The sequence below is a fragment of the Streptomyces sp. NPDC085460 genome (genome assembly GCF_044541975.1).
GTDB lineage: Bacteria > Actinomycetota > Actinomycetes > Streptomycetales > Streptomycetaceae > Streptomyces.
The window spans coordinates 648329-762869 of the sequence record NZ_JBITTO010000002.1; the positions used below are offsets into that span (position 1 = coordinate 648329).

Annotated in this window: 102 protein-coding genes and 1 tRNA gene (2 of these 103 cut by a window edge); 69 read left to right on the forward strand and 34 right to left on the reverse strand. The window is 72.8% G+C overall.

What is annotated here, in order from left to right:
* Positions 1 to 320: the beginning of a chitinase gene (locus tag ACIGHB_RS07180; protein ID WP_388865749.1), read on the reverse strand. The gene continues 1405 nt to the left of window position 1, outside the view; the window shows 320 of its 1725 coding nt (coding positions 1-320); its start codon is at positions 318 to 320; its stop codon lies off the left edge, out of view.
* Between the two features lie 341 nt (positions 321 to 661).
* Between ACIGHB_RS07180 and ACIGHB_RS07185 the strand changes: the two genes are divergently transcribed.
* The 12 genes from ACIGHB_RS07185 (at position 662) to ACIGHB_RS07240 (ending at position 9994) form a co-directional block, all read left to right on the forward strand.
* Positions 662 to 1528: a hypothetical protein gene (locus ACIGHB_RS07185; protein ID WP_360317948.1), complete on the forward strand. Its 867-nt coding sequence runs from the start codon at positions 662 to 664 to the stop codon at positions 1526 to 1528.
* Between the two features lie 121 nt (positions 1529 to 1649).
* Positions 1650 to 2366, forward strand: coding sequence for a Flp pilus assembly protein CpaB (gene cpaB / locus ACIGHB_RS07190; protein WP_388865743.1), 717 nt, complete (start codon positions 1650 to 1652; stop codon positions 2364 to 2366).
* Between the two features lie 9 nt (positions 2367 to 2375).
* Positions 2376 to 3635 carry a P-loop NTPase gene (locus tag ACIGHB_RS07195; protein ID WP_360317954.1) on the forward strand — a complete coding sequence of 420 codons (1260 nt, stop codon included), beginning with the start codon at positions 2376 to 2378 and terminating at the stop codon, positions 3633 to 3635.
* A gap of 3 nt (positions 3636 to 3638) precedes the next feature.
* Positions 3639 to 4016: a TadE/TadG family type IV pilus assembly protein gene (locus tag ACIGHB_RS07200; RefSeq protein WP_399910235.1), complete on the forward strand. Its 378-nt coding sequence runs from the start codon at positions 3639 to 3641 to the stop codon at positions 4014 to 4016.
* The gene (locus tag ACIGHB_RS07205) at positions 4013 to 4486 is read left to right on the forward strand and encodes a TadE/TadG family type IV pilus assembly protein (protein WP_399910238.1); all 474 of its coding nucleotides are present in this window, start codon (positions 4013 to 4015) and stop codon (positions 4484 to 4486) included. Before ACIGHB_RS07200 ends, ACIGHB_RS07205 begins: the two co-directional genes overlap by 4 nt.
* The gene (locus tag ACIGHB_RS07210) at positions 4483 to 5838 is read left to right on the forward strand and encodes a CpaF family protein (RefSeq protein ID WP_360317963.1); all 1356 of its coding nucleotides are present in this window, start codon (positions 4483 to 4485) and stop codon (positions 5836 to 5838) included. The genes ACIGHB_RS07205 and ACIGHB_RS07210 overlap by 4 nt, the downstream gene beginning before the upstream one ends.
* A 9-nt stretch (positions 5839 to 5847) precedes the next feature.
* Positions 5848 to 6789, forward strand: coding sequence for a type II secretion system F family protein (locus tag ACIGHB_RS07215; protein WP_360317966.1), 942 nt, complete (start codon positions 5848 to 5850; stop codon positions 6787 to 6789).
* Positions 6790 to 6804: 15 nt separating this feature from the next.
* Complete coding sequence (locus tag ACIGHB_RS07220; RefSeq protein WP_360318037.1) at positions 6805 to 7692, forward strand: DUF5936 domain-containing protein; 888 nt, start codon at positions 6805 to 6807, stop codon at positions 7690 to 7692.
* A gap of 183 nt (positions 7693 to 7875) precedes the next feature.
* Positions 7876 to 8085: a Flp family type IVb pilin gene (locus ACIGHB_RS07225; protein WP_360317969.1), complete on the forward strand. Its 210-nt coding sequence runs from the start codon at positions 7876 to 7878 to the stop codon at positions 8083 to 8085.
* 65 nt (positions 8086 to 8150) lie between these two features.
* Positions 8151 to 8759, forward strand: coding sequence for a hypothetical protein (locus tag ACIGHB_RS07230; RefSeq protein WP_399910473.1), 609 nt, complete (start codon positions 8151 to 8153; stop codon positions 8757 to 8759).
* A gap of 14 nt (positions 8760 to 8773) precedes the next feature.
* The gene (locus ACIGHB_RS07235) at positions 8774 to 9346 is read left to right on the forward strand and encodes a hypothetical protein (RefSeq protein ID WP_360317972.1); all 573 of its coding nucleotides are present in this window, start codon (positions 8774 to 8776) and stop codon (positions 9344 to 9346) included.
* A 9-nt stretch (positions 9347 to 9355) separates the two neighbouring features.
* Positions 9356 to 9994: an OmpA family protein gene (locus tag ACIGHB_RS07240; protein ID WP_399910244.1), complete on the forward strand. Its 639-nt coding sequence runs from the start codon at positions 9356 to 9358 to the stop codon at positions 9992 to 9994.
* Positions 9995 to 10044: 50 nt separating this feature from the next.
* Here ACIGHB_RS07240 and ACIGHB_RS07245 read toward each other — a convergent pair whose 3' ends face one another.
* The 3 genes from ACIGHB_RS07245 to ACIGHB_RS07255 form a co-directional block, all read right to left on the reverse strand.
* A complete protein-coding gene (locus tag ACIGHB_RS07245) occupies positions 10045 to 10392 on the reverse strand; it encodes a hypothetical protein (protein ID WP_360317978.1) in 348 nt (115 codons plus the stop codon).
* A gap of 2 nt (positions 10393 to 10394) precedes the next feature.
* On the reverse strand, positions 10395 to 10931 hold the full coding sequence (locus ACIGHB_RS07250) for a DUF6232 family protein (RefSeq protein WP_399910248.1): 537 nt from the start codon (positions 10929 to 10931) through the stop codon (positions 10395 to 10397).
* Between the two features lie 105 nt (positions 10932 to 11036).
* Positions 11037 to 11942 carry a hypothetical protein gene (locus ACIGHB_RS07255; RefSeq protein ID WP_399910251.1) on the reverse strand — a complete coding sequence of 302 codons (906 nt, stop codon included), beginning with the start codon at positions 11940 to 11942 and terminating at the stop codon, positions 11037 to 11039.
* Positions 11943 to 12097: 155 nt separating this feature from the next.
* Here ACIGHB_RS07255 and ACIGHB_RS07260 point away from each other — a divergent pair, with 155 nt between their 5' ends.
* Positions 12098 to 12493, forward strand: coding sequence for a hypothetical protein (locus tag ACIGHB_RS07260; protein ID WP_360317986.1), 396 nt, complete (start codon positions 12098 to 12100; stop codon positions 12491 to 12493).
* 147 nt (positions 12494 to 12640) lie between these two features.
* Positions 12641 to 13795 (forward strand): hypothetical protein, encoded by a 1155-nt coding sequence (locus ACIGHB_RS07265; RefSeq protein WP_399910255.1) that lies wholly within the window; start codon positions 12641 to 12643, stop codon positions 13793 to 13795.
* Here ACIGHB_RS07265 and ACIGHB_RS07270 read toward each other — a convergent pair.
* Positions 13767 to 14168 carry a DUF192 domain-containing protein gene (locus tag ACIGHB_RS07270; protein ID WP_399910258.1) on the reverse strand — a complete coding sequence of 134 codons (402 nt, stop codon included), beginning with the start codon at positions 14166 to 14168 and terminating at the stop codon, positions 13767 to 13769. The genes ACIGHB_RS07265 and ACIGHB_RS07270 overlap by 29 nt on opposite strands.
* Positions 14169 to 14210: 42 nt before the next feature.
* On the opposite strand from ACIGHB_RS07270, the gene ACIGHB_RS07275 reads away from it, so the two are divergent.
* On the forward strand, positions 14211 to 14948 hold the full coding sequence (locus ACIGHB_RS07275; RefSeq protein ID WP_399910261.1) for a prepilin peptidase: 738 nt from the start codon (positions 14211 to 14213) through the stop codon (positions 14946 to 14948).
* Positions 14949 to 15320: 372 nt separating this feature from the next.
* On the opposite strand, the gene mgrA is transcribed toward ACIGHB_RS07275, so the two are convergent.
* Positions 15321 to 16358, reverse strand: a complete 1038-nt coding sequence (gene mgrA / locus ACIGHB_RS07280) for an L-glyceraldehyde 3-phosphate reductase (protein ID WP_399910264.1) — start codon at positions 16356 to 16358, stop codon at positions 15321 to 15323.
* Between the two features lie 129 nt (positions 16359 to 16487).
* Between mgrA and ACIGHB_RS07285 the strand changes: the two genes are divergently transcribed.
* From ACIGHB_RS07285 to ACIGHB_RS07305, 5 genes are all read left to right on the forward strand, one after another.
* On the forward strand, positions 16488 to 17249 hold the full coding sequence (locus tag ACIGHB_RS07285) for an isoprenyl transferase (RefSeq protein WP_399910267.1): 762 nt from the start codon (positions 16488 to 16490) through the stop codon (positions 17247 to 17249).
* Between the two features lie 308 nt (positions 17250 to 17557).
* Positions 17558 to 18883, forward strand: coding sequence for a PhoH family protein (locus ACIGHB_RS07290; protein ID WP_360318003.1), 1326 nt, complete (start codon positions 17558 to 17560; stop codon positions 18881 to 18883).
* A 382-nt stretch (positions 18884 to 19265) separates the two neighbouring features.
* The gene (locus ACIGHB_RS07295) at positions 19266 to 20021 is read left to right on the forward strand and encodes a transglycosylase SLT domain-containing protein (protein ID WP_360318006.1); all 756 of its coding nucleotides are present in this window, start codon (positions 19266 to 19268) and stop codon (positions 20019 to 20021) included.
* 100 nt (positions 20022 to 20121) lie between these two features.
* The gene (locus ACIGHB_RS07300) at positions 20122 to 21522 is read left to right on the forward strand and encodes an AI-2E family transporter (RefSeq protein ID WP_399910272.1); all 1401 of its coding nucleotides are present in this window, start codon (positions 20122 to 20124) and stop codon (positions 21520 to 21522) included.
* A complete protein-coding gene (locus ACIGHB_RS07305; RefSeq protein WP_399910275.1) occupies positions 21519 to 22193 on the forward strand; it encodes a hypothetical protein in 675 nt (224 codons plus the stop codon). The genes ACIGHB_RS07300 and ACIGHB_RS07305 overlap by 4 nt, the downstream gene beginning before the upstream one ends.
* 70 nt (positions 22194 to 22263) lie before the next feature.
* Here ACIGHB_RS07305 and ACIGHB_RS07310 read toward each other — a convergent pair whose 3' ends face one another.
* Positions 22264 to 22797 carry an alkyl hydroperoxide reductase gene (locus ACIGHB_RS07310; RefSeq protein ID WP_399910278.1) on the reverse strand — a complete coding sequence of 178 codons (534 nt, stop codon included), beginning with the start codon at positions 22795 to 22797 and terminating at the stop codon, positions 22264 to 22266.
* 2 nt (positions 22798 to 22799) lie between these two features.
* A complete protein-coding gene (locus ACIGHB_RS07315; RefSeq protein ID WP_360318015.1) occupies positions 22800 to 23354 on the reverse strand; it encodes a peroxiredoxin in 555 nt (184 codons plus the stop codon).
* 133 nt (positions 23355 to 23487) lie between these two features.
* Here ACIGHB_RS07315 and ACIGHB_RS07320 point away from each other — a divergent pair, with 133 nt between their 5' ends.
* Positions 23488 to 24459, forward strand: coding sequence for a LysR substrate-binding domain-containing protein (locus tag ACIGHB_RS07320; protein ID WP_399910282.1), 972 nt, complete (start codon positions 23488 to 23490; stop codon positions 24457 to 24459).
* Between the two features lie 47 nt (positions 24460 to 24506).
* On the opposite strand, the gene ACIGHB_RS07325 is transcribed toward ACIGHB_RS07320, so the two are convergent.
* Genes ACIGHB_RS07325 through ACIGHB_RS07335 form a run of 3 tightly spaced genes read right to left on the reverse strand, consistent with a single transcriptional unit; the run spans position 24507 to position 28059 of the window.
* Complete coding sequence (locus tag ACIGHB_RS07325; RefSeq protein ID WP_399910285.1) at positions 24507 to 26867, reverse strand: ABC transporter permease; 2361 nt, start codon at positions 26865 to 26867, stop codon at positions 24507 to 24509.
* Positions 26855 to 27538 (reverse strand): ABC transporter ATP-binding protein, encoded by a 684-nt coding sequence (locus ACIGHB_RS07330; RefSeq protein WP_399910288.1) that lies wholly within the window; start codon positions 27536 to 27538, stop codon positions 26855 to 26857. Before ACIGHB_RS07330 ends, ACIGHB_RS07325 begins: the two co-directional genes overlap by 13 nt.
* A complete protein-coding gene (locus ACIGHB_RS07335) occupies positions 27535 to 28059 on the reverse strand; it encodes a PadR family transcriptional regulator (RefSeq protein ID WP_360318025.1) in 525 nt (174 codons plus the stop codon). Before ACIGHB_RS07335 ends, ACIGHB_RS07330 begins: the two co-directional genes overlap by 4 nt.
* A 386-nt stretch (positions 28060 to 28445) precedes the next feature.
* Here ACIGHB_RS07335 and ACIGHB_RS07340 point away from each other — a divergent pair, with 386 nt between their 5' ends.
* Positions 28446 to 30779 carry a transglycosylase domain-containing protein gene (locus ACIGHB_RS07340; RefSeq protein ID WP_399910292.1) on the forward strand — a complete coding sequence of 778 codons (2334 nt, stop codon included), beginning with the start codon at positions 28446 to 28448 and terminating at the stop codon, positions 30777 to 30779.
* A 255-nt stretch (positions 30780 to 31034) separates the two neighbouring features.
* Here ACIGHB_RS07340 and ACIGHB_RS07345 read toward each other — a convergent pair whose 3' ends face one another.
* From ACIGHB_RS07345 to ACIGHB_RS07355, 3 genes are all read right to left on the reverse strand, one after another.
* The gene (locus ACIGHB_RS07345) at positions 31035 to 32996 is read right to left on the reverse strand and encodes a SpoIIE family protein phosphatase (RefSeq protein WP_399910295.1); all 1962 of its coding nucleotides are present in this window, start codon (positions 32994 to 32996) and stop codon (positions 31035 to 31037) included.
* 309 nt (positions 32997 to 33305) lie between these two features.
* Positions 33306 to 33980, reverse strand: a complete 675-nt coding sequence (locus ACIGHB_RS07350; RefSeq protein ID WP_360318031.1) for a DUF402 domain-containing protein — start codon at positions 33978 to 33980, stop codon at positions 33306 to 33308.
* 100 nt (positions 33981 to 34080) lie between these two features.
* On the reverse strand, positions 34081 to 35493 hold the full coding sequence (locus ACIGHB_RS07355) for a class II fumarate hydratase (RefSeq protein WP_399910298.1): 1413 nt from the start codon (positions 35491 to 35493) through the stop codon (positions 34081 to 34083).
* A 104-nt stretch (positions 35494 to 35597) separates the two neighbouring features.
* On the opposite strand from ACIGHB_RS07355, the gene ACIGHB_RS07360 reads away from it, so the two are divergent.
* On the forward strand, positions 35598 to 37124 hold the full coding sequence (locus ACIGHB_RS07360; RefSeq protein WP_360318035.1) for a ricin-type beta-trefoil lectin domain protein: 1527 nt from the start codon (positions 35598 to 35600) through the stop codon (positions 37122 to 37124).
* Positions 37125 to 37230: 106 nt separating this feature from the next.
* Here ACIGHB_RS07360 and ACIGHB_RS07365 read toward each other — a convergent pair whose 3' ends face one another.
* Positions 37231 to 37878: a lipoprotein gene (locus ACIGHB_RS07365; protein WP_399910302.1), complete on the reverse strand. Its 648-nt coding sequence runs from the start codon at positions 37876 to 37878 to the stop codon at positions 37231 to 37233.
* A 103-nt stretch (positions 37879 to 37981) separates the two neighbouring features.
* On the opposite strand from ACIGHB_RS07365, the gene ACIGHB_RS07370 reads away from it, so the two are divergent.
* Positions 37982 to 38482 carry a hypothetical protein gene (locus ACIGHB_RS07370; RefSeq protein WP_399910305.1) on the forward strand — a complete coding sequence of 167 codons (501 nt, stop codon included), beginning with the start codon at positions 37982 to 37984 and terminating at the stop codon, positions 38480 to 38482.
* A 48-nt stretch (positions 38483 to 38530) separates the two neighbouring features.
* On the opposite strand, the gene ACIGHB_RS07375 is transcribed toward ACIGHB_RS07370, so the two are convergent.
* Complete coding sequence (locus ACIGHB_RS07375) at positions 38531 to 39157, reverse strand: HAD family acid phosphatase (RefSeq protein ID WP_399910308.1); 627 nt, start codon at positions 39155 to 39157, stop codon at positions 38531 to 38533.
* Between the two features lie 166 nt (positions 39158 to 39323).
* Complete coding sequence (locus ACIGHB_RS07380) at positions 39324 to 40994, reverse strand: fumarate hydratase (protein ID WP_360314320.1); 1671 nt, start codon at positions 40992 to 40994, stop codon at positions 39324 to 39326.
* 511 nt (positions 40995 to 41505) lie between these two features.
* On the opposite strand from ACIGHB_RS07380, the gene ACIGHB_RS07385 reads away from it, so the two are divergent.
* On the forward strand, positions 41506 to 42168 hold the full coding sequence (locus tag ACIGHB_RS07385; protein WP_360314417.1) for a DUF1707 domain-containing protein: 663 nt from the start codon (positions 41506 to 41508) through the stop codon (positions 42166 to 42168).
* 178 nt (positions 42169 to 42346) lie between these two features.
* Positions 42347 to 42718 (forward strand): WhiB family transcriptional regulator, encoded by a 372-nt coding sequence (locus ACIGHB_RS07390; protein WP_360314322.1) that lies wholly within the window; start codon positions 42347 to 42349, stop codon positions 42716 to 42718.
* Between the two features lie 83 nt (positions 42719 to 42801).
* On the opposite strand, the gene glpX is transcribed toward ACIGHB_RS07390, so the two are convergent.
* Positions 42802 to 43833, reverse strand: coding sequence for a class II fructose-bisphosphatase (gene glpX, locus ACIGHB_RS07395; RefSeq protein ID WP_360314324.1), 1032 nt, complete (start codon positions 43831 to 43833; stop codon positions 42802 to 42804).
* Between the two features lie 127 nt (positions 43834 to 43960).
* Here glpX and ACIGHB_RS07400 point away from each other — a divergent pair, with 127 nt between their 5' ends.
* The gene (locus tag ACIGHB_RS07400) at positions 43961 to 44485 is read left to right on the forward strand and encodes a DUF4245 domain-containing protein (protein WP_360314326.1); all 525 of its coding nucleotides are present in this window, start codon (positions 43961 to 43963) and stop codon (positions 44483 to 44485) included.
* A 67-nt stretch (positions 44486 to 44552) separates the two neighbouring features.
* Here the strand turns inward: ACIGHB_RS07400 and ACIGHB_RS07405 are convergent, their stop codons facing one another.
* The 4 genes from ACIGHB_RS07405 to ACIGHB_RS07420 form a co-directional block, all read right to left on the reverse strand.
* The gene (locus tag ACIGHB_RS07405) at positions 44553 to 45143 is read right to left on the reverse strand and encodes a malonic semialdehyde reductase (protein ID WP_399910314.1); all 591 of its coding nucleotides are present in this window, start codon (positions 45141 to 45143) and stop codon (positions 44553 to 44555) included.
* Positions 45144 to 45526: 383 nt separating this feature from the next.
* Complete coding sequence (locus ACIGHB_RS07410) at positions 45527 to 45763, reverse strand: exodeoxyribonuclease VII small subunit (RefSeq protein WP_399910317.1); 237 nt, start codon at positions 45761 to 45763, stop codon at positions 45527 to 45529.
* 26 nt (positions 45764 to 45789) lie between these two features.
* Complete coding sequence (gene xseA, locus ACIGHB_RS07415; protein ID WP_399910320.1) at positions 45790 to 47022, reverse strand: exodeoxyribonuclease VII large subunit; 1233 nt, start codon at positions 47020 to 47022, stop codon at positions 45790 to 45792.
* 174 nt (positions 47023 to 47196) lie between these two features.
* Positions 47197 to 48570 carry an APC family permease gene (locus tag ACIGHB_RS07420; protein ID WP_360314334.1) on the reverse strand — a complete coding sequence of 458 codons (1374 nt, stop codon included), beginning with the start codon at positions 48568 to 48570 and terminating at the stop codon, positions 47197 to 47199.
* A gap of 54 nt (positions 48571 to 48624) precedes the next feature.
* Here ACIGHB_RS07420 and ACIGHB_RS07425 point away from each other — a divergent pair, with 54 nt between their 5' ends.
* Both ACIGHB_RS07425 and ppgK read left to right on the forward strand, forming a co-directional pair.
* The gene (locus ACIGHB_RS07425) at positions 48625 to 49662 is read left to right on the forward strand and encodes a 4-hydroxy-3-methylbut-2-enyl diphosphate reductase (RefSeq protein WP_399910323.1); all 1038 of its coding nucleotides are present in this window, start codon (positions 48625 to 48627) and stop codon (positions 49660 to 49662) included.
* Positions 49663 to 49691: 29 nt separating this feature from the next.
* On the forward strand, positions 49692 to 50435 hold the full coding sequence (ppgK, locus tag ACIGHB_RS07430) for a polyphosphate--glucose phosphotransferase (protein ID WP_360314338.1): 744 nt from the start codon (positions 49692 to 49694) through the stop codon (positions 50433 to 50435).
* Positions 50436 to 50722: 287 nt separating this feature from the next.
* Here ppgK and ACIGHB_RS07435 read toward each other — a convergent pair whose 3' ends face one another.
* Entirely contained in the window at positions 50723 to 51379 is a 657-nt protein-coding gene (locus tag ACIGHB_RS07435; protein WP_388872094.1) for a DUF6542 domain-containing protein, read from the reverse strand.
* Between the two features lie 179 nt (positions 51380 to 51558).
* Between ACIGHB_RS07435 and ychF the strand changes: the two genes are divergently transcribed.
* From ychF to ACIGHB_RS07465, 6 genes are all read left to right on the forward strand, one after another.
* Entirely contained in the window at positions 51559 to 52647 is a 1089-nt protein-coding gene (gene ychF / locus ACIGHB_RS07440) for a redox-regulated ATPase YchF (RefSeq protein ID WP_360314340.1), read from the forward strand.
* A gap of 201 nt (positions 52648 to 52848) precedes the next feature.
* A complete protein-coding gene (locus ACIGHB_RS07445; protein ID WP_360314356.1) occupies positions 52849 to 53253 on the forward strand; it encodes a hypothetical protein in 405 nt (134 codons plus the stop codon).
* Positions 53250 to 53888 (forward strand): hypothetical protein, encoded by a 639-nt coding sequence (locus ACIGHB_RS07450; protein ID WP_360314423.1) that lies wholly within the window; start codon positions 53250 to 53252, stop codon positions 53886 to 53888. Before ACIGHB_RS07445 ends, ACIGHB_RS07450 begins: the two co-directional genes overlap by 4 nt.
* A gap of 3 nt (positions 53889 to 53891) precedes the next feature.
* The gene (locus ACIGHB_RS07455) at positions 53892 to 58571 is read left to right on the forward strand and encodes a putative T7SS-secreted protein (RefSeq protein WP_399910329.1); all 4680 of its coding nucleotides are present in this window, start codon (positions 53892 to 53894) and stop codon (positions 58569 to 58571) included.
* A gap of 4 nt (positions 58572 to 58575) precedes the next feature.
* Complete coding sequence (locus ACIGHB_RS07460) at positions 58576 to 58974, forward strand: Imm7 family immunity protein (RefSeq protein ID WP_399910331.1); 399 nt, start codon at positions 58576 to 58578, stop codon at positions 58972 to 58974.
* Between the two features lie 129 nt (positions 58975 to 59103).
* Complete coding sequence (locus tag ACIGHB_RS07465; protein ID WP_399910334.1) at positions 59104 to 61797, forward strand: AfsR/SARP family transcriptional regulator; 2694 nt, start codon at positions 59104 to 59106, stop codon at positions 61795 to 61797.
* Between the two features lie 148 nt (positions 61798 to 61945).
* On the opposite strand, the gene ACIGHB_RS07470 is transcribed toward ACIGHB_RS07465, so the two are convergent.
* A complete protein-coding gene (locus ACIGHB_RS07470; RefSeq protein WP_399910486.1) occupies positions 61946 to 62281 on the reverse strand; it encodes a hypothetical protein in 336 nt (111 codons plus the stop codon).
* Here ACIGHB_RS07470 and ACIGHB_RS07475 point away from each other — a divergent pair.
* The 3 genes from ACIGHB_RS07475 to ACIGHB_RS07485 all read left to right on the forward strand — a co-directional run bounded on the left by ACIGHB_RS07475 (position 62280) and on the right by ACIGHB_RS07485 (position 66016).
* The gene (locus tag ACIGHB_RS07475) at positions 62280 to 62726 is read left to right on the forward strand and encodes a DUF4232 domain-containing protein (RefSeq protein ID WP_360314425.1); all 447 of its coding nucleotides are present in this window, start codon (positions 62280 to 62282) and stop codon (positions 62724 to 62726) included. The two genes, ACIGHB_RS07470 and ACIGHB_RS07475, sit on opposite strands and share 2 nt — an antisense overlap.
* A 376-nt stretch (positions 62727 to 63102) precedes the next feature.
* Complete coding sequence (locus ACIGHB_RS07480) at positions 63103 to 64677, forward strand: S8 family peptidase (RefSeq protein ID WP_399910337.1); 1575 nt, start codon at positions 63103 to 63105, stop codon at positions 64675 to 64677.
* Positions 64678 to 64831: 154 nt separating this feature from the next.
* Complete coding sequence (locus ACIGHB_RS07485; RefSeq protein ID WP_399910340.1) at positions 64832 to 66016, forward strand: DUF4190 domain-containing protein; 1185 nt, start codon at positions 64832 to 64834, stop codon at positions 66014 to 66016.
* Positions 66017 to 66329: 313 nt separating this feature from the next.
* On the opposite strand, the gene ACIGHB_RS07490 is transcribed toward ACIGHB_RS07485, so the two are convergent.
* Positions 66330 to 67679: a glycoside hydrolase family 18 protein gene (locus ACIGHB_RS07490; RefSeq protein ID WP_360314368.1), complete on the reverse strand. Its 1350-nt coding sequence runs from the start codon at positions 67677 to 67679 to the stop codon at positions 66330 to 66332.
* Between the two features lie 196 nt (positions 67680 to 67875).
* Between ACIGHB_RS07490 and ACIGHB_RS07495 the strand changes: the two genes are divergently transcribed.
* The 5 genes from ACIGHB_RS07495 to ACIGHB_RS07515 all read left to right on the forward strand — a co-directional run bounded on the left by ACIGHB_RS07495 (position 67876) and on the right by ACIGHB_RS07515 (position 72867).
* Positions 67876 to 68628, forward strand: a complete 753-nt coding sequence (locus ACIGHB_RS07495) for a GntR family transcriptional regulator (RefSeq protein WP_399910343.1) — start codon at positions 67876 to 67878, stop codon at positions 68626 to 68628.
* A 271-nt stretch (positions 68629 to 68899) separates the two neighbouring features.
* Positions 68900 to 69076, forward strand: coding sequence for an SPOR domain-containing protein (locus tag ACIGHB_RS07500; RefSeq protein WP_360314372.1), 177 nt, complete (start codon positions 68900 to 68902; stop codon positions 69074 to 69076).
* Positions 69077 to 69098: 22 nt separating this feature from the next.
* Positions 69099 to 69545, forward strand: coding sequence for a (deoxy)nucleoside triphosphate pyrophosphohydrolase (locus ACIGHB_RS07505; protein WP_399910346.1), 447 nt, complete (start codon positions 69099 to 69101; stop codon positions 69543 to 69545).
* A 160-nt stretch (positions 69546 to 69705) separates the two neighbouring features.
* On the forward strand, positions 69706 to 70128 hold the full coding sequence (locus ACIGHB_RS07510; RefSeq protein WP_360314376.1) for an ATP-binding protein: 423 nt from the start codon (positions 69706 to 69708) through the stop codon (positions 70126 to 70128).
* Between the two features lie 144 nt (positions 70129 to 70272).
* Positions 70273 to 72867, forward strand: a complete 2595-nt coding sequence (locus ACIGHB_RS07515) for a SpoIIE family protein phosphatase (RefSeq protein ID WP_399910349.1) — start codon at positions 70273 to 70275, stop codon at positions 72865 to 72867.
* Between the two features lie 6 nt (positions 72868 to 72873).
* Here ACIGHB_RS07515 and ACIGHB_RS07520 read toward each other — a convergent pair whose 3' ends face one another.
* Positions 72874 to 73584: a PspA/IM30 family protein gene (locus tag ACIGHB_RS07520; protein WP_360314380.1), complete on the reverse strand. Its 711-nt coding sequence runs from the start codon at positions 73582 to 73584 to the stop codon at positions 72874 to 72876.
* A 50-nt stretch (positions 73585 to 73634) separates the two neighbouring features.
* Positions 73635 to 75692 carry a TPM domain-containing protein gene (locus ACIGHB_RS07525; protein WP_399910477.1) on the reverse strand — a complete coding sequence of 686 codons (2058 nt, stop codon included), beginning with the start codon at positions 75690 to 75692 and terminating at the stop codon, positions 73635 to 73637.
* A gap of 181 nt (positions 75693 to 75873) precedes the next feature.
* On the opposite strand from ACIGHB_RS07525, the gene ACIGHB_RS07530 reads away from it, so the two are divergent.
* The 14 genes from ACIGHB_RS07530 (at position 75874) to ACIGHB_RS07595 (ending at position 95218) form a co-directional block, all read left to right on the forward strand.
* On the forward strand, positions 75874 to 76902 hold the full coding sequence (locus ACIGHB_RS07530; RefSeq protein ID WP_399910352.1) for a hypothetical protein: 1029 nt from the start codon (positions 75874 to 75876) through the stop codon (positions 76900 to 76902).
* Positions 76903 to 77071: 169 nt separating this feature from the next.
* Positions 77072 to 79555 (forward strand): ABC transporter substrate-binding protein, encoded by a 2484-nt coding sequence (locus ACIGHB_RS07535; protein WP_399910354.1) that lies wholly within the window; start codon positions 77072 to 77074, stop codon positions 79553 to 79555.
* 275 nt (positions 79556 to 79830) lie between these two features.
* Positions 79831 to 81732: a translational GTPase TypA gene (typA, locus tag ACIGHB_RS07540; RefSeq protein WP_360314387.1), complete on the forward strand. Its 1902-nt coding sequence runs from the start codon at positions 79831 to 79833 to the stop codon at positions 81730 to 81732.
* A 460-nt stretch (positions 81733 to 82192) separates the two neighbouring features.
* Positions 82193 to 83833, forward strand: coding sequence for an ABC transporter substrate-binding protein (locus tag ACIGHB_RS07545; protein ID WP_399910357.1), 1641 nt, complete (start codon positions 82193 to 82195; stop codon positions 83831 to 83833).
* A 172-nt stretch (positions 83834 to 84005) separates the two neighbouring features.
* On the forward strand, positions 84006 to 84938 hold the full coding sequence (locus tag ACIGHB_RS07550) for an ABC transporter permease (RefSeq protein ID WP_360314429.1): 933 nt from the start codon (positions 84006 to 84008) through the stop codon (positions 84936 to 84938).
* A complete protein-coding gene (locus tag ACIGHB_RS07555) occupies positions 84931 to 85884 on the forward strand; it encodes an ABC transporter permease (protein WP_360314391.1) in 954 nt (317 codons plus the stop codon). The genes ACIGHB_RS07550 and ACIGHB_RS07555 overlap by 8 nt, the downstream gene beginning before the upstream one ends.
* A gap of 14 nt (positions 85885 to 85898) precedes the next feature.
* Positions 85899 to 86957, forward strand: a complete 1059-nt coding sequence (locus tag ACIGHB_RS07560) for an ABC transporter ATP-binding protein (RefSeq protein ID WP_360314393.1) — start codon at positions 85899 to 85901, stop codon at positions 86955 to 86957.
* Positions 86950 to 88038, forward strand: coding sequence for a dipeptide ABC transporter ATP-binding protein (locus tag ACIGHB_RS07565; protein ID WP_360314395.1), 1089 nt, complete (start codon positions 86950 to 86952; stop codon positions 88036 to 88038). The genes ACIGHB_RS07560 and ACIGHB_RS07565 overlap by 8 nt, the downstream gene beginning before the upstream one ends.
* Positions 88039 to 88285: 247 nt before the next feature.
* Positions 88286 to 89911, forward strand: coding sequence for an ABC transporter substrate-binding protein (locus ACIGHB_RS07570; protein WP_399910361.1), 1626 nt, complete (start codon positions 88286 to 88288; stop codon positions 89909 to 89911).
* Positions 89912 to 90024: 113 nt separating this feature from the next.
* Complete coding sequence (locus ACIGHB_RS07575) at positions 90025 to 90948, forward strand: ABC transporter permease (RefSeq protein ID WP_360314399.1); 924 nt, start codon at positions 90025 to 90027, stop codon at positions 90946 to 90948.
* Complete coding sequence (locus ACIGHB_RS07580) at positions 90941 to 91927, forward strand: ABC transporter permease (RefSeq protein ID WP_360314401.1); 987 nt, start codon at positions 90941 to 90943, stop codon at positions 91925 to 91927. Before ACIGHB_RS07575 ends, ACIGHB_RS07580 begins: the two co-directional genes overlap by 8 nt.
* An 8-nt stretch (positions 91928 to 91935) precedes the next feature.
* Positions 91936 to 92919 carry an ABC transporter ATP-binding protein gene (locus tag ACIGHB_RS07585; RefSeq protein ID WP_360314403.1) on the forward strand — a complete coding sequence of 328 codons (984 nt, stop codon included), beginning with the start codon at positions 91936 to 91938 and terminating at the stop codon, positions 92917 to 92919.
* Positions 92912 to 94090 (forward strand): ABC transporter ATP-binding protein, encoded by a 1179-nt coding sequence (locus ACIGHB_RS07590; RefSeq protein ID WP_399910365.1) that lies wholly within the window; start codon positions 92912 to 92914, stop codon positions 94088 to 94090. Before ACIGHB_RS07585 ends, ACIGHB_RS07590 begins: the two co-directional genes overlap by 8 nt.
* Before the next feature lie 189 nt (positions 94091 to 94279).
* Entirely contained in the window at positions 94280 to 95218 is a 939-nt protein-coding gene (locus ACIGHB_RS07595; protein WP_399910368.1) for a hypothetical protein, read from the forward strand.
* Here the strand turns inward: ACIGHB_RS07595 and ACIGHB_RS07600 are convergent.
* A complete protein-coding gene (locus ACIGHB_RS07600) occupies positions 95194 to 97380 on the reverse strand; it encodes a prolyl oligopeptidase family serine peptidase (RefSeq protein WP_399910371.1) in 2187 nt (728 codons plus the stop codon). The two genes, ACIGHB_RS07595 and ACIGHB_RS07600, sit on opposite strands and share 25 nt — an antisense overlap.
* A 224-nt stretch (positions 97381 to 97604) precedes the next feature.
* Here ACIGHB_RS07600 and ACIGHB_RS07605 point away from each other — a divergent pair, with 224 nt between their 5' ends.
* The 7 genes from ACIGHB_RS07605 to ACIGHB_RS07635 all read left to right on the forward strand — a co-directional run bounded on the left by ACIGHB_RS07605 (position 97605) and on the right by ACIGHB_RS07635 (position 103070).
* Positions 97605 to 97799, forward strand: coding sequence for a hypothetical protein (locus ACIGHB_RS07605; protein WP_360314411.1), 195 nt, complete (start codon positions 97605 to 97607; stop codon positions 97797 to 97799).
* 41 nt (positions 97800 to 97840) lie between these two features.
* Positions 97841 to 98776 carry an N-acetyl-1-D-myo-inositol-2-amino-2-deoxy-alpha-D-glucopyranoside deacetylase gene (gene mshB / locus ACIGHB_RS07610; RefSeq protein ID WP_360314413.1) on the forward strand — a complete coding sequence of 312 codons (936 nt, stop codon included), beginning with the start codon at positions 97841 to 97843 and terminating at the stop codon, positions 98774 to 98776.
* Positions 98773 to 99126 (forward strand): DUF6113 family protein, encoded by a 354-nt coding sequence (locus ACIGHB_RS07615; RefSeq protein WP_399910374.1) that lies wholly within the window; start codon positions 98773 to 98775, stop codon positions 99124 to 99126. The genes mshB and ACIGHB_RS07615 overlap by 4 nt, the downstream gene beginning before the upstream one ends.
* A 165-nt stretch (positions 99127 to 99291) precedes the next feature.
* Positions 99292 to 101538 carry a hypothetical protein gene (locus tag ACIGHB_RS07620; protein WP_399910377.1) on the forward strand — a complete coding sequence of 749 codons (2247 nt, stop codon included), beginning with the start codon at positions 99292 to 99294 and terminating at the stop codon, positions 101536 to 101538.
* A 171-nt stretch (positions 101539 to 101709) separates the two neighbouring features.
* Positions 101710 to 102072: a DUF1304 domain-containing protein gene (locus ACIGHB_RS07625; RefSeq protein ID WP_360313401.1), complete on the forward strand. Its 363-nt coding sequence runs from the start codon at positions 101710 to 101712 to the stop codon at positions 102070 to 102072.
* Positions 102073 to 102159: 87 nt separating this feature from the next.
* Positions 102160 to 102234, forward strand: a tRNA-Ala gene (locus ACIGHB_RS07630).
* 38 nt (positions 102235 to 102272) lie between these two features.
* The gene (locus ACIGHB_RS07635) at positions 102273 to 103070 is read left to right on the forward strand and encodes an inositol monophosphatase family protein (protein WP_399910380.1); all 798 of its coding nucleotides are present in this window, start codon (positions 102273 to 102275) and stop codon (positions 103068 to 103070) included.
* A 57-nt stretch (positions 103071 to 103127) separates the two neighbouring features.
* Here the strand turns inward: ACIGHB_RS07635 and ACIGHB_RS07640 are convergent, their stop codons facing one another.
* Both ACIGHB_RS07640 and ACIGHB_RS07645 read right to left on the reverse strand, forming a co-directional pair.
* On the reverse strand, positions 103128 to 103967 hold the full coding sequence (locus ACIGHB_RS07640) for a tetratricopeptide repeat protein (RefSeq protein WP_399910480.1): 840 nt from the start codon (positions 103965 to 103967) through the stop codon (positions 103128 to 103130).
* Positions 103968 to 103992: 25 nt separating this feature from the next.
* Positions 103993 to 105009 (reverse strand): GNAT family N-acetyltransferase, encoded by a 1017-nt coding sequence (locus ACIGHB_RS07645; protein ID WP_399910383.1) that lies wholly within the window; start codon positions 105007 to 105009, stop codon positions 103993 to 103995.
* A 112-nt stretch (positions 105010 to 105121) separates the two neighbouring features.
* On the opposite strand from ACIGHB_RS07645, the gene fdxA reads away from it, so the two are divergent.
* Positions 105122 to 105442, forward strand: coding sequence for a ferredoxin (gene fdxA, locus ACIGHB_RS07650; RefSeq protein ID WP_030207635.1), 321 nt, complete (start codon positions 105122 to 105124; stop codon positions 105440 to 105442).
* Between the two features lie 92 nt (positions 105443 to 105534).
* Complete coding sequence (gene dapC / locus ACIGHB_RS07655) at positions 105535 to 106629, forward strand: succinyldiaminopimelate transaminase (protein WP_399910387.1); 1095 nt, start codon at positions 105535 to 105537, stop codon at positions 106627 to 106629.
* 74 nt (positions 106630 to 106703) lie between these two features.
* On the opposite strand, the gene ACIGHB_RS07660 is transcribed toward dapC, so the two are convergent.
* Together ACIGHB_RS07660 and ACIGHB_RS07665 are read right to left on the reverse strand one after the other, a co-directional pair.
* Positions 106704 to 107144, reverse strand: coding sequence for an ATP-binding protein (locus tag ACIGHB_RS07660; RefSeq protein WP_360313411.1), 441 nt, complete (start codon positions 107142 to 107144; stop codon positions 106704 to 106706).
* A gap of 738 nt (positions 107145 to 107882) precedes the next feature.
* Positions 107883 to 108788: a hypothetical protein gene (locus ACIGHB_RS07665; RefSeq protein ID WP_360313413.1), complete on the reverse strand. Its 906-nt coding sequence runs from the start codon at positions 108786 to 108788 to the stop codon at positions 107883 to 107885.
* A gap of 29 nt (positions 108789 to 108817) precedes the next feature.
* On the opposite strand from ACIGHB_RS07665, the gene dapE reads away from it, so the two are divergent.
* Both dapE and ACIGHB_RS07675 read left to right on the forward strand, forming a co-directional pair.
* Positions 108818 to 109933: a succinyl-diaminopimelate desuccinylase gene (gene dapE / locus ACIGHB_RS07670; RefSeq protein ID WP_360313415.1), complete on the forward strand. Its 1116-nt coding sequence runs from the start codon at positions 108818 to 108820 to the stop codon at positions 109931 to 109933.
* Positions 109934 to 110008: 75 nt separating this feature from the next.
* Positions 110009 to 110758 (forward strand): TIGR00730 family Rossman fold protein, encoded by a 750-nt coding sequence (locus tag ACIGHB_RS07675; protein ID WP_360313417.1) that lies wholly within the window; start codon positions 110009 to 110011, stop codon positions 110756 to 110758.
* Positions 110759 to 110806: 48 nt separating this feature from the next.
* Here ACIGHB_RS07675 and ACIGHB_RS07680 read toward each other — a convergent pair whose 3' ends face one another.
* On the reverse strand, positions 110807 to 113104 hold the full coding sequence (locus ACIGHB_RS07680; protein ID WP_399910392.1) for a M9 family metallopeptidase: 2298 nt from the start codon (positions 113102 to 113104) through the stop codon (positions 110807 to 110809).
* 246 nt (positions 113105 to 113350) lie between these two features.
* Positions 113351 to 114211, reverse strand: coding sequence for a dihydropteroate synthase (folP, locus tag ACIGHB_RS07685; RefSeq protein WP_360313421.1), 861 nt, complete (start codon positions 114209 to 114211; stop codon positions 113351 to 113353).
* A 120-nt stretch (positions 114212 to 114331) separates the two neighbouring features.
* Between folP and ACIGHB_RS07690 the strand changes: the two genes are divergently transcribed.
* A protein-coding gene (locus ACIGHB_RS07690) for a DivIVA domain-containing protein (RefSeq protein ID WP_388871980.1) crosses the window boundary here: on the forward strand, positions 114332 to 114541 show its 5' portion. 117 nt of this gene lie beyond the right edge of the window; 210 of the gene's 327 nt are visible here — the first part of the coding sequence; it begins with the start codon at positions 114332 to 114334; the stop codon falls past the right edge of the window.

The window sequence follows — 114541 nt, forward strand, 5'->3', positions numbered from 1 at the left end:
CAGGCGCTCAGCGTGTAGGTGGAGTTCGGCTTCACGGTCACGGTCTGCACGCACTTGGCGTTGTCGAGACCGGCGGGGAGCGCCTTGAGGGCGCCGGCGCCGGTGCGGGCCGGGGTGGCGACGGCGGTGCCGCTGCCGGCCGAGCAGGCCCAGTTGGCCAGGCCGTTCTCGAAGCCGGCGTTGCGAGCGTTGTTCACGTCGGCGGCGAGCGCGGTGCCGGTGCCGCCGACCAGGGCGAGCCCGGATCCGACGGCGAGAGCGAGCGCTCCGCCGAGCCAGCGACGCGCGGCCGGGCGGGTGGTGGTGCGGTCCACGTGCATCCTCCGGTGGGGGAGTCGGGAGCTGGAGGTGCCGTACGTCGTCGTACGGGGGAACTGCGGTCAGGGAATGGGGATCGGGAGGTGGCCACCACCGTCGTCGCACCAAGTTGGTCCAGACCAATTGTGTTGTCAAGACCTCTGACACAGACCGCCGCCCGGCGGAGCCCCGCACTCCGGTGACAGGAAAGGGGGGGGGGAGTTGACGGATTGTGTGTTCAGAACCCCGGTCCGCGTGGATAAGGTGCAGAACAGTCGTGATGTACGGCCCCCGGGGCCCGCGGGCCGCGAGGCCGGCCGGGCCGGGAAAGCCGGAGGGGGACGGGAAGGCGGGGGACCACCACGTGCCGACAGCGATCGCGGTCACCGGGGCCGATCTCGTACTCCCGCCCGCCGACCCGCAGACACCCAACGCCGCCGTCCTCGCCGACCCCGCGGCCCGCGGCCTCGACGACTCCGTCACCGAACTCCGGCGGCTCGTCGACCGCTTCGGCCACGTCCTCGTCGTCTGCCCCGCCGCCGCCCCGCCCGCCGTCGCCCACCGCCTCCACACCGTCCGCGGGCTCCTGGAGAGCGACCGCATCGCCCTGGTCAGGACCGACCTGCCGCCGCTCGGCACCGCCGTCCTCGTCCGCCAGCTCCGCCAGCTCTCCGCCTGCGACTTCAGCCCCGGCGTCCTCGCCTCCGCCGCCCGGCTCCTTGCCCACTACATCTACGCGGGCGCCGTCCTCGGCTCCGTCTCCCGCCTCGACCGCGTCCCCGTCACCCTCGGCTCCCACCTCAAGAGCTGGCTCCCCGGCGCCCACTTCGCCGTCCTCGCCGGACCCACCCCCCGGATCGTCCGCGTCGGCGCCGACGAGACCGCCTTCACGGGACCCGAGTTCACCACCCGCCTCCTGATCGCCCGCGGCCAGCTCGCCACCGAGTGGCCCGCCACCGCCCTCGCCCCCCGCTGGTCCGTCGCGGGCCCCGTCGAGGAGACCGCCCTGCCCGCCGGATCCCCCGCCTGGTGGGGCACCCCCAAGCTCGTCGAGTTCGCCGCGTACCTCCCCGACCTGCCCGTCCTCCACCAGCTCGTCGCCTCGGTGCGCCGCGAGACCTGCCACTGGTGCGGCATGGAACTCATCGGCGACCGCTGCGGCTTCTGCGCGGCCCCGCTCGCCGCCCCGCTCCCGGCCCCGCTCCCCGCCCAGGCCGGACCCGCCCGATGACGGCCGCCTCCGACCGCCGACGACCTCCGACGACCTCGGGCGCCCCGACGAACCCGCACCCGCCCACGCACGCGCCCGCCCACCCGCACCCGCCCACGCCCCCGACCCAGGAAGACCGGCCATGAACTCCCGCCAGCGCCGCGGCGTCATCCTGCTGCTGCTCTCCGTCCTCTGCGCCCTCGGCGCCTTCGCCGGCGTCCTCGCGGTCATCAGCGACGTGAACGCCAAGGTCGGGCCGGAGACCACCGCGTACCGGGTCAAGAAGGACGTCAGGCCCTACGAGCGGCTCGCGGCGAGCTCCTTCGAGAAGATCACCATGCCCGAGCGCTGGCTCTCCGGCACCGCCGTCACCGACCTCGCCCAGATCGACGGGAAGATCGCCGTCACCACTCTCAAGAAGGGCTCGCTCCTCCAGCAGGACATGATCGTCCCCCGGCCCGAACTCCGCCCCGGCGAGCAGGAGATCGCGATCATGATCGACGCCGCCACCGGCGTCGCCGGCAAGATCACCCCCGGTGCCACCGTCAACATCTACGCCACCTTCGACGGCGACAAGAAGGACGAACCCAGCCAGTCCCGGCTCCTCGTCGCCGCCGCCCGCGTCATCGACGTCGGCAAGCTGACCTCCATCAACGCCACCGGCACCGCACGCGCCACCCGCGCCACCGAGGCCGTCCCCATCACCTTCGCCCTCTCCGCCCAGGACACCCAGCGCGTCGCCTACGCCGAGTCCTTCGCGGAGCACGTACGCCTCGCCCTCGTCGCCCCCAGCGCCGACGGCGCCCCCGCCCAGCCCGCCCCCGGCGACCGCACCTACACGCTCGACAAGGACAAGTGAGGCCCGGCCATGCCCACCAGGATCCTGCCGGCCGTCGGCGACCCCGACGCCGCCCGGGCCGTCGCCACCCTCCTCGGCCAGCTCCCCGACGCCGAGCCCGCCCCGCCCGTCCCCGACTCCACCCAGCTCGTCGACGTCCTCGCCCGGCTCGCCGCCGAATCCCTCGACGCGCTCCCCGAGGTCGTCCTCGTCCACGAACGGATCGGCCCCGTCCCCGCCCTCGACCTCGTCCGCGAGGTCGCCCTCCGCTTCCCCGCCGTCGGCGTCGTCCTCATCACCTCCGACTCCGGCCCCGGCCTGCTCTCCGCCGCCATGGACGCCGGCGCCCGCGGCCTCGTCCCCCTCCCGCTCGGCTACGAGGAACTGGCCGTCCGCGTCCAGGCCGCCGCCCAGTGGTCCGCCGGCTTCCGCCGCCACCTCGGCGGCGGCGCCGCCGAACTCACCGCGGGCCCGGGCGGCACCCTCGTCACCGTCAGCGGCGCCAAGGGCGGCGTCGGCACCACTCTCACCGCCGTCCAGCTCGCCCTCGCCGCCCGTGCCGCCGGCCGCACCGTCGCCCTCGTCGACCTCGACCTCCAGAGCGGCGACATCGCCTCCTACCTCGACGTGCAGTTCCGCCGCTCCGCCGCCGACCTCGCCACCATCGCCGACATCTCGCCCCGCGTCCTCCAGGACGCCGTCTACGTCCACGAGACCGGCCTCTCCCTCCTCCTCGCCCCGGCCGAGGGCGAACGCGGCGAGGAGGTCACCGACCGCGCCGCCCGCCAGATCGTCAGCGCCCTGCGCGCCCGGCACGAGGTCGTCGTCGTCGACTGCGGCGCCCGCCTCGACAGCGCCAACGCCGCCGCCGTCGAGATGGCCGACACCGCCCTCCTCGTCACCACCCCCGACGTCATCGCCGTCCGCGCCGCCAAACGGACCGTCCGCATGTGGGAACGGCTCCAGGTCCGCAAGGCCGAGGCGAGCGTCGCGGTGGTGAACCGGCACGCCCGCTCCTCCGAGATCCAGCCCGCCCTCGTCCAGAAGATCACCGGCACCCGCATCGCCGGCGTCACCGTCCCCGCCGCCTTCAAGGAACTCCAGGCCGTCGTCGACGCCGGCCGCCTCCACGAACTCGACGCCCGCTCCACCGTCAAGCAGGCCCTCTGGGCCCTCGCCGGCGAACTCGGCCTCACCGGCCCCCCGGCCGCCCCCGCCCCCGGCCGCCAGCTCGCCCGCGCCGGCGACCGCGGCTCGCTGGGGCTGCGGCGGCGCGGCGGAGGACGCTGAGCCATGGACGGGCAGCGGGGACGCGGCGACCGGGGCCAGGTGGCGGTGGAGTTCACCGGCATGGTTCCGGTGATCCTGCTGACCCTCGCGCTGCTGTGGCAGGTCGTGCTCGTCGGGTACACCTTCACCCTGGCGGGGAACGCGGCGGACGAGGCGGCGCGCGCCGCCGCCGTGGACGGCGACTGCGACGGCGCCGCCCGCAGGCACCTCGACGGGGCGTGGGCGGGGGCCGCCGTGCACTGCCCGGGGGCGGCGTCCGGCGGCATGGTCACCGTGACGGTCGAGGTCCCCGTCCCCGTCCTCTTCCCCGGCCTGGGCTCCTTCGGCGCGATCCCGGCCACGGCCGGCGCCGTCCACGAGGGGTCGGTGGAGACGCCGTGAACCGGAAGAGGGTGGGGCGGGCCGCCGCGCGGCCGGGCGGTACGGGCCTGCCGGGCGACGCCCCTCGGAGCCGTACCGCGTCTTGTCCTTCCCGCCGGGACCGGGGCCAGGCGGCCATCGAGTACCTCGGCTTCCTGCCCCTCCTGCTGATCGTCGGGCTCGCCGGACTCCAGCTCGGACTGGCCGCCTACGCGGCGCAGCAGGCGGGGACGGCGGCGCGGGCCGCCGCCAGGGCGGCGACCAGGGACGTGGCGCCGGGGAAGGACCCGCTCGATCCGGAGGCGGCGGCGGAAGCGGCCGTGTCCGGATGGATCGACCTCAGCGTCACCGGTGGCGAAGGCGGCGGCGAGTACACCGCGACCGCCGAGGTCCGCGTCCCCCAGGTCGTCCCCTTCTGGACCTTCGGCCCGGTCAAGAAGACCGCCACCATGCCCCTGCCCCAGACCCCGGAGGAGGACGAGGTCCCATGAGCCTGCGCGCCCGCATCCACCACGCCGGTGACGACCCGCGCGCCCTCGGCCCCGGCGGGGGCCGGGAGGACGGCCACCTCGTCGCGTCCTTCCGGGCCAAGCTCCTGGAGGAGATCGACCTCACCGAGATGTCCGCGCTCGCGGCGGCCGAGCGCCGGGCCCGGCTCGAACGCGTCCTCGGGCACATCATCAGCCGCGAGGGCCCGGTCCTCTCCACCGCCGAACGCGGCCGGCTGATCCGCCGGGTCGTCGACGAGGCCCTCGGCCTCGGCGTCCTCGAACCGCTCCTCGAAGACGCCTCCATCACCGAGATCATGGTCAACGGCCCCGACCAGATCTACATCGAGCGCGGCGGCCGGGTCGAACTCCTCCCGCTCCGCTTCGCCTCCCACGAGCAGCTGATGCAGACCATCGAGCGGATCGTCTCCACCGTCAACCGCCGCGTGGACGAGTCGAACCCGATGGTCGACGCCCGCCTCCCGTCCGGCGAACGCGTCAACGTGATCATCCCGCCGCTCTCCCTCACCGGCGCCACGCTCACCATCCGCCGCTTCCCCCGCGCCTACACCCTCCACGAGATGATCGGCCTCGGCTCGCTCGACGAGCAGATGCTGATGCTCCTGTCCGGCCTGGTCCAGGCGAAGTTCAACATCATCGTGTCCGGCGCCACCGGCACCGGCAAGACGACCCTCCTCAACGCCCTCTCCGGCCTCGTCCCCGAGGGCGAGCGGATCATCACCATCGAGGACTCCGCCGAGCTCCAGCTCCAGCAGTCCCACGTCATCCGCCTCGAAGCGCGCCCCCCGAACATCGAGGGCCGCGGCCAGGTCACCATCCGCGACCTCGTCCGCAACTCGCTTCGGATGCGCCCCGACCGGATCATCGTCGGCGAGGTCCGCGGCGGCGAGACCCTCGACATGCTCCAGGCCATGTCCACCGGCCACGACGGCTCCCTCGCCACCGTCCACGCCAACGCGGCCGAGGACGCCCTCATGCGCCTCCAGACCCTCGCCTCGATGTCCGAGGTCAAGGTCCCCTTCGAGGCGCTGCGCGACCAGATCAACAGCGCCGTCGACGTCCTCGTGCAGCTCACCCGGCACCCCGACGGCACCCGCCGCGTCACCGAGATCGCCATCCTCGCCTCGCACGGCCGGGAACGCTTCCTCCTCGCCACCGTCTGCCACTTCCAGGCCGAACCCCTCTCCGCCGACGGGCGCGTCCACGGCCGGTACGTCCACCACCCGCTCCCGCGCCGCGTCGCCGAACGCCTCTACATGGCCGGTCAGCCCATACCGCCCGCCTTCGGCGTGGCCGCCGACGAGGGTGCGCTCGCCACCCGGGAAGCGAACTAGGAGCGCCCGATGACCGACCCCTTCTGGCTGACGGCCGGCGCGGCACTGCTCGCCTGCGTCCTCGGCGTCGCCGGCGTCCAGGTGTACGCGAACGGGGCGCGGCGCCACGCGGCGCTCGTCGCCCGCCTCGACGACACCGCCGCGCCCGAGGCGACCGGCAGGCGGCGGCGCCGCTTCCCCGCCCTGGACCGGCGGGTCCGGGCCACCGCCCTCGGCCGCAACCTGGAGCGCCGGATCGCCGCGACGGGACTCGACGTGACGCCGGGCGAGTTCACGGTCGCGCTCGGGGCGTCGGTGGCCGTCCTCTGGACCATCGGCCAGGCCGCGCTCTCCCCCTTCTTCGGCCCGATCTGCGGCCTGCTGGGGATATGGATGGCGCTCGGCTACCTCGGCTGGCAGCGGCAGAAGCGCATCGAGCGGTTCATCAACCAGCTGCCGGAACTCTCCCGCATCCTGGCCAACGCCACCCAGGCCGGGCTCGCCCTCCGCATGGCGATCAGCCTGGCGGCGGACGAGATGGAGTCCCCGGCCGGCGACGAACTGGAGAAGGTGGCCCAGCAACTGGCCGTCGGCACCTCCCTGGACGACGCCCTCGCCGAACTGGCCGAACGGCTCCCGTCCCGCGAGCTCGTCGTCCTGGTGACGACCCTGGTCCTCGCCAACCGGGCCGGCGGCACCGTCGTCTCCTCGCTCCGCAACCTCACCGACACGCTGGAGCAGCGCAAGGAGACCCGGCGCGAGGTCCGCACCCAGCTCTCCCAGGTGAGCATGACGGCGTACGCGGTCCCGGTCATCGGCTTCGGCTCGCTGCTGCTCATCGACAACATGCAGCCGGGCGCGCTGGACCGGATGACCGGTTCGCCGCTCGGGCAGGGCGCGGTCGTGATCGCCTGCGCGCTGTACGTCCTCGGCTTCGCCGTCATCCGCCGCTTCTCGAAGATCGACGTGTAGGGACTGGTACGGATGCTGGAACTGGCCCTCGCCCTCCTGGCCGGCCTCTCGGTCGCCGGCTTCGCGTACGGGCTCCGCCTCTACCGCGCCGACGCCCGGCTCCCCGACGACCTCCGCCTCGCCCTGGAGGTCGGCGCGACCCGCACCGGGGCGGTCGACTCCGCCGTGGACCGCCTCGGGATGCGCTGGTCCCCGGCGGTCCTGCGCTGGATGGGCCCGAAGCGGGTCGGCGCGGTCCGCCGCCGCATCGACCTGGCGGGCAACCCCGGGGGCCTCACGATCGACCGCTACGGCGCGCGGCGCGCGGTCTACGGCTTCCTGGGCGCCCTCGGCGGCCTCCTGATGCTCACCCGGGGCTCGTACGTCACGGCGGCGCTGCTCTTCGCGTTCGGGGCGTTCTGGACGGAGGTCGGCATCTGGTCGGCGGTCCGCATCCGCAAGGACCAGATCGAGCGCACCCTCCCCGACTTCCTCGACGTCCTCGCGGTCGTCGTCTCGGCGGGCCTCGGCTTCCGCCAGGCGCTGGAGCGGGTCGCGGACAAGTACGCGGGCCCGTGGTCAGACGAACTCCGCATCACCCTGCGCCAGATGGACATGGGCGTCACGCGCCGCCAGGCGTTCGACGAACTCCGCCGCCGCAACGACTCGGAGCAGGTGGCGCAGTTCGTGACCGCGCTCCAGCAGGGCGAGGAGCTGGGCGCGCCGATCGTCGACACGCTCATCCAGATCGCCGAGGACATGCGCCGCACGGACGCGCAGAACGCCCGCCGCAAGGCGGCGAAGGCGGTGCCCAAGGCGACGATGGTCATCACGACGCTGATGGTCCCGGCGACGATGATCCTCCTCGGCGCGGGCCTCTTCCTGGGCACGGGGACGGACCTCGGCTCGATCGCCGGCGAGTGAGGCGGCCCCCGATGTCACTTCCCCCAACTCTCCCCGAGACCCGCACTCCAGGCCATACCCTGCCGGAGTACAAGGTCCCGCCCATGCCACGATCTGACGAACGACCCCAGGGACCCTGTGCACCACGGGAACCACGGGCGTACCGTGCGACTGCGCAAGCGTCAGACCGCGGAGGGGACCACGATGAACGACGCGCTGCTGAAAGCCCTGACAAAGGCCCGACTCCACTGGTCGACCCGGGGGGACCGGGGCCAGACGGCGGTGGAGTATTTGGGGATCATTGTGGTGGTGGTGGCGATTGTGGTGGCGATCACCGGGACGGATATCGGGCAGTCGATCCTGACAGCGATCAAGCAGAAGATCGGCGACTTGACCGGTGGTGGCGGAGAGTAGCTGTATCCCTTTCGCCTATCGATCGTGGTCAGGCATTTCCCGCCTACATCGCCGTGATCGCGGGGGTGTTGTTCTTGGCGCTTGTCTATTTCGCAGTGGGTCAGGCTGCAGTCCTGCGCAACGCGGCGCAGACGGCAGCGGATGCGGCGGCATTGGGGGCAGCTTATGACGCTCGGGATCAGCTACGCGATGGCTGGGTCGGCGTGATCAGCGATCCAGATCAGTGGCAACTGTTCGTTGAAGGCAAAGCGTTGGTTGACGGCGACGTAGCTTGCCAGAGGGCGGTCGATCTCGCTGCTGACAACGATGCTGACGTCGATGAATGCTCGCTGGCGGGCCTCGGATTCCAGGTAGCGGTACACACCAGAGAAACCGTGGGCGAGTCGGTTGTTCCGGACACGGCGACGCACCAGGCCATCGCCACTGCACAGGCTGTGATCGAGCCGCGTTGCTCGTTCAGTCCCCCTGAGCCTCCAGCGGACCCTGAGCCTACGACGGAGCCGAGCCCGACATCGTCTGCCGAGCCCGAGCCCGAGCCCGAGCCCGAGCCCGAGACTGAGCCGATTCTGGGCCTTGTGTGTGATGGAGAGGCCCTGGCCATCGATCCGGAAGAGCCCGTCCTGCCTGAGGCGGATCTCCTGTTCCACGTTCGACTGACCGGCGACAACCAGTGAAGGAAGCGGACTCGATGATCATTGCACGTGGGAGAGGAGGGTTCATCGCCCTGGCGGTGATGGCAACCTTGGCCGTTGCCGGCTGTGGCGCCGATACGGAACCCCATGCATCGCAGAAGCCGACTGCGTCGGCGCAACCGTCCCAGCAACCGACGTCCACTCAGGACGAGCTGCCCAGGGAGGAGCCGTCAGAGCCACTGCTGGTCGCCAAGGGGCAGAAGGGGCTCGAAATCGAAGTCACAGAAGCAGAGCGTGACGCGGGAGGCTTTCTCACGATCAAGGGGCGCTTGAAGAACACCTCCGACGGGGTGAGCGCAATCCCGGCTCAGACCAGCGGCAACGAAACCGAGGTCGTAAAGCACGGGCAGTCGCTTGGCGGTGCCACACTTGTGGACTCACTCGGCAAGAAGCGCTACTACGTCCTGCGCGACACGGACGGTCGCCCGTTGACCACGGCAGGTTTCTCAACGCTCGGCCCCGGCAAGTCCACCGCCGTCTTCATGCAATTCCCCGCACCCCCCGCCTCCACCACCGAAGTCTCCTTCCAGCTGCCCACCTTCGAGCCCGCCACGCTGAAACTGTCCTGAGGTGACGTCATGACTAGGACGACGACTACAGGGCGACGACGCAGAATGGCCGTGGTGGCGACCGTGGTGGTCGTCACGGTGTGGGGCGCTGGGGGAGGGGTCGCGAGCGCCGACGATCCGCCCGGCAGCACCACTTCCTCCGCGCCGCCCGCCATCGACTCCAACTCGCCGGGGCTCATGCTGCCCGACGGCGCGACGCTCGCGGCGGCCAAGGTGCTCGACATCAAGCAGATCGTCGAGGAGGAGGGCGGCGAGCAGCGGCGCGAGGACACGAACGTGGACGTGACGTTCGCGCTTCAGGCCGAGGTGCTGTTCGCGAAGAACAGCGCCAAGCTCAGCCCCGACGCCACCGCCCGCATCCGGGCCATCGCGGGCGAGGTGCGGACGCAGGGGTCCGGGCGGGTGCGGGTGTTCGGGTTCACCGACAACCTGGGGACGTACGAGCACGGGCTGAGGCTCTCCAAGGAGCGGGCCGTCGCCGTGCAGCAGGTGCTCGCGCGGGAGCTGGACCCGGGGACCTCGTACGACATCCGCGGTTACAGCGAGGACTACCCGATCGCCGACAACCGCACCGAGGAGGGGCGGAAGAAGAACCGTCGCGTGGAGATCTCGTTCCCGCGGACCGTTCCGCCTCCCGCCGCTCCCTGAGCGAGGGAAGGGCCGCCCGCCGGCGCAACCGGCAGGCGGCCCTTCGCGCGTCAGGCGCCGAGCGCCGCCAGCAGTGCCTGGACCGCCGCCACGACCGGGCCGCCCACCGTGCCCACGAGCGCCGCGATGCCGGCGATGCGGGTGAGCGGACCCTCCAGCTCGGCACGGGTGGCGCCGGGGTCGAGGTCCGCCGCGGCCGCGTCGAGTTCCGCGCGGCGCGTGTCGTCGAGGTGGGTGCGGAGTCCTTCGATGGCCGCGAGGAGGTCGTCGAGGGCCGTCGCCGGGGCGGCCGACGCGGCGTTGACCGTCTTGCCGCCGGCCACGATGTCGCCGGAGCCGGAGTGGTTCGCGCTGCCGATGCTGCCCGCGCCGTACTGGTGGATCTGATCGCTGCTCATCGTCACCCTGCCTGGATGTTGCCGTGGCCGTAGTGGTTGGCCTGTCCGATGCTGTTGGCGCCGTACTGCTGGATGATGTCCCCGTGGTGCACGGCGTGCTGGACGTAGAAGACCTTCTGGGCGTCGTCGGGCTTGCCGATCGCCTTGGTGATCTCCAGGACCAGGTGGTCGATCTCGCTCTTCTCGGTGCTCCAGACGGTGTCCCGCTGGGTGCCGGCCGTGTTCACGATCAGGCCGTACAGGACCGGGAGGTCCGGCTGCCGCACCTTGACGACGAGCCGCCAGATCATCAGGCCGACGACGACGGCGACCAGCAGGTACAGCGCGTCGTTCTTGAGGCCGCTCGCGACGGCCGTGCCGATGACGGCGACGAGCCAGATCCGGGCGATGCCGACGATCAGGTCCTTGGTGATCTTCTTCTTCACGGGCACGAGGCGGCGCTGTCCCACATGGGAGATGTTCCGCAGGGGGTAGGCGTCACCGCCGACCCATAAAGACCCGGTGTGGATCTGTACCTCTACCGGGCTGTGACGTGCCATGCGCGTCCCCTTCCCCTTCCCCAGTCAAAACCGGTGGTTCACTCTAGCGGAGCAAGGACCGGTTTCTGTTGGCTCAAATGCGGCGGAGGGAGCGGGCGTTGGGCCTCATCGGTCGAGGTCCGCCAGCGCCGCCCGTACCGCCGCCGTCATCCGGTCCGGGCGCGTGAAGACCTCCCGGGCGGTGAAGCGCAGCACCCTGCGGACCTCCGGGCAGGACTGGAGCGCGTTGAAGCGGGCGACGTCCCGCTCGTGCGCCCGGCGCGTGCCGTGGTACGCGTAGCCCTCCACCTCCACCGCGAGGCCCACCGTCCGGAAGAGGAAGTCCGGGTGGAGGACCCGGCCCTCGGGCGTCCGCAGCGGCGGCTGGCACTCGGGGACGAGACCGGTGTCGGCCATCCGCAGGCGCGCGACCGTCTCCGCGGGGGAGCCCGCGGCGGGGTCGGTCAGCGGCAGCCACGCGCGGGCGCGCGGAGCGCCCGGCCGACGGACGGACAGCTGCGCGACCAGCTCCTCGTACCGGACCAGCGGGTCTCTGCGTACGCCGTCGACGACCCGGCGGGACAGCGCCGAGTCCGCCGCCACCACCGCCTCCTCCCTGCTCCCGCACGTCCGTATCAGGTCGGCGACCGTCCGCGCGGCCGTCGTCGTCCGCAGGCCCCGGCGCAGGCAGACGTCCTCCGGCGGGAGCGACGCCCGGGAGCGGGCCGGCGCGGCCGACCCGGCGGGCGCGGCCGACCCGGCGGGCGTGGCCGGGGCGGTCAGGAGCTCGATCCGGTGGAGGCGGGCCGCCGTGCCGTGGCCGGCGACCCGCCGCGGGCGCAGCAGCTGGAGCGCCGTCTCCCGGACCCGCCAGTCCGTCTCCTTGCCGGGTACCGCCCACGCTCCCCGGCAGATCCGCTGCCAGCCGTCCCGCCGCAGACGCGCGGCGAGCCGGCCCGGCGGCCAGCCCGCCGCGAGCGCCCAGACCGTCAGGAGCACCCCGCCCCGGGCGAGGATCGCCAACTCGTACATACGCGCAACGATGCACGGAAGACCGATACTTCGCCCACGCCTGTGGAAAACCCATCGAAAGTTGTCCCCAGGAAAACGTAAAAGTGTCAGGACGGCAGGCCGGGGGAGGAGCATTCTGGACCGAAACACCACAACGTTCCCGGGGCAGGGCCGCGATGCAGCACACCAGTCCTCAGACCACGACCGACAGACCCGTCACCACGCCGGGCGTGCAGCTCGTCCACGATCTCGTCGTCCACGTCCCCGGCTTCCGGGGCGCGTACGACAGCCACGTCTTCCGGCAGGGCGGGGTCCTGCCGCACGTCTTCTTCTGGGACGTCGTCCAGGGCACGGTCCACTCCTATCTGGCGGAAGGGGCGGAGCCCGACTGGCGGCGCACCCTCGACTTCCTGGAGGAGCGGTGCGGGCGCGGTGACACCGGCGTCGACGAGGTGATCGTCACCTCCTTCCTCGGCGACCTGCCGTCCCCGCAGGAGCCCGGTCACGGCATCGTCGGGCATCTCGGCCCCGTCCTCGCGGCGAGGTTCGGGCGCATGAGGCCCCAGGGCTGACGGCCGGCAGGAACCCCGCGCCTCCGAACCCGCTCCGAGCCCGCCGCCGCGCACGCGCCGAGCAGGCCGAGCACGCGCCGAGCCCCCGCGCGCACGGGCCCGGCACCTCTCCCCAGGGCCCGCCGACCCCCTCGGGATAATCGACGCATGCCCAGGCCCGCCCCCGTACCCACCCCCACCCCTGCCCCCGCACCGGCACCCGCCCCCGCACCCACCTCCCCCTCCCCGCTCCTCCTCGCCCTCGGCGGCTACGCCGTCACCCGGCTGCTCGGGCTCGCCGCGCTCGCCGTGGCCGCCGCCGTGACCGGCAAGGACGGCTTCCACCGGCTGAGCGGGCGGTGGGACGCGGTCTGGTACGCGCGGATCGCCGAGCACGGGTACGGGTACCAGGTCACGCTGCCGAACGGGGACGTCCACTCCGACCTGGCGTTCTTCCCGCTCCTCCCCGCCCTCGAACGGATCCTCTCCGCGGTCCTTCCGCTCGACGCCCCCGGCGCCGGGCTTCTGGTGTCCTGGACCGCCTCGATCGCCGCGGCGTGGGGGATCTTCCGCTGCGGCGAGCACGTCGTCTCGGCGCGGGCCGGGGTCCTGCTGGCGGTGCTGTGGGGCGTGTACCCGACCGCGTTCGTGCAGTCGATGGCGTACACGGAGACGCTGTTCACCGCGCTCGCCGCCTGGTCGCTGTACGCGGTGCTGCGCGGCCGGTGGATCCTCGCCGGGCTGCTCTGCGCGCTCGCGGGGCTGACCCGGCCGACGGCCGCCGCGCTGATCGCGGCCCTCGCCGTCACCGCCGCCGTGGCCCTGGTCCGGGACCGGCGGCTGCCGTGGCGGACGGTCGCCGGGGTGCTGCTCGCGCCGCTGGGCTGGCTCGGGTACGTCGTGTACGTCGGCGTCCGCGAGTCCAGCGCCACCGCGTACTTCGACGTCCAGGCGGCCTGGGGCAACTCCATCGACGGCGGGGTCGCCCTCGCCCGCTTCATCGCCTCCCTGCCGTGGCCCGCCGCGCTCGGCCTGTGCGCCGCGCTCGCGCTCCTGGCGTGGCTGGTGGTGCTCTGCGCGCGGCAGCGGCAGCCGCTGCCGCTGCTCGTGTACACGGTCGGGGTGGTCGTGGTGTCGCTGGTGGGGGCCGCGTACTTCGGCTCCCGGCCGCGCCTGATGATGCCCGCCTTCGGGCTGCTGCTGCCGCCCGCCGCCGCGCTCGCCCGGCTCAGGGCCGGTACGGCGGGCACGGTCCTCGCCGTCCTCGCGGTGGCCTCCGCGGTCTACGGCGCCCTCACCCTGCTGGGCTCCGGTCCGCCCTGACCGCCCCGCCCCCGCCGGCCCCCGGCGTGACCGTCACCCGTACGCCCGGCCGCAGCCCCCACCCCGCCATCGCGCCCGCCTCGGCCTCCAGGACGTGGCGGGCACGGAGCCGGAGCGCCCCGAGCCGGCCGGGGGGCATGGTGACCACCGCGAGGACCCGCAGCTCCCGGTCCAGGTGGGCGACGTCGATCGGGAAGCGCATGCCGAAGGTGTGGACGCTGCTCGCCGGGGTGAGGAGCATCGCCCCCGCGATCCCGTCCCGCCCGAGCAGCCCGCGCCGCCGCGCCCGGAGGGAAGCCGCGATCTCCACCGGCACGACCGGGCCGCCCGGTACCGCCATCGTCCCCGCGCCGTCGCGCCAACTCCGCCCCATGCGCCCGACCTTAACGCCCGGGAAGGGCCTAAGGTCGGCCCCGTGTACGCCTCGCTGATCGCTCTCGCCGCCCTCTGGGGCGCCGCCGTCGGGCTGCTCGTGCCGCGGGCCGCGTACCGGCTGTCCGTGGAGCCCGAGGAGTCCTGGCGCGAGCTGTGCCCGGCGGGGCACCGGCTCGCCGGGCCCGCCCGCGGGTGGCTCGGCGGGCCGGGGCGGGACGCCTGCGCGACGACGCCGGCGCCGTACGCGGTGCCGGTGCTGACCGCGCTGGTCTGCGCGCTGCTCGCCGCCGCCACCGGCGGGCCCCGGCCGGAGCTCGCCGTCTGGCTGCTGGCCGCGCCGTTCGGGGTGCTGCTCGCCTGCGTCGACGTGCGGGTGCAGCGGCTGCCGGACGGGCTGACGCTGCCGCTCGCGCTCGCCGTGCCGCTGCTCCTGGGAGCCGCCGAGCTCGCCCCGTACGACGCCGGGTCCTGGTCCCTCGCCCTGCTCGGGGCGCTCGGGCTCGGCGGCGGCTATCTCGCGCTGCACCTGATCAGCCCGCACGGCCTCGGCTTCGGCGACGTGAAACTGGCGCTGCCGCTGGGCGCGGCCCTGGGCTGGTACGGCTGGGGCGTGCTCTTCACCGGCGCCTTCCTGGGCTTCCTGCTCGGCGCGGGGTACGGCTTCGGGCGCGTCCTGCTCGGCCGCGCGGCGCGCTCCTCGGCGATCCCCTTCGGCCCCTTCATGCTCTCCGGCGCCCTCCTGGGCCTCGCCCTCGGCGCCTTCACCGCCGCTCCCTGAGCCGCGGGGGCCGCGTCGCGCGGGTGGTTCCGCAGTGCCACCGGGCGGTCGCGGAGCGCCACTCCACCCGCGTCCACCAGCCCGGCGTCAACGCGGGGCGGGCGCGGCGCGTTCCCCCGTCGGAGGGACGGAACTCCGCCGCCACGCCAGGGCGCAAACCCGCCACAGAGGGCCGGAGCCCTTGTGCCGCCTGGGATCCGGGGAAATCCGTCGGCTTCGTTCGCCGCACGTGGCGCGCGGCCCGACTAATGAAGGGTTATGGTGGAACCCCCCCCTCGGGCCGGTCCGTATCCCCCCCACGGACCGGCCCGTTTTCTTTCCGGCACCCGGCACCCGGCACCCGGCACCCGGCCCCCGGTGGCCCGGTGGGGTTCAGCCCCGCCCGGCCCAGATGTTGGTGCCCGCGGTGTCGACGGCGAAGGAGTCGATCTCCTTCAGCTCCGCGTCCGTCAGCGGCGCGGAGGCCAGCGCGGCCACGTTCTCCTCCAGCTGCCCGACGCTCGACGCGCCGATCAGGGCCGAGGTCATGCGCGGGTCGCGCAGCACCCACGTCAGCGCCAGCTGGGCCAGCGACTGCCCGCGCCGCTCGGCGATCTCGGCGAGGCCGCGCAGCCGGCGCAGGACCTCGTCGGAGAGCAGGTTCGGGTCGAGGGACTTGCCCTGGGTGGCGCGCGAGCCGGCCGGGACGCCCTTCAGGTACTTGCCGGTGAGCAGGCCCTGGGCGAGCGGCACGAAGGAGATGCAGCCCATGCCGGCCGTCTCCAGGGTGTCGAGCAGCCGGTCCTCCTCGGTCCAGCGGTTGATCATCGAGTACGAGGGCTGGTGGATCAGGGCCGGGACGCCCATCTCCTTCAGCAGGCGGGCGGCCTCGGCGGTCTGCTCCGCGTTGTACGAGGAGACGCCGACGTACAGCGCCTTGCCCTGCCGGACCGCGGAGGCGAGCGCCCCCATGGTCTCCTCCAGCGGGGTCTCCGGGTCGAAGCGGTGCGAGTAGAAGATGTCGACGTAGTCGAGGCCCATCCGGCTCAGGGAGGCGTCGAGCGAGGACAGCAGGTACTTGCGGGAGCCCCACTCGCCGTACGGCCCCGGGTGCATCAGGTAGCCGGCCTTCGTCGAGACGATCAGCTCGTCGCGGTAGGGCGCGAAGTCCTGGGCGAAGATCTTGCCGAAGTTCAGCTCGGCGGAGCCGGGCGGCGGACCGTAGTTGTTCGCCAGGTCGAAATGGGTGACGCCGAGGTCGAAGGCGCGGCGCAGGATCGCCCGCTGCGAGTCGAGGGTGCGGTCGTCGCCGAAGTTGTGCCAGAGGCCCAGGGAGATGGCGGGGAGCTTCAGCCCGCTGAGGCCCGAGCGGCGGTACTCCATGGAGTCGTAGCGCTCCGCGGCGGCGCGGTAGAGGGGGGAATCAGTCACGTATCTCTGCTTATCACGGACTTGTGACACTCCCGTAGGGACTTGTGACACGCCCGGACTGGGACGCTTCATCCGACCGCAGTAGTGTGGCGGCTTGCGAACCGCCCGCCCATGGAGGGGTAAAGAACAGTGAACCTGCGCGACCTGGTGTACGGGCTCTACGCACGCCGGGTGGAAGGCCGTCTCGACCACGATCAGGTGCCCAAGCACATCGGGGTCATCCTCGACGGCAACCGGCGCTGGGCGAAGGCGTCCGGCGGCACGCCCGAGCAGGGGCACAAGGCCGGCGCGGACAAGATCCGGGAGCTGCTCGGCTGGTGCGCCGAGACGGACGTCGAGGTCGTCACGCTCTGGATGCTCTCCACGGACAACCTGAGCCGCCCCGAGGAGCAGCTGGTTCCGCTGCTCGGGATCATCGAGGGCGCGGTGAAGGCGCTCGCCTCGGACGGGCGCTGGCGGGTGCACCACGTGGGCACCATGGACCTGCTGCCCGCCCGGACCCAGACGGTCCTCAAGGAGGCCGAGGAGTCCACCCGGGGCAACGCCGGGATACTCGTCAACGTCGCCGTCGGCTACGGTGGCCGGCAGGAGATCGCGGACGCCGTCCGTTCGCTGCTCCTGGACCACGCCGAGCGGGGCACCAGCTTCGAGGAGCTGGCCGAGACCGTCTCCATCGACCTCATCTCGGAGCACCTGTACACGCGCGGGCAGCCCGATCCGGACCTGGTCATCCGTACCAGCGGCGAGCAGCGTCTGTCCGGTTTCATGCTGTGGCAGAGCGCGCACTCCGAGTACTACTTCTGCGAGGTCCACTGGCCGGCCTTCCGCAAGGTCGACTTCCTGCGGGCGCTGCGCGACTACGCCGCCCGGCACCGCCGCTACGGAGCCTGAGCCACCCTCCCCCTTTCCCCGCGTACGGGCCCCGGGGGCGTCACCGCGCGTTCACGCACACGCCGTCATATGCCCTGGCATGGCCGGGAGTGTTCGAGGGCATAACCCTGGTGAAGTGAGCGGCACGGAGACCGCCACCCGGGAGGCCCCTTGCACCAGGACGACCGTGCGGGACACGCACGGGAGAAGCGGAGGGCCGGAGTTCGGCCCGCGCTGGGCGGTCCGATCCCGGTCCCATCCCGCAGCGACAACGGTGATTCCGTCGCACCCCGGCCTTTTTCGGGTCTTCAGAGGGGGTCTGTCCTTCCGTGGTGACCAGCACGAAGCGCCGCCTTTCCGACCGGCGCACCTATGTTCTCGACACCAGCGTCCTGCTCGCCGACCCCAAGGCGATGTCCCGCTTCGAGGAGCACGAGGTCGTGCTCCCCATCGTGGTGGTGACCGAGCTGGAGGCGAAGAGGCATCACCCCGAACTCGGCTACTTCGCCCGCCAGGCGCTGCGCCTGCTGGACGACTTCCGGGTCAGGTACGGACGCCTGGACGCCCCGCTCCCCGTAGGGGACCTCGGCGGCACGCTGCGGGTCGAGCTCAACCACTCCGACCCCGGCATCCTCCCGGCCGGCTACCGGCTGGGCGACAACGATTCCCGGATCCTCGCGGTCGCGCGGAACCTCCAGGCGGAGGGGTACGACGTCACCGTCGTCTCCAAGGACCTGCCGCTGCGCATCAAGGCGTCCTCGGTGGGCCTGCTCGCCGAGGAGTACCGCGCGGAGCTCGCCATCACGGACACCAACGGGTGGACCGGCATGTCCGAGCTGAGCCTGTCGGCCGAGCAGATCGACCTCCTGTACGACCAGGAGCGGCTGTACGTGCCGGAAGCGTCCGAGCTGCCCGTGCACACGGGCCTGGTGCTCCAGTCGGAGCGCGGCAAGGCGCTCGGCCGGGTCGGCGCCGACGGGAACGTGCGGCTCGTCCGCGGCGACCGGGAGGCGTTCGGGATCCGGGGCCGCAGCGCCGAGCAGCGGATCGCGCTCGACCTGCTCCTCGACCCGGAGGTCGGGATCATCTCGATGGGCGGCCGGGCCGGCACCGGCAAGTCCGCGCTCGCGCTCTGCGCGGGCCTGGAGGCCGTCCTGGAGCGCCGGCAGCACCAGAAGGTGATGGTCTTCCGGCCGCTGTACGCGGTCGGCGGCCAGGACCTCGGCTATCTGCCGGGCAGCGAGTCGGAGAAGATGAGCCCCTGGGCCCAGGCGGTCTTCGACACGCTCTCGTCCGTCGCCGGCCGCGAGGTGATCGAGGAGGTGCTGTCCCGGGGGATGCTGGAGGTCCTGCCGCTCACCCACATCCGGGGCCGTTCGCTCCACGACGCCTTCGTCATCGTGGACGAGGCGCAGTCCCTGGAGCGGAACGTCCTGCTGACCGTTCTGTCCCGTATCGGGGCGAACTCGCGGGTGGTCCTCACCCACGACGTGGCGCAGCGGGACAACCTGCGGGTGGGGCGGTACGACGGAGTCGTCGCCGTGGTCGAGAAGCTGAAGGGGCATCCGCTCTTCGCGCACGTCACGCTGACCCGCTCGGAGCGGTCCCAGATCGCGGCCCTGGTCACCGAGATGCTGGAGGACGGACACCTGTAAGGAGCAGGCGTCCGATTCGTACCCTTTAGCTCCCGTACGGGAGTTGGTGCCGCCCGGCGAAGCGCAGGAGCTTAGCCGGGCGGCGCCCCCGTGTCCGCAACATCCGTCAAAACACCTGCGCCCGCCGGGGTGTGAGCTTTCACACGCAACACAGAATTGCCTTGCGGCGTCCGCGTCCGGCAGAGTCTTGCTTCCGTCAGGCCCCGCATACGGCACCCGTGCACCCTCGACCGTTCGAAGGCGCGCACCACAGCACCGCACAACTCCACAATCGACGCCGTATGCCGCCCACAGCACCACGGGCCCGTGTCTTCTGTGACCCGGTACGACGAAGACCAGCGCGAGGGGCACGATTTCGCCCGCGTGGTCACCGCTGCGGGGGATGCTGGAAGGAAACCGTGTGAGCCGGATCTCGGTCCGGGGATTCGCGGTGGCGTCTGCCACTGCGGTCACCACCGTCGGCGCCGTCGTCGGAGTTGCCACGGGCAACGCCGCCCAGGCCACCTCTGACGACAACTTCGAGGCCGCCGCGGCCGACAGCACGCTGCTCGCGGACATCCCCGCCGGCGCGCAGGCCCAGGTACAGGTCGCCTCCCTCGCGGAGCAGGCCGACGTCCAGGCCGCCGCCGCGGACGCCACCGCCCGCAAGGACGCCGAGGAGGCCGCCCGCTTCAAGGCCGCCAAGGACGCCGAGGCCAAGAAGAAGGCCGCGGACGAGAAGGCCGAGCAGGAGAAGAAGGAAGCCGAGGAGCGCGCGGAGCGCGAGGCCCGGGAGAAGGAGGCGGCCGAGCGCGCCAGCCGCGACAGCGTCCGCGACGCGTCGAGCTTCTCCGCCCAGGGCTCGTACTCCATCTCCGAGGTCAAGGCGATCGCCCGCCAGATGATCCCGGCCTCGCAGTTCCAGTGCTTCAGCAACATCGTGGACCACGAGTCCGGCTGGAACTACCGGGCGCAGAACCCGTCCTCCGGCGCCTACGGACTCGTCCAGGCGCTGCCGGGCACCAAGATGTCCTCGGCCGGCGCCGACTGGCAGACCAACCCCGCCACCCAGATCAAGTGGGGCCTCAGCTACATGGACGGCCGCTACGGCAGCCCCTGCGGCGCCTGGTCGTTCTGGCAGGCCAACCGCTGGTACTAGACCGGCGCGTGCTCAACCTCGGGAAGCCCCGCACCGTCCTACGGTGCGGGGCTTCCTGCGTGTAGGTTGCCAGGGACCGGACGGGGGGAAGAGGAACGAGATGTCGAGACTGCCAGGATGGCTGAGCCGGCTCGGCGAGGGCATCAGCCGCATCGGTACCGAGCTGGACGCCCGGCGCCACGAGGCCGACGGCGCCGAGGGGGCCGGACCGCGGGAGGAACGCCCGCCGGCGGCACCCGCCCCCGAGCGGGCCGCCGAGCCGGCCGGGGAGACCACCGTCACGGAGACCCACGCGGAAGAGCGTGCCGTCGTCCCCGCGCCCCCGGCCTACGCCCCCGCCGTCCCCGCCCGGCCCGACCCGGTCTCCGCCATCCCGTGGGGCCTGCGCGTCGCCGGCGAGGCCGGCTGGCGGCTGCTCGTCCTCGCCGGCACGGTCTGGGTCCTGATGCGGGTCATCAGCTCCGTCCAGCTCGTCGTCCTCGCCTTCGTCGCCGCGCTCCTCGTCACCGCGCTGCTCCAGCCGACCGTCGCCCGGCTGCGGACCATGGGCGTGCCGCGCGGGCTCGCCACCGCCATCACCGCCATCTCCGGCTTCGTCGTGATGGGCCTGGTCGGCTGGTTCGTGGTCTGGCAGGTGATGGACAACGTCGACACCCTCACCGACCGGGTCAGGGACGGCATCGAGGAGCTCAAGCGCTGGCTCCTGGACAGCCCCTTCCACGTGACCGAGCGCCAGATCAACGACATCGCCAAGAACCTCAGCGACACCATCGGTGCCAACGCCGAACAGATCACCTCCTTCGGCCTCCAGGGCGTGACCGTCGTCGTCGAGACCATGACCGGCATCCTGCTCGCCATGTTCTCCACCCTCTTCCTGCTCTACGACGGGAAGAAGGTCTGGGAGTGGACGCTCAAGCTCGTCCCGGCACAGGCCCGGCCCGGCGTCGCCGGCGCCGGACCGCGCGCCTGGCGCACCCTCACCGCCTATGTGCGCGGCACCGTCCTGGTCGCCCTCATCGACGCCGTCTTCATCGGCCTCGGGCTCTACTTCCTCGACGTGCCGATGGCGGTCCCGCTCGCCGTCTTCATCTTCCTCTTCGCCTTCATCCCGCTCGTCGGCGCCGTCATCTCCGGCGCCCTCGCGGTCCTGGTCGCCCTCGTCACCAACGGCGTGTTCACCGCGCTGATGGTGCTCGTGGTGGTCCTCGCCGTGCAGCAGATCGAGGGCCACGTCCTCCAGCCGTTCATCCTCGGCCGGGCCGTCCGCGTCCACCCGCTCGCGGTGGTCCTCGCGGTCGCCGCGGGCGGTCTGACCGCCGGCATCGGCGGCGCCGTCGTCGCCGTCCCGCTCGTCGCGGTCACCAACACCGTGGTCGGCTACCTGAAGGCGTGGAGCCAGGAACCGGCGCTGCTCACCTCCCCCGAGCCGCGCGGCGCGACCGCCTACGAGGTGGCGCCCACCCCGGCGCCCGGATCGCGGGAACGGAAGGGCAAGGCGTGATATCCGAACCCGAGCTGGTGGGCGGCGCCCCCTTCGAGACGGCCGAGGTGCTGACGGAGGACCGGGAGCCGCGCCCGCCGCGGGGTCGCGGGCCCTCCTGGGCGTGGGCGCTCGGCGGCGCGCTGGTCGCCTCCGCCCTGTGGGGCGCGGGGCTGTACGCGTACGGCCTCGGGCAGCGGGACGAGGGGGTGGACCTGGGCGGGTACAAGCCGGTCGAGGAGCTGTGCGAGAAGGCCGAGCTGAAGGGCCTCGCCATGGTCCTCGGCGAGCGGGCGATGTCGGGCCCCGGCCCGTTCCTCGACGAGCCCGCCCTGAGCGAGAGCTCCTGCCACGTCAACTTCGGCGAGGGCGAGCGCGAGCAGAGCGCCAGCGTCACGTACACCCTGCACAAGGAGACCGACCCCGGCGTCGAGTTCGCCGCGCACGCGAAGTACCGCGAGCTCATCCTGCCGGTCGCCGGCGTCGGCGAGCAGGCGTTCTTCGGCGACCGCGGCGAGGACGGCGGCTCGCTGTGGGTGCTCGACGGGCAGGCGGTCGTGCAGATCGAGGTCCACCGCAACTACTACGCGGACGAGAACGGCGAGCCCCTCGACGGCGCCCCCGACCTCTCCGGCATCGACGTCCCCCTGACCCAGGACGTCCTCGCGCTGCTCGCGGAGCTCAAGAAGTAGCGGGAGCACGGAGAAGGGCCCCGGAGCGGTGATCCGCTCCGGGGCCCTTCCCTTCGTACGCCTCCGCCGGCTACTCGGCGAGGACGGCCTCCGCGTCCAGGGTGACGGCGACCGCCTGGATCACCGCGGCGATCTTGAACGCCTCCTGGATCGTCTCGCGGTCGACGCCGGCCTTGCGCAGGACCTGCTCGTGCGAGTCCAGGCACTGGCCGCAGCCGTTGATCGCGGAGACGGCGAGCGACCAGAGCTCGAAGTCGACCTTCTCGACGCCCGGGTTGCCGATGACGTTCATCCGCAGACCGGCCCGCATCGTCCCGTACTCGGGGTCCGACAGCAGGTGCCGGGTCCGGTAGAAGACGTTGTTCATCGCCATGATCGCGGCGGCGGACTTGGCGGCCTGGTACGCCTCGGGCTTCAGGTTCGCCTGCGCCTCGGGCTCCAGCTCCCTCAGCACCTTCGGCGAGCGCGAGGCGATCGCGCAGGCCAGCACGGTGCCCCACAGCTGCTGCTGCGGGAGCTCGCTGTTGCCGATGACCGAGCCGAGGTTCAGTTTCAGGTCCTTGGCGAAGTCCGGTACGGCGGACTTGAGCTCATCGAGGGCCATGCTCACTCACCGGCCAGGAGCTTGCCGGCGTCCAGGGTGTCCTCGCCCTTGTTCCAGTTGCACGGGCAGAGCTCGTCGGTCTGCAGGGCGTCGAGGACCCGCAGGACCTCCTTGGGGTTACGGCCCACGGAACCGGCGGTCACCATGGTGAACTGGATCTCGTTGTTCGGGTCCACGATGAAGACGGCACGCTGGGCGAAGCCGTCCTCGCCGCGCACGCCGCAGTCGCTCATGAGCTCGTGCTTCGAGTCGGCGAGCATCGGGAAGGGCAGGTCACGCAGGTCGGCGTGGTCCTTGCGCCAGGCGTGGTGGACGAACTCGGAGTCACCGGAGACGCCGAGGATCTGGGCGTCGCGGTCGGCGAACTCGTCGTTCAGCTTGCCGAAGGCGGCGATCTCGGTCGGGCAGACGAAGGTGAAGTCCTTCGGCCAGAAGAACACCACGCGCCACTTGCCCTCGTAGGACTTGTGGTCGATCTGCGCGAACTCCTTGCCGCTCTCCAGCGACACGCAGGCGGTCAGGTCGTAGGTGGGGAACTGGTCACCGACAGTGAGCACGCGCTCTCCTTGCAGTCTGGAAGGGACCCTTTTGGGGGCTTCCATGAGGGGTTGGACGGATCACAGCATGGCACGCAGTGCATTGATCAGTGAAATAGCTAGAGTGGGTCGTGTTGATCGAAGGTGGTTATCAGTGGCATCCCCGTACGTCCCCCAGCACTCCTCCCAGCGGGCCAAACAGCCCAGCCTCTCCCAGCTCAGGGCCTTCGCGGCGGTCGCCGAGCACCTGCACTTCCGGGACGCGGCGGCCGCCATCGGCATGAGCCAGCCCGCGCTCTCGGGCGCGGTTTCGGCACTCGAAGAGGCACTCGGTGTCCAGCTCCTGGAGCGGACCACCCGCAAGGTGCTCCTCTCGCCCGCCGGCGAACGGCTCGCGGCCCGCGCCCGCGCGGTCCTCGACGCCGTCGCCGCGCTGATGGAGGAGGCCGAGGGCGCCCGCGCCCCCTTCACGGGGGTCCTCCGGCTCGGCGTCATCCCGACCGTCGCCCCCTATCTGCTGCCGGCCGTGCTGCGCCTGACCCACCGCCGCTACCCGGAGCTCGACCTCCAGGTGCACGAGGAGCAGACGTCCTCCCTCCTGGAGGGCCTCGCCGCGGGCCGCCTCGACCTGCTGCTCCTGGCCGTGCCGCTGGGGGCGCCCGGCGTCACCGAGCTCCCGCTCTTCGACGAGGACTTCGTGCTGGTCACCTCGGAGGGGCACCCGCTCGCCGGGCGGGAGGACATCCCCCGCGAGACCCTCAAGGAGCTCCGGCTGCTCCTGCTCGACGAGGGGCACTGCCTGCGCGACCAGGCCCTCGACGTCTGCCGGGAGGCCGGCCGCGAGGACGGCGCCGAGGTCACCACCACCGCCGCGGGTCTCTCGACCCTGGTCCAGCTGGTCGCCGGCGGCCTCGGGGTGACCCTGCTGCCCCGCACCGCCGTCACCGTCGAGACCGCCCGCAACCCCGCCCTGTGCACGGGCCTCTTCGCCGCCCCCGCGCCCACCCGCCGGGTGGCCCTCGCGATGCGGTCCGGGGCCGCCCGGCAGGACGAGTTCGAGGAGCTCGCCGGGGCGCTGCGCGAAGAGCTGGAGTCGCTTCCGGTGCGGGTGCTCGCCGGGACCTGACCCCCGGGGCCGCCCGCGCCCTCCGTCTCGTACATCCGCCCGGCGGGTTATTCGGTGCGCAGCCCGTCCGCGCGCATCAGCCGCCAGAGCAGCGGCAGGCTGAGCAGGGTCACCGCGGCGATCAGGGCCGCGCCGACGCCGACGACCGGCAGGAAGACCCACCAGTCCCGCACCGGCTGGTCCGTCATCGCCAGCAGGACCGAGCCGAGACCCAGGCCGCCCGCCACCGCGAGGGCCAGGCCGACGGCGATCGGCACCGCCGTCTGCCACAGCACCGACCAGCTCAGGGTGGTGCGGCGGGTGCCGAAGGCGACCAGGGCGGACAGCAGCCGCTTGCGGTCGCGCAGCTGCTCCAGGGTCGCCACCAGCAGCGAGGCCGCCACCAGCAGCATGGTGAGCGTCGAGCCGACGAGGATGCCGGTGCGGACGCTGACGAAGCGGGAGCTCTGCTCGGTGTCGCTCAGCCCGCGGACGGTGGCGGTCGGGTCGATCGCCAGGGCCGCGTTCCGTACCAGCTCCGGGGCGTCGGGGACGGCCGGGTCGAACCGGACCATCACCTCGGCCTGCGGGTCGTCGAGGCGGGCCGCGTCGATCGCCCCCGGGGTGGTGAGCAGACCGTAGAAGTGCATGCCGGCCGGGTCGCGGCGGGCGGCCACGGTCGGGGCGTCGGCGGGGACCCGCCACAGCGGCACGGTGCCCTTGTGCTCGCCGGGGTCGCGGAGCGCCACCTGCGCGCCGGCGCGGGCGGTCTTCCGGATCCAGTCGGCGTCGGGGGCGTCGGTGGCGCCCTTCGGCGGCATCACCACGAACGCGTCGCCGTCCTCGCAGGAGGGCAGCGTGGCGAACTCGCGCAGCGAGGCGCAGTCGCCGACGGCGAGCGGGGTGATCGGCGCGAAGTCCTCGCCGGGCTTCAGCGGGCCGGGCCGGAAGACGTGCGAGGTGGTCGTGCCGATCGTGCCGGTGACGCCGTCGACGGCGGCGAGCCGGTCGATGGTCCGCCGCGCCTCGTCGCCGGTCCGGGCGTCCAGCGTGGTCTCCAGCTGGGCGCGGGTGGTGTCGTGGCCGGTGGAGGAGGTGAAATCGTGCTCCATCGCCTGGAAGAGCATCTGGAGGGCGATCGCCCCGGCCGCCGCCACGACGATTCCGCTGACCGCGCGGGCGGCGGTGCCGCTGGAGAGCTGGAGCCGCCGGACGGCGAGCTGCCAGGACACCGGCCCGCCGCTCATCCGCTTCACCGCCGCCTCGACGAGCCACGGCAGCACACCGGTGAGGCCGATGAGCACGAGGACGGTACCGCCGCCGATGGTGACGGTGTCGATGGCCGTGTCGTCCATCCGGATGCCGCCGATCGTCGGGGCGAGCAGCGCGGCCCCGGCGGCGAGGATCAGCAGCCGCCACCAGAGCCGGCGGCGGCGCGGGGTGGCCGTGCGCACCACGCCCAGCGGTTCGATCGCCACCCCGCGCAGGGCGGCGAGGGTGACCACGACGGAGGCCACCGGCACCACGGCGAGGACCAGCAGGGCGAGCGCCGTGTGCGGGACCACGTCGGACGGGAAGGCGTTGACGTCCCAGATCTCGAAGGCGCCGGCGAACTGCCGGGCGACCAGGAAGAGTCCGGCGCCGACGACCAGTCCGAGCAGCGCCCCGGCCAGCGATTCGCCGGCCGCGATCCGCCGCGTGGTGGCGTTGTCCGCGCCGACGAGCCGGAGCGCGGCGAGCCGGCGGTCGCGCTGCTCGCCGCCGAAGCGGGCCGCGGTCGCGATGAAGACCAGGACCGGCAGCAGCAGCACCACGTACGCGATGACGACGAGGAGCAGCAGGAAGGCGTTCATCGGCTCCTCGGGCACCGACCAGCCGTAGCGCTCGGCGCGCCCGTCGTAGTTCTCGGTGGTGAGGAAGCCGGCGTGGGCGACGTACCGCAGTTCGTTCGGGCCGATGAGCCCGGCCTCGCCGATCGTGCCCACGGCCTTGTAGGGGAGCCGTTCCCTGAGGAGGGCGCCGTCGGGGGAGCCGAGCAGCTCGGCGAGGGCGGGGGAGACCAGCATCTCGCCCTCGGCGGGCACGCCCGCGGTGCCGGGCGGCACCGGGGCCTTCGGGCCCTCCGGATTCAGCAGCAGCCCGGTGAGGCCGGCGCTCCGGAAGGAGCTGTGCTGGGTGTAGTGGAGGAACGTGTCCGGGCGGGGGCTGGTGACCTCGTGGGACGCGTCGGGGGCGCGGGCCGCCTCCCGCACCTCGCGCTGGAAGAGCATGCTCGGCAGCGAGGAGGCGAGCAGGAGCAGGGCGACGCCGAGGCCGACGCCGGCCGCGGTGAGCAGCGTACGGAGCAGTCCGGAGCGGCCGCCGGTGACGGCGAAGCGGGCGCCGAGGGTCAGGTCGCGGGCCCAGCCGGCCGGGCTCACGCGGCCCACTCCGTGTCCCGGACCGAGCCGTCGCGGACGACGACCTCGCGGTCGGACCAGGCGGCGACGCGGGCCTCGTGGGTGACGAGGACGACGGCGGCGCCAGTGTCCCGGGACGCTTCGGTGAGCAGCCGCATGACCCGCTCGCCGTTGAGGGAGTCCAGGGCGCCGGTCGGTTCGTCGGCGAAGATCACGCGCGGGGCGGTGACGAGGGCGCGGGCGACGGCGACCCGCTGGCCCTGGCCTCCGGATATCTCGCCGGGGCGCTTGCCCGCGGTGTCGTCGACCTCCAGGCGGGCGAGCCATTCGACGGCCCCCGCCTCGGCGGCCTTCCGCTTCTCGCCGTTCAGCCGGAGCGGCAGCGCCACGTTCTCCGCGCAGGTCAGCTCGGGGACGAGCTGGCCGAACTGGAAGACGAAGCCGAAGTCGGTACGGCGCAGGGCGCTGCGCGCGCTGTCGGAGAGGGCGGTGAGGTCGCGCCCGTCGTAGGTGAGGGTGCCCGCGTCGGGGCGGACGATGCCGGCGAGGCAGTGCAGCAGGGTGGACTTGCCGGAGCCGGAGGGGCCCATGACGGCGACGACCTCCCCGGCACGCAGGGCGAAGTCCGCCCCGGAGAGCGCCGGGGTGGGGCCGTACGCCTTGGAGAGCCCGGTGGCGCGCAGGAGCGGGGAGCCGGTCATCGGCGGACCTCCTCGGCGAGCCGGTCGAGGCGGGCGGCGGTCAGCTCCAGCCAGCGCAGGTCCGCCTCCAGGTGGAAGAGGGCGTGGTCGCAGATGAGCTGGTCGGCGAGGTCGCCGTCCCTCTTGCGGCGGGTGAGCTCGCGCATCAGGCGCAGGTGCTCGGCCCGCTGGGTGTCGAGCAGTTCGGCGGCCCCGCGGCCGGTCAGCAGGGCGAGGACGACCTTGGTGTAGAGCGTGGACTGGAGGTACGGCTCCGGCTTCTCGGGGGTCGCGAGCCACTCGGCGACGTCGGTGATGCCGGCGTCGGTGATCGCGTACCGCTTGCGCTCGGGGCCGCCGCCGGGTTCGACGCCGTCGACGACGACGAGGCCGTTCTTCAGGAGGCGGGACATCGTCGAGTAGACCTGGCCGTAGTGGAGCGGCCGGTCGTGGCCGAACCGCTCGTCGAAGGCGCGCTTGAGGTCGTAGCCGTGGCGCGGGCCCGTTTCGAGGAGTCCGAGAAGGGTGTGACCGATGGACATGGCGTCACTGTACACGGCGTGTATACGCACGTTGTATAGCCGGGTGGGGTGGGGGTGGAGGCCGGGCGGGGTGGAGGCGGAGGCCGCGTGGGGTGAGGGCGGCGGGGGGCGTGCGGCGAGGACGGCGAGGGGCGCGCGGCGGAGGCGGCGGGGGGCGCGGGGCGAAGGCGGCGGGGGGCGCGTACGAAAACGGAACCGATCCTTCACGCAACCATCACCTCCTCCCGGGCGTCGGTTCCCCTGGGGGTGGGTGCTGATTCTCACGTCCTGAAAAGGCGTGATCGGTTGCCCTATGTCCGCACTGTCGGTGTTAGCTTGCTGAGCTGATCCGGCGGCGCGCCGGGCCAGGGGCGACGGGACACACGACGAGCGGAGCGACGCGACACATGGGCCGACCGGACAAGAAGGCGAAGAAACGGGGCATACGCCGCCTCTTCACCTGGAAGAAGATGCTGGGCACCTTCCTCCTGCTCTGCCTGATCGGTGTCGGCGGCCTCTACACGGTCTACCTGCTGGTCCCCGTGCCCACGGCCAACGCCGAGGCGACCATGCAGAGCAACATCTACAAGTACTCCAACGGCACGATCCTCGCCCGCACCGGCGAGATCAACCGCGAGATCGTCGGCCTGGACAAGATCCCGCTCCCCGTCCAGCAGGCTTTCGTCGCCGCCGAGAACAAGACCTTCTACAAGGACAACGGCGTCGACATCAAGGGCACCACCCGCGCCGCCTGGAGCACCCTCACCGGCCAGGGCAAGCAGGGCGGATCCACGATCACCCAGCAGTACGTCAAGAACTTCTACCTGAGCCAGGACCAGACGGCGACCCGCAAGCTCAAGGAGATGGTCATCGCCGTCAAGGTCGACCAGGAGATGGAGAAGAGCGAGATCCTCGCCGGCTACATCAACACCAGCTACTACGGTCGCTCCTCGTACGGCATCCAGGCCGCCGCCCGCGCCTACTACGGCACCGACGCCTCCAAGCTCACCACCGCCCAGGGCGCCTACCTCGCCTCGCTGCTCCAGGCCCCGAACCAGTACGACTGGACCTCGGCCAGCGCCACCGGCCGCAAGCTCGTCGAGGAGCGCTGGAACTACGTCCTCGACAACATGGTCGAGATGGGCTGGCTCCCCGCCGCCGAGCGCGCCGGCCTGAAGTTCCCCGTCCCGCGCGAGCCCAAGCCGCTCCCCGGCATGGAAGGCCAGACCGGCTACATCGTCGAGGCGGCGAACCAGGAGCTGATGCGCCAGGGCGTCAGCGAGGAGGACATCAAGGCCGGCGGCTGGACCATCACCCTCAACATCGACGAGCAGAAGCAGAAGGACCTCGTCGCCGCCGTCGACAAGCAGCTCGAAGCCAAGATCGACCGCAAGGGCGACAAGAAGGCCGCCACCGTGCAGGCCGGCGCCACCTCCGTCGACCCGAAGACCGGCGGGGTCGTCGCGATGTACGGCGGCGTCGGCGCCACCGAGCACTGGATGTCCAACGCCACCCGGCGCGACTTCCAGCCCGCCTCCACCTTCAAGCCGATCGTCCTCGCCACCGCCCTCGACAACGGCGCCGAGACCCAGGACGGGCGCGAGATCGGCCTGAACACGGTCTACGACGGCACCAGCCAGAGGAAGGTCGTCGGCAGCCCGATCCCCTTCGCCCCCGAGAACCAGGGCGACGTCTCGCACGGCCCCGTCAGCGTCCAGCGCGCCACCGACAAGTCGATCAACTCGGTCTACGCCCAGATGATCGTCGACGTCGGCATCGAGGAGACCAAGAAGACCGCCCTCGCCCTCGGCATGAAGGACGGCCAGGACTTCGGCGAGACCCCCGCCATGTCGCTCGGCACCATGGGAGCCTCCACCCTCGACATGGCCGGCGTGTACGCCACCCTGGACAACCACGGCAAGAAGGTCACCCCCGCGCTGGTCAAGAACGCCCAGCACCACGACCGCCGGGTGGACCCCGTCAAGCAGACCGGCGAGCAGGTCATCAGCCGCAAGGCCGCCGACACCGTCACCCAGGCCATGGCCGGTGTGGTCCGCAACGGCTCCGGCTTCCGCGCCGCCGGCGACTACGACGCCGCCGGCAAGACCGGTACCTCCGAGAACAACCGGTCCGCCTGGTTCGTCGGCTACACGCCCGAACTGGTCACCGCCGTCGCCCTGTTCGGCGAGGACACCTCCGGCAAGATCGCCAAGCAGGTCACCCTCACCGACTCCATCGAGCCCGGCCGCGCCAACGGCGGCAACTACCCCGCCAGGATCTGGGGCGCCTATACCGAGCGCGCCCTGAACGGCGGCTCGGACGCCACGTTCGACCTGGAGACCGAGGAGAACACCGGCGGTTACGACCGGCCGGACTGGTCCGGCAGCCCGACCGCCACCCAGGAGCCGACCGAGGAGCCGACGGAGCAGCCGACGACCGAGGCGCCCCCCACCACCGCCACCACGCCGCCGCCCACGACCGGTACGACGACCCCGCCCCCGACGACCCCCACCCAGGGCACCACCACCCCGCCCCCGCCGACCCAGGAGCCCACCGAGCCCACCAACACGGCCACGGTCCAGCCGCCCGACACCGGACGCCCGGGCGGCGGCGACGCCGGAAGCGGCGGAAGCGGTGGCGGGGGTGACAGCGGCAGCGGCGGCAGCGGAGGCAACGGCGGAAGCGGTGGCGGCAGCGGCGGCGCGACGACGCCGAGCCTCTCCACGCAGCAGCCGGGCTGACGCGCTCCGCGAGCGGTGAAAGAAGGCCGGCCCTCAGGAGGGGCCGGCCTTCGTCGCGTACGGACATCGGATCCAACATCCTGGATCCAACATCCTGGATCCAACATCCTGGATCCAAGATGTCGGATCCACGGCCGTCGGATCCCGGATCCCGGATCTTGGATCCAGGATGTCGGATCCAAGGGCATCGGATCCGGGATGCTGGATCCTGTATCCAATATCCGGGATGTTGGATCTCGGATATTGGATACAGGATCAGACGCGGGTCGCCAGCTCGAACCAGACCACCTTGCCGCCCGACAACCGGGTCGCCCCCCACCGCCGCGCCAGCCGGTTGACCAGGAACAGGCCCCGCCCGCCCTCGTCCGTCTCGCGCGCCCGCCGCTGCCGGGGCAGCTGCGGGGAGTCGTCGCCGACCTCGCAGCGCAGGACGTCGGTCTTGAGGAGCCGCAGGGTCACGGGCCGCTCCGCGTACCGCACCGCGTTGGTCACGACCTCGCTGATCAGCAGCTCGACCGAGTCGGTCAGTTCCTCCAGGTCCCAGCGGGCCAGCGCCCGGCGGGCGAGCCGGCGGGCGCGGCCCGGGGCCGCGTCCTCCGGTTCGAGGAACCAGTACGCCACGTCGCTCGGCGCGATCCCGTCGAAACGGGCCGCGAGCAGCGCGATGTCGTCGTCGCGGTCGCCAGGACCCAGCATGTCGAGCACGTCGTCGCAGAGCGCTTCGAGCGGCGGCGCGTGATCGGGCCCGGTCAGCTGGGCCGCGGCCGCGAGCCGTTCCCGCAGCTGCTCGATCCCGGTCCAGACGTCCCGCAGCCGGGACTCCACCAGGCCGTCCGTGTAGAGCAGCAGCGTCGCGCCCGCGGGGGCGTCCAGCTCGACCGCCTCGAAGTCCACGCCGCCGACGCCGATCGGGGCGCCCGCGGGCACGCGCAGCACCTCGGCGCGGCCGTCGAGGTGGAGCAGTATCGGCGGCGGATGACCGGCGTTGGCGACCGTGATCCGGTGCGAGACCGGGTCGTACACCGCGTACATGCAGGTCGCCATCCGGTCCTGGCCGAGCCGCTGGGCCTGCTCGTCGAGGTGGTGCAGCACCTCCTGCGGCGGCAGGTCGAGCCCGGCCAGGGTCTGCGCGGTGGTGCGCAGCTGGCCCATGATCGCGGCCGAGGTCATGGAGTGGCCCATGACGTCGCCGACGACGAGGGCGACCCGGCTGCCGGGCAGCGGGATCGCGTCGTACCAGTCGCCGCCCACCCGGGCGGTCTCGGCGGCGGGGAGGTAGCGGGAGGCGAGCTTGACGCCGGTCGGCTGGGGCAGCGAGTCCGGCAGCATGGTGCGCTGGAGCTCATCCGCGATGTACGCCTCCCGGCCGTACAGCACCGCCTTGTCGATGCCGAGCGCGGTGTGGGTGGCCAGCTGGGCGGCGACGAGGAGGTCGTCCGGCTCGAAGGCGGGCTGTTCGGCCCGGCGCAGCAGGACGGCGGCGCCGATCACCCGGCGGCGGCCGCGCAGCGGCGCCAGTATCGCCCGCAGGCCGCGGGGGAGCGGATGGTCGGCGCCGAGGAGTTCGCCGAGGGCGGTCCGGGCGGCGGCGGAGTCGCCGAAGACCGGCCGGACCCCGCGGAGCACCTCGGCGAGGGCGCTGCCGGAGCGCACTTCGCACAGCTCGGCGGCCGGGGTCGGGTCGGGATCGGGTACGAGGACGAGCTCGTCGCCCTCCAGGTCCGGAGTTAACCGCAGCCGGTCGGTGCGGCGCAGGCGCAGCACGAAGGGGGCCACCGGCCGCTCGTCGCCCACCGGCAGCGGATCGCGGAGGTAGACCAGGATCTCGTCGGAGAAGGCCGGCACGGTGGCGCGGCACAGGCCGAGCACGATCTCGTCCAGGTCGAGGCCGCGGGCGATCCGCCGGGTCGCGGCGCCGACGAACCGCAGCCGGTCGCCCTCGCGGCGCCCGGCCGGGGTCGTACCGGGGGAGACGGAGACGGCGACCGCGGGAGCGGAGGGCCCGGACAGTCCGGACGGCGGTGGCGCGGGCGCGGTCTGCGGTGCCGCCGCTCCCGCCGGTGCGGGGGGTTCCGGTGCCTGCGCCGGGGCCGAGGGCTGCGCGGGGATGTCGGAGGGCAGGCCGGCGGGCGCGGCCTCCTGGCGGGGTCGCGTCTGCTCCTGGGGCCGGTCGGCCAGGGGCTGCCGGCCTTCGTGGGAGGTGGGATGCTCCGTCACGCGTGGGATTCCGTCCGTCCGGGCCGGTGGTGCGATGCACTCGCTCTTCTCGCCGATGCCGCGCCTTCGCCGGGGATAAACCCCTCGGAAGAGGTGTTCGCGGGGGACGCGGACGCTCCGCGGGCGGCGGCGGGGGCGGGGGGCACGCCACCCGGGCACAGCTGCGGCACTGCTCTCCCCCTCATCGATGACGTGCGGTGACGTGTGGTCAGTTGCTGTGCTGCGTTCGGTCGGTGACGTCGTGTCCGCCCGGTGTCGGCCGTGCGGAGGACGATCCTACGTTTGGACCCCGGGGGCGCATCAAGGGTCTCATGGCGCCGTGTGCGCCGGAGTGCGATCCCAGTCGGCCGGAAGGGCGGGAACGGTCCAGGCGGGATCGGGCCGCCACTCCTCCCAGCCGTCGCGGAAGGGGGCGCCCCACTTCTCGACGAGTTCCACGGCGGCCGCGCCCGCGGCCCGTACCCGGTCGGCCTGGTCGGTGCTCATCAGCCCGGCCCGCTGGGCCTGGGCGAACTCGTCCTCGTCGCGCCACAGCCAGCTGCGGTCGGGGTAGACGGAGATGTCGAGGAAGTGGTCCTCGGAGTCGACGCCGCCGGACCAGCGGCGGCGCGGTTCCTCCAGGTTCACGTACCAGCTGCGGAAGCGCCAGCCGCGCTCCCAGAACAGCCAGACCGACCAGGGTTCCCCGGGGCGGGCGAGCTTGAGGACGCCGCTGCCGGACCAGTGGGCGCGCTCGGTGGTCCGGGGCGCGGTGTAGCGGGTGGCGAGCGGCTCGTCGTGGACGGCGGTGCCGTCGGCCAGCACCGGCCGGACGCACTCGGTGCCGGGTGCCATCCACACGGCCAGCAGATCGGGGGTGTCGCGCACGACGGTCACCGGCCGGCAGATGTGCACGTCGCCGGTGCCGTTGCCGCGGTAGCGCCAGAGGATGTGGTCCCCCGGCGCCCAGTGCTGGATGTCGCCCGATCCGTCCGATCCTGTCATGCGCAGATCTTAGGGGCGCGCTCCCACCGGCGCTGCGGTGCGCGTCACGCTTGAGTCACGCGGCCGCCGGCCGTGCCGCGCCGGCCGGCGGCCCCGTGGGTCACGGCCGGGTCATGCGCAGGACGTCGAGGGCCTCGTCGAGCTGTTCGAGGGTGAGGTCGCCGCGGTCCACGTAGCCGGACTCCAGGACGACCTCGCGGATGGTCTTCCGTTCGGCGAGGGACCTCTTGGCGACCTTGGCGGCCTCCTCGTAGCCGATGTACTTGTTCAGCGGGGTGACGACGGAGGGCGAGGACTCGGCGTACTCGCGGGCGCGTTCCGCGTTGGCGGTGATGCCGTCGACGGTGCGGTCGGCGAGCAGCCGGGAGGCGTTGGCGAGGAGCCGTACGGACTCCAGCAGGTTCTTGGCCATCACCGGGAGCATCACGTTGAGCTCGAAGTTCCCGGCGGCGCCGGCCACCGCGACCGTGGTGTCGTTGCCGGTGACCTGCGCGGCGACCATGAGGACGGCCTCGGGGATCACCGGGTTGACCTTGCCGGGCATGATCGAGGAGCCGGGCTGGAGGTCGGGGAGGTTGATCTCGGCCAGTCCGGTGCGGGGGCCGCTGGCCATCCAGCGCAGATCGTTGGCGATCTTGGTGAGCGAGACGGCGATGGTCCTGAGCTGCCCGGACGTCTCCACCAGGCCGTCGCGGGAGCCCTGGGCCTCGAAGTGGTCGCGGGCCTCGGTGAAGGGCAGGCCGGTGGCGCGGGCGACCTCGGCGATGACGGCGGCGGAGAAGCCGGGCGGGGTGTTGATCCCGGTGCCCACCGCGGTGCCGCCGAGCGGGAGTTCGGCGAGCCGGGGGAGGGCGGAGCGGAGCCGTTCGACGCCGTACCCGACCTGGGCCGCGTAGCCGCCGAACTCCTGCCCCAGGGTGACCGGGGTGGCGTCCATGAGATGCGTACGGCCGGACTTCACGACCGTCGCGAATTCGGCCGATTTTCGCTCCAGGGCGGCGGCCAGGTGGTCGAGCGCGGGGATCAGGTCGCGGGTGACGGCGGCGGTGGCGGCGATGTGGATGGAGGAGGGGAAGACGTCGTTGGACGACTGCGAGGCGTTGACGTGGTCGTTGGGGTGGACGGCCCGGTCGGCCGGGAGCCGCTCGCCGGCGAGGGTGGCCAGGACCTCGTTGGTGTTCATGTTGGAGGAGGTGCCGGAGCCGGTCTGGAAGACGTCGACCGGGAACTGGTCGTCCCAGCGGCCCTCCGCGACCTCCCCCGCGGCGGCGGCGATCGCCTCCGCCCGGTCCCGGTCGATCACGCCGAGCTCGGCGTTGACCTTCGCGGCGGCGGCCTTGATCCGGGCCAGTGCCTCGATGTGGGCGCGCTCCAGGCGCTGCCCGGAGACGGGGAAGTTCTCCACCGCCCGCTGGGTCTGCGCCCGCCACTTGGCGTGCGCGGGGACCCGTACCTCGCCCATCGAGTCGCGCTCGATCCGGTGTCCGGCGCCGTTCCTCATGCTCTCGGTCATCACTCAACCTCCATAAAAAGATGAGCACTTGTCTTGTTCGATGTATTCCCAAGGCGTGTACCGGCCAGTAAAAACCGTGGGTAACCCCACTTCCAGGAGGCGCAATGACGCGCACCAGGTACAGACTCCGGTGGCCCATCGCCGCCGTCGCGGCAGCCGCCGCCGCACTAGGCTCCCTCACCGCCGCCCCCGCCGGAGCGGCCGAGACCGGTACGAAGGCCGCCGTCGCCTCCGTACCCCTGCCGCCCGCCCTGGAGGCGATCCGGGCGGCCGAGGCCACCAAGATCTACGGCAGCCCGGAGGAACGCCCCCTCGACCAGCGGAAGACCGGCCTGATCTCGCTCGGCGACAGCGAGATCTCCGGGGAGGGCGTCGGCAGCTACGAGCCGCCCACCAACGGCCCCAGCAACTGGTGCCACCGCTCGCCCGACGCGGCCATCCACCGCACCGGCATCGCCGCCGACCTGACCTTCAACGTGTCCTGCTCCGGCGCCTACACGGGCAACATCCGGATCGGCGGCGGCAAGCAGTACGCCGACGAGCTGGTCCAGAGCGACAACCTCGCCGTCAAGGCCCGCAACACCCGGATCAAGATGGTGCTGCTCGTCGCCGGCGCCAACGACGACCTCCAGTTCGGCCCCGTCATGACCGACTGCGTCACCCGGTTCGTCCTCAGCCAGGGTGCCTGCGAGCCCAAGTACGCCCCCGGCTGGCAGGCCCGCGTCGACGCCCTCGTCCCCAAGGTCGAGCAGACCGTCCGCGACCTGAAGACCGTGATGCGGGACGCCGGGTACGCCGACGGCGACTACAAGCTCGTCGTCATGGGCTACCCCAGCCCCATCGGCCCCGACTTCCGCGACAACCCGAACTTCCCCGGCAAACTCGCCTGCGGCGGCATGGGATACGACTCCGACACCGTCTGGGGCCGCAACACCGCCGTCCCCGCCTTCGAGCGCGGCATGCGGAAGGTCGCCGCCTCCACCGGCGCCGTCTACCTCGACAACTCGCGGCTCTTCCACGGCCACGAGGTCTGCATGGAGGACACCTGGGCCCGGGGCCTGTACATCGACCTCTCCAAGCCCGGAGGCATCGACGAGAACTCCACCCGCCAGTCCTTCCACCCCAACAAGAGCGGCCACGCCGCCTTCGCCTCCTGCCTGACCCAGCTCTACGCCTCGGGTCTGCGCGAGGCGAGCTGCGCCGACGTCAACTCCTCCGGCACCCCGACGCTCTTCCCGCTCGCCTGGGACGACGTCTACAAGCCGCTCCGTAACGAGGCGACCGGCAACTGCCTCGACGTCGACGCCGCCCGCTCCGCCAACGGCACCGCCGTCCTCGGCTGGGACTGCCACGGCGGCCGCAACCAGGGCTGGTGGTACGACTCCGCACGCCGGACGGTCCACACCGAACTCACCCAGGACCGCTGCCTGGACGTGCCCGGAGCCGCCTACCAGGCCGGCAAGGCGCTCATCGTCTGGAACTGCAGCGGCGCCGCCAACCAGACCTTCGTCCGCGACGGCGCCACGATCCGGCCCGCCGCCGCGACCAACCTCTGCCTGACCCAGGGGGCGGCGAAGGAGGCCGTACGGCTCCAGACCTGCGACGGCTCGGCGCACCAGAAGTTCGCGTAGCCCCAGAGCGGCCGTGGCCCCCCGTTCGGTGCGGGACGGGGGGCCACGGCCTTGTCACGACACCGTGAGCCCTCCGTCCGGTGCGGGACGGGGGGCCACGGCCTCGTCACGACACCGTGATGCCGGCCTTCACCCGTTCGTACGCGGCGACCATCTCGTCCTCCTCGGAGTCGAGGCCGCCGAGCTCCACCACGAGCACGCCCTTCGCCGTCGTCACCGCGAAGGCGCGCTGCTTCCGCCACTCCTCCGTGAGCTCGCTGTACACGGAGTAGCGGGCCTCCACGCCGGGCACTCCGCCCGCCCCGCCGACCCTGAGGTCCGTCAGGGCGATCCCCTTGCTCTTGTCGGCCTTCACGAAGGCGTCCAGCGTGGGCCGGAGCGGGCCCTTCGGCGCGGTCCACACCCGCAGGAAGCCGATGTGCGGGGTCCCCTCCGCCTTCGCCTCGCACACGACCGTCGCCGGGCCCTGCTTCAGGAGGTCGGCGAAGTCGGGGTCCGCGAGCGGCTCGATCCTCTTCGGTTCCCAGTCCTCCGTGAGGGAGAAGGAGACGGGGAGGGCGCACGCGGTGCCGGCGCCGCCGAGGGCCCGCGTGGCGCTCGGGGAGGGCGCCGCCGCCGACTCCGTGGCGGGCGTGGTGGCCGTGGCGGAGGAGGCGGGCGCGGCGGTCGTGTCCGGCTCCGGAGCCGTACCGCAGGCGGTCAGCAGCGCCGCCGCGAGCAGGGCGGTGACGGGCAAGGGGGATCTGGCTGGCATGGCCCCATCATCTCCGACCGGGGTGCGTCACCCGGACGGCGGTCGCACAATGTGAGGACGGCCCGGAGGGGGGAGGATCCGTACCCCGCCAGGGAGGCAGCCCATGACCCGCACCTTCAGGAGGATCGGCGCGCTCGGCGCCGCGACGGTCGCCGCCGTCGCCTTCTCGGCCGCCGCACCGGTGGCCGCGGCGCCCGCGGCCAACGGGTTCGAGTTCACGCTCTACGCCAAGGAGGTCCCGACGGACCAGGGCGGGGAGGAGACCGGCCAGGCCCCCGAGCTCGGCGACTCCTTCGCCTTCGCCGAGGACCTCTCCCGCACCAAGGGCGGCGAGACGGTCGGCCGGGACGGCGTCGGCTGCACCGTGGTGCGCGCGGCGAACCCGGCCGACCTGCTCTGCGTCGGCACCTACGTCCTGAACGGCGGCCCCGGCGGCCAGATCACCGGGCAGACGCTGCTCTCGGTCGACCCCACGGACGAGGCGCCGGCCGCGTTCGACATCGCGGTCACCGGTGGCACCGGCGACTTCAAGGACGCCCGCGGCTGGATCCGCTCCACCCCCGACGGGGACTATTCGAGGCTGGAGTTCCACCTCAGCCGGTGACCGGACGGCCGGTCGGGACCGGGTGGCCCGTGAGGACCGTACGGACCGTCAGGACAGCTTGCCGTAGTCCGGCAGCTTGAAGGCGCGCTCGGCGTGACCGCCGACGATGTCGGTCGTGTTGTTCCCGATGTTCGCGATGATCGTGTAGCCCTTGGCCTCGATCTCGGCGCGCTTCTCGGTCTTGTACGCGCTGACCTCGGCGAACAGGTCGGGCAGCGAGCGCACGTACAGGCCGTCCACCGGGTAGCCGACCTTCTTCAGGTTCCACTCGGTGAGGGAGTGGATGATCCCGGGGCGGGCGGTCACGAAGAAGACCTTCACCCCGCGCGCGTGCGCGTCCCGTACGAGGGAGTGGATCTCGGGGATCGCCGGGGTCGGCAGCTCCCAGAACGGGTGGAAGTCCGTCTCCAGGGAGCTGTTGTCGATGTCGAGGACGATCGCCTGCTTCTCGGTGGCGGCGTCCTCGGCGCGCTCCTCGATGTAGGGGCGGGCCTCGGCGACGACGGCGGCCACGTCACGGCGCCAGGTCGTGTAGTCCACGCCCTCGATCGCGGCGGCGGAGGTGAGGTGGCCGTCCGGGTCGGCGGCGGAGGCGGCGGGCGCGGGCCCGACGACGAGGAGGGCGGTGAGGCCGAGGAGGCCGGTGGCGGTGGCTGCGGACTTGGCGGAGGGCATGGGGGGCTCCCGAGTGGTCGACCGTCTCAGTGGTTGACATGCTCGCGTCCCATACTGACCAGTAAGTGTCCGGCTGACTACCGGTCGGTAGCGACTTTCGGAGCGGGATGTGACGGCGCCCCCGGTCCGTCCGCGCGGACCGGGGGCGCCGAAGTGCTACTCCGGGTTACGACAGCTGGGAGCCCTGGCGCACCGGGATGTGCGAGAACGTCGGCTCCGGCGCCGGGTTCTGGAAGAAGTCGTTGCCCTTGTCGTCGACGACGACGAAGGCCGGGAAGTCCTCGACCTCGATCTTCCAGACGGCCTCCATGCCGTCCTCCTCGTTGTCCAGGACCTCGATCTTCTTGATGCAGTCCTGGGCGAGACGGGCGGCCGGGCCGCCGATGGAACCGAGGTAGAAGCCGCCGTGCGTGCCGCACGCGGCGGTGACCTGCTGCGAGCGGTTGCCCTTGGCGAGCATCACCATGGAGCCGCCCGCCGCCTGGAACTGCTCCACGTAGCTGTCCATCCGGCCGGCCGTCGTCGGGCCGAAGGAGCCGGAGGCGTACCCCTCAGGGGTCTTCGCCGGGCCCGCGTAGTAGACCGGGTGGTCCTTCATGTACTGCGGCATGCCCTCGCCGGCGTCGAGCCGCGCCTTGATCTTGGCGTGCGCGATGTCGCGGGCGACGACCAGCGGACCGGTCAGCGACAGGCGGGTCTTGACCGGGTACTTGGTCAGCTCGGCCAGGACCTCGTCCATCGGCCGGCTGAGGTCGATCTTCACGACCTCGCCCGCGTCCAGGTGGGCGTCCTCGGTCTCCGGCAGGAAGCGCGCCGGGTCGGTCTCCAGCTGCTCCAGGAAGACGCCCTCGGCGGTGATCTTCGCGACGGCCTGGCGGTCGGCCGAGCAGGAGACGGCGATGGCCACGGGCAGCGAGGCGCCGTGCCGGGGGAGGCGGACCACGCGCACGTCGTGGCAGAAGTACTTGCCGCCGAACTGCGCGCCGATGCCGATCTTCTGCGTCAGCTCGAAGACCTTCTCCTCCAGCTCCTTGTCGCGGAAGCCGTGGCCGGTGGCGGCGTCGCCCTCCGTGGGCAGCTCGTCCAGGTAGTGCGCGGAGGCGTACTTCGCGGTCTTCAGCGCGAACTCGGCGGAGGTGCCGCCGACGACGATCGCCAGGTGGTATGGCGGGCAGGCCGCCGTGCCGAGCGAGCGGATCTTCTCCTCCAGGAACTTCATCATGCTCGCCTCGTTGAGGACGGCCTTCGTCTCCTGGTAGAGGAAGGACTTGTTGGCCGAGCCGCCGCCCTTGGCCATGAAGAGGAACTTGTAGGCGCCGCCGTCGGTCGCGTACAGCTCGATCTGCGCGGGCAGGTTCGAGCCGGTGTTTTTCTCCTCCCACATGGTGACCGGGGCCATCTGCGAGTAGCGGAGGTTCAGCTTGGTGTACGCGTCGTAGACGCCCTTCGACAGGGCCTCCTCGTCGCGGCCGGAGGTCAGCACGTTCTGCCCGCGCTTGCCCATGACGATCGCGGTGCCGGTGTCCTGGCACATGGGCAGGACGCCCGCGGCGGCGATGTTCGCGTTCTTCAGCAGGTCGAGCGCGACGAACTTGTCGTTGCCCGACGCCTCCGGGTCGTCGATGATCTTCCGCAGCTGGGCGAGGTGCGCCGGGCGCAGGTAGTGCTGGATGTCGTGGATCGCCTCGGCGGCCAGCTTGCGCAGCGCCTCCGGCTCGACCTTGAGGAACGTACGGCCGTCGGCCTCGAAGGTGGAGACGCCCTCGGCGGTCACCAGGCGGTAGGGCGTGGTGTCCTCTCCCAGGGGGAGCAGATCGGAGTACGCAAACTCTGGCATGACGGCAGCCATTCCTCACTCGGCAGACAGCAGCGCGCCGCCTCCGTTGGCGGGCGCGCCCTCCAGCGTAGAACGAGGGCGCGGCCCCGATCCTGTGAGGTAAGGCTCACCCGGGTCCGGGACCGCGCCGATGTGGAGTGTTACGCGGGGGGTGGGGCCGTGCTCGCGTCGGGATGGGCGTGCCTGACCCCCCGTCATGTCCGGCCGGCGTCCCTTAGGGGAGAGATGGGGGACCGGAGCCCTGGTCGCGATCTATCGCGTGTGTCAGGGTGGACACGTGGACCTCGAAAAGCAGCCCGACCCCGCGCAGTCCCCCGCCTCCACCCCGCCCGAGGCGCCGGCCTCGCCTGAGGCACCGGCCTCGCCCGAGGCGCCGGCCCCACCGGCGGCGTCGGCGCCCCCCGCCGCCTCCACGCTTCCCACGCCCCCCACCGCTCCCACGCCCCCGGTCGCCCCCGCGCCGCCCGCCGTCCCGGCGCCGCCCGCCGTCCCGGCGCCTCCGGCGGCCCCCGTGCCCCCGGCCGCTCCCGCGTACGCGGATCCGCAGGGCGCGCTCCGGGCCTCGGACGCCGACCGGGACCGGATCGCGGACATCCTGGCGGAGGCCCTGGCGGAGGGCCGGCTGGACGCGGAGGAGCACGCGGAGCGGGTCGACGCGGTCTACCGGGCGAAGACCGTGGGCGAGCTGGAGCCGATCGTGCGGGACCTGCCGGCCGCCGGCGGGGCCCCGTCCGCGCCGCGCGCGGAGCCCGCCCCGGCGACGTACGGCCCGGAGGACGTGGAGGGGAACGCGGACCAGCTGCTCGCCGTCTTCTCCAGCACCACCCGCAAGGGCCGCTGGCGGGTCGCCCGCCGCACCAACGCCTTCGCGATCTTCGGGAACATCGAGATCGACCTGACCGAGGCGATCTTCGCCCAGCCGCTCACCACGATCAACGCCACCTCGATCTTCGGGAACGTCGAGATCCGCGTCCCGGAGAACATCAGCCTGCGCGGCTCCGGCACCGGCATCCTCGGGAACTTCGAGGTCACCACCCTGGAAGGGGTGGACCCGCAGGCGCCGCTGGTCGTGGTCAACGGCTACGCCCTGCTGGGGAACGTGGAGGCGAGACCGAAGCGCGGCAAGTGGGTCGTCGACCTCCAGACCAAGATCCGCAAGCACCTGGGGCACTGACGTCCGGTGGGGCGCCGACTTCCGGAAATCCGCACGGGATTCGGCCAGGATTTGACCGGAATACGTCGACGGGGCTCCGGACTCCGGATGGGGGCCGCACGCAGTGCATAGGCGCGCGCACAGCGGGTAGGGCTCGTGCATCGCTGCTCGCTCGCGAAGCCGTCGTCAGGAGTAGACCGTGCTGCAACTGCCGCATCAGCCCCTCCCGGTAGCCGCCGTGCCGCCCCAGCGCGCTCCCGCGCGGGAGGACGAGGCCGGCCCCTGGCACGCGGAGGCGGTGTGCCGCCGGGACGAGGCCGGGCTCTTCTTCGCCCCCTCCAAGGAGCCGACCGCCGCGCGGCTGGCCCGCGAGGAGGCGGCCAAGCGGGTCTGCGCGCGCTGTCCCGTGATGGTCGACTGCCGGGAGCACGCGCTGCTGCAACCCGAGCCGTACGGCGTGTGGGGCGGGCTCACCGCGGCCGAGCGCCGGGTGGTCCTCGCCCGTCGCAGGCGCCGCGAGGTGGAGCTGCGCAAGGCGGCCGCGGCCGAGCGGATCGCCCAGGCCGGCTGACGGGCCGCGCCCGGTCACGTACGAGGAGGGGCGCCCCCACCGCACATGGGGGCGCCCCTCTTCGCTGCCGTCGTCGGACCGGGTCAGTTCGCCCGGTCGAAGTCGATCTCGCTGTACGCGCGCAGCTTCGAGAGCCGGTGCGTGGAGTCGATCTGGCGGATCGTGCCGGACTTCGAGCGCATGACCAGCGACTGGGTGGTCGCCGTCTCGGAGCGGTAGCGCACCCCGCGCAGCAGCTCGCCGTCGGTGATGCCGGTGGCGACGAAGAAGACGTTGTCGCCGCGGACCAGGTCGGTCGTGGTGAGGACCCGGTCCAGGTCGTGGCCGGCGTCGAGGGCCTTCTGGCGCTCGGCGTCGTCCTTCGGCCACAGCTTGCCCTGGATGACACCGCCCAGGCACTTGATGGCACAGGCCGAGATGATGCCCTCGGGCGTGCCGCCGATGCCCATCAGCAGGTCGACGCCGGTGCCCTCGCGGGCGGCCATGATCGAGCCGGCCACGTCGCCGTCGGAGATGAACTTGATCCGGGCGCCGGTCTCGCGGATCTCCTTGACCATGCCCTCGTGGCGGGGGCGGTCCAGGATGACCACGGTGACGTCCTCGGCCTGCATGCCCTTGGCCTTGGCGACCCGGCGGATGTTGACCGACACGGGCGCGTTGATGTCGACGAAGTCGGCGGCCTCGGGGCCGGTGACCAGCTTGTCCATGTAGAAGACCGCGGACGGGTCGAACATGGAGCCGCGGTCGGCGGCGGCGAGTACCGCGATGGCGTTCGGCATGCCCTTGGCGTTCAGGGTGGTGCCGTCGATCGGGTCCACGGCGATGTCGACCTCGGCGCCGGTGCCGTCGCCGACCCGCTCGCCGTTGAAGAGCATCGGCGCCTCGTCCTTCTCGCCCTCGCCGATGACGACGACGCCGTTCATCGAGACGGTCGAGATGAGGGTCCGCATCGCGTTGACCGCGGCGCCGTCCGCGCCGATCTTGTCGCCGCGGCCGACCCAGCGGCCGGCGGCCATGGCGGCGGCCTCGGTCACGCGGACCAGTTCGAGGGCGAGGTTGCGGTCGGGGGCCTCGGGAGAGACCTCAAGCTCGGGGGGCAGGTGGTGCTCGGTCATCGGAGCGCACCTTTCTGTACGACGACGGCCGGAAAAAAGGAGGGTGCTGCGACTCTATCGCCAGGTCGACAAATTGAGCAGAGGGGCCCACGTATGAGCGCGGGACCGTGATGCGACCATATGGGGCGTGGCAGCTAAGCGAGGCAGGCAGACGGTACGCGGGATGTTCCAGTCCCTCGGGGTGATCATGGTCGCCGCGGGGGTCATGTATCTCTTCATCCCGCACGACGAGGACGCGGAGCCGGTGAAGGCGAAGGACTACCGCGTCGAGCTGATCACGGCGCAGCGCGCGGCGCCCTATCCGGTGCTGGCGCCCGAGGGCCTGGGCGACGGCTGGAAGGCGACGGTCGTCTCGTACAAGCGCGAGCAGGGCAACGCCTGGCAGCTCGGCTTCCTGTCGCCGGACACCCAGTACGTCTCGGTGAACCAGTCGACCGCGGAGCCGGAGAAGTACGTGCCGAAGGTCACCCACCAGGCGAAGAACACCGGGAAGACGCAGACGGTGGCCGGTCAGGTCTGGCAGCGCTGGGAGGGCCCCAAGTACGACGCGCTCGTGCGGACCGACGGCAAGGCGACCACGGTCGTGACCGGGACCGGGTCCTTCGAGACGCTCGCGCAGATGGCGGGCGCGCTCCGGTCGAAGCAGGTCTGATCCCCCAGGGTGCGGAAGAGCCCCCCGGCGCAGGGCGCCGGGGGGCTCTCTCGTGGGCGGTTCAGGCTCAGACGGTGGTGATGACGTCGTCGTAGGCCAGGCGCGGGGAGCGGGGGAACCAGGCGTCGTCGCCGGGCTTGCCGATGTTGACGACCATCAGCGGGGTGTGGTCGTCGTCCAGGAACTCCTTCTGGACGCCGGCGAAGTCGAGGCCGGTCATCGGGCCGGCGGCCAGGCCGGCGGCGCGGACGCCGACGATGAAGTACGCGGCCTGGAGGGCGGCGTTCAGCAGGGCGGAGCCCTCGCGGACCGGGCGCTCGGCGAAGAAGAGGTCCTTGGCCTGCGGGAAGTGCGGGAGCAGGGCCGGGAGCTCCTCGTGGAACTCGTTGTCGGCGGAGAGGATCGCGACGAGCGGGGCCGCGGCGGTCTTGGCCTGGTTGCCCTCGGCCATGTGCCGGACCAGGCGCTCGCGGGCCTCGGGGGAGCGGACCAGGGTGACGCGCAGCGGGGACTGGTTGAAGGCGGTGGGGCCGAACTTCACCAGGTCGTAGATCGCCTGCACCTGCTCGTCGGTCACCGGCTCGTCGGTGAACGTGTTGGCGGTGCGGGCCTCGCGGAAGAGGAGGTCTTGGGCGGCGGGGTCGAGAACGAGGGACATGCTGCGTACCTTCCGGACTGCAAGGGGGCCGCCCGGTGGGGAATCCCGGGCGCTGTCACGACAGTACGCCCAAGATTGGTGAACTTTCAACTAATGGATCCGGATAGTGATCCGCTTCACTCGCTCCAGTCTAACCGGCCCCGCCCCGGCCCTGACTGGTCCCTCCCCGGCCCTGACTGGTCCCGCCCCTGGCCGGTCCCTCCCTGGCCCTGACTGGCCGCCCCTGGCCGGTCCCGCCCTGGCCCTGACTGGCCCCGCCCCGGCCCCGAGCGGCCCCGCCCCGGCCCTGGCCGGTCCCGCCCCTGGCCGGCCCCGCCCTGACCGGACCCACCCTGGCCCCGACCGGACCCGCCCCCGCCCTCCCGCGCCCTCCGCGGGCGCTCTCAGTCCCCGGCGGACTCCTCCTCCGCGCGCTCCGCCGCCAGCGAGGCGTCGAGCCGGGCCCGGGCGCCCTCCAGCCAGCGCCGGCAGACCTTCGCCAGCTCCTCGCCCCGCTCCCAGAGCGCCAGCGACTCCTCCAGCGTCGTGCCACCGGCCTCCAGCCGCCGGACGACCTCGATCAGCTCGTCGCGGGCCTCCTCGTAGCCGAGCGCCGCCGCCGTCTCCGTACCGCTTGCCATGCCTTCTCCGTCTCCGTCTCCGTGACTCATGCCGACTTCTCCGGTTCCGCGGGCGGCTGGACGCGCACCGTGAACGCGCCGTCCGCCACCCGGGCCCGCAGCTCCTCGCCCTCCGCGACCTCCTCCGCCGCGCGGACCACCGCCCCGTCCGCCCGCTGGAGCACCGCGTACCCGCGCTCCAGCGTCGCCGCCGGGGACAGCGCCCGCACGCGCGCGCGGGTGTGCGCCAGCTCCGAGTCCGCCCGGTCCAGCAGATGCCCGAGGACCCGCCGGCTCCGCGCGAGCAGCGCGTCCAGCTCGTCCTCCCGGACCTCCACCATCCGCTGCGGGTGCTCCATCACCGGCCGGGCCAGCGCGTGCGCGAGACCCCGCTCCTCGCGGTCGAGGAGCCCCCGGACGGTCCGCAGCGCCCGGTCCCGCAGCCCGCGCACCCGCTCCAGCTCCTCGCCCACGTCCGGCACGACCTTCTTCGCCGCGTCGGTCGGCGTGGACGCCCGCAGGTCCGCGACCAGGTCGAGCAGCGGGGAGTCCGGCTCGTGCCCGATCGCCGACACCACCGGCGTCCGGCACGCGGCCACCGCGCGGATCAGCTGCTCGTCCGAGAAGGGCAGCAGGTCCTCGACGCTGCCGCCGCCCCGGGCGACCACGATCACGTCCACCTCCTCGTGCGCGTCGAGCTCCCGGACCGCCTGGATCACCTGCGGCACCGCCTTCACGCCCTGCACCGGGACGTTCCGCACCTCGAAGCGGACGGCGGGCCATCGGCGCCGGGCGTTCTCCAGGACGTCCCGCTCGGCCGCCGACGCCCGGCCGCAGACCAGGCCGATCAGTCCCGGCAGGAACGGCAGCGGCTTCTTCCGGTCGAGTGCGAACAGCCCCTCGGCCGCCAGCCCCCGCTTCAGCTGCTCCAGGCGGGCCAGCAGCTCCCCGATCCCGACCGGCTTGATCTCCACCGCCCGCAGCGACAGCTGCCCGCGCGGCGCGTACCACTCCGGCTTGGCGTGCACGACGACCCGGGCGCCCTCCGACACCACGTCGGCCACCGCGTCGAAGACCTGCCGGTAGCAGGTCACCCCGATGGAGATGTCGTACGAGGGATCCCGCAGCGTCAGGAAGACGACCCCGGCACCGGGGCGTCGCGAGAGCTGCGTGATCTGCCCCTCGACCCAGATCGCCCCCAGCCGGTCGATCCACCCCCCGATCATCCGGGAGACCTCACCCACGGGCAGCGGCGCTTCGGCGGACGTAGTCAGACCCATGCACCGAGCGTAACCGCGCCCTCCGACAACGTCAGCGCCGCGCGGGACGGAACGTCAGATCGCCCCCGTCCCGGCGGGCCGCCCTCACCCCATGACCGCCCCCGCCCCCGCCTCGGCGGGCCGCCCTCACCCCCCGACCGACCCCGCCACCGCCCCCGTCCCGGCGCGGCGCCCTCACCCCCCGACCGGCCCCCGCCCCGCCCCCTGGACCGCCAGCACCACCAACCCCACGCCCAGCCAGATCACGCCCACCACCTGGGCCGCCACCGACGCCTCCACGATCACCGCGACCAGGATCGCCGCGCCCACCACCGGCATCACCACATGCCGCAGCCAGTGCGGCTCGCCCTCCGCCCGCCGGACCGCGAACCAGCCCACCACGCTCGCGTGCAGCAGCACGAAGGCCGTCAGCGCGCCGACGTCCACCACCGACACCAGGTGGTCCAGGCCGTCGTCGCGGCGGGCCGCCCACACCGCCGCGATCATCGTCACCGTCGCCGACACCAGCAGCGCCACCCGGGGCACGCCCGAGTCGGTCCGCGCCAGCGCGTGCGGCAGCCGGCCCTCGCGGCCCATCGCGAACAGCAGCCGGGAGCCCGCCGCCTGCCCGGCCAGCGCCGCGAACGCCGCGCCGATCGCCTTCGACACGGCCACCAGATCGTGCAGCCACCCGCCGACCGAGACGTCCACCGCGTCGTAGAAGGCGGAGCCCTGCTTCCCCGGATCGGCCGCCAGCTCCGCCGACGAGACCGGTTCGAGCAGCGCCACCAGCCACGTCTGCGCGACGAACAGGACACCGGCCAGGACCAGGCAGAAGAGCAGCGCCCGCGCCACCTTCGCCGAGCCCCCGGTGACCTCCTCCGCGAAGGTCGCGATCGCGTCGAAGCCGAGGTACGACAGGACCGCCACCGACACGGCGCCGACCACCGCCGCGAGCGAGAAGGTCCCGTCGCCGGTGAGCGGCGACCACCAGTCGCGCTGCGCCCCGTCCCGTACGAGCACCACCACCGCCGACACCACGAAGACCAGCAGCACCACGATCTCCATCGCCAGCACCGCGAAGCCGACCCGGGCCGCGGCCCGCACCCCCCACAGGTTGAGCAGCGTGGTCACCACGACCGCGATCCCCGTCCACACCCAGCGGTGCACCTCCGGCACCAGCGCCTCCATCGCGATCCCCGCGAAGAGATAGGCGACGGCCGGGATGAGCAGGTAGTCGAGCATCGCCATCCAGCCGGCGATGAAGCCGGGGCCCTCGCCGAGCCCCTTGCGCGCGTACGCGAAGACCGACCCGGCCAGCGGGGCGACCCGGACCATCTGCGCGTAGCTGAAGGCCGTGAACGCCATGGCCACCGTCGCCACGACGTACACCAGTGCGACCGCGCCGTGGGACTTCGCGTCGAGCGTGCCGAAGACGCCGACCGGGGCCATGGGGGCGATGAACAGCAGCCCGTAGACCACCAGGTCCCGGAATCCGAGACTCCGGCGGAGACCCTCGTGGTCCGGCGACCCCGCCGGTTCCCCATCCACCTGCGCTTTCTCAGCCATGGCGTCAGTTTCGGCCACGGCCGCGCTCCAACCGCTGACCGACGCGGCCTTACGATGGGACGCATGACTGCAACGCCCGCGCCGACGCCCGAGTCCGCCCCCGCGGCCCCGACCGCGACCGACCGTCCGAAGCGTGTCCTGCTCGCCGCGCCCCGCGGCTACTGCGCGGGCGTGGACCGGGCCGTGATCGCCGTCGAGAAGGCCCTGGAGCAGTACGGGGCGCCCGTCTACGTCCGCCACGAGATCGTCCACAACAAGTACGTGGTGCAGACGCTGGAGCGGAAGGGCGCGATCTTCGTCGACCAGGCCACCGAGGTCCCGCCGGGCAACATCGTGATGTTCTCCGCGCACGGCGTCGCCCCGACCGTCCACGAGGAGGCCCGCCAGGGCCGGCTCGCGACGATCGACGCGACCTGCCCGCTGGTCACCAAGGTCCACAAGGAGGCCATCCGGTACGCCAAGGAGGACTTCGACATCCTCCTCATCGGCCACGAGGGCCACGAGGAGGTCATCGGCACCTCCGGCGAGGCCCCCGACCACATCCAGCTGGTCGACGGCCCCGAGGACGTGGCCAACGTCGAGGTCCGCGACCCCTCCCGGGTCGTCTGGCTCTCCCAGACCACCCTCTCGGTCGACGAGACCATGGAGACGGTCGACGCCCTCAAGGACAAGTTCCCGCAGCTGATCTCCCCGCCGTCGGACGACATCTGCTACGCCACGCAGAACCGCCAGACCGCGATCAAGGAGCTCGCCGGCCAGGCCGAGCTCGTCATCGTCGTCGGCTCCAAGAACTCCTCGAACTCGATCCGCATGGTCGAGGTCGCCAAGCAGGCAGGCGTCCCCGCCGCCTACCTGGTGGACTTCGCGAGCGAGATCGACGAGGCGTGGCTGGAGGGCGTGACCTCGGTCGGCCTCTCCTCCGGCGCCTCCGTCCCCGACGTGCTGGTCCAGGAGGTCCTGGAGTGGCTGTCGCAGCGCGGCTACGCCGACGTGGAGCTGGTCAAGACCGCCGACGAGACCCTCACCTTCTCGCTCCCGAAGGAGCTCCGCCGCGACCTGCGCGCCGAGGCCGCCGAGCTCGTCAAGGAGTAGGACCCGGCCCGCCCGGTTAGCTTGATTCCATGAACGTCTTCGGAGTGGACATCGGCGGCTCGGGCATCAAGGGCGCCCCCGTGGACCTGGGGCGCGGCGCCCTCGCCGAGGAGCGGTACAAGGTCCTCACCCCGCACCCCGCGACACCGGGCGATGTTGCGGGGAGCGTCGCGGAGGTCGTCGCGCACTTCGGCTGGACCGGCCCGATCGGCGTCACCTTCCCCGGCGTCGTCACCGGCAGCACGGTCCGTACCGCCGCCAACGTCGACCCGTCCTGGATCGACACCGACGCCGGCGCGCTCATCGGCGAGGCCGTCGGGGGGCTGCCCGTCACCGTCCTCAACGACGCCGACGCGGCCGGCGTCGCCGAGATGACCTTCGGCGCCGGCCGGGGCCGCACCGGCACGGTGATCCTGCTGACCCTCGGCACCGGCATCGGCTCCGCCGTCTTCACCGACGGCCGCCTGGTCCCCAACACCGAGCTGGGCCACCTGGAGCTCAAGGGCCACGACGCGGAGAAGCGCGCCTCCTCCAAGGCGCGCGAGGACGAGGAGCTGACCTGGGAGCACTGGGCCTCCAAGCGGCTCCGCAAGTACCTGGCCCACGTCGAGATGCTCTTCTCGCCCGAGCTCTTCATCATCGGCGGCGGAGTCAGCCGCAAGGCCGACAAGTTCTTGCCGTACCTCGAAGGCATCCGCGCCGAGATCGTCCCCGCCGAGCTGAGGAACGACGCGGGCATCGTCGGCGCGGCGATGACGGCGGCGGGCCGCTGACGCGGTTCCCGGGCGGGCGGGGCGAGTCGGGCGGGGTGGGTACGCCTCCGGTGGTGGCACGCCTGCGGGGCGGAGGCACGCGCGCGTACGTGAGGGGCGGGTACGGCTCCGGGGCTCCGCCTGCGGCGTGGAGCACGCGTGCGCGTACGTCAGGGGGTACGGCTCCGGGGGCTGGTACGGGCTCCGGGCGGGTACGGCTCCGGGACGGGGGCTGTCGCCGGGCTACGGCGGGCCTGTCGCCGGGCTACGGTGGGCCTGCCGGGGCACAGCGCGGGGCCAGCGCGCGGCTAGCGCGGGGCGCGGCCTCGGGGCGGGGGTTCGCGGCGGGCCGGACGGGGGCGCGGGGCGGGGCGGGGGGCCGCAGGACGGCGCCGGCGGCGGGTCATGTCGCGGGCCTTGCGCACGCTCGCGATGAGGCCGGCGATCAGCGTTCCCCCGTACAGCCAGCCGGCGTGCACGGCGAGGGCGGTGACCACGGCCATCGCCTGCCCGCCGAAGCCGCCGGTGCCGCCGGAGATCGGCACGACGCCGACGGCGAAGGCGATCGGTACGGCGATCGGCGCGGCCACCAGGTCGGCCGTCCGGACCCAGAGCGCGGTCAGCGCGCTGACCGGCAGGAACAGCAGCCCGAAGGCCAGCGGGGAGCCGTCCAGGAGCAGCCAGTCCAGGAACCCGACGACGAGCATCGCCGCCGCGGCGAACAGCCCCGCGCCGAGCCCGGTGAGACGGGGTGCGGGCAGCCGCCGCAGGGCCTGCACGACGGGCGCGGGCCGCCGCCCGGCCACCGGGGCGGTCCCGACCCGGTAGACGGTGGCCGCCCCGGTGGCGGTCCCCGTCGCGGTCCCGGCCCCGCCCCCCTCCACCTCCACGAGCGCGCCGGGAGGCGTGAGAGGGGTTTGCGGCCGTCGGCGGCCTTGCGGCTGACTTGTCCTGTGCTGCTCCACCTCACCAACGTAGGTCGGGAGGCGACGGGACGTGCCCGGGACACGCCCTTTGGGTGACCTCCGGCCGCAGTTCGGCCGAAGTCGGCCGGAGCCCGCCCCCGGCGGCCGGTGAGGGCCGCGCCGGACCCCCCGTAAACTGGGGGATCGACCCATCATCCGTATCTAGGGAAGTCGCCACCGTGTCGCTCACGATCGGAATCGTCGGCCTGCCGAATGTCGGCAAGTCGACCCTGTTCAACGCCCTGACCAAGAACGACGTGCTGGCGGCCAACTACCCGTTCGCCACGATCGAGCCCAACGTCGGCGTCGTCGGCGTCCCCGACGCCCGGCTGACCAAGCTCGCCGAGATCTTCTCCTCGCAGCGTGTCCTTCCGGCCACCGTCGACTTCGTCGACATCGCCGGCATCGTGCGCGGCGCGAGCGAGGGCGAGGGCCTGGGCAACAAGTTCCTGGCGAACATCCGCGAGTCCGACGCGATCTGCCAGGTCATCCGTGCCTTCAAGGACGAGAACGTCGTGCACGTCGACGGCAAGGTCTCGCCGAAGGACGACATCGAGACGATCAACACCGAGCTGATCCTCGCCGACCTCCAGACCATCGAGAAGGTCCTCCCGCGCCTGGCGAAGGAGGCCCGCATCAAGAAGGACGTGGCCCCCAAGGTCGCCGCCGTCGAGGCCGCCCAGGCGATCCTGGAGAAGGGCGACACGCTCTTCTCCCAGGGCATCGTCCAGGGCTCGGAGAAGGCGGAGCTCCTCCACGACCTCCACCTCCTCACCACCAAGCCCTTCCTCTACGTCTTCAACGTCGACGAGGACGAGCTCACCGACGACGCCTTCAAGGCCGAGCAGAGCGCGCTGGTCGCCCCGGCCGAGGCGATCTTCCTCAACGCCAAGCTGGAGCAGGACCTCGCCGAGCTCGACGAGGAGGACGCCATGGAGCTCCTCCAGTCCGTCGGCGCCGAGGAGCCCGGCCTCGCCACCCTCGCCCGCGTCGGCTTCGACACCCTCGGCCTCCAGACCTACCTCACGGCGGGCCCGAAGGAGTCCCGCGCCTGGACGATCAAGAAGGGCGCCACGGCCCCCGAGGCGGCCGGTGTCATCCACACCGACTTCCAGAAGGGCTTCATCAAGGCCGAGGTCATCTCCTTCGCCGACCTCGTCGCCACCGGCTCGGTAGCCGACGCCCGCGCCGCCGGCAAGGCCCGCATGGAGGGCAAGGAGTACGTCATGCAGGACGGCGACGTGGTGGAGTTCCGCTTCAACGTCTAGCGGTCGCTCGCGTACCTGGCGGAGGGGGTCGGTTCCCAGGGGGACGGGCCCCTTTCGTGTTTTCGGGGATTCGTGGGGGTGGGGAACCGGCGGGTGTGGATGGGGCGTGTTCGGGGAAGGCGCGTGACCGCTGTTCAGGTCTGGGTGTAGGTGTAGGTGCAAGTGTCGGATTCGGGTTCGGGCTTCGGGGGAGGCGGCGGAGTGGGTGAGGGGAGTGCGCTCGTCGGGCGGATCGCCGAGCGGCGGGCCGGGGCGGGTGATCCGCGGGCGCTGCTCGGGGAGCTGAGGCGGGCCAGGCTGCTCGTGCCGCTGGAGCGGGGCGGGCTGTGGACGGGGCACTTCGGCGGGGTGCGCTGGGTGTTCGCGTTCACCGGCGAGGAGGCCCTCGCGCGGTTCGCGCGGGAGGCCGGGGACCCGGGGCGGAGCTGGGAGTTCGCCGAGCTGCTCGGGGCCCGGCTGCTCGACGAGATCGTGCCGGCCATGGGCGTGCCCGCCGGGATCGCGGTCGACGTCGCGGACCCGGACGGGTCCATGCTCTTCCCGCCGGCCGAGGGCATCGTCCCGGACGCGGCGGCCGTCGAGGGGACCGCGGGGGGTGGCGTCTGATGGGTGACGGGGCGAAGGACCTCGGGATCGACCAGTACACCGTCCGGCGGCTCACCCAGGGCATCCGGAACGCGGTCGGCGAGCTGAAGGAGATCGGGACGGGCACCGGCGCGGTGCTCGGCAAGGGCTTCTCCGAGCTGGCCATGACCGGCATGGAGGCCGGGCACCACGGGCTGTCCACCGACTTCGAGGACTTCTGCGAGCGCTGGGAGTGGGGTGTCAGGGCGCAGGTCCAGGACGCCAACGCGATCGCGGCGAAGCTCGGCCTGGCCGCGGGCGTGCTGTGGGAGGAGGACCAGTACGTCGAGAGCTCGCTGAAGTTCGGCGTGAACGCGATCGCGGGCGGCAGCCCGTACGCCTCCGAGGAGGACATCGCCAAGCAGGACTGGGGCGACGTCTTCACCCCGGACGCGCTGAACCCGGACTGGAGCCGGGAGTCCTGGGATCGCGCCGGCGACGACATGGCCCAGACCTGGAAGGACACCGGGCGCTCGCTGCTCACCGAGGGGCAGGGCGGGGAGCGGTCGCGGATGCTCAACGACGCCCTCGGCATCGACCAGGAGCAGTTCGACCGGGCCGTCGACGACACGTTCGGGCCGTCGCCCGAGGAGCGCGCCCAGAACGGGGGGGAGTGATCCGTGGGTATCGGGGATCTTGTCAGCGACATCACGCCGGACGTCATCGAGGACGCCGTCGAGGACGGTGTCGAGTGGGCCGGCAACCGGGTCGAGGACGTCGGCAACTGGACCGCCGACCGGCTCGACGACGTCGGCTGGGAGTCCGGGGCCGACTGGGTGCGCGAGCAGTCCCGTTCGCTCGCGAACCGGATGGGCGCCGAGGTCGACGAGATGGATCTCGGGCAGACCGAGGACAAGACCAAGCTGATCTACGGCTCGCCCGGCAAGCTCCGCTCCACCGCCGCCCACCTGCGTGACTTCTCGGCCGCCTTCAACGACGTCGGCCTCGGGCTCGAAGGGCTCGACTCCGAGTCCCTCCAGGGACAGGCGGCCGACGCCTTCCGCCGGACGGTGAAGCTGGAGCCGCCCAAGTGGTTCAAGGGCGCGGACGCCTTCGAGGAGGCGGCGAAGGCGCTGGACTCGTTCGAGTCGACGGTCACCTGGGCGCAGGGCCGGGCCCAGGCCGCGATCGACCTGTGGAAGGCGGGCACGAAGGCGTCGGAGGACGCCCTCGACGCCCACAAGAAGAAGGTCGACGGCTTCAACGACGCCGTCGACAAGTACAACGCGACGCCCGCCGACAAGCGGGACCCCGCCACCCTGCCGCCCCGGCCCGGGGAGTTCTCCGACCCCGGCAAGGACCGGATGAAGGAGGCGCAGGACATGCTCGCCGAGGCGCGCCGGCAGCGGAACTCCGCCGCCGAGGCCGCCCGGGCGGCGGTGCGCAAGGCCCGCGACGCGGCTCCGCCCAAGCCCTCGTACGGCGAGCAGCTGAAGGACGGGCTCGACGAGCTCGAACTGATGAAGACCCACTTCGCCATGGGCGCGATCAAGGGCACCGCCGGCATCGTGAACTTCGTCCGGGGCGTCAACCCGCTGGACCCGTACAACATCACGCACCCGGCCGAGTACGTCACCAACCTCAACAGCACCGTCGCCGGGCTCGTCCGGGTCGCCAACGACCCCTGGGGCACCGGCAAGCAGATGCTGGACGACTTCATGAAGGACCCGGCGGAGGGGCTCGGCACGCTGGTGCCGGACGCGGTCCTCACCGTCGCGACGGGCGGCGCCGGCGCCGGCGTCAAGGGCGTGCGGCTCGCCGACGAGCTCGCGGACGCCGCCAAGGCCCGCCGCGCCGACGACCTCAGGGAGACCGTCCGCAGGCCCGACGGCAAGCGGTGCGGGCGCGAGCCCGTCGACTTCGCCACCGGCCGCATGTTCCTGCCGCAGGAGGACGTGCTGCTGCCGGGCAGCCTGCCGCTGGTGTTCCGCCGGGACTTCGAGTCCTCCTACCGGGCCGGCCGCTGGTTCGGCGACAGCTGGTCGTCCACGATCGACCAGCGGCTGACCGTCGACCCGATCGGCGTCGTCCTGCACGGCGAGGACAACCTCCTCGTCCCCTACCCGCACCCCGCCCCCGGCGCCCCGGTGCTCCCCGAGGCCGGGCCGCACTGGCCGCTGGAGCGGCACGCCGACGGCAGCTACACCCTCACCGACCCGGAGACCGGCACCGTCCGGCACTTCCTGGCCCCGGCCGGCGCCGAGCCGGGCGGCGACGGCACCGCCCCGCTCGGCGAGATCGCCGACCGCCACGGGCGCACGATCACCGCCGAGTACGACGAGGACGGCGCGCCGCTCGCCCTCGTCCACTCCGGCGGCTACCGCGTCGGCTTCACCACGGAGAACCGCCGGATCACCTCGCTGAGCGTCGGCGGCACCGAGGTCGTCCGGTACGGGTACGACGAGGAGGGCCGCCTCACCGGGGTCACCGGGTCCGGCGGCGTCCCGACCCGCTTCGCGTACGACACCGAGGACCGGATCTCCTCCTGGACCGACACCAACGGCTCGCGCTACGACTTCGTCTACGACGAGCGGGACCGCTGCGTCTCCCAGTCCGGCGCCGAGGGGCACCTGCGCTCGGAGTTCCACTACGGCGACCCGCACCCCGACACCGGCCTGTCCACCACCACGGTCACCGACTCCCTCGGCCACACCTGGCGCTACGCGGTCAACCGCCACCTCCAGGTCGTCGCCGAGACCTGGCCGACCGGCGCGACCGTCCGCTTCTCCTACGACCGCGACGACCGGCTGCTGTCCCGCACCGAGCCGGGCGCGGACGGCGGTCCCGGCGCCCGCACCGAGTTCCGCTGGGACGAGGAGGGCCGGCTCGTCGAGACCCTCCACCCCGACGGCGGCGTCTCGACGGCCGCCCACGACGCCGCCGGCCGGCCCGTCGAACTGGCCCTGCCCGGCGGGCAGCGCTGGCGGCAGGAGTTCGACGAGCACGGCAACCGGATCGCCGTCACCAACCCGGCCGGGCACACCACCCGCTACACCCACGACGCGCGCGGCCACCTCACCTCCGTCACCGACCCCCTCGGCGCGACCACCCTGATGCGCCACGACGCCACCGGCATGCTCCTGGAGCAGACGGCCCCGGACGGCGGCACCACCACGTACGTACGGGACGCCTTCGGCCGGATCACCGCCCGCACCGAGCCCTCCGGCGGCACCGCCCGCTACGTCTGGACCCCCGAGGGCCGGCTCGCGCGGTTCACCGGGCCCGACGGCGCCGTGGAGTCGTGGACGTACGACGGCGAGGGCAACTGCCTGACCCACACCGACCCCCAGGGCCGCACCACGGCCTTCGAGTACACCCACTTCGACCTGCTCGCCGCCCGCACCGACCCCGACGGTGCCCGCCACGAGTTCGTCCACGACACCGAGCTGCGCCTCACCGAGGTCCGCAACCCGCTCGGCCTGAGCTGGAGTTACTCCTACGACCCGGTGGGCCACCTGGTCGCCGAGACGGACTTCGACGGCCGCACCGTCGGCTACGACGTCGATCCGCTCGGCCGGGTGCTGACCCGGACCGGTCCGCTCGGCACGGCCGTCCGCTACGAGCGGGACGCCCTCGGCCGGGTCGTCCGCAAGGACGCCGGCGGCGCCGTGACGACCTTCGAGTACGACCCCGCGGGCCGGCTGCTGCGGGCCCTGGGGCCCGACGCGGAGCTGACGTACGCCTACGACCGCCGGGGCCACGTCAAGACCGAACTGACCGACGGGCAGGCCCTGTCGTTCTCGTACGACGCGGCCGGGCGCCGCACCCGGCGCGTCACCCCGGGCGGCCACGTCACCACGTACACCCACGACGCGGCGGGCCGGTCCGCCGAGCTGACCGCCGCCGGCCGCGCCGTCGTCTTCACCCGGGACGCGGCCGGGCGCGAACGGAGCCGCACCGTCGGGGAGTCGCTGACGCTGACGTCCGACTGGGACGCGGCCGGCCGGCTCACCGCCCAGGAGCTCGCGCGCGGCGGCCGGCGGCTGAACCTGCGGACGTACGCGTACCGCGAGGACGGCCATCTCGTCGCGTCCGAGGACACCCTGCGCGGCCCCCGCCGCTACGGCCTGGACGCGACCGGCCGGGTCACCGCCGTCACCGCCGACGGCTGGAGCGAGTCCTACGCCTACGACGGCGGCGGCCACCCCGTCTCCGCCGGCTGGCCGGACCGCCTCGCCGCCGGCGACGCCCGCGGCGGACGCGCCTACACCGGCACCCGGGTGACCGAGGCCGGCGCCAACCGGTACGCGTACGACGACGCCGGCCGGCTGGTCCGCCGGACCAAGACCCGGCTGTCGCGGAAGCCCGACGTGTGGACGTACGCCTACGACGCCGAGGACCGGCTCACCGAGGTCACCACCCCGGACGGCACCCGGTGGCGCTACCGCTACGACCCCCTGGGCCGGCGCGTCGCCAAGGAGCGGCTGGCCGCCGACGGCGTGACCGTCGCCGAACGCACCCGCTTCGTCTGGGACGGCCCGCTGCTCGCCGAGCAGACCACCGAGCCGTCCGCCGCGCTGCCCCACCCCACCACGCTCAGCTGGGACCACGAGGGACTGACCCCGGTCGCCCAGACCGAGCGGCTGCACGACGCGGCCACCCGGCGGGAGATCGACGCGCGGTTCTTCGCCATCGCCACCGACCTCATCGGCACCCCGACCGAACTCGTCGACGAGACCGGACACATCGCCTGGCAGAGCCGCACCACCCTGTGGGGCGTGACGACGTGGAACGCCGACGCGTCCGCGTACACCCCGCTGCGCTTCCCCGGCCAGTACTACGACCCCGAGACCGGGCTCCACTACAACCACCACCGCTACTACGACCCGCGGACCGCCCGCTACACCACCCCCGACCCGCTCGGCCTCGCCCCCGCGCCCGACCCGGCCGGCTACGTGCGCAACCCGCTGCGGTTCAGCGACCCGCTGGGCCTCGCCCCGTACGAGGACAACGGCGGGCTCGGCGACCTCATCGAGGTCACCAAGCCCGACGCCGACGCGGACAAGCTGGCCGAGAAGCTCGGCGGCGAGCCCCGCCGGCGCTTCGCCAACGACCCGGACGGCCGCGAGTTCGACGCCATCAGCGACGAGTACGTGGCCCAGGCCAAGCCCGCGGACTTCACCCTGAACAAGAAGTTCCGCAAGCAGGCGCAGGCCACCTTCGAGGCGGCCCTCCAGAGCGGCCGCACACCGTACTTCCAGTTCGACGGACCGCCCGGTCCCGGCGTGGTCGATAAGCTCCAGGAATACGGGCGACGGTACGGCGTCGAGCCGGTGATCGACACGACTCCGCTGGAGTGAGGGCATGTACGAGTTCCATGGCTGGTTCGGCATCTCCGAGGACCCGTACGAGGACGACCTGCCCTCGCTGCGGGCCGGCGTCGAGGAGCTGCGCGCCCGCATCGACTCCGTCGACTGGTCCTCCAGCTGCCGGGTCACCCTCGACGTCCTCAACGGTCTGCCCGTCGTCACCGCCGCCGGACAGACCAACCACCTCGGCCGGGAGGCCGAGGAGCTGGACGCGCTGGTGGCGTACATCGCCCGCCGCTTCCCCGGCTCGTGGGGCCTGCTCCACGACCGCTCCGACGAGGGCGACCTCCCCCACGCCGACAACGCCTTCCGGGTGCGCGTCCTGCGCCGGGGACTCGTCGAGGAGCGCCTGGACCCGTTCCTCTCCCCGTGCAATCCGGTGATCGAGGACTGATCCCCGGCCCCCGCCGCGCCGGTTTCGGCCGAATACCCGCCCCGTGGTGGGATCGGTGCAGGTCGGGGGAGTGGGGCCGCGTATCCTCGGCTGCCGGGGGCAGCGGGGAGATCGGACGCGGAGGTACGGGTGGAGTTCCGGCTGCTCGGATCCGTCGCGGTGGTGACGGAGGGCGGCGACGTCGCCCCGGGGCCGGCGAAGCGGACCAGTCTGCTGGCCGCGCTGCTGCTGCGCCCCAACACGGCCGTGCACGTGACGGGGCTGATGGACGCGCTGTGGGAGGACGAGCCCCCGACGCACGCCAAGACGGTGCTCCAGGGGCACGTCTCGCGGCTGCGGGCGCTGCTCGCCGCGCACGGGGCGGAGGCGTACGGCGTCGAGCTCACCACGCAGGGCTCGGCCTATCTGCTGCGGATGCCGGAGTCGCTGGTCGACGCGCACCGGTTCGAGGAGCTGGTGGGCCTCGCGGGCGCGCAGCGGCACGCCGCCGACACCGTACGGATGCTGCGCGAGGCGCTGTCGTACTGGCAGGGGCCCGCGCTCACCGGCACCGTGCCCAGCGGACCCCTCGACGCCGCCGCCACCGCCCTGGAGGAGCTGCGGCTCTCCTCGGTGGAGGCGCTGGCGGAGGCGTACGGGAAGCTGGGCGAGCACGGCAGGGCCGCCGCCGTGCTGCGGACCGAGGCCGTCGCGCACCCGCTGCGCGAGTCGCTGGCCGCCGCGCTCATGACGGCGCTGGCCCGGGCGGGCCGCCGCTCGGACGCGCTCGACTGGTACCACCGCACCCGCCGGCTGCTCGCCGAGGAGCTGGGCGTCGACCCGGGCGGGGCGCTGAGCGAGACGTACGCGGGGCTGCTGCGCGACCAGGGGGCGGCCCTCGCCCCGGTGCCCGACGCGCCCGAGCCGTCGTCGCCGGGGCCGTCCGCCGTGGGCGAGCCGTCCCCGCAGGGGTCCTCCGCCGTGCCCGAGCTGCTGCCGCGGGTGCCCCGCGGGTTCACCGGACGGGAGACCGAGATCCGGCTGCTCGACCGGGCGGCCGGCGCGGGCGAGGGGCCCGTCTGCCTGGTGACGGGACCGGCCGGGGTCGGCAAGACGGCCTTCGCCGTGCACTGGGCGCACCGTCGGCGGGACGCCTTCCCCGACGGGCGGCTCTTCGCCGACCTGCGCGGCTTCAGCGACACCCCCGCGCCCGAGCCGGGGGTCGTGCTGCGGGAGTTCCTGCTCGCGCTCGGCGTGCCGCAGCAGCGGGTGCCGGAGACCGCGGTGGGGCGCGGGGCGCTCTTCCGCAGCCTGACCGCGGGCCGCCGGATGCTCGTCGTCCTCGACAACGCCCGCTCCTCGGAGCAGGTCAGGCCGCTGCTGCCGGGCGGTGAGGCGTGCGTGACCGTGGTGACCAGCCGGGACCGGCTCGGCGGCCTCGTCGCCTCCGACGCGGCCCGTCCGGTGCCGCTCGGCCAGCTGCCGCCGGACGCGGCGACGGCACTCCTCGCGAGCGTGCTCGGGGAGGCGCGGGTCGCCGCGGAGCCGGAAGCGGCGGCCCGCCTCGCGGGGCTCTGCGACGGACTGCCGCTCGCGCTGCGGGTGACCGCCGCCCGGCTCGCCGAGCGCCCGGGCCGCCTCCTGGGCGCGATGGTCGGCGAACTCGCCGACGAACAGGGCCGGCTGGCCCTCCTCGACGTCGAGGACGTCGGCGTGTCCGCCGCCCTGCGGCTCACCGTGCAGCAGCTCCCCGAGTCCGCCGCCCGCGCCTTCCGCGCGCTCGGCCTGCACACCGGCTCCGACCTGGACCACTTCGCCGCCGCCGCGCTCACCGGCACCACCCCGGCGCGCGCCACGGCCGACCTGGAGCGGCTCGCCGCCGCGCACCTGCTGACGGAGGCGGTGCCCGGCCGCTGGACCCCGCACGACCTCGTACGCCTCTACGCCCGGGGGCTCGCCCCGCAGGCCGACCCGGAGGGGCTGCGCCGGCTCCTCGACCACTACCTGTACGCCGGGCTCGCGGCCGACGCGGCGGCCGAACCCGGCTCACAGCCCTGCTACGCGCTGCCCGCCGACGCGCGGCGGCCCGCCGCGATCCCCGAGTTCGAGGGGCGTTCGGCCGCGCTCGACTGGTACGTGGCCGAACGCCCCGCCCTGGAAGGGGCGGTGGCCGCATCCGCCGCCCTCGGACTGCACGACCGGGCCTGGCGGCTGGCGCTCGTGGCCTGGCCGCTGATGCTGATGCGGCTCCAGGACGGCTGGACCCCGCTCCTGGAGGCGGGGCTCGCCTCGGCGGTGGCGGCCGGCGACCCCGACGCGGAGTCCCGGACGCGGGCGCTGCTCGGCTGGATCCTGCACGAGGAGGGGCGGCACACGGAGGCGCTCGTCCACCTGGAGCGGGCGCCGGCCCTGGCCGCGCTGGCCGGGGATCCGATCAGCGAGGCGATCGCCGTGGTGAACCACGCCGCCGTGCTGGACGCCACGGGGGATTCCGCGAGGGCCCGCGTCCTGATGACGGAGGCGGTCGCGCTCGCCGACCGGACCGGGCACCCGTCGACGCAGGTGCTGACCCTCCAGCACCTGGCGGCCCACTGTCTGGGCGCGGAGGAGTACGAGCAGGCGCTGGAGCACGTCCTTCGCGCCGGGGAACTCGTCGCCCCCGACGCCGTGGTCGTCCAGGCCCAGCTGCGGATCGTGCGGGGTGAGGCGCTGGCCGGCATCGGGCGCGTCGAGGAGGCGGCCCACCAGCTGGAACGGGCCGCCGCCGACGCCGAGGCGGCCGGCTTCACGGAGGGCTCGGCGCGCGCGGCGGAGCGGCTCTCGCGGCTGGCGGCGGGGCGTTAGCGATACGCAAGCGGGACGGCAGCGCGGGGCCGGAGTCTGTACTCGGCTACGACCGGCCACATCTCGTCCGACGCTTCACGCTTCGGCTTCACGCTTCCACGGGGGATCACCGCATGCGTACGACACACCGCACCGCTCACCGCACCGCTCACCGCACCGCCAGGACCGCGCTGCTCGTGGCCGCGCTCGCCGCGGCCTCGCTCTCGCTGACGGCCTGCGGGGGAGGGGACACGGGGGCGAAGGACGCCGGCAGCGCGAGGAGCACGGCCTCCTCCGCGACGCCGTCGGCGACCTCCGCCGGGACCCCGTCCGCGACCTCCTCCACGGCCCCCACGGCCTCCTCCGGGCCGTCGTCCGCCGCCCCCGCCGCCGCGAAGGGCGACGGAGCGGAGGGCTCGGAGACGGCCTCCGGGTCCGGCTCGGGGACCGCCTCCGGGTCCGGCTCGGGGTCCGCATCCGGGACCGCCTCGGGAACGGGCAGCATCACCGACGCCAAGGCCCCGGTCTGCGCCTACGGCGACGTGACGATCACCGCGGCCAAGGCCGACGAGGTGCCCACCGAGCACATCGTCCTGACCGCCACCAACACCTCCGGCCGCGCCTGCCGTCTCCTCGGCCACCCGCTGATCGCCTTCGGCGCGATCCAGACGGCGAAGGACGTGCCGCCGGTCGCCAAGAGCAAGCCGGCCGCCCCCGTGGTTCTGGACCCGGGCGCGCCCGCCTACGCCAACGTGCGGGTCTCGCGCGGCGGTGTCCACGAGGACAACAAGGTGGTCAAGGAGTTCAACGTGAACCTCTTCGCCGCCGCAGGACCGGCCGAGGGCAGCGTCGTGGTGGCCGCCCCGGCCGGCGGTGTCGCCGTGGACGAGGCGGTCGCCGTGACCGGGTACTGGACGCCCGAACTCCGCTCCGGCGCCGACGAGTTCTGAGCCGTGTCGGCGGGTTCGTCTCCCGGGGGATCGGGGACGGGCCCGCCCCCGGGTGTTTCGGCGCGGTGAATTCACGGGCGGCGGGCGGGAGTCGGGGTCGCGCCGCCCGGCGGGGAACCGCGCAGGTGAGCGCCGGGAAACGGTTCCGCCGGAAGTGACGATCAATCATGTCTGGTGTATGGCAAGGGTGTTGCCGTCGTGCGGGTGCCCTTGTGGGATTCCTATGGATCGGTCAATCTTTCGGTCGACGGCAGGGCGGCCGGAAGCCGCGGGGGTCGTGTCGTACCCCGTGCATTCTTGTCATGCCCCTGCCGTGAGTGAAGGTCACTCGGGCTCCATCCCCACGGGAGCACCCCCCACGAGGAGGACACCTCACATGTCAGTGACGCATGACTCGCGCCGCAGAATCTCCACCGCCGCGGCCATAGCCGTCGCCGCCGTCGCCCTCGGCTCGCTCTCCACCCTTCCCGCCGTGGCCGCACCGCCGGCCCCGGAGGGCGTCATCCAGAACGCCGGGGCCGAAGGCGCCATCGCGGGCAGCTACATCGTCACCCTGGAGGACTCGGCGCCGGCCGAGACCGCCGAGGGACGCGCGGTCGCCGCCGAGTACGGCGCGAAGATCAAGAAGACGTACACCTCCGCCCTCAACGGCTACAGCGTCGAGCTCTCCGAGGCGCAGGCCAAGAAGCTCGCGGCCGACCCCGCCGTGAAGTCCGTGGCGCAGAACCGCGTCTTCAGCATCAACGCGACCCAGCCGAACCCGCCGTCCTGGGGCCTGGACCGGATCGACCAGCGGGCCCTCCCGCTGAACCAGAGCTACACCTACCCGGACACCGCCGGTCAGGGCGTCACCGCGTACATCATCGACACCGGCGTCCGCATCAGCCACAGCGACTTCGGCGGGCGCGCCTTCAACGGCTTCGACGCCGTGGACAACGACAACGTCTCCCAGGACGGCAACGGTCACGGCACCCACGTGGCCGGTACGGTCGCGGGCTCCGCCTACGGCGTGGCCAAGAAGGCCAAGATCGTCGGCGTCCGGGTGCTCGACAACAACGGTTCCGGCACCACCGCCGGCGTCGTCGCGGGCATCGACTGGGTGACCCGCAACGCCGTCAAGCCGGCCGTCGCCAACATGAGCCTCGGCGGCGGTGCCGACGCGACCCTCGACGCGGCCGTCCGCAACTCGATCGCGTCCGGCGTCACCTACGCCGTCGCCGCCGGCAACAGCAACGCCAACGCGTCGAACTACTCCCCGGCCCGCGTGTCGGAGGCCCTCACGGTCGGCTCCACGACCAGCACGGACGCCCGCTCCAGCTTCTCGAACTACGGCTCCGTCGTGGACATCTTCGCTCCGGGCTCCTCCATCACGTCGGCCTGGCACACCGGTGACAGCGCGACCAACACGATCTCCGGCACGTCGATGGCGTCCCCGCACGTCGCCGGCGCCGCCGCGCTCTACCTCGGCGACAACCCGACGGCCACCCCGGCCCAGGTCGGGACCGCCCTGGTGAACGCCGCCACGCCCAACGTGGTGACCAACCCGGGCAGCGGCTCCCCGAACCGGCTGCTGTACGTCGGTGGCGGCGGCACCACCCCGCCGCCCGGGAAGAAGTTCGAGAACACCGCCGACTACGCCATCAACGACAACGCGACCGTCGAGTCCCCGGTCACCGTCAGCGGCGTCGCCGGCAACGCCCCGTCCGCCCTCCAGGTCCCGGTGAGCATCGTCCACACCTACATCGGCGACCTCCAGGTCCAGCTGATCGCCCCCGACGGCACCGCCTACACGCTGAAGGGCTTCGGCACCGGCGGCAGCTCGGACAACATCAACACCACCTACACCGTGAACGCCTCCTCCGAGGTCGCCAACGGCACGTGGAAGCTGCGCGTCACCGACAACGCGAACGCGGACACCGGCAAGATCGACTCCTGGGCGCTCCAGTTCTGACCCGAGCCTGACGCCCCGAACGACCTGAACGCCCGAGGGGCGGCCACCACCCGGTGGCCGCCCCTTCGCCGTGCCCCGCGTCGCGGCCGCCCCGGCCCGACCGCGTACGATGCGCGCGCCCGATCGTCTGTTCGTCCCGCCCCAACAGGAGCACGTGTCCGTGGAGCCGACCCCGCCGCCCCAGCCGCCCGAGCCGGTGACGCCCGGCACCCCCGCGCCGGGCGCGTACCCCGCCGCGGGCCCGTACGCGGCCCCCGGCCCGTACACCTCGCCCGGCATGCCCTACGCCGGCCTCCCCGGCCCCTACGGGCCGTACGGGCGGCCTCCGGTGACCACCAACGGCCTCGCGATCGGCTCGCTCGTCAGCGGCATCGTCTGCTGCCTCCCGCCGCTCGGCCTCGTCCTCGGCGTCTTCTCGCTGCGGCAGATCAAGAAGCGGGGGCAGGGCGGCAAGGGGCTCGCCGTCGCCGGCATCGCGCTCTCCTCGGTCAGCACCCTGCTCGTCCTCGTCGGCCTGCTCACCGGGCAGGTGCAGGAGGCGTTCCAGGGCTTCAGGGACGGCGTGCGGGACGCCGCCTCGGCCCGCCTGCCCATGGAGCTGCGCACCGGCGAGTGCTTCCTGGACGACGCGAAGGAGGGCGAGTACACCCTCGGCGTCGAGGTCGTCGACTGCGCCGCGTCCCACGACGGCGAGATCACCGGCCGGTTCGAGGTCACCGGCTTCGACCGCTGGCCGGGCGAGAAGGAACTGGAGCGGATAGGGGAGGAGCGGTGCGAGACCATGGCCACCGCGTACGCCCTGGACACCTGGACGCTGGGCGAGGACACCTGGAGCCTCTACTACTTCCCGGACCGGCGGTCGTGGCTGGAGGGGGAGCACCGGATCGCCTGCGGCCTCGGCGGCGAGGAGCCGACGAAGGGCTCGCTGCGCTCCGACCGCACCACGCTCACCTCCGACCAGCTCGCCTTCCTGACGCACGCCAACCCCGTCGAGGACGCCGTCTTCGCGGAGCCGGACACCGACCCCGAGGACGACGTCGAGGCGAACCGCGTCTGGGCCGCCGACGTGCGCGCGGCGATCGACCAGGCCCGCTCCGGCCTGCGGGACCGGACCTGGCCGCAGTCGGCGCGGGCGCCCATGGGGGCGTACGTGAAGAGCCTGGACGCGGCGTCGAAGCAGTGGGCGAAGCTGGCCGGGGCGAAGGACGCGGAGGCGTTCTGGAGCGCGTACGACCGGGCGTGGGAGCTGCTGCCGGAGAACGGCAGCGCCGGCGTCCGCAAGGCCCTGGGCCTCACGGTCACGCCTCCGCAGGCCCCGGGCGACCACGGCTCCGCCTGACCTGGAGCGCCGACCGGGTGATCACGGCTCCGCCCGACCCGGAGCGCCGACCGGGCGACCACGGCTCCGCCTGACCGGGGCGCGCACCGGGCGCGTACGGGAAAGGTCCTGCGCGTACGCGGACGGGGCCGGGTCTCCGCGCGAGAGACCCGGCCCCTGTGCGGACCGGCCCGGTGCCGGGCGGCGGCGCCGGGGCGGGGACGGCGGCCCGTGACCAGCCGCCGTCCCGTGCCCCGGTGACGTCGTCACCAGCGGACCGGTCCGCGGCCCCGCGGGAGCCGCCGGAGGGCGGTCCCGGGGGAGCGGGGGTGGTTCAGCGGCGGGTGAGGCCGCGGTCGATGGCGCTGATCAGCTCGCCGTCGGCGGTGTCGCCGTCCAGGGACCAGATCATCGCGCCGCCGAGCCCGTGCGAGCGGACCCAGCCGGCCTTGGTGCGCAGCACGGAGGGGTCGTCGTAGGTCCACAGGGTGGTGCCGTCGAAGAGCCAGGCGTGCCCGTTGCGGTACCCCCGGTGGAGCTTGTACGTCCCCGACTCCGCCAGCTTCTTGAGGTTCTTGTAGTCCTCGGAGCCGGGCGCCCAGGTCGCGGGTGCGGGGCCCGCGGCGGGCTGGCCGAGGCCGTCGCCGCCGCCGGTCACGCCGGTCCAGCCCTGGCCGTAGAACGGCATGCCGACCACCAGCTTGTGCGCCGGGGCGCCGCGCCGCAGCCAGGACGTGACGGTCCCCTCGACGCTCCAGTCGTTCCGGGCGAAGAGCGCGGACTGCTGGTTGGCGGTCGCCTCGCCGGAGACGTGGAAGTCGTAGCCCTGGAGGTTCACGAAGTCGAAGTCCCGCATGATCTTGGAGACTTCGAAGCCCGCGTCGATCTTGGCGGGGGCGGTGGGCACGTACGCGCTGAGCTCGTAGTGCTTGCGCTTCGGCAGTGAACGCCCGTACGTGTCCAGCTGCTTGCGGAACTCCCGCACCACCGCCGTGAAGTTGACCTTGTCCTCGGGCCGGATGATGTTGCCCGGGTTGCCCTCGGAGCCCGGCCACTCCCAGTCGAGGTCGATGCCGTCGAAGAGGCCGGCGGCCGCTCCGGCGCCACCGCGGGCGCCGTCCTGCGGGAGGTTGCCCTTGATGTACAGGTCGATGCAGGAGGACACCAGGGCCTTGCGCGAGGCGGGGGTGCGCACGGCGTCGGAGAAGTACGCCGATCCGCTCCAGCCGCCCAGCGAGATCATGACCTTGAGGTTCGGGTGCTTCGCCTTCAGCTCGCGCAGCTCGTTGAAGTTGCCGGCGAGCGGCTGCTCGGCGGTGTCGGCGACGCCGTCCACGGAGGTGGCCGCGTCGACCGGGCGCACGTAGTCGGCCCAGGGGTCGGAGCCGGGCACCGGTCCGATGACGCACTTGCCGGCCTTGTCGACGATGCCGAAGGCGTAGTTGATGTGGCTGAGCTTGGCCGCGGTGCCGCTCGTGTCCAGGTCCTTGACCTGGAAGTTCCGCCCGTAGATGCCCCATTGGGTGAAGTAGCCGATCCGCTTGAGGGCGTGTTCGGCGGCGGGCGGCCGGGGGGTGGGGTGGTGCGGGTGGGCGCCCGCGGCGGGGGCCAGGGTGGCGAGGAGGCCGAGGGCGGCGGCCGCGGCCGTGCCGAGGGTCAGCTTGGTCAGAACTCTGGGACGCATGGGCTCGTTCCTGTGCGAGGCGGGATGGAGCGTGGACGCGCAGCACGGAAGTTATTGGTCCAGACCAATAGGGGTCAAGGGGTCGGAGGGAGGCGATTCGCCTTCATCACTTCGAGTGAAACTCTGGCCCATGCTTGCGGATGGCCACATTCGGTTGTCAGGCTGTAGCTGTCCGTCAACCTGAGGGGAGTGTCCAGTGACGTTCGGTGAGCAGCCCGCCTATTTGCGCGTGGCGAGCGATCTGCGGCAGAAGATCGCGAACGGCTCGCTCCCGCCGCATACCCGTCTCCCCTCGCAGGCACGCATCCGCGAGGAGTACGGGGTGTCGGACACCGTCGCGCTGGAGGCCCGCAAGGTGCTCATGGCCGAGGGGCTCGTCGAGGGCCGGTCCGGCTCGGGGACGTATGTGCGGGAGCGCCCGGTGCCCCGCCGCGTCGCCCGCTCCGGCTACCGCCCCGCCTCCGGCGCGACCCCCTTCCGGCAGGAGCAGGCCGTCGACGGCGCCCGCGGCACCTGGGACGCGAGCAGCGAGCAGGAGGAGGCCGGCCGGGAGATCGCCGCCCGCCTCGCCATCGAGCCCGGCGACCGGGTGATGCGCACCCGGTACGTCTACCGGGACGGCGGCGAGGCCATGATGATCGCCACCTCCTGGGAGCCGCTCGCCGTCACCGGCCGCACCCCCGTCATGCTCCCCGAGGAGGGGCCGCTCGGCGGCTGCGGCGTGGTCGAGCGGATGGCCGCGATCGACGTCGTCGTGGACAACGTGGTCGAGGAGGTCGGCGCCCGCCCCGGTCTCGCCGAGGAGCTGCTCGTCCTCGGCGGGGTGCCCGGCCATGTGGTGATGGTCGTCGAGCGCACCTTCTACGCCTCGGGCCGCGCCGTCGAGACCGCCGACGTCGTCGTCCCCGCCGACCGCTACCGCCTCTCGTACCACCTCCCGGTCCGCTAGGGCCTGTCCGAGGACCCCTCTCCCGCCGCCCCGCCGCCCCCGCCACCGCCCCCGCCGCCCCACCACCCCCGCCGCCCCCGCCGACACCGGCCGGGGCGGCGGTGTGTTGTGCGGGTGCCTCGGCCGCCATGGGGCGGTTCCCGGCCGATCCGTATCTCTTGGTGAAAATCCGTATCCGCTGTGTGAAGGTCAGGCGTAAGCTCAGGCATATGCGGATCGAGGTTTCCTGGAGATCCTTGGTGATGCCTGGCCCGGCGGAGGGAGAAGCCTGATGACCGACAGCGGCGCCGTCCAACCGTGGCTCGTGATACGGCAGGACGACAACGGCAACCGCTACCGGGTGGGGCGGTACGCCACCCAGGACGAAGCCCAGAAGATCGCGGACACGCTCGACTCCCGCGGCCACAAGCAGATCTACTGGGTCGAACGCGTCGCACCCACCCCCTGATGCCCCGGCTACCCTCGCGGGCATGACCGACAGCACCTCACACCACGGCACCGGACCCGAACGCGGGACCGGTGCCGTGGTCGTCGTCGCGGCCGCCCTTTTCGACGGGGGCAGGCTGCTCGCCGCCCGCCGCAGCGCCCCCGCCGACCTCGCCGGCCGCTGGGAGCTGCCCGGCGGCAAGGTGGAGCCGGGCGAGCGCCCGGAGGACGCCCTCGTCCGCGAACTCCGCGAGGAGCTCGGCGTCGAGGCCGAGCCCGGCGAGCGGATCCCCGGCGAATGGCCCCTCAAGCCCGGTTACGTCCTCCGGGTCTGGACCGCCCGGCTCCTCTCCGGCGAGCCCCGCCCCCTGGAGGACCACGACGCGCTCCGGTGGCTCGCCCGCGACGAACTCGACGCCGTGGACTGGCTCGACCAGGACCGCCCCGCGGTCGCGGAAGCGGCGCGCAGGCTCCCGGCCGCGCGCCCCTGATCCCGGCGTACGGCCCGCCGCCTACGCCGTTCGTGCCACCGTGCGCCGGTAGCCGCCCCCAGAGGGATATTTCGCACCTGATTTCGGGTATGTCCCCTTTGGTCCCTCGGGAGAGGGAGATCCTCTTCCTGCTGCACCACGCTTGGGGAAGTGATCGCGTGTGATCGACACCGACGGCGTCCGCGCCGAGTGGAACTTCCCGGCGGAGGCCGACGCCGTGCGCACCGCCCGCCACGCCGTCCGCGAGACGCTCCGCTCCTGGGAGGTCGACGCGGCCGTGGGGGACGTGGCCGTCCTGCTGGTCAGCGAGCTGGTCACCAACTCGCTGCGGTACGCCTCCGGGCCCATCGGGGTGCGGATCCTGAGGGCCGAGGGAGCGACGACCGACCCGCCCCGGCACTCCGCGCTCCTCGTGGAGGTCTCCGATCCGCTTCCGGATCCGCCCACCGAACGGCCCGCGGGCCCCGACGACGAGGGGGGCCGCGGGCTCGGTCTCGTGGCCTGCTCCGCCCGCCGCTGGGGGACGCGGCAGGGCAGCACCGGGAAAACCGTATGGTTCGAGCTCGCTCTCCCTGGTGAGTAAAGAGAGAGGGACGACGATCACCGGAGCGGGTCACGAGCCGACCGAGACCACCCTGTGATCGTGGACGTCGTGCCGCCGGAGCCCGCCGTGCTGAATACTGCGGGCATGGCCGGTCCGGTGCGGTGAGCTGGAGGGGACGGTCGCGTGAGCGAGATATCCGAGACGACGGGCGGCGTCGTGTGGCAGAGCAGCCCGCCCGGTTCGATCTACGACTACATCCGGGTCGCCTCCTTCTCCCTCGGGCCCGACGGACGCGTCGACCAGTGGAGCCGCCGGGCGGCGGAGCTCTTCGGGGTGCCCGCCCAGGAAGCCCGCGGCAAGGACCCCGTCGAGGCGTTCATGCCCGCCGAGCTGCGCGATCGCGGCCACCAGCGGGTCAAGGAGATCCTCGACGGACGCGAATGGACCGGCCTGGTCCCCTTCCGTATCCCCGGCATCCCGGGCCAGGCGGGCGGCCCCGCACCGGGCCGGACCCACGGCATCGCCGAGATGTACGTGATGCCGAGCGAGACCGAGACCGGCGAGCGGGCCGCCCTCTGCATCGTCGTCGACGTCCGGGCGCTGCGGCGGATCGAGACCGACCTCGCCGCTTCCCAGGCCATTTTCGGCCAATCACCCTTCGGCTTCCTCCTCTTCGGCACCGACCTCACCGTCAAGCGCGCCAACCAGCGCTTCGCCGCCGTCTTCGGCGGTGAGGCCGACGACCACCGCGGCCGGAGCGTCCACGACTACCTCGCCAAGCCCGAGGCCGACCGGATGACCGCCGCCCTCCGCCGCGTCCTGGAGACCGGCGAGTCCGTCACCGACCTCCGGATCACCGGCGCCGCCCCCGGAGCCCGGATCCGCCGCCACTGGTCCATCAACCTCTACCGGGTGCACAGCGGCTCCGGCCGCCCCATCGGCGTCGCCGGTCTCGGCATCGACGTCACCCGCCGGCAGAACGCGGCCCGCGAGGCCGCCAGCGCCCGCCGCAACCTCGCCCTCCTCAACGAGGCCGGAGCCCGCATAGGGAACTCCCTCGACCTGGAGGCCACCGCCCGCGAACTCCTCGACGTCGCCGTCCCCGGCTTCTGCGACCTCGCCTCCGTCGACCTCTACCAGGGCCTCCTCACCGGCGACGAGGCCCCGCCCGGCCGCTGGGGCAGCTCCCACGACGTCGGCTACGGCGCCGGCAGCGCCGAACTCCGCCGCGTCGCCTTCGCCAGCGCCGTCTCCGACACCCCGCTCAGAACCGACGAGGGCCACGGACCGGCCGGCGACGGCGGAGCGCCCGTCCCCATCGAGGTCGGCGCCGTCCACCGCTACCCCTTCAACTCCCCGTGCGCCGGAGCGCTGCGCACCGGCCGCGTCCGGACCGTGCCCGGCGGCGAGGGCGACCTCGTCCACTCCACCCTGGTCGTCCCCATGCTCGCCCACGACACCGTCGTCGGCCTCGCCCAGTTCTCCCGCACCAAGGGCAGCGAGCCCTTCGGCGAGCGCGACCGGGCCCTCGCCGTCGAACTCGCCGCCCGCGCCGCCGTCTGCATCGACAACGCCCGCCTCTACCGCCGCGAGCACGAGCGGGCCCTCATCCTCCAGCGCAGCCTCCTCCCGCCCGGCGACCCCGAGGCGGCGGGACTCGACATCGCCTGCCGCTACCTCCCCGGCACCGACGCCACCGAGGTCGGCGGCGACTGGTTCGACGTCATCGAACTCCCCGGCCACCGCACCGCCCTCGTCATCGGCGACGTCATGGGGCGCGGCCTGCGCGCCGCCGTCGCCATGGGCGAACTGCGCACCGCCGTCCGCACCCTCGCCCAGCTCGACCTCGAACCCGCCGAGGTCCTCTCCCACCTCGACGAGATCGCCCGCGGCCTCGGCGCGCCCATCGGAGCCCAGCAGTCCCGCGCCCACAAGAACCGCGGCCCCGAACTCTCCGAGGTCTACCTCGCCACCTGCGTCTACGCCGTCTACGACCCGGTGACCCGGCGCTGCACCTTCGCCAACGCCGGCCACCTCCCGCCCGTGCTCGTCGAACCGGGCGAGGAGGCGCTGCTCCTCGACGTGCCGCCCGGGATGCCGCTGGGCGTCGGCGGCGAGCCCTTCGAGGAGGTCGAGGTCGAACTCCCCGAGGGCTCCCTCCTCGCCCTCTACACCGACGGGCTCGTCGAGTCCCGCGACCACCCCCTCGACGAGGGCCTCAGCGCCTTCCGGCGGGCCCTCACCCACCGGGACCGCCCCCTGGAGGACGTCTGCGACCGGGTCCTCACCACCCTCGACACCGGCCACGGCGAGGACGACATCGCCCTCCTGATGGCCCGGATCCGGGGACTGCCCGCCGAGGCGGTGGGGGACTGGCGGCTGCCCCGCGAGCCCCGCTCCGTCGGCCGGGCCAGAGAACTCGCCCGTACCCAGCTCACCGCCTGGGGCCTCGACGCGCTCGTCGACACCGTCGAACTCCTCGTCAGCGAGCTCGTCACCAACGCGCTGCGGTACGGCGAGGGCGAGATACGGCTCCGGCTGCTGCGCGACCGCACCCTCGTCTGCGAGGTCTGGGACGCCGGGCTCGTCCAGCCGCGCCGCCGCCGGGCCAAGGACACCGACGAGGGCGGCCGCGGCCTCCAGCTCGTCGGACTGCTCTCCGCGTCCTGGGGCGCGCGCCGCACCCCGCGCGGCAAGACCGTCTGGTTCGAGCTGGGCCTGCCCGACGGCGGGCCCACGGCGGAACCCACCGTGGACCAGCTCCTCAGCATGTTCTAGGGCGTGTCAGGCCGCCTTGAGGGCGGCCAGCCGGGCCGCGATCTCCGCCTCGTCCCCGAGCGCGTCCAGCTGCTCGAACTGGGCGTCCAGCGAGGACGCGGCCAGCTCCTGCTGGCCCAGCGCCCGCGCCTCCTCCCGGCGCACCTTCTCCTCGAAGCGGCTCAGCTCGCTCGTCGGGTCCAGCACGTCGACGCTCTTCACCGCGTCCATCATCCTGTTCTGCGCCTGCGCCGAGCGGGAGCGCGCCACCAGCTCGTCCCGCTTGGCCCGGAGCTCGGCCAGCTTGGCCTTCATCTGGTCCAGGCCGGAGGTCAGCTTGCCCACCACCTCGGTCTGCGAGGCGATCGTCGGCTCGGCCGTCCGCGCCTCCTGCTCCGACTGGAGCTGGCGGCCCAGCGCGACCTTCGCCAGGTTGTCGAAGCGGTCCGCCTCCGCCGTCTGCCCGCCGCCCCGCAGCTCGTCCGCCTTCCGGCTGGCCGCCAGCGCCTTCCCGCCCCACTCGGCCGCCGCCGCCACGTCCTCCGCGTGGTCCTGCTCCAGCATCCGCAGATTGCCGATGGTGGTGGCCACGGCCTGCTCGGCCTCCGTGATGTTGCCCGAGTAGTCGCGGATCAGCTGGTCCAGCATCTTCTGCGGGTCCTCCGCCTGATCGAGGAGGGCGTTGATGTTCGCCTTCGCCAGCTGGGTGACACGGCCGAGGACGGTCTGCTTGCTCATGCGCTGCTCCTTGCAGGGTCGTACGGGACGAGATCGCGTGGACGTGGAACTCAGAAGCGGCCGCCGCCGCCCCGCCGGCCGCGCGTGCCGCTGCCGCCGAAGCTGCCCGGCCCGCCGCCGAAACCTCCGCCCCCGAAGCCACCCCCGAAACCGCCCCCACGCCCGCCCCCTCCTCCGCGGGAACCCCCGCCGAACAGCCCGCCGAGGATGATGCCGCCGAGCACCGCCCCGCCCAGCCCGCCGCCACCGCTCCCTCCCCCTCCTGATACACCGCCCAGGCCGTTCGGGTTCCCGTAACGGCGCACGTCCTGCTCCGCGAGCTCCTGCGCGCGCCGGGCGAGCCCGTCCGCCTGCCGCACCTCCGCCAGCGCCGCCTGCGGCTCGTCCGCGGCCAGCGCCCCCGCGCGATCGAGGCGCCGCTGGGCCTCCGCCAGCCGGGTCCTCGCCTCGCTGCCCACCGCGCCGCGATGGGTCTGGACGTAGTCGGAGGCCGCCCCCAGCTCCGCCCGCGCCGTCAGCAGCGCCTGGTCGAGGAGGTCCCGGGCGCGCCGGTCGCCGGACTCCCGCTCCCGCGCGCCCGCCAGCGCCGCGTCGAGCGCCGTGTCGGCCTCCTCGATCCGGCGCAACGCGTCCAGGGGGTCGTACCGCCCCGACTCCATCCCCCGCCGCACCTCCGCCGCCACCGCCTCCGCACGGGCGATCCGGCCGCGCAGGTCACCCGTGGAGGCGCCCCCGGCGGCCCCTTCGAGGCGCCCGCGCGCCTCGGCCAGGTCGGCGTCGGTCTCGGTGAGCGCGCCGGGCAGCCGGCCCGCCGCCTCGGCCAGCTCCCGCGCCCGCCGGTCCACGGCCTCGATCAGCCGGGCCGCCTGGTCGACCGCGCCCTCGGCGGCCCGTACGTGCACGGCGGCCGCGCCGGTGTCGCCGGCGTCGACGGCCTGCCGGGCCTGGTTGACGTGGGTGGTGGCGAAGACCAGCCGGTCCTTGGCCTGCTCGACGTCGCCGGCGACCGGCGAGGCCGCGGGTCCGGCGTACCGCTCGCGCATCTCGGCCAGCGCCGCCTCGGCCCCGGAGACCCTTCCCGTCTGCTCGCGGAAGGCGGCCTCCACCGCGGCCAGCGCCTCGGGCGCGGTCCGCTCCAGCGCCCGCAGCCGGTCGAAGTCCTCGGTCTCCGCGTCCAGCCGGGCGTCGGCGTCGGCGCAGCGGCGCAGGATCTCGTCGAGCATCGCGCGCCGGGTGGCGTCGTCCTCGGGGAAGGAGTCGTCGAGCTGCTGCCGCAGCCGGAAGGAGGCGGTCAGCTGCTCCTTGGCGAAGGCCACCGCCTCCTCGAAGGGACGGGCCGCCTCCTCGCCGAACTGGGCGGTGGCGAAGCCCAGTTCCTCCTGGCTGGTGCGGACGGCGTCGTCGGTGGCGACCAGCGTCCGCCGCGCCTCGCCGTCCAGCTCCTCCAGGGAGGGCGGCGCGGGCGCCCCCCAGCCCTGCCCGCCGCCGGGCGTGGTGCGGGTGGTGACCCGCCGGCGCCGGCGGGCGTACGCGTACACCGCCGCCGCCCCGGCGCCGCCGACGAGCGCCACCGGGAGGATCAGGTCGGTCCCGGAGACGGAGCCGGGGCCGCCCGGGTCGGCCGGTCCCGGGGTGAGCGACGGGACCGGGACGGGCAGGCCGGCGAGGACGGCGGAGTAGCCGTCGGCGGCGCCGATCGCCGCGCCCGCCCAGTCGTTCTCCCGGAGCGCCGGCTCGATCGCCGTCCGGGCCACATCGTCGAGCTGGGCCTGGGTGAGGCGCGAGTCGGGGTCGGCGGAGTAGCCGTACCGCCGGTCGTGGGTGGCGACGGCGAGCAGCACGTCGTCGAGGCCGAGGCCGTTGCGCTCCGCGGTCGCGTCCGCCCAGTCCTGGCCGTCGCGGCCGGAGAAGTCCCGTACGTAGACCACGAAGAGCTGGATCCGCCGGTCGTCGTAGAGCCGGTCGAGGGCCGCCTCGACCTCGGGCCTGCGGTCGCGCAGGGCGCCCACCCGGTCGAGGATCTGCCCGTCGGAGGGGAGGACGACGGGGTCGTCCGCGCGGGCGCCGGCCGCGGCGGGCGCCACGAGCCACCACGCCGCCACCAGCATCGCGAGCAGGGCTCGGGTGGCTATTCGGGTCACAAAAGGGAGGTTATGTACGGGGCTGCCCCCTCGCGACCGGACGTGGGCCCTTCGGAAACCGACCGCGGAGCGAGGGCGTCCTTGTCGGAGCCGATCTTCACGGTGGTCTCCAGCGGGCGGGGAGGCCCGCGACGCTCAGGGGGCACGGATGCAGGCACGACTGAAACGGATGTGGCGCAAGGGGCGCTGGTGGGTGCTGGGGGTGGTGCTGCTGCTGATCGTGCCGCCGCTCTTCGGCGCGCTCGCCCTGCGCGTCAGCTACGCGGGCGACCTCCGCGACGACGCGCGCACGCGCGGCAGGGACGCGTACTGGATCGGGCACGCGTGGGTGGACGGCCGGAAGACGGACGCCGACCTGACGGCGCTCGCCGAACGGCTGAAGGGCACCGGGATCAAGGACCTGTACGTCCACGCCGGCCCGCTCGAACACGACGGCACCCTGCCCGCCGCCAAGCACCCGCGCGCGAAGTGGCTGACCGACGGCATCCACCGGACGCTGCCCGGGATCCGGGTCCAGGCGTGGCTCGGCGACGTCCTCGCCAACGACGGGCCGGTCGGCCTGCGGCTCTCCGACGCCGCCTCCCGCGCGGCGGTCACGGCCTCCGCCGTCCAGGTCCTCGACGCCGGCTTCGACGGGGTCCACTTCGACCTGGAGCCGCTCCAGTCCGGCGACACCGACTACCTGACGCTCCTCGACGACCTGCGGCGCATGACGAAGGCGCGCGAGGCGCTGCTCTCCGTCGCCGCCCACCAGATCGACCCGCTGCCGGGAGCCCACTCCGCGCTGCGCCTCTTCGGCGACGAGGGCAAGTGGTGGTCGCAGGAGTACTTCGGCGAGGTGGCCCGGCGGGTGGACCAGATCGCCGTGATGTCGTACGACACCTGGATGCCGCTGGAGTCCCTGTACGGCGGGTACGTCGCCCAGCAGACGGCGCTCGCCCTGGAGGTGACCCCGGAGTCCACCGACCTGCTCATGGGGCTTCCCTTCTTCCACGAGGACGACCTGGGCCACCACGAGAACGCCGAGACCGTCGCCGCCGGCGTGCGGGGCGTCCGGCTCGGCCTCGGGCGCACCGACCCGGGCCGCGAGCGCTTCGGCGTCGCCCTGTACGTGGACTTCGCGGAGGAGCCGGGCGACTGGGCCGCCTACCGCGCGGGCTGGGCCCGTACGGGCTGACGCGGGCGCAAGACCGTTCGGGGGCGGGTCCGTTGGGCCGCACGAGTGGGTTCGCCGGGCCCCGCCGCCGTGTCGGAGGGGGCGCGACCGCCGGGTGCCGTTCAGTGGGATGAGTAAGAGAGTCTGATCATCTCGCAATGGCACGAAACCGGACGAAGGGGTAAAAGTCATGTCCCAGGTCGGCGCCCCCCGGGGGAGGACATGGGCCGGTCCGTCCAGGAGTCCCCGCTCCCGGACACTCCGCTCCGTCGCCACCCTCACCAGCGCGGTCCTCGCCGTCACCGTCCTCGCCGGGTGCAGCTCCGACGAGGACGACACCGGACCGGCCGCCGCCCAGGACAACGCGCCCACCGCGCGGGCCCTGGTCGACGACGGCGGCACCCTGCGCTGGGCGGTGGACGCCCTGCCCGCCACCTACAACGTCTTCCAGGCCGACGCCGACGCCGCCACCGGCCGCGTCGCGGGCGCCGTCCTGCCCGCGCTCCACACCCTGGACGAGCGCGGCAGGCCCCGGCTCAACCCGGACTACCTGGAGAGCGCCGAGGTCGTCGAGACCGAGCCCCGGCAGGTCGTCCTCTACAAGCTCAACCAGCAGGCCGTGTGGAGCGACGGGCGCGAGCTCGGCGCCGCCGACTTCGTCGCCCAGTGGCGGGCCCTCAGCGGCCGCGACACCGCCTACTGGACGGCCAGGAACGCCGGGTACGAGCGGATCGAGAAGATCGAGAAGGGCAAGAACGACCTGGAGGTACGGGTCACCTTCGCCAAGCCCTACGCCGACTGGCGCTCCCTCTTCACCCCGCTCTACCCGAAGCAGGTGATGGGCTCCCCGAACTCCTTCAACGACGGGGCCCGCACCGCCCTCAAGGCCACCGCGGGACCGTTCCTCCTCGGCAAGGCGGACCGGAAGACCGGCGATCTCACCCTCACCCGCAACCCGCGCTGGTGGGGCCGGACCGCCAAGCTCGACAGCCTCGTCCTGCGGGCCGTGCCCCGCGCCGGCCGCGAGGACGCCCTGGCCTCGGGGAAGCTCGACCTCGCCGAGATCGACCGCTCCACCGCCGAGCGCATCGCCCTCGCCCTCAAGGACGCCGACGCGGGCCGCAGCGGTGCCGAGGCGGCCCTGCTGCACGGCCCCGGCTCCTCGATCGCCCCCGGCAAGGCCCTCAGGTCCTGGGCGCTGGCCCACGGCGAGGACGAGGAGCTGGCCGAGGAGGTCAGGGCCGCCCGCGCCGAGAACAAGGACGCCGCCGCCCGTTACGCCAAGGCCCAGGACACGCTCGCCGGCTATGTCGTCCGCAAGTCCCTGGAGCCCGCCTACACCCAGCTCTCCCTCAACGGCGAGTCCGGGCCGCTCGCCGACGAGCGGGTCCGGCGCGCGGTCGCCCGCGCCATCGACCGCAGGGAGCTGGCCGAATCCGTGCTCAAGCCGCTCGGACTCCCGGCCGAACCGCCCGGCAGCCACCTCGCCCTGTCGGGGCAGGCCGCCTACGCGGACAGCAGCGACGCCCTCGGGGACCAGGACACCAAGGAGGCCCGCGCCCTCCTCGCCGACGCCGGCTGGGTCCCCGGCGGCGCGCAGAAGAAGCCGGCCGGCACCAAGGCGGGCGCCGAGGCCGAGAAGAAGTCCGGCACGAAGGAGGCGGCCGGGGAGAAGACCACGGAGGAGAAGGCGGCCGAGGAGAAGACCGCAGAGGAGAAGGCGACAGAGGAGAAGGCCACCGGGGACAAGGCCGGCGAGGAGAAGGCCACCGGGGACAAGGCCGGCGAGGAGAAGGCCACCGCGGACAAGGCCGGCGAGGACAAAGCCTCCGACGAGGGCCTCTACATCGTCGGCGACGACAAGCCCGGCGAGCTCCCGGCCGCCCCCGAGATCGGCCCCGGCGGCCCCGAGAGCGGCACCCGGGTGCTGGCCCCGGCCCCCGCCGCCGCCCGGGAGAGCGCCGCCCTCCTCGCCCGCGCCGAGGCCCTCGACACCGGCGCCCGCGCCGCCGCGCGGCCCGGCAACACCAAGCCGGACCAGGGCGTCGCCGGCGCCTACGCTCCCATGGGCAGCGCCGCCCCCGCCGCCGTCCCCGCCGCCTCCCAGGCCCTCGGCAAGGACGGCAAGGCCCTCAGCCTCCGTTTCGTCCTGCCCTCGGGGCCCGGCTCCGAGACGCTGCGGGCGGTCGGCGACAAGATCGTCCGGATGCTCGACACGGTCGGGATCCGCACCGTGGTCACCAAGGTCTCCGACGAGAGCTTCTTCAAGGACCACATCGCCTCCGGCGACTACGACCTGGCCCTCTACTCCTGGCCCGCCTCCGCCTACCCGGCGACCGACGCCCGGCCGATCTTCGCCAAGCCCGAGCCCGCCTCGGACGGCTCCCTGCTGGTCGAGCAGAACTACTCGCGCGTCGGCACGGACCGGATCGACCAGCTGTTCGACCAGGCCGCCGGCACCCTCGACGAGGAGGAGGCGGGCGATCTGATCCGCCAGGCCGACGCCCGGATCTGGGCCACGGCCGGCTCCATCCCGCTGTACCAGCGCCCCCAGCTGGTGGCCGCCCGGGAGGATGTGGTGAACGCCGGCGCCTGGGGCTTCGCCGCCCCCCTGTACCAGGACATCGGTTTCAAGAAGAGCGAAACGACCAAGAGTAGCCCGTCCAACCGCTGAAACCACAGGTCACAACCTCAGAAGCAGCTCAAGTTCCTTGCCCGCCGGTGACCCCGGCGGGCAGGATCGCGTCGGCCCCTTGACCCGGGCGGCATGACGTTCCCCACACCCTGAGCCCCACCCTGAAACGTCCCAGTAGACCCTCTCGGATCGATCCGGGGAAGCCCCTTGCACGGCAGCCCCGTACCATAGGACATAGCCGTGGCGCGTCCGCCCGGCGGGCGTAAGAGGAACTGACGCCGATTCCCACGATCCGAGAGAAGCGCAAGCCACCCATGCCCACGCGCCACGACATCCGTAACGTCGCCATCGTCGCCCACGTCGACCACGGCAAGACGACCATCGTCGACGCCATGCTCAAGCAGGCCGGTGCCTTCGCCGCCCACCAGCAGCTCGACGACCGCATGATGGACTCGAACGACCTGGAGCGTGAGAAGGGCATCACGATCCTCGCCAAGAACACGGCGGTGAAGTACCACCCCAAGGACGGCGGGGCCCCGATCACGATCAACATCATCGACACCCCCGGCCACGCCGACTTCGGCGGCGAGGTCGAGCGCGGTCTGTCGATGGTGGACGCCGTCGTCCTCCTGGTGGACGCCTCCGAGGGTCCGCTCCCGCAGACCCGCTTCGTGCTGCGCAAGGCCCTCCAGCAGCGCAAGCCCGTCATCCTCTGCATCAACAAGACGGACCGCCCGGACTCCCGGATCGACGAGGTCGTCAACGAGACCTACGACCTCTTCCTCGACCTGGACGCCGACGAGGACCAGATCGAGTTCCCGATCGTCTACGCCTGCGGCCGCGACGGCATCGCCTCGCTGACCAAGCCGGAGGACGGCACGGTCCCGCAGGACTCCGAGAACCTGGAGCCCTTCTTCTCCACGATCCTGGAGCACGTCCCGGCCCCGGTGTACGACGAGGAGGCCCCCCTCCAGGCCCACGTCACCAACCTGGACGCCGACAACTTCCTCGGCCGCATCGCGCTGCTCCGCGTCGAGCAGGGCGAGCTGCGCAAGGGCCAGACGGTCGCGTGGATCAAGCGGGACGGCTCCGTCTCCAACGTCCGCATCACCGAGCTGATGATGACCGAGGCGCTCACCCGCAAGCCGGCCGAGGTCGCGGGCCCCGGTGACATCTGCGCCGTCGCCGGCATCCCCGACATCATGATCGGCGAGACCCTGGCCGACCCGGAGAACCCGATCGCGCTGCCGCTGATCACCGTCGACCAGCCGGCCATCTCCATGACCATCGGCACCAACACCTCGCCGCTCGTCGGCCGCGGCGGCACCGGCAAGGGCGCCGACGCCAAGGCCGCCGTGAAGGACCGCAAGGTCACCGCCCGCCAGGTCAAGGACCGCCTCGACCGCGAGCTCATCGGCAACGTCTCGCTCCGCGTCCTGGAGACCGAGCGCCCCGACGCCTGGGAGGTCCAGGGCCGCGGCGAGCTCGCGCTCGCCATCCTGGTCGAGCAGATGCGCCGCGAGGGCTTCGAGCTCACCATCGGCAAGCCGCAGGTCGTCACCAAGGAGGTCGACGGCAAGATCCACGAGCCCGTCGAGCGCCTCACGGTCGACGTGCCCGAGGAGCACATGGGCGCCGTCACCCAGCTCATGGGCGTCCGCAAGGGCCGCATGGACAACATGTCGAACCACGGCTCCGGCTGGGTTCGCATGGAGTTCGTCGTCCCGTCCCGCGGCCTCATCGGCTTCCGTACGGAGTTCCTCACCAACACCCGCGGCACCGGCATCGCCCACTCCATCCACGAGGGCCACGAGCCGTGGTTCGGCCAGCTCCAGACCCGTAACAACGGTTCGCTGGTCGCCGACCGCGCGGGTGCCGTCACCGCCTTCGCGATGACCAACCTCCAGGAGCGCGGCGTCCTGTTCACCGACCCCGGCACCGAGGTGTACGAGGGCATGATCGTCGGCGAGAACTCGCGCTCCGACGACATGGACGTGAACATCACCAAGGAGAAGAAGCTCACGAACATGCGGTCCTCCTCGGCCGACTCGTTCGAGGCGATCGTCCCGCCGCGCAAGCTCTCCCTGGAGCAGTCCCTGGAGTTCTGCCGCGACGACGAGTGCGTCGAGGTGACCCCGGAGGCCGTCCGCATCCGCAAGGTCGTCCTGGACCAGAAGGAGCGCAGCCGCTCCGCCTCGCGCGCCAAGAACAGCTGACGCGCCGCCGGTCACTGCCGGTAAGCGGTTTTGAGCCACGGCTGAAAAACGGCTGAGCCGCATCTCACACGAAGGGCCTGGCCACTCGCATCATGTGCGAGTGGCCAGGCCCTTTTCGTCAAACGCATTGCCTCGGACAGGCGTCCGGAATCCGGTCATCGCTCTCCGGTACGTGTGTTAACGGTCCGTTTCGGGGGTGTCTGTCTGTGCTCAGTTTGTCCGGATTTCGGTATCCGGGGCCTTGGTGATGTTGTCAAAACGAGACCACTTAAGTGTGGTTTACGGCCCGGACGTACTTAATAGTTGGCTCCATTGAGCTCGGGTCAATGGGTCACGCACTGTGGGGAGTGCCGACTCACGAGCACACTCGGGGTACCGGGGGATCAGCGCCGTCAGGGGTGTCGGCAGGTCTCGAAGTGCCCTTCTTGTAGTGACAAGTGGACTCATGAGGAGGAAACCCATGCGCGGTGCCAAGAGCGCCAAGTGGGTAACGGGCGCGATCATCGTCGCCCTGGCTGCGACCGCCTGTGGCGGGGGCAAGGACAGCGGCGGCAGCGACGCCAAGGGCAAGGTCGACCCGAACGGCATCTTCTCCATCGAGCTGGGCGAGCCGGAGAAGAACCTGCTCACCGGCGACACGATGGAGTCGAACGGTTCCGCCGTCATGGCCGGCCTGTTCTCGACCCTGGTCGACTACAAGGCCGACGGCTCGCTGGAGATGATCAACGCCGAGTCGGTCACCACGACGGACTCGAAGACGTGGACCGTCAAGCTCAAGAAGGGCTGGACCTTCCACGACGGCACCCCGGTCACCGCCAAGTCCTTCGTGGACGCGTGGAACTGGAACGCCAACGTCGAGAACGCCCAGGGCCTCGCCTCCTGGTTCGCCGACATCAAGGGCTTCGAGAAGGTCCACCCCGAGAAGGAGGGCGCCAAGCCCACCTCCAAGACCCTCGACGGCCTGAAGGTTCTCGACGAGAACTCCTTCACCATCGAGCTCGCGAAGCCGGTTCCGTACTTCGCCCACAAGCTCGCCTACATCGTCTTCGCCCCGCTCCCGGAGTCCTTCTACAAGGACCCGAAGGCCGGCGGCCTGAAGCCGGTCGGCAACGGTCCCTACAAGTTCAAGAGCTGGGACCACAAGAAGAAGATCGAGATCGTCCGGTACGACGACTACAAGGGCCCGAACAAGGCGAAGAACGGCGGTGTGGTCTTCAAGAACTACACCACCCTCGAGGTCGCCTACGAGGACCTGAAGGCCGGCAACGTCGACGTCCTGCGTCAGATCGCCCCGAAGGACCTCCCGGTCTACCGTCAGGACCTCGGCGACCGCGCCGTGGACCAGGCGTACTCCGCGATCCAGACCATCGCCGTCGCCTTCTACGCCGACCAGTGGAAGAAGCCGAAGCAGATCGACCCGCGCGTCATCCAGGGTCTGTCGATGGCGATCGACCGCGCGACCATCACCAAGACGGTGCTCAACGGCACCCGCGAGCCCGCCACCGGCTGGGTCGCCAAGGGTGTCCTCGGCTACCAGCCGGACGCCGTCGAGATCACCAAGTTCGACCCCGCCAAGGCCAAGGAGCTCATCAAGGCCGGCGGCGGCGTCCCGAACAACAAGATCTCCATCCAGTTCAACGCCGACGGTGGCCACAAGGAGTGGGTGGAGGCGGTCTGCAACTCCATCACCCAGGCGACCTCCGTCGAGTGTGTCGGCGACAGCAAGGCGGACTTCCAGGCCGACCTGACCGCTCGTAAGACGAAGCAGGTCAAGTCCCTGTACCGCTCCGGCTGGGTGCTCGACTACCCGGTGAACGCCAACTTCATCTCGGACCTGTTCCGCACGGGTGCGGGCGGCAACCAGGGCGACTTCTCCAACAAGGAGCTGGACGCCAAGATCGCCAAGGCCGACTCCGCCAAGACCCTTGAGGAGTCCGTCAAGGAGTACCAGGCGATCGAGAAGGACCTGGTCAACTACATGCCGTCCATCCCGCTCTGGTACTACAAGGTCAACGCGGGCTACTCGGAGAACGTCTCCGGCGTCGCCTACGGCCAGGACGGCGACCCGATCCTGACCGGCGTCGAGGTCAAGCAGAAGTAATCACCCGAGCGTAGTCCGCATGCCGTCACGGGACTGACGGATCGTCAGTCCCGTCGCGGTGCCTTACGCAGCGGCTGGGGGGCCCTTCCGTGGCATCACGCTGTCCGAAACCGGGCAGCCATGTCGCGGGAGGGCCCGTCGGCTGCGGCCGTCACATCTCAACGGAGGCATGATGGGGCGCTATGTCGCACGACGACTGCTCCAGATGATCCCGGTCTTCTTCGGGACAACCCTGCTGATCTTCCTCATGGTCTACAGCCTGCCCGGCGACCCCGTGGCCGGCCTGTTCGGCGACAAGGGCGCGAGCCCGGCGACCATCGAGGCGATCAAGCACAAGCTCGGTCTCGACCAGCCACTGTGGAAGCAGTACTGGGACTACATGACCGGCATCATCCTGCACTTCGACTTCGGGACGCAGCTGCGCAACGACCGCCCGATCACCGAGGTGCTGGGCGACGCGTTCCCCGTCACGCTCCAACTGGCCGCCATGGCCTTCGCGTTCGAGCTGATCTTCGGTATCGGCCTGGGCATCATCGCCGGTCTCCGCGCCGGCCGTCTGGCCGACAACGCCGTCCTGCTCTTCACCCTGCTGATCATCTCGATCCCGGTCTTCGTGCTCGGCTTCTTCATCAAGCTCGTGTTCGCGGAGCAGCTCGGGTGGATCGCACCAGTGGTCAGCAACGACCAGTTGTGGACCGAGATGATCGCGCCGGCGGTCGTGCTCGGTGGTCTCTCACTCGCCTACGTGGCCCGGCTGACCCGTACCTCGATGGCCGAGAACCTGCGCGCCGACTACATGCGCACCGCCGTCGCCAAGGGCCTGCCGAAGCGCCGCGTCATCGGTGTCCACCTCATGCGCAACTCGATGATCCCGGTCGTCACCTTCCTCGGCACCGACATCGGCGCCCTCATGGGCGGCGCGATCGTCACCGAGAGCATCTTCAACGTGAAGGGCGTCGGCGGCCTCATCGCCGAGTCGATCACGCGGCGCGAGGGCGCGACGCTCGTCGGCCTCGTCACCATCCTGGTGATCGTCTACCTCGTCACCAGCCTGCTCATCGACCTGCTGTACGCGGTCCTGGACCCGAGGATCCGGTATGCCTGACGTGACCAAGACCGCCACCGCCGTCGAAGACACCGTCGCACCCCCCTCGGCGACGGACCCGAAGGGCGCGCAGAAGCAGGAGAAGGCCCGCTCCCTGTGGGGCGACGCCTGGGCCGACCTCCGCCGCAACCCGTACTTCCTCGTGTCGTCGGTGCTGATCGCCTTCCTGCTGCTGATCGCCGCGTGGCCGACCCTCTTCACCAGCGCCTCGCCCACCCGCGGCGACCTGGTGAACCACTTCCTCGGCAAGCCGGAGCTCGGCAGCATCGGCTCGGAGGGCTGGTTCGGTTACGACGGGCAGGGCCGCTCCGTCTACGCCCGCCTGATCCACGGCACCCGTGCCTCGATCATCGTCGGCATCTGCGTCACCATCATCGTCACCGTCGTCGGCGGCCTGATGGGCATGATCGCCGGCTACTTCGGCGGCGCGTGGGACGCGGTCCTCTCCCGGATCACCGACATCTTCTTCGGCATCCCGTTCCTGCTCGGCGCCATGGTCGTCCTGCAGTCCTTCACCGACCGCACCGTCTGGGTCGTCGTCGGCGCCCTGGCCTTCCTCGGCTGGACGCAGATGGCCCGTGTCATGCGCGGTGCCGTGATCACGGTCAAGCAGGCCGACTACGTCCACGCGGCCAAGGCCCTCGGCGCCGGCACGAGCCGGATCCTGTTCCGGCACATCCTGCCGAACGCCATGGCCCCGGTGATCGTCGTCGCGACCATCGCGCTCGGCGGCTACATCTCGGCCGAGGCGACCCTGTCCTACCTCGGTCTCGGCCTCGCCGCCCCGACCGTCTCGTGGGGTGTCGACATCTCCACCGCGGTCGCCCAGATCCGCGTCGCTCCGCATATCCTGCTCTGGCCGTCGATCATGCTGAGTCTCACCGTCCTGGCGTTCATCATGCTCGGCGAAGCCGTTCGCAACGCCCTCGACCCCAAGCTGCGCTGAGGAGGGCGTACAACGTGAGCACCATCGACAAGACCGCGTCCGTCCCGGCGCCGCGCACGAGCGGCGACCACAACGGCCCCCTGCTCGAAGTCAAGGACCTGCACGTCGAGTTCCACACCCGTGACGGTGTGGCCAAGGCGGTCAACGGCGTCAACTACTCGGTGAACGCCGGCGAGACCCTCGCCGTCCTCGGCGAGTCCGGCTCCGGCAAGTCCGTCACCGCCCAGGCCATCATGGGCATCCTCGACATGCCGCCCGGCAAGATCCCGCAGGGCGAGATCCTGTTCCGCGGCGAGGACATGCTCAAGATGTCCGACGAGGAGCGCCGCAAGATCCGCGGCCGGAAGATCGCGATGATCTTCCAGGACGCGCTCTCCTCGCTGAACCCGGTCCTCTCCGTCGGCTACCAGCTCGGCGAGATGTTCCGCGTCCACCAGGGCCTGTCCAAGAAGGACGCCAAGCTCAAGGCCATCGAGCTGATGGACAAGGTCAAGATCCCCGCCGCCAAGGCGCGGGTCAGCGACTACCCGCACATGTTCTCCGGCGGTATGCGCCAGCGCATCATGATCGCCATGGCGCTCGCCCTGGAGCCGGACCTGATCATCGCCGACGAGCCGACCACGGCTCTCGACGTGACGGTCCAGGCCCAGGTCATGGACCTCCTCGCGGAGCTCCAGCGCGAGTACAACATGGGTCTGATCCTGATCACCCACGACCTCGGCGTCGTCGCCGACGTCGCGGACAAGATCGCCGTCATGTACGCCGGGCGGATCGTCGAGCAGGCGCCCGTCCACGAGCTGTACGCGCGCCCCGCGCACCCGTACACCCGGGGTCTGCTCGACTCGATCCCGCGCCTGGACCAGAAGGGCCAGGAGCTCTACGCGATCAAGGGCCTCCCGCCGAACCTGCTCAAGGTCCCGACGGGCTGCGCCTTCAACCCGCGCTGCCCCAAGGCCACCGACCTCTGCCGTACGGAGATCCCGGCCCTGGTGCCGGTCACCGAGCAGGACGGCGCGGATCTGCCGGGCCGCAAGAGCGCCTGCCACTTCTGGAAGGAGACGATCCATGGCTGAGCTCAGCAAGAACGACGAGGCCGTGGCCGCCGCGCTGGACGTCCCCGTCCAGCGGGGGGAGCCGATCCTCCAGGTGCGCAACCTGCAGAAGCACTTCCCGCTGACGCAGGGCATCCTCTTCAAGAAGCAGGTCGGCGCGGTCAAGGCCGTGGACGGGGTCTCCTTCGACCTCTACCAGGGCGAGACCCTCGGCATCGTGGGCGAGTCCGGCTGCGGCAAGTCCACGGTCGCCAAGCTCCTGATGAACCTGGAGCGGGCCACCGCGGGCGAGGTCTTCTACAAGGGCCAGGACATCACCAGGCTGTCCGGACGTGCCCTGAAGGCCGTCCGCCGCAACATCCAGATGGTGTTCCAGGACCCGTACACCTCGCTGAACCCGCGCATGACGGTCGGCGACATCATCGGCGAGACCTTCGAGATCCACCCCGAGGTGGCCCCGAAGGGCGACCGGCGCCGCAAGGTGCAGGAGCTCCTCGACGTCGTCGGTCTGAACCCGGAGTACATCAACCGGTACCCGCACCAGTTCTCCGGCGGTCAGCGCCAGCGCATCGGCATCGCCCGCGGCCTCGCGCTCAACCCGGAGATCATCATCTGCGACGAGCCCGTCTCGGCCCTGGACGTCTCCGTCCAGGCGCAGGTGATCAACCTGATGGAGAAGCTCCAGGACGAGTTCAACCTGTCCTACATCTTCATCGCGCACGACCTGTCGATCGTCCGGCACATCTCGGACCGCGTCGGCGTCATGTACCTCGGCAAGCTCGCCGAGATCGGTACGGACTCCGAGATCTACGACCACCCCACGCACCCGTACACCCAGGCGCTGCTCTCCGCCGTGCCGGTGCCGGACCCGCAGGCGCGTGCCAACCGCGACCGCATCATCCTCACGGGTGACGTGCCCTCGCCGGCCAACCCGCCGTCGGGCTGCCGCTTCCGCACCCGGTGCTGGAAGGCGCAGGAGAAGTGCTCCACCGAGGTGCCGGTCCTGGCGATCCCGGAGCGCTTCCGTGGCCAGGACACCCTCGCGGCCCACGAGTCGGCGTGCCACTTCGCCGAGGAGCGGGACGTGGTCCACGCGGGCTGACCGACCGTGACGGTCCGAAGGACCAGGGCCCCTCGCACCCCCGCCGGGTGCGGGGGGCCCTTCCGCGTACCCGCCCCCTCCCGCGTACCCGCCCCCTTCCGCGTACCCGCCCCCTCCCGCGTACCCGCCCCCTCCCGCGTACTCGCTTCCGCCACGTACCCGCTCGGACGCCCTAAACGTGCATTGCCGTCAATATCGGGTGATATTGGGGCCTAAGTCACGCTCAGGACAAATCGGGAGGCACTCCATGCGCGGAGCCACGCACGCCAAGTGGGCCGCACTGGCCACCGCCGTCGCCCTCGCGGCGACCGCCTGCGGCGGCGGTGACGACAGCGGCGGCGGAGGGGCCGACGGTGTGGTGAGTTCCTCCTGGGGAGACCCGCAGAACCCGCTGGAGCCGGCCAACACCAACGAGGTCCAGGGCGGCAAGGTCCTGTCGATGATCTTCCGCGGTCTCAAGCAGTACGACCCGAAGACCGGCGAGGCCAAGGACATGCTGGCCGAGAGCATCGAGACGACCGACTCGACCAACTTCACCGTCACCGTCAAGGACGGCTGGACCTTCTCCAACGGCGAGGCGGTGACCGCCCAGTCCTTCGTGGACGCCTGGAACTACGGCGCCGCCCTGAAGAACAACCAGAAGAACGCCTACTTCTTCGGCTACATCGAGGGGTACGACAAGGTCCACCCCGACGAGGGCGAGGCCACCGCCGAGACCCTGTCGGGGCTCAAGGTCACCGGCCCGCGGACCTTCACGATCAAGCTCACCCAGAAGTTCTCGACCTTCCCCGACACCCTCGGCTACGCCGCCTACGCACCCCTCCCGAAGGCGTTCTTCGACGACCGCGACGCCTGGCTCTCCAAGCCGGTCGGCAACGGCCCGTACACCATCGACTCGTACGCCAAGGGCTCCCAGATGGAGCTCAAGCGCTGGGACGGGTACCCCGGTGACGACAAGGCGAAGAACGGCGGCATCACCCTCAAGGTCTACACGGACAACAACACCGCGTACACCGACCTGATCGCCGGCAACCTCGACCTGGTCGACGACGTGCCGGCCGCCCAGCTCAAGAACGTCTCCGCCGACCTCGGCGACCGGTACATCAACACCCCGGCCGGCATCATCCAGACCCTCTCCTTCCCCTTCTACGACGACGCGTGGAACAAGCCCGGCCAGGAGAAGCTCCGCCAGGGCCTGTCGATGGCCATCGACCGCCAGCAGATCACCGACACGATCTTCCAGAAGACCCGCACCCCCGCCGTCGACTGGACCTCCCCGGTCCTCGGCGAGGAGGGCGGCTTCAAGGACATCTGCGGCGACTTCTGCAAGTACGACGCCGACGAGGCGAAGAAGCTGGTCGCCGAGGGCGGCGGCATCCCCGGCGGCACCATGCGCATCTCGTACAACGCCGACACCGGGTCCCACAAGGAGTGGGTGGACGCCGTCTGCAACTCCATCAACCGCGCCCTCGGCAACAACACGGCCTGCGTCGGCAACCCCATCGGCACCTTCGCCGACTACCGCAACCAGGTGACCACCCAGAAGCTCACCGGCCCCTTCCGCGCCGGATGGCAGATGGACTACCCCCTGATCCAGAACTTCCTCCAGCCGCTCTACTACACCAACGCCTCGTCCAACGACGGCAAGTACACCAGCGAGGAGTTCGACAACCTCGTCGACCAGGCCAACGCCGAGTCCGACATCCCGAAGGCCGTCGGACTGTTCCAGCAGGCGGAGGAGGTCCTCCGCGACGACATGGGCGCGATCCCGCTCTGGTACCAGAACGGCAGCGCCGGCTACTCCGACCGGATCGAGAACGTCACCCTCAACCCCTTCAGCGTCCCGGTCTACGACCAGATCACGGTCAAGTGACCGGCCGCAGGCCGTAGCAGATCGGCGCCGTACGGCCCGGCCCGCGGACCCCTCCCGCGCCGGGCCGTACGCCTTCCCCCACCCCTTCCCGGAGCCAACCCCCGGAGCCTCGCATGGGTCGATACGTGATCCGGCGGCTGCTGCAGATGATCCCGGTCTTCTTCGGCGCCACGCTGCTGATCTTCCTGATGGTGAACGTGATGGGCGATCCCATCGCCGGACTCTGCGGCGACCGCGCCTGCGACCCGGCGACCGCCGCCCGGCTGAGGCAGGAGTTCGGCCTCGACAAGCCGGTCTGGCAGCAGTACCTGACCTACATGGGCAACGTCTTCACGGGCGACTTCGGCACCGCCTTCAACGGACAGCCCGTCACCGAGCTGATGGCCAACGCCTTCCCGGTCACCATCCGCCTGACCATCGTCGCCATCCTCTTCGAGATCGTCATCGGCATCAGCCTCGGTGTCCTCACCGGCCTCAAGCGCGGCCGGCCCGTCGACACCACCGTCCTGCTGCTGACCCTGGTCGTGCTCTCCGTCCCCACCTTCGTCACCGGTCTGCTCGTGCAGCTGCTGCTCGGCGTCAAGTGGGGCTGGATCGACCCCGCCGTCTCGCCCGCCGCCACCTTCGACGAGCTGATCGTCCCCGGCCTGGTCCTCGCCTCCGTCTCGCTGGCCTACGTCACCCGGCTCACCCGCACCTCGATCGCCGAGAACAAGCGCGCCGACTACGTCCGCACCGCCGTCGCCAAGGGCCTCCCGCGCCGCCGGGTGATCAGCCGCCACCTGCTGCGCAACAGCCTCATCCCGGTGGTGACCTTCATCGGCGCCGACATCGGCGCGCTCATGGGCGGCGCCATCGTCACCGAGCGGATCTTCAACATCCACGGCGTCGGCTACCAGCTCTACCAGGGCATCGTCCGGCAGAACACCCAGACCGTGGTCGGCTTCGTGACGATCCTCGTCCTCATCTTCCTGCTGGCCAACCTGCTGGTGGACCTCCTGTACGCCGTCCTTGACCCGAGGATTCGCTATGCCTGAACCGCTCGAACCGCTGGAAGAGGGCCGCGCGATCGCCGCGACCGGGGCCGGGGGAGCGACCGACCTCGCCATGGCCGAGGGCGAGAGCCTGGAGAAGACGCCCGGCGGTCCACGGGGCGGCGGGCCCGACGGGAAGGCGCGCTCCCTCTGGTCCGACGCCTGGCACGACCTGCGCCGCAACCCGGTCTTCATCGTCTCCGGGCTCGTCATCCTCTTCCTGGTCGTCATCGCGATCTGGCCGTCCCTGATCGCCTCGGGCGACCCGCTCGACTGCGACCTCTCCAAGGCCCAGGAGGGCTCCCAGCCCGGCCACCCCTTCGGCTTCAACGGGCAGGGCTGCGACGTCTACACCCGGACCGTCTACGGAGCCAGGGCCTCCATCCAGGTCGGCGTCTTCGCCACCCTCGGCGTGACGCTCCTCGGCTCCGTCCTCGGCGGCCTCGCCGGCTTCTACGGCGGCCTGTGGGACGGACTCCTCTCCCGGATCACCGACATCTTCTTCGCCATCCCGGTCATCCTCGGCGGCCTCGTCCTGCTCTCCGTCGTCAGCAACAACACCGTCTGGCCCGTGATCGGCTTCATGGTGCTGCTCGGCTGGCCGCAGCTCTCCCGCATCGCCCGCGGCTCGGTGATCACCGCCAAACAGAACGACTACGTGCAGGCCGCCCGCGCGCTCGGCGCATCCAACTCCCGGATGCTGCTCCGGCACATCACGCCCAACGCCGTCGCGCCCGTCATCGTCGTCGCCACCATCGCGCTCGGCACCTACATCGCCCTGGAGGCGACGCTCTCCTTCCTCGGCGTCGGCCTCAAGCCCCCCACGGTCTCCTGGGGCATCGACATCTCCTCGGCCTCGCCGTACATCCGCAACGCCCCGCACATGCTGCTCTGGCCCTCCGGCGCGCTCGCGATCACCGTGCTCGCCTTCATCATGCTCGGCGACGCCGTCCGCGACGCCCTCGACCCGAAGCTGAGGTAGGGACACCCATGCTGCTCGAAGTGCGCGACCTGCACGTGGAGTTCCACACCCGGGACGGGGTGGCCAAGGCGGTCAACGGCGTGAACTACTCGGTCGACGCGGGGGAGACCCTCGCCGTCCTCGGCGAGTCCGGCTCGGGCAAGTCCGTCACCGCCCAGGCCGTCATGGGCATCCTCGACATGCCCCCGGGGAAGATCACCGGCGGCGAGATCCTCTTCCAGGGCCAGGACCTCCTGAAGCTCAAGGAGGAGGAGCGGCGGAAGGTCCGCGGCGCCAGGATGGCGATGATCTTCCAGGACGCCCTCTCCTCCCTCAACCCCGTCATCAGCGTCGGCGAACAGCTCGGCGAGATGTTCGTCGTCCACCGGGGCGCGAGCAAGAAGGACGCCCGCGCCAAGGCCGTCGAGCTGATGGACCGGGTCCGCATCCCCGCCGCCAAGGAACGCGTCGGCCAGTACCCCCACCAGTTCTCCGGCGGCATGCGCCAGCGCATCATGATCGCCATGGCGCTCGCCCTGGAGCCCGAGCTGATCATCGCGGACGAGCCGACCACGGCCCTCGACGTCACCGTCCAGGCCCAGGTCATGGACCTCCTCGCGGAGCTCCAGCGCGAACTCAACATGGGCCTCATCCTCATCACCCACGACCTCGGCGTCGTCGCCGACGTCGCCGACAAGATCGCCGTCATGTACGCCGGCCGGATCGTCGAGCACGCCCCCGTCCACGAGATCTACAAGGCGCCCGCCCACCCCTACACCCGCGGCCTCCTCGACTCGATCCCGCGCCTCGACCAGAAGGGCCAGGAGCTCTACGCGATCAAGGGCCTGCCGCCCAACCTGCTCGCCATCCCGCCCGGCTGCGCCTTCAACCCGCGCTGCCCGATGGCCCAGGACGTCTGCCGCACCGACGTGCCCCCGCTGTACGAGGTCACCGAATCGCCCGTCCCGCGCTCCAGCGCCTGCCACTTCTGGAAGGAGTGCCTCCATGGCTGAGGCGATTCTCGAGGTCAGGGACCTGCACAAGCACTACCCGCTGACACAGGGCATCCTCTTCAAGAAGCAGGTCGGCGCGGTCAGGGCGGTCGACGGCGTCGACTTCGACCTCGCCGCCGGCGAGACCCTCGGCATCGTCGGCGAGTCCGGCTGCGGCAAGTCCACCGTCGCGAAGATGCTGGTCAACCTGGAGAAGCCGACCTCGGGCACGATCAGGTACAAGGGCGAGGACCTCACCAAGCTCTCCCCGCGCGCCCTCAAGGCCGTCCGCCGCAACATCCAGATGGTCTTCCAGGACCCGTACACCTCGCTCAACCCGCGGATGACGGTCGGCGACATCATCGGCGAGCCGTACGAGATCCACCCCGAGGTCGCGCCGAAGGGCGACCGGCGCCGCAAGGTCCAGGACCTGCTCGACGTCGTCGGCCTCAACCCCGAGTACATCAACCGCTACCCGCACCAGTTCTCCGGCGGCCAGCGGCAGCGCATCGGCATCGCCCGCGGCCTCGCCCTCCAGCCCGAGATCATCGTCGCCGACGAGCCGGTCTCCGCCCTCGACGTCTCCGTCCAGGCGCAGGTCGTCAACCTGCTCGACCGGCTCCAGTCCGAGTTCTCCCTGTCGTACGTCTTCATCGCCCACGACCTCTCGATCGTGCGGCACATCTCGGACCGGGTCGGCGTCATGTACCTCGGCCGGATCGTGGAGATCGGCACCGACGCCCAGATCTACGACCACCCCACCCACCCCTACACCCAGGCGCTGCTCTCCGCCGTGCCCGTGCCCGACCCGCAGGCGCGCGCCCACCGCGAGCGGATCATCCTCACCGGCGACGTCCCCTCCCCGGCGAACATCCCCTCCGGCTGCCGCTTCCGCACCCGCTGCTGGAAGGCGCAGGAGCGGTGCGCGCTGGAGGTCCCGCTGCTCGCCGTCCCCGCCGTCTTCCGCCTCACCGACAGCCCCGCCAAGCACGACTCCGCCTGCCACTTCGCCGAGGAGAAGACGGTCGTCCCGCCGGAGGAGTCGCTCGCCCACGCCGAACCGCTGGAGGAGGGCCCCGCCCCGGCTGAGGCCGCCGCGGCGGCGGAGGAGGAGCCGGGCCCGTTGGGCGAGCCGGGCCCGCCGGAGGAGCCGGGCCCGCCGGAGGAGCCGGGGAGTCCGAAGACCCTGTAACGCCCCGGCAACCGCCAGGAATTGGATCCGATATCCGAATATTGGATCCTGTCGGACATGCGGCCATGCGGGTGCCGTCGGCCGGCGGGGGCACCTCGGAGCCCCCGCCGGCCGTACTCCGTCACCTCCACCCCGGCCATCCGCCGGAACCGCTTGTTTCGGCCGCCCCTGACCGTGAGTATCGGCCGCGTGACTGTGACTCGACCGGCACGTCTCACCGGGGCCGCGCTCGCCGCCGGACTCGCCCTCGTCCCCTTCGTCTGGATCCTGGGCGACCTCGCCGCCCTCGGCTCGCCCGAGGACCTGTTCTGGTACTGGGCGGGCGACCGGTTCCGGCTCTCCCGCGCCCGGGCGGCCACCACCCTGCTCGACCCGGTCCTCTGCCTCGCCGCCGCCGGCACCGCCCTCGCGGCCCTCCGCTCCCGGCACGCCGCCGCCGCGCTCACCGCCACCGGCGCCGTCACCTTCGCCGTCCGCCTCCCCGGCCTCTGGACCCACGGCACAGGACCGCTCGTCACCGCCCTGTCCGAACTCGTCCTCGCCGCCGGGCTCCTCGTCACCGCCCTCGCCGGCCGCCGTCCGTCCCGAGGCCCCGACGAGCCCGTCCCCACCCGGCCCCGCCCCGGACCGGCCGTCGCCGCCGGACTCCTGCTCGCCGTCGCCGCCCTCGTCCTGATCGCCCAGGAGGGCCACCGCGCCGCCCGGATCGACCCCCGCCACCTCGTCGACCGCTTCACCGGCGGCCGCTCCGTCCTCGACGCCGCCCTCGGCGTCCCGCCCGGCTGGCTCGCCGCCGTCCTCGCCGCCCTGTACCTGACGGCCGCCGTCTCCGCCCTCACCGCCGCCCGGCACACCCGCCCCCTCGGCGTCCTCGCCGGCGGCGTCCTGCTCGCCGGCGGCCTCGCCGAACTCGCCCGGATCGCCCGCCTCCACCTCCACCACGACGTCCACTACGTCATGGCCCCCGAGGTCGACCTCCCCGGTCTCGCCGCCGCCGGCTACGGAGCGCTCGCGGGGGCCGCCGTCCTCGCCCTCCTCGCCGGGCGAGGCGTCCCCGACGCCGCCCCCGTCCCCCCGCTCCCGGCGGCGGTCCCGCCGCCGCCCTACCCGCGCCCGCCCGGCTGGTGACCGGGGAAGCCCCCCAGCGAGCGCTTCAGGAAGTCGACCTGGAGCAGCAGCAGGTTCTCCGCCACCCGCTCCTGCGGGGTCATGTGCGTCACCCCCGACAGCGGCAGCACCTCGTGCGGCCGGCCCGCCGCCAGCAGCGCCGACGACAGCCGCAGCGCGTGCGCCACCACCACGTTGTCGTCCGCGAGGCCGTGCACGAGCATCATCGGGCGGGCCGGCTCCTCCGGCGCCGACAGGCCGTCGTCGGTGAGCAGCGACTGCGCCGCGTACACCTCCGGATCCGCCTCCGGGGTGCCCAGGTACCGCTCGGTGTAGTGGGTGTCGTACAGCCGCCAGTCGGTCACCGGCGCCCCCACCACCGCCGCGTGGAAGACATCGGGCCGGCGCAGCACCGCGAGCCCCGCCAGATAGCCGCCGAACGACCAGCCCCGCACCGCCACCCTGCCCAGGTCCAGCGGGAACCGCTCCGCCAGCGCCCGCACCGCCGCCACCTGGTCCTCCAGGGCCACCGTGAAGTCCCGCAGCATCGCCTTCTCCCAGGCCGGCGACCGGCCGGGCGTCCCCCGGCCGTCCGCCACCACCACCGCGAAGCCCTGCTCGGCGAACCACTGCGAGGTCAGGTGCGCGTTGTGCGCGGCCACCACCCGCGGCCCGTGCGGCCCGCCGTACGGATCCATCAGCACCGGCAGCGGCCCGTGCCCCTCCTCGTACCAGGACGGCAGCAGCACCGCGCACGGGATCCGGCGCTCACCCGCCTCCGTGAGGACCGGCCGGACCCGCAGCGGCGGCTCCGCCGCGTACGAGCCCACCACCGCCACCGGCCGCCCGTCGCGCAGCACCCGCGCCACCGCGCCCGGCGCGTCCGGCCGCGTCGACACCAGCACGGTCACCGCCCCGCAGCGCACCGCGCCGTGCCAGCCCGCGCCCTCCGAGACCCGCTCCACGCCCCGCTCCGACACCCGGTACACATGCGTCTCACCGGTCTCCGGATCCGGCGCCGCCGCGCCCGCCGAGGCCGACACCAGCAGGTCGTCCTCGCCCACGTCGAGCACCGCCCGCACGTGCAGCGACGCGTCCGTCAGCCGCTCCTCGCCCACGCTCAGCGCCCGGACCCCGCCCTCGTCGCCGATCCGCGCGAGCCGCCCGTCCGGCGTCCAGCACGGCACCCCGGGCAGCAGTTCCAGCCAGGCCGGATCCTGCTCCTCCCGCACGGTCGCCGTCGTGCCCGCCGCCGTGTCCACCGCGAGGACCCGCCCGCTCCGCTGGTCCCGCGCCTGCACCAGCAGCAGCGGCGCCCCCGCCGGCGACCAGTGCACGCGCGCGAGGTACGGGAACCGCTCCCGGTCCCACACCACCTCGGTGCGCGAGCCGTCGAGGCCGTACAGGAAGAGCCGCACCTCGGCGTTGGGCGTCCCCGCCGCCGGGTACCCCACCCGCTGCGGCTCGCGCTCCGGACGCGCCGGGTCCGCGATGAACCAGCGGCGCACCGCCCCGTCGTCGGCCCGGGCCACCAGGAGCCGGTCCGAGGCGGGCGACCACCAGAATCCCCGGTCCCGTCCCATCTCCTCCGAGGCGATGAATTCGGCCAATCCGTAGGTGGTGCTCCCCTCCTCCGGAGCCGCCAGTTCCACATCACCGGAACCGTCGGCTCCGACCACCCGCAGCGCGCCCCCCGACACGTACGCCACCCGGCGCCCGTCCGGCGAGGGCCGGGGGTCGATCACCGGCCCCGGCACCGGCAGCTCCCGCGCCGTCCCGGCCCGCAGCTCGGCCGTGAACAGGCGTCCGGACAGGGCGAACGCCGCCAGCTCCACCGCTCCGTCCACCGCGTAGCCGACGATCCCGGCCGACCCCTCCCGGCTCCGCTCCCGCCGCGCCCGCTCCTGCGCGGAGAGCTCCTCGTCGGCCCCCGCGAGCAGCGCCGACGGCTCCGCCGCGACCCGTTCCGACGGCTTCCCGCCGTCCGCCGGCAGGTCGAGCACCCACAGCGCGTGCGTGCGGTCGGTCCCCGATCCGGAGCGGACGAAGACGACCCGCTCCCCGTCCGGGGAGACCGAGAAGCCGCGCGGGACCCCGAGACCGAACCGCTGGGTGCGCGCGTGCAGACGCGGGAAGGACAGCGCCACGGATGGGGCGGGCGAGGACTGCTGAGGCATGGTCATACGGCTGAAAGTAGCGTTGTACGCCCCCTGTGTGCGCCCGTACGCCGATCGATGCGAGGGCACGGATAGTTATGATCCGTAGCGCTTGGTGGATGCCCGCCCGTGGGTATGCACATGTGGGCGAGCGCCGGGCACATGCCCGACGGTTCGACCACCGGCACGTCCGTACGCGTCCCGCTCGACTCCGTGCTCGCATATCCGACCGAAGGTGGAGGTGAACCGCCGTGGCACTCTCGATCTCCGTGGTGGTGCTGCTGGCGATCGTCGTCTTCCTGCTGATCCGGAAATCCGGGCTCAAAGCCGGACACGCGGCGATCTGCGCGCTCCTGGGCTTCTACCTGGCCAGCTCCTCCCTCTCCGACTCCATCACCACCCTCACCACCAACGTGGCGAGCATGATCTCCGGCCTCAAGTTCTGACCGGGGCGGTCACCCGCGGCCCCGCCTCGTAGGGTGGGGCCATGACCGATCTCCCCGCCCGTCGTCTGCTCCTCGTGCACGCGCACCCCGACGACGAGTCGATCAACAACGGCGCCACCATGGCCCGGTACGCGGCCGAAGGCGCCCTTGTCACCCTGGTCACCTGCACCCTGGGCGAGGAGGGTGAGGTCATCCCGCCCGAGCTCGCCCACCTGGCCCCCGACCGCGAGGACCGGCTCGGCCCCCACCGCGTCGGCGAACTCGCCGCCGCCATGGCCGCCCTCGGCGTCACCGACCACCGCTTCCTCGGCGGCGAGGGACGCTTCCGCGACTCCGGGATGATGGGCGTCCCCCAGAACGAGCGCGAGAACGCCTTCTGGAACACCGCCGTGGACACCGCCGCCGCCCCCCTGGTCGAGGTGATCCGCGAGGTCCGCCCCCAGGTCCTCGTCACCTACGACCCGGACGGCGGCTACGGCCACCCCGACCACATCCAGACCCACCGGGTCGCCATGCGGGCCGCGGACCTCGCCGCCGACCCCGGCCACCGCCCCGACCTCGGCCCGGCCCACACCATCGCCAAGATCTACTGGAACCGGGTGCCCCGCCCGGTCGCCGAGGCCGGCTTCGCCCGCCTGGCCGCCGAGGGCTCCGCCTTCCCCAAGGACGCCGTGGTCGACGACGTCCCCGGTGTCGTCGACGAGGACCGGATCACCACCGAGATCGACGGCGGCGACCTCACCGCCGGCGACTCGTACGCGGCCCGCAAGAGCGCCGCCATGGCCGCCCACGCCACCCAGGTCGCCGTCGACGGACCCTGGTTCGCCCTCTCCAACGACCTCGGCCAGCCGCTCTTCACCACCGAGTACTACGAACTCGTCCGCGGCACCTCCGGCGCCCCCGCCGGAGCGCGCGAGACCGACCTCTTCGCGGGTCTCCCCGCGGGCGACGGCGCCGGGGAGGTGGCGGGCCGATGACCGCCCCCGCCGTCCGGTACGCCGCCTACGCGGCCCTCTTCGTCCTCGGAGCCCTCGTCGGCACCACGGGCGCCCTCGTCCAGGCCGCCTGGTTCCCCCTCGGGCTGCTCCTCGCCCTGCTCGCCACCGCCGCCCTGTTCTACGGGGGCATGCGCGCCACCGGTAACCAGGCCGGTCTCGCCGCCGCCGGCGGCGGCTGGCTCCTCGCCGTCATCGTGCTCAGCTTCGGCCGCCCCGAGGGCGACGGGCTCTTCGGCGGTGGCATCGGCGAGCTGCTCTTCCTCTTCGGCGGCATGGGCGCGGCCGTGCTCTGCGCCACCGTCAGCAGGTTGCCGCAGACCACCCCGTAGACCACCGCGTAGACCACCGCGCGGGACCACGTGTGAGGGACCGGACTTCGCACCGGGCGGATAACCCGGGGCGCCGGACAGTATGGTGGTGCGCGCCGCCGAACCGCCCGGGACAGTACGAGCATCAGCAAGAGCGGGCGGCGGAGCCAACCGGGAGATCCTGCTTTGAGTCGTGAAACTGGTCGAGAGACCGACAGTTCGTCCTCCGGCGCCCAGGGGCGTGGCGGGGCCGCCTACCCGTCGGGAACCCAGCCGTACGGGTCCCGCCAGTATCCGTCGCTCCACCCGCCGCAGGACGCGCCGGGGGAGACCTCCGCCGCGTCCGCGCCACCGGAGGAGCCGAAGACCGAGACCACCCTGACCACCCGGATCCGCATCAACATTCCGGGTTCGCGGCCGATCCCGCCCGTCGTGGTCCGCAAGCCCGTCGCGGGCGCCTCCGCCGACGACGCCCCGGCCGCACCGCCGGCCGCGGAGCCGGAGCGGCCCGCTCCCGCTCCCGCGCCCGCCCCGGAGCCCGAGCCGGAACCGGCTCCCGCCCCGGCGGCGCCCGAGGCGCCGCAGGCCAAGGAGACCAGCGACTGGTTCGCGCCCCGCAAGAACGCGGGCCCGGCCCCCGCGGGCGCCCCCGCCGCGCCGACGGCCCCCGCGGGCGCACCCGCGCCCGCACCCGCGCCGAAGGCCCTCGGCGGCTCGCAGACCCCCGGCACCGGTTTCGCGGGCTCCGCGACCGCCGGCGTCCCCGCGGTCGGCAGCGCGCCCTCCAGCCGCCCCGTCAGCAACCCGCTGTACGACACCGGCACCCTGCCCGGCTACGACGGCACCCCCGCCGCCGGCGTCCCCCTCTACGACGGCCCCCACCCCGGCACCCCGGCGGGCGGCACGCGCGCGTACGACGGGACCCCGGCGGGCGGTACGCCGCAGTACGACGGGACCCCTGCCGGCGGCACGTCGCAGTACGACGGCACTCCGGCCGGCGGTACGCCGCTGTACGACGGCACCCCCGCGGCCGGTACGCCCCGCTACGACGGTCAGCCGACCGGCCCGACCACGGGCCCGGTCAGCGGCATCGCCGACCTCGGCGGCGGCGGCGCGCCCCCGCGCCCCGCGATGCCCCGGCGCCCCGGCGCCGGCGGTGCCCCGCCGGCCGGCGGACCGGTGCCCGGCGGTCCCGGCCCGTACGGCCCCGCCGGCGCGCCCCGCATGTCGGACGACACCGCGATCCTGACGCCGCAGCAGCCCGCGCCCGCGCCGGGCGCCGGACGGCCGGGCCAGGGCGGTCCCGGCGGCGGCCAGGTCTCCGGGGACACCCTGACCAGCGGCATCCCGGTGGTGCCCCCGGCCGCCGGCCGCCCCGGTCCCGACGGACGCCCGGCGCCCGCCCCCCGGCCGGCCCGCCAGGAGCGGGCCCAGGCGCCCGCACCGGCCCCCAAGCCCGCGCCGAAGCCCGCCGCCCCGGCGAAGAAGGGCCGCTCCAAGCTGGTCCTCCTCGCCGTCGGCGTCGTCGGCATCGCCGGCGTCGCCTACGGCGCCGGGCTCCTCCTCAACCACTCCGACGTCCCCAAGGGCACCACTGTCCTCGGCGTCGACATCGGCGGCGGGACGAAGGACGAGGCCGTCAACAAGCTGGAGGCGAGCCTCGGCAAGCGCGCCGCGACCCCGCTCCAGCTCTCCGTCGGCGGCAAGAAGGTCCAGCTCGCCCCCGACAAGGCCGGTCTGACCCTGGACAGCCAGCAGACCGTCCGCGACGCCGCCGGCAGCGACTACAACCCCGTCTCGGTGATCGGCTCCCTCTTCGGCGGCGAGCGCGTCGCCAAGCCGGTCTTCCCGGTCGACTCGGAGAAGCTCGCCGTCGCCCTCCAGGACCTCGCGGGCTCCTCCTCGTCGGCGACCGAGGCGACGATCCTGTTCGCCCCGAACAAGGTCACCGCCGTCGAGGGCAAGCCCGGCCAGGGCATCGACGTCCAGCGCGCGATGATCTCCGTCAAGGACGCCTTCCGCGCCCAGGTCGAGACGGGCCGGAGCAACCTCGTCGAACTCCCCGCCAGCGTCCGCAAGCCCACGGTCACCAAGGCCGAACTGGACCGGGCGATGAAGGAGTTCGCCGAGCCCGCCATGTCCGGCCGGATCACCATCAAGGCCGGCGGCAGGGAGATCGACTTCGGCCCGGCCCGCTCGCTGCCGCAGATCCTCTCGATGAAGGCCGTCGACGGGCACCTGGTGGAGGTCTACGACAAGAAGGCGATCACCCGCCTCCTCGAAGGCACCTTCAAGGGCGTCATGATCACCAAGGGTGACGGCTCGAAGCACGAGGTCTCCGCCGACGACGTCGCCTTCGTCATGCGGGACGCGCTGCGCGGCAAGACCAAGGCCGAGCGCACCGCGACGATCGACCTCACCGGCAAGGGCTGACCGCCCGCCGCCCGACCCGACACCCCCCCCGCCGGCCCGCCCGGCGGGGGGTGCCGCGCGTTCCGGAGCCGAATCCCGGCGCGCCGAACGCCCCACCCGCGCCGCACCGCAGTCGCCGCTCGCCCCGCGTCGTACCGCCGTCCCCGCCCGCCCCGCGCCCACAATGGGCGCATGCCGCTGACCGCCGACATCCTCGTCGCCCTCATCGCGCTCCTGCACCTCTACATCCTCGTGATGGAGATGTTCCTGTGGGAGAAGGAGACCGGCCGCCGCTTCTCCGGCTTCGACGCCCGGCTCGCCCGCGAGACCGCCGCCATGGCCGCCAACCAGGGCCTCTACAACGGCTTCCTCGCCGCCGGGCTCGTCTGGGGCCTCGTCGCCGGGGACCCCACCGGTTTCGCGGTGCGGGTCTTCTTCCTCTCCTGCGTGGTCGTCGCGGGCCTGTACGGGGCCGCCACCGCCAACCGGCGCATCCTCTACGCCCAGGCCCTCCCCGGCGCGCTGGCCCTCTCCGCCGTCCTCGTCGCCGGCTGACCCCGCCCCTGACGGGAGCTCACCACCGGCCACCCGTAACCCGTTTGACCTCGCCGGACGACGCTTCCTAGACTCGGCCACCTGGGAGCGGGGTCGTAGCACAGAGGTAATGCGCCGCGATGGCATCTCGGAGGACGCCGGTTCGAATCCGGTCGCCCCGCTCCCTCCTCCACCCCGCCACGCGCGCGTACCCTCGCTCCATGATCCACCAGGAGCTCTCCGACACCGAGGTCGCCGCGGCCGCCGCCACCGCCGGAGCCGAGGTCGTCCGCGGCCTCCACGGCCGGGAACTCGACCGCGTCGACAAGGGCGCGGGCGACTTCGCCACCACCGCGGACCTGGAGGCCGAGCGGGCCATCCTCGACGTTCTGCGCACCGCCCGGCCCGACGACGCCGTCCTCGGCGAGGAGGGCGGCCGGCAGGGCGCGGCGGGCGCCCGCCGCGAGTGGCTGGTCGACCCCCTCTGCGGCACCCTCAACTACGCCGTCGGGAACAAGCTCGTCGCCGTCAACGTGGCCCTGCGCGGGGGCGCGGCGGCCGTGGCCGACCCCTTCGGGGGCGAGGCCGGCGAGGTGTTCCGCACCGACGGCACGCGCGCGTGGGGACCCGACGGCCGCCCCCTCGTCCCCACCGCCGCCACCGGTCTCGTCGACGTCAACCTGGACCCGCCCTTCCCCGGCGCCCCCGGCTTCCGCGCCGTCGACCTCCTCGCCCACCCCGGCTTCGCCGCCGCCTTCCGCCCCCGCGTGGTCTCCACGTCGCTCGCCCTGGCCTGGGTCGCGGCCGGGAAGCGGGCCGCCTACGTCACCGACGGCGGCGACCTCTCCGGCAGCGTCCACTTCGCCGCCGGCATCGCCCTCTGCCGCGCGGCCGGCTGCGTCGTCACCGGCATCGACGGCACCCCCGTCGGGGAGGGCCCCGCGCGCGGCCTCGTCGCCGCCGCCGACGCCGGCACGCACGCCCGGCTCATGGAACTCGTCCGCGCGCGGCGGACCTAGGGCCTGTCCGGCGGATCATGGCCGTGGCCTACCCGACCCTGATCCGTTGGACAGGGCCTAGTTGAGCCGCGCGCGGGCCGCCTGGGCCTGGTGGCGGATCGCGGCGGCGGCGGCCGGGTCGACCGCGTCCATGATCTGCGCGTACGCCTCCATCTCCGCCGCGCCGGTGAGGAAGTCGCCGCGCTGGACGAGGAGTTCCGCCCGCTCGTAGCGGAGGCGGGCCGGGTGGGAGGGGAGCAGCAGCGCCAGCTCCACCGCCCACAGGGCCACGTCGGAGCGCTCGGGCCGGGGGGCCGCCCAGGCGCGGATGTTGCCGAGGATCCGGAGCACGACGGCGCCCGGCTCGGCCGGCCGCAGCATGGAGCGGTCCAGGGCCTCGCCGGTCGCGCTCGCCACCAGCAGCTCGGCGTCCTCCGCCGTCATCGGCCGGCCGCCCGAGAAGGGGTCGGCCAGGTCGAGCTCGGCCGGGTCGCCGAAGCCGACGACGAAGTGTCCCGGCAGCCCGAGCCCGTACACCGGCGCACCGGCCCGCCGGGCCACCTCCATCCACACCACGGACAGCAGGATCGGCAGGCCCCGGCGCCGCCGCAGGACCTCGTGCAGGAGCGAGGACTCCAGGCGCTGGTAGTCGGCGGGGACGCCCACGAAGCCCTCCCGGCCGCCGAGGAGGGCCGCCAGCTCCGCCTTCCAGGCGCCGGTGCGGCGGGTGGCGTACGGGACGAGACCGGCGAGCCGGTCCAGTTCGACGTCCGCCTCGACCAGGTCGTGCTCGGTGACGGCGGGGTCCGCCACGGCGCAGATCAGCAGGCAGAGCCGGGCGAGGTCGGGCCGCTCGGCCCGCGCCTCCTCCGCGAATTCCCGCCGCCGGTCGGGCGGCCGGCCGGACGGCGGCTTCAGGGGGTCCTCCGCGCTCACGCCGCGCTCACGCCTCCGGCTGCCGGTAGTGGTGGTAGTGGTGGTGCACCGCGAAGTCCATCCCCTCGTACAGCGCCCGCGCGCCGTCGTTGTCGCTCTCGACCTGGAGCCAGGCCGCCGACGCGCCCTCGTCGAGGGCCTGCCGGGCCAGCGCGGCCATGATCGCGGTGGCGAGGCCCCGGCGGCGCTGCTCCGGGTCGACCTCCACCGCCAGGAACCCGGCCCAGCGTCCGTCGACGACACAGCGGCCGATGGCCGCCGGCACCTCTCCCGTGCCCGCCACGGACGCGAACCACACACTCGGGCCGGAGGTGAGCACCTGCCGCCACACCGCCTGCTCCCCGCCGGTGAACCGCCGGTAGCGGCGCAGCCACGGCTCGTCGAGCGTCCGGGACAGCCGTACGGCCCCGGGGCCGGTCGCCGGGCCCGCCTCCAGGTCGGCGAGCGGCGCGAGGGCGGCGATCCGCAGCTCGGCGGTGATCTCGCGCTCCCAGCCGAGCCGTTCCAGCTCGGCGCAGAGCAGCTCCTGGGTGCCCTCGGCGCCGGTCGCGGTCTGCACGTACGCGGGCAGCTTCCGGGCCTCGTACCACTTCCGTACGGCCTCCAGGGCCTCGGCGACGGGCCGCCCCGGATCGCCCGCCGGAAGCACCGAGTTGGCCCGCCGGGTGAACCCGCCGGCCGCCCTCAGGGTCCACTCGCCGAGCTGTTCGCTCTCGACCGGCTGCCACGCGCGCGCGGCGGCCCGGGAGAGCTCGGGGAAGGTGGCGGCGGGGCCGCGCCTGCGCGCCGGCGCGGGGGGCGCGATCTTGCCCGCGACCAGGCGGAGTTCCGGGATCCGGACGGTCTCGCCGCTCTTTCGTGTGATCGTGAGCACACCGGCGTCCCAGGATGTGAGCACCCCGACGGCGTCGGTGAACCGCGCGCCCGCCTCGGGGGAGTCCGTCACGTACCGAACGGAGACACGTTTTCCCACGTCAGCACTGGTGACACGGACCTCAAGCAGTCCTCCGCCGGTGATTTCCACAGCTTCTCCGCCCCTCTTGTTCGGATCGCCCCCAAGAACGGAGATACTAGGTGCGGGCATCGACGACACCGCGCTCCCGCGCAGACCAGCCCTACCGAGGAGGAACGACAGCGTGACCTACGTCATCGCGCAGCCTTGTGTCGACGTCAAGGACAAGGCTTGCATCGAGGAGTGCCCCGTCGACTGCATCTACGAGGGCAAGCGATCTCTCTACATCCACCCGGACGAGTGCGTCGACTGTGGAGCCTGCGAGCCGGTCTGCCCGGTCGAGGCGATCTTCTACGAGGACGACACCCCGGAGGAGTGGAAGGACTACTACAAGGCGAACGTCGAGTTCTTCGACGACCTGGGTTCGCCCGGTGGTGCCTCCAAGCTCGGCGAGATCGAGCGTGACCACCCCTTCATCGCCGCTCTGCCGCCGCAGAACGGCTGATCTTTCGTTGCACCCGCTCTCGGTCCCGTACGGCTCCGCCGCCGTACGGGACCGACGCGTATCGCGTACGTACTGAGGAAGTGAGCCAACCCGTGAGCGCAGTCTCTTCGCGCCTGCCCGTCTTCCCCTGGGACAAGCTGGAGCCGTACAAGAAGACGGCCCTGTCCCACCCGGACGGGATCGTGGACCTGTCGGTCGGCACGCCGGTCGACCCGGTCCCCGCGCTGATCCAGGAGGCCCTGGTGGCCGCGGCGGACTCGCCCGGCTATCCCACGGTCTGGGGCACGCCGGCGCTGCGCGACGCGCTCACCGGCTGGTGCGAGCGGCGCCTCGGCGCGACCGGCTTCGCCCACGAGAACGTGCTGCCGGTGGTCGGCTCCAAGGAGCTCGTCGCCTGGCTGCCGACCCAGCTGGGCCTCGGCCCCGGCGACCGGGTCGCCTACCCGCGGCTCGCCTACCCGACGTACGAGGTCGGCGCCCGGCTCTGCGGCGCGGAGGCCGTCGTCTACGACGACCCGACGGCCCTCGACCCGGCCGGCCTGAAGCTGCTCTGGCTCAACTCCCCGTCCAACCCGACCGGCGAGGTCCTCGCGAAGGAGGAGCTGGCCCGGATCGTGGCCTGGGCCCGCGAGCACGGCGTCCTCGTCTTCTCCGACGAGTGCTACCTCGAACTGGGCTGGGAGGCCGACCCGGTGTCGGTGCTGCACCCGGACGTCTCCGGCGGTTCGTACGAGGGGATCGTCGCCGTCCACTCGCTCTCCAAGCGCTCCAACCTGGCGGGCTACCGCGCGGCGTTCGTCGCCGGCGACGCGGCCGTCCTCGGCGAGCTGCTCCAGATCCGCAAGCACGGCGGCATGATGACCGCGGCGCCCGTCCAGGCCGCCACCGTCGCCGCCCTCGGCGACGACGCGCACGTCGCCGAGCAGCGCGGGCGGTACGCGGCCCGGCGCGCCGCCCTGAAGGCCGCCCTGGAGGCCCACGGCTTCCGCATCGAGCACTCCGAGGCCAGCCTCTACCTGTGGGCGACCCGTGACGAGCCCTGCTGGGACACGGTCGCGTACCTGGCCGAGAAGGGCGTCCTGGTCGCCCCCGGCGACTTCTACGGCGAGGCGGGCGCCCGCTTCGTCCGGGTGGCCTTCACGGCGACGGACGAGCGGGTCGAGGCGGCGGTCAAGCGCCTCGGCTGACGACGGGGCCGCGGTACGCGGAAGGGCCCGGGCGCGTGTGCGACCCGGGCCCTTCCGCGTACCTGCCGCCGGCGTCAGCCGACGGGCAGGCCGCCCAGCATCTGGCCGGCCGGGGCGCCGCCCAGCGCGCCGCCCGCGGGGGCGCTGCCGGCGGCGGCGCCGGCCGTCTCGCCCAGCGCGGTGCCCGCGCTGCCGGCGGTCTCGCCCGCGATCTTCTGGGCGGCCGGGGTGGCCGTCTTGCTCGCGCCGCCCACGGCCTTGCCGGCCGCCGGGACGGCCGAGCCGACCGCCTGGCCGCCGGCGGCACCGGCGACGTTGGTGGTGGTCTGCGCGGCGCCGTCCACGGCCGAACCCGCGTTCGCCGCGTCGAGGGCGGTCAGGCCGCCGAGGGCGCCGGCCGGCGCGAGGCTGTGGTCCAGCGCGCTCGCGGAGCCGGCCGCGCCGACCACGGGGGCCGCGCCGGCGGCGACGATCAGGGCGGCGCGGGCGATCCGGCGGGTCAGGGGGAGGGACATGGTGCTCCTTCGGCGAAGAGACGGTGGGGATGTTTGCGTTTGCGGGCTGCACAACCGAGCCGGGGGCGGGGGAGGTTGCGGGGGCCGAAGGTAAAGGCTGGGTAATGGGTCGTATTGTCGGGTGGGGAGGAAAGCGGACGAACGCGACGCTGCTGGGCGCGCTGCCGAACCGTCTCTCCCCTTGCCCCCCAAGCCCCCCGCGCCCCTCGGCCCCCGGCGGCCCCACTCCCCCCTCCCTCCTCCGCCGATCCCCACCCCGAGCGACCCCTCGCACACGAGTCCACCCCTACCGCGCCCCCCGTTCCACTGCGGCCCGCGCCGCCGCGCCGCCGTTTCGTTGCGGCCCGCGCCGCCGCTCCGTTGCTGGCTGCGCCCGCGCCGCTGTTCCGTTGTGTGCGCGGGCGTGCCGCGCCGCTGTTCCGTTGTGGGCAATCGTTCCGCTGGGGCGGAACGGGTGGGCACAACGGAACGGCACCTTCTGCGGGTGCTTCCGCTTCCGTGCCTGGACCCGCACCCGTACGGCGCCGTGCAGCAGGTGCGGGTTCAGGCGCGGAAGCCTGGGCGCGGCTGAGCGCGCCGTCCCGTGTGCCCACCCGTCCCGCCCTGCGGGACGCCTGCCCACACGGGGGGTGCGGCACAGCGCCCCGCCCCGCACGGCGCGCGTCGGCCCGCGCGGGGCCAGCAAAGGCGCGCGCCGCCGCGCGCGGCGTAAGGCGCGGGCCCATGCCGGGGGCGGGGTCAGCGGGTGAGGCGGAGGTGGACCGTGGGGGTCCGGGGGGTGGACGTCGCGGCCCAGCCGCCACCGGAGTCGTCCGCCCGCCACACCTTGCCCCCGTACGACACCTCCGCGACCCGCAGCGCGTCCGCCCGCGCCACCGCCCACTGCGCCAGCTCCCACCCGCGCCGCTCCGTGCCGCCGGGCACCGGCACGACGAGGACGGCGGGCTCCGCCGCGGAGCGCCCCGCGCTGGCGCCGCCGGAGACGGAGGTGGGCGCCGCGGTCTTGCCGAAGGCCCGTACCAGCTCCGTACGGACGAGGGCGGGGTCGCCGGGGCGGCCCTCCTTCAGGTCCGCCGTGCAGGACAGGGAGGCCGGCGCGCGCCCCGTCAGCGCCGCCGACAGCAGCGTCGCGTCCGGCTCGTGCTTGGCGTACGCCTGCGGGAAGCCGCTCTTCTGCACCTTCTGCGCCGCCACCGTCAGCGGCATCCGCGAGTAGCCGGGGACCTTCTCCAGGCCCTCGTAGAACTTCGACGCCGAGTAGACCGGGTCCATGATCTGCTCAGGGGTGCCCCAGCCCATGGACGGGCGCTGCTGGAAGAGGCCGAGGGAGTCCCGGTCGCCGTGGTCGATGTTGCGCAGCGCCGACTCCTGGAGCGCCGTCGCCAGCGCGATCGTCACGGCCCGCTCCGGCAGCCCCCGCGAGGTGCCGACCGCCGCGATCGTGGCCGCGTTCGACGCCTGCTCGGGGGTGAACTCGTACCGGCCCTCCCCACTGCCCAGCGCGCACCGGGGCGCGCCCTTGCTGCCGGTCACCTGGTGGACGGCGATGTACGACGCGAGGCCGCACAGGACGGCGAGGGCGGCGGCCGAACGGGCGAGACGGCCGCGGCGGGCGGGGCGGGGGGAGTCGGACACGGGGCCCACCGTACTGGAGGCCGGGTTAGGGTCGGCATATGGCTGACATCACCCCGCAGGAGACTGCTCAGGAGACCCCGCTCGACCTCACCCGGGACGGGGCCGCGCTCACCGCCGACCTCGTCGACTTCGCCTCCGTCAGCGGGACCGAGAAGCCGCTCGCCGACGCGATCGAGACCGCCCTGCGCGCCCTGCCGCACCTGCGCGTCGACCGCTACGGCAACAACGTCGTGGCCCGGACGGACCTCGGCCGCGCCGAGCGGGTCGTCCTCGCCGGCCACATCGACACGGTGCCGATCGCCGACAACGTGCCGTCCCGGCTCGACGCGGACGGCGTCCTGTGGGGCTGCGGCACCTCCGACATGAAGTCCGGCGTCGCCGTCCAGCTGCGGATCGCCGCGACCGTCCCCGCGCCCAACCGCGACCTCACCTTCGTCTTCTACGACAACGAGGAGGTCGCCGCCGACCTCAACGGCCTCGGGAAGATCGCCGCCGCCCACCCGGAGTGGCTGGAGGGCGACTTCGCGGTCCTCCTCGAACCCTCCGACGGACAGGTCGAGGGCGGCTGCCAGGGCACGCTCCGCGTCATCCTGCACACGGCCGGCGAGCGCGCCCACTCCGCCCGCTCCTGGATGGGCTCCAACGCCATCCACTCCGCCGCGCCGATCCTGGCCCGCCTCGCCGCGTACGAGCCGCGCAGGCCGGTCATCGACGGCCTGGAGTACCACGAGGGCCTCAACGCGGTCGCGATCCAGGGCGGGGTCGCCACCAACGTCATCCCCGACGCCTGCACGGTGACGGTCAACTACCGGTACGCCCCCGACCGCTCCCCGGCCGAGGCGCTGGCCCACGTCCGCGAGGTCTTCGCGGACTGCGACATCGCCGAGTTCGTCGTCGACGACGAGAGCCCCGGCGCGCTGCCCGGCCTCTCCCACCCGGCGGCCGAGGCGTTCATGAAGGCGGTCGGCGGCACCGCGATGCCCAAGTTCGGCTGGACCGACGTCTCCCGCTTCAGCGCGCTCGGCGTGCCCGCGGTCAACTACGGCCCCGGCGACCCGATCTACGCGCACAAGCGGGACGAGCACGTGCACGTGGACCGGATCCACCACTGCGAGGCACGGCTCCACGACTGGCTGACCGCCCGTCTCCCGTAATTTCGCGTTTCGTCACCTCTCTGGTCCTACGCTGACCCAACAGCAAAGATCGTGGATCGGCGGAGGGAGCAGGCCATGGGCATTCCCGAAGGAATGGCGAAGCCGGAGGAGCAGCGGCTCGGTCCGGTGCTGAGGCGGAGGGACCAGGTCCAGCCGGGCACCACGGACCAGCGGCTGCTCGACACCGAGGGCGACTCGGAGTGGGTGCACACCGACCCCTGGCGGGTCATGCGGATCCAGTCCGAGTTCGTCGAGGGCTTCGGCGCCCTCGCCGAACTGCCGAGCGCCATCAGCGTCTTCGGCTCGGCCCGTACGAAGCCGGACTCGCCCGAGTACGAGGCGGGGGTCCGGATCGGCCGGGCGCTCGTCGAGGCGGGCTTCGCGGTGATCACGGGCGGTGGCCCGGGCGCCATGGAGGCGGCCAACAAGGGCGCCCGGGAGGCGAAGGGCGTCTCGGTCGGCCTCGGCATCGAGCTGCCCTTCGAGCAGGGGCTCAACCCGCACGTCGACATCGGCGTGAACTTCCGGTACTTCTTCGTCCGCAAGACGATGTTCGTGAAGTACGCGCAGGGCTTCGTCGTCCTGCCCGGCGGCCTCGGCACCCTCGACGAGCTCTTCGAGGCGCTGACGCTGGTGCAGACCCGCAAGGTGACCCGCTTCCCGATCGTGCTGTTCGGCAGCGCGTACTGGAAGGGGCTCGTCGACTGGCTGAAGGACACGGTCGTCGCGGGCGGCAAGGCGTCCGAGCGCGACCTGCTCCTCTTCCACGTCACGGACGACGTGGAGGAGGCGGTCGCGCTCGTCACCAAGGAGGTCGGCCGGTAGGGGCCCGGGCAGCCGCCTCGCCCCACGGGGGCGAGGCGGTCCGCCGGGTCAGTACCGGACGGAGACGCTCGCTCCGGTGAAGCCCTCCCGGGCGTGCAGGCTGATGTAGACGTACCCGGCGGGCGGGTTCTCGACGGTCAGGGTCTCGGCGCTGCCGGACCGGACGGAGCGGCTGGTCCAGGCGCTCGTGGTGGCCCAGGCGGAGGCGTTGTAGTACAGGTCGGCCTCGCCGTTCGCGCCGGTGGTGGTGACGGTCAGCCGCGGGGTGCCGGCGGGCACGTACAGGTAGTGGTACGCGTAGTTGCCGGTGGTCGCGGAGACGTTGCTGCGGGCGCAGTCCCGGTCGAGCCGGCGGGTGTCGGCGCCGGTGCACTCGGGCAGGGACGGGCCGGGGCCCGGGTCCGGGACGGTGGCGCAGGCACCGGCGGCGCAGGCGGTCAGCCAGGTGTCGAAGTCCGCGTCGTAGCGGGTGCCGATGGTGGTCTTCAGCAGGGTGCGGGCGCCGTTCCAGTCGCCGGCCCGGTACTTGGCGAGGACGGCGTCCACGTCGCCGCGGTGCTTCTCCAGCATGTAGCGCACGGCCAGGTAGCCCCAGCGGTAGGTGCGCTCGGTGTCGGAGTTCTCGTAGGTGGTGTCGAAGAGGGTGCTCAGCTTGTGGGTGTGCCGGCCCGCGGCGGCGGCCGCCGCGTCGTACGGCAGCTTCCGGTAGGAGTACGAGACGTACTCGGCGAAGCCCTCGATCCACCAGATGGTGGGCGTGGAGACGCCGGCGGTGAAGTCGCCGTGCATGTTGAAGCGGCCGTCGAGGTAGTGGGTGTACTCGTGGTTCAGGTTCCACACGTCGAAGGCGGGCAGCGCGCGGGTGTTCTCGTAGGCGAGGAAGCGGGGCAGGTTGCCCGGGACGGACGGGTCGCCCTCCAGGTACATGCCGCCGTTGTCGGTGTTGATGCCGTAGATCGCGGCGGCGAACACCTGGTAGTCGAACGGCCGGTTGAAGACGACGACCTCCAGGGTGGTGTTGTGGTCGTCGGCGACCGGGCCCGGGTCACGGGCGACGGCGTGGAAGAACGCGTCCTGCTTGAGCAGGCTGTCGCAGGCGGTGGCCAGGTCGGACGGGGTCACCTGCTGGGCGAGGACCCGGACGGACGGGCTGCACGCGTGGCTGGTGACGAGGATGCCGGCGCGCAGGCGGGCCGCCGCGTCGAGGGTGCCGTAGTCGGCGGCCCGGCCGGCGTCGTACGCCTCGACCATCTCGGCGACGGCGGCGAACAGGTACGCGGTGTTCCCGCTCGGGGCGCTCTCGTCGGCGAGACCGCGCAGCAGCGGCTGGAGCTTGCCGCGCAGCGCCGGGTACTGGAGGAAGCGGCCGAGCTCGCGGGCGGTGTTGTACGGCAGGTAGCCGTGGTCGCCGCCGAGGAGCGCCTTGTTGCGGGAGGTGAAGGCGGCCAGGGTGTCGAGCAGGCTCGGGTCGGCCTGGACGGCGCCGAGGAAGCCCTCGGTCTGGTGGCCCCGGAAGAGCACGGTGTTGACGTTGTTGACGGCCGGGGTCATGCCGGCGACGGCGTTGTACGTCCCGGCGTCGTAGTCGGTCAGGAGGCGCTTGACGACCGGGAGGTACCGGACGTTCTCCTGGGCGCTGTCGATCAGGGTGACCGTCTCGCCGAGGATGCCGGCGTTGGCGGTGGTGACGTCCCGGGAGCGGGCGCTGCCGAAGAAGCCGTCGAGGGCGCCCCTGATCGCGGTGGTGAGGGCCGGTCCATAGTCGCCGACGTCCCCGGAGTTGTACCACTGGACGTAGTAGCCGGCGCGGAGGAAGTAGACCAGCTGGTAGGTGGAGGTGCTGTTGTCGCCGGGGTACGCGGCGGAGTTCGCGCGCAGCGCGTCGGCGACGGTCACCATCTGGGCCTCGCGGAAGGCGCCGCGGGCGTCGCCGCCGGTGAGCAGGAAGAGGTCGTTGACGCAGTTCGGGTCGGCGGCCTTGACGGCCTCGACCAGGGCGCTGCCGGTGCGGGTGGTGAAGTCGGTGACGTCGCAGGCGGCGGCGGTCGTGGCGCGCGCGGCGGAGGGCTTCGCGGCGGCGGCCAGGTCCTGGGCGGCGAGGACCGGGGGCCGTCCGGAGGCGGGCACTCTCCCTTCGGCGCGGTCGGCCTCCAGGGTCTCCGGGGCGGGGACGCTCGCGGGCTGCGGGGCGGCGCCGGCGGGCGCGGGGGCGGGGACGGGAGCGGGGGAGGGGGCGGCGGCGGCCTGGCCTGCCGGGGCGAGGACCCCGAGCGCCAGACACGACGCCAGCGTGGCGGTCAGAAGCCGTAGGCGGTACGGCAGTCCCGTTATTCGGGCGGTTGTCACTGGGCCTCCTGGCCTTGCGCGGCCGCATGACCGGCCGGACACGTGGGGGAGTGATTGACGGCGCTCCGTCAAAGACCTCGGAGCGGACGTACAATTTCACACGTCACATGGCCACGGGAAGGGGCGTGACAGAAACCGTCGCGTCACTCTCCCGCCATCCCCGGTACGCACGACGCCGCCCCCGGTCCCGTCGCGTACGGGGCCGGGGGCGGCGTCGTGGCAGCCCTGGGGGCAGGCGGCTAGGGCCTAGGCCAGGCCGCGCCTGGTCACGGACGGCTCGCGCCGCCCCGCGATCGTCGCCACCATGTCGAGCACCTGGCGGGTCTCCGCGACCTCGTGGACCCGGTACACCTGGGCGCCGAGCCACGCCGACACGGCGGTCGTCGCCAGCGTCCCGATCACCCGCTCCTTCACCGGCCGGTCCAGGGTCTCGCCGACGAAGTCCTTGTTGGAGAGCGACACGAGCACCGGCCAGCCGGTCTCCGTCATCTCGCCGAGGCGGCGGGTCGCCTCCAGGCTGTGCCGGGTGTTCTTCCCGAAGTCGTGGCCCGGGTCGATCATGATCCCGTCCCGCCGGACGCCCAGCGCGACGGCCCGCTCGGCCAGCCCCACCGTCACCCGCAGGATGTCGGCCATCACGTCCTCGTACTCCACCCGGTGCGGCCGGGTACGCGGCTCCGCGCCGCCCGCGTGGGTGCAGACCAGGCCCGCCCCGTACCGCGCGGCGACCTCCGCGAGCCGCGGGTCCACCCCGCCCCACGCGTCGTTGAGCACGTCCGCTCCGGCCTCGCAGACCGCCTCGCCCACGTCCGCCCGCCAGGTGTCCACGCTGATCACCACGTCGGGGTGGCGGCGCCGGACCTCCGCGACGAAGCCCACCGTGCGGCGGGCCTCCTCCTCCGCGCTGACCTCCTCGCCGGGGCCCGCCTTCACCCCGCCGATGTCGATGATCGCGGCGCCCTCGGCCACCGCCTGCTCGACGCGGGTCAGCGCCGGCTCGTCGAGGAACGTCGCGCCCTGGTCGTAGAAGGAGTCCGGGGTCCGGTTCACGATCGCCATGATCACCGGCTCGTGCGGCCCGAACTCACGCCGTCCCAAGCGCAGCATCCCTTATGTCCTCCCTCGTGACCCTTCGGCGGCGTCCTCCGCGCCGACTGTGACCCTAACCGCCGGTGGCGCATGGCACGATCGGCACGGGACGTTTTCCATTCCGGGAGAGGCGCGCTGGTGTTCTGGTTTCTGCTCATCACGATGGTCGTGGTCGTCGCGGCCGTGACCCTCGCCGTGGTCGGCGGCGGCGACAGCGAGGTGCTGCCCGACGCGGCCCCCGAGCAGCTGGTGGACCCGCTGCCGCTGAGCCGCCCCGTGGACCGCGCGGACGTCGAGGCGCTGCGCCTCCCGGTCGCCGCCCGCGGCTACCGCATGGAGGACGTCGAC

Bases quoted from the DNA above. Each gene is read 5' to 3' on its own strand.
- cpaB (WP_388865743.1), top strand. From the start codon at position 1,650: ATGAACTCCCGCCAGCGCCGCGGCGTCATCCTGCTGCTGCTCTCCGTC.
- ACIGHB_RS07195 (WP_360317954.1), top strand. From the start codon at position 2,376: ATGCCCACCAGGATCCTGCCGGCCGTCGGCGACCCCGACGCCGCCCGG.
- ACIGHB_RS07200 (WP_399910235.1), top strand. From the start codon at position 3,639: ATGGACGGGCAGCGGGGACGCGGCGACCGGGGCCAGGTGGCGGTGGAG.
- ACIGHB_RS07210 (WP_360317963.1), top strand. From the start codon at position 4,483: ATGAGCCTGCGCGCCCGCATCCACCACGCCGGTGACGACCCGCGCGCC.
- ACIGHB_RS07215 (WP_360317966.1), top strand. From the start codon at position 5,848: ATGACCGACCCCTTCTGGCTGACGGCCGGCGCGGCACTGCTCGCCTGC.
- ACIGHB_RS07225 (WP_360317969.1), top strand. From the start codon at position 7,876: ATGAACGACGCGCTGCTGAAAGCCCTGACAAAGGCCCGACTCCACTGG.
- ACIGHB_RS07235 (WP_360317972.1), top strand. From the start codon at position 8,774: ATGATCATTGCACGTGGGAGAGGAGGGTTCATCGCCCTGGCGGTGATG.
- ACIGHB_RS07240 (WP_399910244.1), top strand. From the start codon at position 9,356: ATGACTAGGACGACGACTACAGGGCGACGACGCAGAATGGCCGTGGTG.
- ACIGHB_RS07245 (WP_360317978.1), bottom strand. From the start codon at position 10,392: ATGAGCAGCGATCAGATCCACCAGTACGGCGCGGGCAGCATCGGCAGC.
- ACIGHB_RS07250 (WP_399910248.1), bottom strand. From the start codon at position 10,931: ATGGCACGTCACAGCCCGGTAGAGGTACAGATCCACACCGGGTCTTTA.
- ACIGHB_RS07255 (WP_399910251.1), bottom strand. From the start codon at position 11,942: ATGTACGAGTTGGCGATCCTCGCCCGGGGCGGGGTGCTCCTGACGGTC.
- ACIGHB_RS07260 (WP_360317986.1), top strand. From the start codon at position 12,098: ATGCAGCACACCAGTCCTCAGACCACGACCGACAGACCCGTCACCACG.
- ACIGHB_RS07265 (WP_399910255.1), top strand. From the start codon at position 12,641: ATGCCCAGGCCCGCCCCCGTACCCACCCCCACCCCTGCCCCCGCACCG.
- ACIGHB_RS07270 (WP_399910258.1), bottom strand. From the start codon at position 14,168: ATGGGGCGGAGTTGGCGCGACGGCGCGGGGACGATGGCGGTACCGGGC.
- ACIGHB_RS07295 (WP_360318006.1), top strand. From the start codon at position 19,266: ATGCTGGAAGGAAACCGTGTGAGCCGGATCTCGGTCCGGGGATTCGCG.
- ACIGHB_RS07300 (WP_399910272.1), top strand. From the start codon at position 20,122: ATGTCGAGACTGCCAGGATGGCTGAGCCGGCTCGGCGAGGGCATCAGC.
- ACIGHB_RS07310 (WP_399910278.1), bottom strand. From the start codon at position 22,797: ATGGCCCTCGATGAGCTCAAGTCCGCCGTACCGGACTTCGCCAAGGAC.
- ACIGHB_RS07330 (WP_399910288.1), bottom strand. From the start codon at position 27,538: ATGACCGGCTCCCCGCTCCTGCGCGCCACCGGGCTCTCCAAGGCGTAC.
- ACIGHB_RS07335 (WP_360318025.1), bottom strand. From the start codon at position 28,059: ATGTCCATCGGTCACACCCTTCTCGGACTCCTCGAAACGGGCCCGCGC.
- ACIGHB_RS07340 (WP_399910292.1), top strand. From the start codon at position 28,446: ATGGGCCGACCGGACAAGAAGGCGAAGAAACGGGGCATACGCCGCCTC.
- ACIGHB_RS07350 (WP_360318031.1), bottom strand. From the start codon at position 33,980: ATGACAGGATCGGACGGATCGGGCGACATCCAGCACTGGGCGCCGGGG.
- ACIGHB_RS07355 (WP_399910298.1), bottom strand. From the start codon at position 35,493: ATGACCGAGAGCATGAGGAACGGCGCCGGACACCGGATCGAGCGCGAC.
- ACIGHB_RS07360 (WP_360318035.1), top strand. From the start codon at position 35,598: ATGACGCGCACCAGGTACAGACTCCGGTGGCCCATCGCCGCCGTCGCG.
- ACIGHB_RS07365 (WP_399910302.1), bottom strand. From the start codon at position 37,878: ATGCCAGCCAGATCCCCCTTGCCCGTCACCGCCCTGCTCGCGGCGGCG.
- ACIGHB_RS07370 (WP_399910305.1), top strand. From the start codon at position 37,982: ATGACCCGCACCTTCAGGAGGATCGGCGCGCTCGGCGCCGCGACGGTC.
- ACIGHB_RS07375 (WP_399910308.1), bottom strand. From the start codon at position 39,157: ATGCCCTCCGCCAAGTCCGCAGCCACCGCCACCGGCCTCCTCGGCCTC.
- ACIGHB_RS07380 (WP_360314320.1), bottom strand. From the start codon at position 40,994: ATGCCAGAGTTTGCGTACTCCGATCTGCTCCCCCTGGGAGAGGACACC.
- glpX (WP_360314324.1), bottom strand. From the start codon at position 43,833: ATGACCGAGCACCACCTGCCCCCCGAGCTTGAGGTCTCTCCCGAGGCC.
- ACIGHB_RS07405 (WP_399910314.1), bottom strand. From the start codon at position 45,143: ATGTCCCTCGTTCTCGACCCCGCCGCCCAAGACCTCCTCTTCCGCGAG.
- ACIGHB_RS07410 (WP_399910317.1), bottom strand. From the start codon at position 45,763: ATGGCAAGCGGTACGGAGACGGCGGCGGCGCTCGGCTACGAGGAGGCC.
- xseA (WP_399910320.1), bottom strand. From the start codon at position 47,022: ATGGGTCTGACTACGTCCGCCGAAGCGCCGCTGCCCGTGGGTGAGGTC.
- ACIGHB_RS07420 (WP_360314334.1), bottom strand. From the start codon at position 48,570: ATGGCTGAGAAAGCGCAGGTGGATGGGGAACCGGCGGGGTCGCCGGAC.
- ACIGHB_RS07425 (WP_399910323.1), top strand. From the start codon at position 48,625: ATGGGACGCATGACTGCAACGCCCGCGCCGACGCCCGAGTCCGCCCCC.
- ppgK (WP_360314338.1), top strand. From the start codon at position 49,692: ATGAACGTCTTCGGAGTGGACATCGGCGGCTCGGGCATCAAGGGCGCC.
- ACIGHB_RS07460 (WP_399910331.1), top strand. From the start codon at position 58,576: ATGTACGAGTTCCATGGCTGGTTCGGCATCTCCGAGGACCCGTACGAG.
- ACIGHB_RS07470 (WP_399910486.1), bottom strand. From the start codon at position 62,281: ATGCTGCCCGTTCCCGAGGCGGTCCCGGATGCGGACCCCGAGCCGGAC.
- ACIGHB_RS07480 (WP_399910337.1), top strand. From the start codon at position 63,103: ATGTCAGTGACGCATGACTCGCGCCGCAGAATCTCCACCGCCGCGGCC.
- ACIGHB_RS07490 (WP_360314368.1), bottom strand. From the start codon at position 67,679: ATGCGTCCCAGAGTTCTGACCAAGCTGACCCTCGGCACGGCCGCGGCC.
- ACIGHB_RS07500 (WP_360314372.1), top strand. From the start codon at position 68,900: ATGACCGACAGCGGCGCCGTCCAACCGTGGCTCGTGATACGGCAGGAC.
- ACIGHB_RS07505 (WP_399910346.1), top strand. From the start codon at position 69,099: ATGACCGACAGCACCTCACACCACGGCACCGGACCCGAACGCGGGACC.
- ACIGHB_RS07520 (WP_360314380.1), bottom strand. From the start codon at position 73,584: ATGAGCAAGCAGACCGTCCTCGGCCGTGTCACCCAGCTGGCGAAGGCG.
- ACIGHB_RS07525 (WP_399910477.1), bottom strand. From the start codon at position 75,692: ATGCTGGTGGCGGCGTGGTGGCTCGTGGCGCCCGCCGCGGCCGGCGCC.
- ACIGHB_RS07530 (WP_399910352.1), top strand. From the start codon at position 75,874: ATGCAGGCACGACTGAAACGGATGTGGCGCAAGGGGCGCTGGTGGGTG.
- ACIGHB_RS07535 (WP_399910354.1), top strand. From the start codon at position 77,072: ATGTCCCAGGTCGGCGCCCCCCGGGGGAGGACATGGGCCGGTCCGTCC.
- typA (WP_360314387.1), top strand. From the start codon at position 79,831: ATGCCCACGCGCCACGACATCCGTAACGTCGCCATCGTCGCCCACGTC.
- ACIGHB_RS07545 (WP_399910357.1), top strand. From the start codon at position 82,193: ATGCGCGGTGCCAAGAGCGCCAAGTGGGTAACGGGCGCGATCATCGTC.
- ACIGHB_RS07550 (WP_360314429.1), top strand. From the start codon at position 84,006: ATGGGGCGCTATGTCGCACGACGACTGCTCCAGATGATCCCGGTCTTC.
- ACIGHB_RS07555 (WP_360314391.1), top strand. From the start codon at position 84,931: ATGCCTGACGTGACCAAGACCGCCACCGCCGTCGAAGACACCGTCGCA.
- ACIGHB_RS07565 (WP_360314395.1), top strand. From the start codon at position 86,950: ATGGCTGAGCTCAGCAAGAACGACGAGGCCGTGGCCGCCGCGCTGGAC.
- ACIGHB_RS07570 (WP_399910361.1), top strand. From the start codon at position 88,286: ATGCGCGGAGCCACGCACGCCAAGTGGGCCGCACTGGCCACCGCCGTC.
- ACIGHB_RS07575 (WP_360314399.1), top strand. From the start codon at position 90,025: ATGGGTCGATACGTGATCCGGCGGCTGCTGCAGATGATCCCGGTCTTC.
- ACIGHB_RS07580 (WP_360314401.1), top strand. From the start codon at position 90,941: ATGCCTGAACCGCTCGAACCGCTGGAAGAGGGCCGCGCGATCGCCGCG.
- ACIGHB_RS07585 (WP_360314403.1), top strand. From the start codon at position 91,936: ATGCTGCTCGAAGTGCGCGACCTGCACGTGGAGTTCCACACCCGGGAC.
- ACIGHB_RS07590 (WP_399910365.1), top strand. From the start codon at position 92,912: ATGGCTGAGGCGATTCTCGAGGTCAGGGACCTGCACAAGCACTACCCG.
- ACIGHB_RS07600 (WP_399910371.1), bottom strand. From the start codon at position 97,380: ATGACCATGCCTCAGCAGTCCTCGCCCGCCCCATCCGTGGCGCTGTCC.
- mshB (WP_360314413.1), top strand. From the start codon at position 97,841: ATGACCGATCTCCCCGCCCGTCGTCTGCTCCTCGTGCACGCGCACCCC.
- ACIGHB_RS07615 (WP_399910374.1), top strand. From the start codon at position 98,773: ATGACCGCCCCCGCCGTCCGGTACGCCGCCTACGCGGCCCTCTTCGTC.
- ACIGHB_RS07625 (WP_360313401.1), top strand. From the start codon at position 101,710: ATGCCGCTGACCGCCGACATCCTCGTCGCCCTCATCGCGCTCCTGCAC.
- ACIGHB_RS07635 (WP_399910380.1), top strand. From the start codon at position 102,273: ATGATCCACCAGGAGCTCTCCGACACCGAGGTCGCCGCGGCCGCCGCC.
- ACIGHB_RS07660 (WP_360313411.1), bottom strand. From the start codon at position 107,144: ATGTCCCTCCCCCTGACCCGCCGGATCGCCCGCGCCGCCCTGATCGTC.
- dapE (WP_360313415.1), top strand. From the start codon at position 108,818: ATGGCTGACATCACCCCGCAGGAGACTGCTCAGGAGACCCCGCTCGAC.
- ACIGHB_RS07675 (WP_360313417.1), top strand. From the start codon at position 110,009: ATGGGCATTCCCGAAGGAATGGCGAAGCCGGAGGAGCAGCGGCTCGGT.
- folP (WP_360313421.1), bottom strand. From the start codon at position 114,211: ATGCTGCGCTTGGGACGGCGTGAGTTCGGGCCGCACGAGCCGGTGATC.